This window comes from Polaribacter sp. 20A6, from assembly GCF_011378915.1.
GTDB classification, from domain to species: domain Bacteria; phylum Bacteroidota; class Bacteroidia; order Flavobacteriales; family Flavobacteriaceae; genus Polaribacter; species Polaribacter sejongensis.
Genome location: NZ_WTPZ01000002.1, coordinates 461,372 through 576,714, shown reverse-complemented (window position 1 = coordinate 576,714; position 115,343 = coordinate 461,372). Strand labels below are relative to the sequence as shown.

At 31.1% G+C, this 115,343-nt stretch carries 99 protein-coding genes (2 of these 99 running past the window's edge); 35 read left to right on the top strand and 64 right to left on the bottom strand.

Going from position 1 to position 115,343, the window contains the following annotated elements; genetic code table 11:
* The 3 genes from GQS57_RS06310 to GQS57_RS06300 all read left to right on the top strand — a co-directional run.
* Window positions 1-1,428: the end of a hypothetical protein gene (locus GQS57_RS06310; RefSeq protein ID WP_165731725.1), read on the top strand. 2,022 nt of this gene lie to the left of the window's left edge; only the last 1,428 of its 3,450 coding nucleotides appear in the window; its start codon lies off the left edge, out of view; its stop codon occupies window positions 1,426-1,428.
* A gap of 466 nt (window positions 1,429-1,894) precedes the next feature.
* The gene (locus GQS57_RS06305) at window positions 1,895-4,636 is read left to right on the top strand and encodes an outer membrane beta-barrel protein (RefSeq protein WP_165731724.1); all 2,742 of its coding nucleotides are present in this window, start codon (window positions 1,895-1,897) and stop codon (window positions 4,634-4,636) included.
* Between the two features lie 108 nt (window positions 4,637-4,744).
* A complete protein-coding gene (locus GQS57_RS06300) occupies window positions 4,745-5,647 on the top strand; it encodes a YihY/virulence factor BrkB family protein (RefSeq protein ID WP_165731723.1) in 903 nt (300 codons plus the stop codon).
* Between the two features lie 22 nt (window positions 5,648-5,669).
* Here the strand turns inward: GQS57_RS06300 and GQS57_RS06295 are convergent, their stop codons facing one another.
* The 5 genes from GQS57_RS06295 to GQS57_RS06275 form a co-directional block, all read right to left on the bottom strand.
* Window positions 5,670-5,855, bottom strand: coding sequence for a DUF2892 domain-containing protein (locus GQS57_RS06295; protein WP_165731722.1), 186 nt, complete (start codon window positions 5,853-5,855; stop codon window positions 5,670-5,672).
* A 19-nt stretch (window positions 5,856-5,874) separates the two neighbouring features.
* Window positions 5,875-6,180 (bottom strand): hypothetical protein, encoded by a 306-nt coding sequence (locus tag GQS57_RS06290; RefSeq protein WP_165731721.1) that lies wholly within the window; start codon window positions 6,178-6,180, stop codon window positions 5,875-5,877.
* 99 nt (window positions 6,181-6,279) lie between these two features.
* On the bottom strand, window positions 6,280-9,474 hold the full coding sequence (locus GQS57_RS06285; protein WP_165731720.1) for an efflux RND transporter permease subunit: 3,195 nt from the start codon (window positions 9,472-9,474) through the stop codon (window positions 6,280-6,282).
* Window positions 9,475-9,680: 206 nt separating this feature from the next.
* Window positions 9,681-10,760: an efflux RND transporter periplasmic adaptor subunit gene (locus tag GQS57_RS06280; protein ID WP_165731719.1), complete on the bottom strand. Its 1,080-nt coding sequence runs from the start codon at window positions 10,758-10,760 to the stop codon at window positions 9,681-9,683.
* Between the two features lie 55 nt (window positions 10,761-10,815).
* Complete coding sequence (locus GQS57_RS06275; RefSeq protein ID WP_165731718.1) at window positions 10,816-12,126, bottom strand: TolC family protein; 1,311 nt, start codon at window positions 12,124-12,126, stop codon at window positions 10,816-10,818.
* Window positions 12,127-12,432: 306 nt separating this feature from the next.
* Here GQS57_RS06275 and GQS57_RS06270 point away from each other — a divergent pair, with 306 nt between their 5' ends.
* Entirely contained in the window at window positions 12,433-13,830 is a 1,398-nt protein-coding gene (locus tag GQS57_RS06270) for a nicotinate phosphoribosyltransferase (protein WP_165731717.1), read from the top strand.
* A gap of 65 nt (window positions 13,831-13,895) precedes the next feature.
* Window positions 13,896-14,501: a bifunctional nicotinamidase/pyrazinamidase gene (gene pncA, locus GQS57_RS06265; RefSeq protein ID WP_165731716.1), complete on the top strand. Its 606-nt coding sequence runs from the start codon at window positions 13,896-13,898 to the stop codon at window positions 14,499-14,501.
* A gap of 85 nt (window positions 14,502-14,586) precedes the next feature.
* Here the strand turns inward: pncA and GQS57_RS06260 are convergent, their stop codons facing one another.
* From GQS57_RS06260 to GQS57_RS06245, 4 genes are all read right to left on the bottom strand, one after another.
* Window positions 14,587-15,723, bottom strand: a complete 1,137-nt coding sequence (locus GQS57_RS06260) for a PepSY domain-containing protein (RefSeq protein ID WP_205860221.1) — start codon at window positions 15,721-15,723, stop codon at window positions 14,587-14,589.
* 87 nt (window positions 15,724-15,810) lie between these two features.
* A complete protein-coding gene (locus GQS57_RS06255) occupies window positions 15,811-16,407 on the bottom strand; it encodes a hypothetical protein (protein WP_165731714.1) in 597 nt (198 codons plus the stop codon).
* A 51-nt stretch (window positions 16,408-16,458) separates the two neighbouring features.
* Window positions 16,459-17,505, bottom strand: a complete 1,047-nt coding sequence (locus GQS57_RS06250; protein WP_165731713.1) for an alpha/beta hydrolase — start codon at window positions 17,503-17,505, stop codon at window positions 16,459-16,461.
* A 71-nt stretch (window positions 17,506-17,576) separates the two neighbouring features.
* Window positions 17,577-19,943 (bottom strand): TonB-dependent receptor, encoded by a 2,367-nt coding sequence (locus GQS57_RS06245; protein ID WP_165731712.1) that lies wholly within the window; start codon window positions 19,941-19,943, stop codon window positions 17,577-17,579.
* 193 nt (window positions 19,944-20,136) lie between these two features.
* Between GQS57_RS06245 and GQS57_RS06240 the strand changes: the two genes are divergently transcribed.
* A complete protein-coding gene (locus GQS57_RS06240; protein ID WP_165731711.1) occupies window positions 20,137-21,135 on the top strand; it encodes a helix-turn-helix transcriptional regulator in 999 nt (332 codons plus the stop codon).
* 58 nt (window positions 21,136-21,193) lie between these two features.
* On the opposite strand, the gene GQS57_RS06235 is transcribed toward GQS57_RS06240, so the two are convergent.
* The 11 genes from GQS57_RS06235 to GQS57_RS06185 form a co-directional block, all read right to left on the bottom strand.
* A complete protein-coding gene (locus GQS57_RS06235) occupies window positions 21,194-23,377 on the bottom strand; it encodes an amino acid permease (RefSeq protein ID WP_165731710.1) in 2,184 nt (727 codons plus the stop codon).
* 142 nt (window positions 23,378-23,519) lie between these two features.
* Window positions 23,520-24,641 (bottom strand): ABC transporter permease, encoded by a 1,122-nt coding sequence (locus GQS57_RS06230; RefSeq protein WP_165731709.1) that lies wholly within the window; start codon window positions 24,639-24,641, stop codon window positions 23,520-23,522.
* Between the two features lie 160 nt (window positions 24,642-24,801).
* A complete protein-coding gene (locus GQS57_RS06225) occupies window positions 24,802-25,908 on the bottom strand; it encodes an ABC transporter permease (protein WP_165731708.1) in 1,107 nt (368 codons plus the stop codon).
* Window positions 25,909-26,004: 96 nt separating this feature from the next.
* On the bottom strand, window positions 26,005-26,733 hold the full coding sequence (locus GQS57_RS06220; RefSeq protein WP_165731707.1) for an ABC transporter ATP-binding protein: 729 nt from the start codon (window positions 26,731-26,733) through the stop codon (window positions 26,005-26,007).
* 56 nt (window positions 26,734-26,789) lie between these two features.
* Window positions 26,790-27,692: an ABC transporter ATP-binding protein gene (locus tag GQS57_RS06215; RefSeq protein ID WP_165731706.1), complete on the bottom strand. Its 903-nt coding sequence runs from the start codon at window positions 27,690-27,692 to the stop codon at window positions 26,790-26,792.
* A 144-nt stretch (window positions 27,693-27,836) separates the two neighbouring features.
* On the bottom strand, window positions 27,837-28,742 hold the full coding sequence (locus GQS57_RS06210; protein ID WP_165731705.1) for an HlyD family secretion protein: 906 nt from the start codon (window positions 28,740-28,742) through the stop codon (window positions 27,837-27,839).
* 100 nt (window positions 28,743-28,842) lie between these two features.
* Entirely contained in the window at window positions 28,843-30,093 is a 1,251-nt protein-coding gene (locus tag GQS57_RS06205) for a TolC family protein (RefSeq protein WP_165731704.1), read from the bottom strand.
* 1 nt (window position 30,094) lies between these two features.
* A complete protein-coding gene (locus tag GQS57_RS06200) occupies window positions 30,095-30,706 on the bottom strand; it encodes a TetR/AcrR family transcriptional regulator (protein ID WP_165731703.1) in 612 nt (203 codons plus the stop codon).
* Between the two features lie 89 nt (window positions 30,707-30,795).
* Window positions 30,796-31,092 (bottom strand): hypothetical protein, encoded by a 297-nt coding sequence (locus tag GQS57_RS06195; protein ID WP_165731702.1) that lies wholly within the window; start codon window positions 31,090-31,092, stop codon window positions 30,796-30,798.
* 15 nt (window positions 31,093-31,107) lie between these two features.
* Window positions 31,108-32,181, bottom strand: a complete 1,074-nt coding sequence (cydB, locus tag GQS57_RS06190) for a cytochrome d ubiquinol oxidase subunit II (RefSeq protein ID WP_165731701.1) — start codon at window positions 32,179-32,181, stop codon at window positions 31,108-31,110.
* Window positions 32,182-32,184: 3 nt separating this feature from the next.
* On the bottom strand, window positions 32,185-33,516 hold the full coding sequence (locus GQS57_RS06185) for a cytochrome ubiquinol oxidase subunit I (protein ID WP_165731700.1): 1,332 nt from the start codon (window positions 33,514-33,516) through the stop codon (window positions 32,185-32,187).
* Window positions 33,517-33,891: 375 nt separating this feature from the next.
* On the opposite strand from GQS57_RS06185, the gene GQS57_RS06180 reads away from it, so the two are divergent.
* Window positions 33,892-34,497: a TlpA disulfide reductase family protein gene (locus GQS57_RS06180; RefSeq protein WP_165731699.1), complete on the top strand. Its 606-nt coding sequence runs from the start codon at window positions 33,892-33,894 to the stop codon at window positions 34,495-34,497.
* Window positions 34,498-34,580: 83 nt separating this feature from the next.
* Here GQS57_RS06180 and GQS57_RS06175 read toward each other — a convergent pair whose 3' ends face one another.
* A complete protein-coding gene (locus GQS57_RS06175) occupies window positions 34,581-35,162 on the bottom strand; it encodes a methyltransferase domain-containing protein (protein ID WP_165731698.1) in 582 nt (193 codons plus the stop codon).
* Window positions 35,163-35,266: 104 nt separating this feature from the next.
* Here GQS57_RS06175 and nadA point away from each other — a divergent pair, with 104 nt between their 5' ends.
* Together nadA and nadB are read left to right on the top strand one after the other, a co-directional pair.
* A complete protein-coding gene (gene nadA / locus GQS57_RS06170; protein ID WP_165731697.1) occupies window positions 35,267-36,262 on the top strand; it encodes a quinolinate synthase NadA in 996 nt (331 codons plus the stop codon).
* 9 nt (window positions 36,263-36,271) lie between these two features.
* Window positions 36,272-37,861 (top strand): L-aspartate oxidase, encoded by a 1,590-nt coding sequence (gene nadB / locus GQS57_RS06165; protein WP_205860220.1) that lies wholly within the window; start codon window positions 36,272-36,274, stop codon window positions 37,859-37,861.
* Between the two features lie 148 nt (window positions 37,862-38,009).
* Here nadB and trxA read toward each other — a convergent pair whose 3' ends face one another.
* From trxA to GQS57_RS06135, 7 genes are all read right to left on the bottom strand, one after another.
* Entirely contained in the window at window positions 38,010-38,309 is a 300-nt protein-coding gene (gene trxA / locus GQS57_RS06160) for a thioredoxin (RefSeq protein ID WP_165731696.1), read from the bottom strand.
* A 19-nt stretch (window positions 38,310-38,328) separates the two neighbouring features.
* Window positions 38,329-39,336 (bottom strand): DUF3365 domain-containing protein, encoded by a 1,008-nt coding sequence (locus GQS57_RS06155; protein WP_165731695.1) that lies wholly within the window; start codon window positions 39,334-39,336, stop codon window positions 38,329-38,331.
* A 51-nt stretch (window positions 39,337-39,387) separates the two neighbouring features.
* Complete coding sequence (locus GQS57_RS06150; RefSeq protein ID WP_165731694.1) at window positions 39,388-40,020, bottom strand: Crp/Fnr family transcriptional regulator; 633 nt, start codon at window positions 40,018-40,020, stop codon at window positions 39,388-39,390.
* Between the two features lie 127 nt (window positions 40,021-40,147).
* Window positions 40,148-40,279, bottom strand: coding sequence for a hypothetical protein (locus tag GQS57_RS19120; RefSeq protein ID WP_261972279.1), 132 nt, complete (start codon window positions 40,277-40,279; stop codon window positions 40,148-40,150).
* Between the two features lie 66 nt (window positions 40,280-40,345).
* Complete coding sequence (locus GQS57_RS06145; protein WP_165731693.1) at window positions 40,346-41,674, bottom strand: TolC family protein; 1,329 nt, start codon at window positions 41,672-41,674, stop codon at window positions 40,346-40,348.
* Entirely contained in the window at window positions 41,661-44,861 is a 3,201-nt protein-coding gene (locus GQS57_RS06140; RefSeq protein ID WP_165731692.1) for an efflux RND transporter permease subunit, read from the bottom strand. The genes GQS57_RS06145 and GQS57_RS06140 overlap by 14 nt, the downstream gene beginning before the upstream one ends.
* 4 nt (window positions 44,862-44,865) lie before the next feature.
* Window positions 44,866-45,978, bottom strand: coding sequence for an efflux RND transporter periplasmic adaptor subunit (locus GQS57_RS06135; RefSeq protein WP_165731691.1), 1,113 nt, complete (start codon window positions 45,976-45,978; stop codon window positions 44,866-44,868).
* A 421-nt stretch (window positions 45,979-46,399) separates the two neighbouring features.
* On the opposite strand from GQS57_RS06135, the gene GQS57_RS06130 reads away from it, so the two are divergent.
* The 3 genes from GQS57_RS06130 to GQS57_RS06120 are packed head-to-tail and all read left to right on the top strand — an operon-like array spanning window position 46,400 to window position 48,825.
* A complete protein-coding gene (locus GQS57_RS06130; RefSeq protein ID WP_205860219.1) occupies window positions 46,400-47,590 on the top strand; it encodes a peptidogalycan biosysnthesis protein in 1,191 nt (396 codons plus the stop codon).
* Entirely contained in the window at window positions 47,577-48,443 is an 867-nt protein-coding gene (locus GQS57_RS06125; protein ID WP_165731690.1) for an acyl-CoA thioesterase II, read from the top strand. Before GQS57_RS06130 ends, GQS57_RS06125 begins: the two co-directional genes overlap by 14 nt.
* A 28-nt stretch (window positions 48,444-48,471) precedes the next feature.
* Window positions 48,472-48,825, top strand: coding sequence for an SdpI family protein (locus GQS57_RS06120; protein ID WP_165731689.1), 354 nt, complete (start codon window positions 48,472-48,474; stop codon window positions 48,823-48,825).
* 100 nt (window positions 48,826-48,925) lie between these two features.
* Here the strand turns inward: GQS57_RS06120 and recO are convergent, their stop codons facing one another.
* Both recO and GQS57_RS06110 read right to left on the bottom strand, forming a co-directional pair.
* Complete coding sequence (gene recO / locus GQS57_RS06115) at window positions 48,926-49,648, bottom strand: DNA repair protein RecO (RefSeq protein WP_165731688.1); 723 nt, start codon at window positions 49,646-49,648, stop codon at window positions 48,926-48,928.
* 1 nt (window position 49,649) lies between these two features.
* Complete coding sequence (locus GQS57_RS06110; protein WP_165731687.1) at window positions 49,650-52,010, bottom strand: hypothetical protein; 2,361 nt, start codon at window positions 52,008-52,010, stop codon at window positions 49,650-49,652.
* Between the two features lie 191 nt (window positions 52,011-52,201).
* Here GQS57_RS06110 and GQS57_RS06105 point away from each other — a divergent pair, with 191 nt between their 5' ends.
* Both GQS57_RS06105 and GQS57_RS06100 read left to right on the top strand, forming a co-directional pair.
* Entirely contained in the window at window positions 52,202-53,179 is a 978-nt protein-coding gene (locus tag GQS57_RS06105) for a class I SAM-dependent methyltransferase (protein WP_165731686.1), read from the top strand.
* A 46-nt stretch (window positions 53,180-53,225) separates the two neighbouring features.
* On the top strand, window positions 53,226-53,699 hold the full coding sequence (locus GQS57_RS06100; protein WP_165731685.1) for a CYTH domain-containing protein: 474 nt from the start codon (window positions 53,226-53,228) through the stop codon (window positions 53,697-53,699).
* Between the two features lie 3 nt (window positions 53,700-53,702).
* On the opposite strand, the gene GQS57_RS06095 is transcribed toward GQS57_RS06100, so the two are convergent.
* Window positions 53,703-54,341, bottom strand: a complete 639-nt coding sequence (locus GQS57_RS06095) for a hemolysin III family protein (RefSeq protein WP_165731684.1) — start codon at window positions 54,339-54,341, stop codon at window positions 53,703-53,705.
* Window positions 54,338-55,102: a 1-acyl-sn-glycerol-3-phosphate acyltransferase gene (locus GQS57_RS06090; RefSeq protein ID WP_165731683.1), complete on the bottom strand. Its 765-nt coding sequence runs from the start codon at window positions 55,100-55,102 to the stop codon at window positions 54,338-54,340. The genes GQS57_RS06095 and GQS57_RS06090 overlap by 4 nt, the downstream gene beginning before the upstream one ends.
* A gap of 194 nt (window positions 55,103-55,296) precedes the next feature.
* On the opposite strand from GQS57_RS06090, the gene trpS reads away from it, so the two are divergent.
* A complete protein-coding gene (trpS, locus tag GQS57_RS06085; RefSeq protein WP_165731682.1) occupies window positions 55,297-56,265 on the top strand; it encodes a tryptophan--tRNA ligase in 969 nt (322 codons plus the stop codon).
* Window positions 56,266-56,386: 121 nt separating this feature from the next.
* On the opposite strand, the gene GQS57_RS06080 is transcribed toward trpS, so the two are convergent.
* The 12 genes from GQS57_RS06080 to GQS57_RS06025 all read right to left on the bottom strand — a co-directional run bounded on the left by GQS57_RS06080 (window position 56,387) and on the right by GQS57_RS06025 (window position 68,699).
* A complete protein-coding gene (locus GQS57_RS06080; RefSeq protein ID WP_165731681.1) occupies window positions 56,387-57,373 on the bottom strand; it encodes a DUF4837 family protein in 987 nt (328 codons plus the stop codon).
* A 185-nt stretch (window positions 57,374-57,558) separates the two neighbouring features.
* Window positions 57,559-58,827 (bottom strand): lytic transglycosylase domain-containing protein, encoded by a 1,269-nt coding sequence (locus tag GQS57_RS06075; protein ID WP_165731680.1) that lies wholly within the window; start codon window positions 58,825-58,827, stop codon window positions 57,559-57,561.
* Window positions 58,828-58,835: 8 nt separating this feature from the next.
* Window positions 58,836-59,597 carry an exodeoxyribonuclease III gene (locus GQS57_RS06070; RefSeq protein WP_165731679.1) on the bottom strand — a complete coding sequence of 254 codons (762 nt, stop codon included), beginning with the start codon at window positions 59,595-59,597 and terminating at the stop codon, window positions 58,836-58,838.
* Window positions 59,598-59,644: 47 nt separating this feature from the next.
* Window positions 59,645-59,875, bottom strand: coding sequence for a hypothetical protein (locus GQS57_RS06065; RefSeq protein ID WP_165731678.1), 231 nt, complete (start codon window positions 59,873-59,875; stop codon window positions 59,645-59,647).
* A 1-nt stretch (window position 59,876) separates the two neighbouring features.
* Window positions 59,877-60,530, bottom strand: coding sequence for a 3-oxoacid CoA-transferase subunit B (locus tag GQS57_RS06060; protein WP_165731677.1), 654 nt, complete (start codon window positions 60,528-60,530; stop codon window positions 59,877-59,879).
* Window positions 60,531-60,676: 146 nt separating this feature from the next.
* Window positions 60,677-61,378, bottom strand: coding sequence for a CoA transferase subunit A (locus GQS57_RS06055; RefSeq protein ID WP_165731676.1), 702 nt, complete (start codon window positions 61,376-61,378; stop codon window positions 60,677-60,679).
* A 135-nt stretch (window positions 61,379-61,513) separates the two neighbouring features.
* Window positions 61,514-63,778 (bottom strand): penicillin-binding protein 1A, encoded by a 2,265-nt coding sequence (locus tag GQS57_RS06050; RefSeq protein WP_165731675.1) that lies wholly within the window; start codon window positions 63,776-63,778, stop codon window positions 61,514-61,516.
* A gap of 8 nt (window positions 63,779-63,786) precedes the next feature.
* The gene (locus tag GQS57_RS06045; RefSeq protein ID WP_165731674.1) at window positions 63,787-64,281 is read right to left on the bottom strand and encodes a gliding motility lipoprotein GldH; all 495 of its coding nucleotides are present in this window, start codon (window positions 64,279-64,281) and stop codon (window positions 63,787-63,789) included.
* Complete coding sequence (gene ricT / locus GQS57_RS06040; protein ID WP_165731673.1) at window positions 64,259-65,812, bottom strand: regulatory iron-sulfur-containing complex subunit RicT; 1,554 nt, start codon at window positions 65,810-65,812, stop codon at window positions 64,259-64,261. The genes GQS57_RS06045 and ricT overlap by 23 nt, the downstream gene beginning before the upstream one ends.
* Window positions 65,813-66,185: 373 nt before the next feature.
* Window positions 66,186-66,416 (bottom strand): ferredoxin, encoded by a 231-nt coding sequence (locus tag GQS57_RS06035; RefSeq protein ID WP_165731672.1) that lies wholly within the window; start codon window positions 66,414-66,416, stop codon window positions 66,186-66,188.
* Complete coding sequence (locus GQS57_RS06030; RefSeq protein ID WP_165731671.1) at window positions 66,416-67,663, bottom strand: peptidase U32 family protein; 1,248 nt, start codon at window positions 67,661-67,663, stop codon at window positions 66,416-66,418. Before GQS57_RS06030 ends, GQS57_RS06035 begins: the two co-directional genes overlap by 1 nt.
* Before the next feature lie 4 nt (window positions 67,664-67,667).
* Complete coding sequence (locus tag GQS57_RS06025; RefSeq protein ID WP_165731670.1) at window positions 67,668-68,699, bottom strand: rhodanese-related sulfurtransferase; 1,032 nt, start codon at window positions 68,697-68,699, stop codon at window positions 67,668-67,670.
* Between the two features lie 394 nt (window positions 68,700-69,093).
* Here GQS57_RS06025 and GQS57_RS06020 point away from each other — a divergent pair, with 394 nt between their 5' ends.
* From GQS57_RS06020 to GQS57_RS06010, 3 genes are all read left to right on the top strand, one after another.
* Window positions 69,094-70,083, top strand: coding sequence for an aspartate-semialdehyde dehydrogenase (locus GQS57_RS06020; RefSeq protein ID WP_165731669.1), 990 nt, complete (start codon window positions 69,094-69,096; stop codon window positions 70,081-70,083).
* A 14-nt stretch (window positions 70,084-70,097) separates the two neighbouring features.
* A complete protein-coding gene (locus GQS57_RS06015; RefSeq protein ID WP_165731668.1) occupies window positions 70,098-71,144 on the top strand; it encodes a ferredoxin--NADP reductase in 1,047 nt (348 codons plus the stop codon).
* 462 nt (window positions 71,145-71,606) lie between these two features.
* Entirely contained in the window at window positions 71,607-72,272 is a 666-nt protein-coding gene (locus tag GQS57_RS06010; protein ID WP_165731667.1) for a LysE family translocator, read from the top strand.
* Window positions 72,273-72,754: 482 nt separating this feature from the next.
* On the opposite strand, the gene GQS57_RS06005 is transcribed toward GQS57_RS06010, so the two are convergent.
* The 8 genes from GQS57_RS06005 to GQS57_RS05970 form a co-directional block, all read right to left on the bottom strand.
* Window positions 72,755-74,536: a cbb3-type cytochrome c oxidase subunit I gene (locus GQS57_RS06005; protein ID WP_165731666.1), complete on the bottom strand. Its 1,782-nt coding sequence runs from the start codon at window positions 74,534-74,536 to the stop codon at window positions 72,755-72,757.
* Between the two features lie 24 nt (window positions 74,537-74,560).
* Entirely contained in the window at window positions 74,561-75,577 is a 1,017-nt protein-coding gene (locus tag GQS57_RS06000) for a cytochrome c oxidase subunit II (protein ID WP_165731665.1), read from the bottom strand.
* Window positions 75,578-75,615: 38 nt separating this feature from the next.
* On the bottom strand, window positions 75,616-77,022 hold the full coding sequence (locus GQS57_RS05995) for a quinol:cytochrome C oxidoreductase (protein WP_165731664.1): 1,407 nt from the start codon (window positions 77,020-77,022) through the stop codon (window positions 75,616-75,618).
* 28 nt (window positions 77,023-77,050) lie between these two features.
* On the bottom strand, window positions 77,051-77,593 hold the full coding sequence (locus GQS57_RS05990) for a cytochrome c (RefSeq protein ID WP_205860218.1): 543 nt from the start codon (window positions 77,591-77,593) through the stop codon (window positions 77,051-77,053).
* Window positions 77,594-77,603: 10 nt separating this feature from the next.
* Complete coding sequence (locus tag GQS57_RS05985; RefSeq protein ID WP_165731663.1) at window positions 77,604-78,131, bottom strand: DUF3341 domain-containing protein; 528 nt, start codon at window positions 78,129-78,131, stop codon at window positions 77,604-77,606.
* Between the two features lie 2 nt (window positions 78,132-78,133).
* Window positions 78,134-79,588, bottom strand: a complete 1,455-nt coding sequence (gene nrfD / locus GQS57_RS05980) for an NrfD/PsrC family molybdoenzyme membrane anchor subunit (protein ID WP_165731662.1) — start codon at window positions 79,586-79,588, stop codon at window positions 78,134-78,136.
* 77 nt (window positions 79,589-79,665) lie between these two features.
* A complete protein-coding gene (locus GQS57_RS05975; protein WP_165731661.1) occupies window positions 79,666-82,728 on the bottom strand; it encodes a TAT-variant-translocated molybdopterin oxidoreductase in 3,063 nt (1,020 codons plus the stop codon).
* Between the two features lie 82 nt (window positions 82,729-82,810).
* A complete protein-coding gene (locus GQS57_RS05970) occupies window positions 82,811-84,118 on the bottom strand; it encodes a cytochrome c3 family protein (RefSeq protein WP_165731660.1) in 1,308 nt (435 codons plus the stop codon).
* Between the two features lie 194 nt (window positions 84,119-84,312).
* Here GQS57_RS05970 and GQS57_RS05965 point away from each other — a divergent pair, with 194 nt between their 5' ends.
* On the top strand, window positions 84,313-84,681 hold the full coding sequence (locus GQS57_RS05965) for an SPOR domain-containing protein (RefSeq protein ID WP_165731659.1): 369 nt from the start codon (window positions 84,313-84,315) through the stop codon (window positions 84,679-84,681).
* Between the two features lie 185 nt (window positions 84,682-84,866).
* On the opposite strand, the gene GQS57_RS05960 is transcribed toward GQS57_RS05965, so the two are convergent.
* The 5 genes from GQS57_RS05960 to GQS57_RS05940 form a co-directional block, all read right to left on the bottom strand.
* Window positions 84,867-85,436, bottom strand: a complete 570-nt coding sequence (locus GQS57_RS05960; RefSeq protein ID WP_165731658.1) for a DUF2911 domain-containing protein — start codon at window positions 85,434-85,436, stop codon at window positions 84,867-84,869.
* Between the two features lie 189 nt (window positions 85,437-85,625).
* The gene (locus GQS57_RS05955; protein WP_165731657.1) at window positions 85,626-85,739 is read right to left on the bottom strand and encodes a FeoB-associated Cys-rich membrane protein; all 114 of its coding nucleotides are present in this window, start codon (window positions 85,737-85,739) and stop codon (window positions 85,626-85,628) included.
* Window positions 85,739-87,850 (bottom strand): ferrous iron transport protein B, encoded by a 2,112-nt coding sequence (gene feoB / locus GQS57_RS05950; protein ID WP_165731656.1) that lies wholly within the window; start codon window positions 87,848-87,850, stop codon window positions 85,739-85,741. The genes GQS57_RS05955 and feoB overlap by 1 nt, the downstream gene beginning before the upstream one ends.
* On the bottom strand, window positions 87,850-88,080 hold the full coding sequence (locus tag GQS57_RS05945; protein ID WP_165731655.1) for a FeoA family protein: 231 nt from the start codon (window positions 88,078-88,080) through the stop codon (window positions 87,850-87,852). Before GQS57_RS05945 ends, feoB begins: the two co-directional genes overlap by 1 nt.
* Window positions 88,081-88,131: 51 nt before the next feature.
* Window positions 88,132-88,812, bottom strand: coding sequence for an SCO family protein (locus GQS57_RS05940; protein ID WP_165731654.1), 681 nt, complete (start codon window positions 88,810-88,812; stop codon window positions 88,132-88,134).
* A gap of 171 nt (window positions 88,813-88,983) precedes the next feature.
* Between GQS57_RS05940 and rseP the strand changes: the two genes are divergently transcribed.
* Complete coding sequence (rseP, locus tag GQS57_RS05935; protein ID WP_165731653.1) at window positions 88,984-90,330, top strand: RIP metalloprotease RseP; 1,347 nt, start codon at window positions 88,984-88,986, stop codon at window positions 90,328-90,330.
* A 441-nt stretch (window positions 90,331-90,771) separates the two neighbouring features.
* Here rseP and GQS57_RS05930 read toward each other — a convergent pair whose 3' ends face one another.
* The 5 genes from GQS57_RS05930 to GQS57_RS05910 form a co-directional block, all read right to left on the bottom strand.
* Window positions 90,772-90,927, bottom strand: a complete 156-nt coding sequence (locus GQS57_RS05930; protein ID WP_165731652.1) for a hypothetical protein — start codon at window positions 90,925-90,927, stop codon at window positions 90,772-90,774.
* 177 nt (window positions 90,928-91,104) lie between these two features.
* Window positions 91,105-92,508: a flotillin family protein gene (locus tag GQS57_RS05925; RefSeq protein WP_165731651.1), complete on the bottom strand. Its 1,404-nt coding sequence runs from the start codon at window positions 92,506-92,508 to the stop codon at window positions 91,105-91,107.
* 21 nt (window positions 92,509-92,529) lie between these two features.
* Window positions 92,530-93,102: a hypothetical protein gene (locus GQS57_RS05920; RefSeq protein WP_165731650.1), complete on the bottom strand. Its 573-nt coding sequence runs from the start codon at window positions 93,100-93,102 to the stop codon at window positions 92,530-92,532.
* Between the two features lie 392 nt (window positions 93,103-93,494).
* Complete coding sequence (gene bioB / locus GQS57_RS05915) at window positions 93,495-94,592, bottom strand: biotin synthase BioB (protein WP_165731649.1); 1,098 nt, start codon at window positions 94,590-94,592, stop codon at window positions 93,495-93,497.
* A 15-nt stretch (window positions 94,593-94,607) separates the two neighbouring features.
* Window positions 94,608-96,437 (bottom strand): TonB-dependent siderophore receptor, encoded by a 1,830-nt coding sequence (locus GQS57_RS05910; protein WP_165731648.1) that lies wholly within the window; start codon window positions 96,435-96,437, stop codon window positions 94,608-94,610.
* Window positions 96,438-96,504: 67 nt separating this feature from the next.
* Here GQS57_RS05910 and GQS57_RS05905 point away from each other — a divergent pair, with 67 nt between their 5' ends.
* Entirely contained in the window at window positions 96,505-98,007 is a 1,503-nt protein-coding gene (locus tag GQS57_RS05905) for a PLP-dependent aminotransferase family protein (RefSeq protein ID WP_165731647.1), read from the top strand.
* Between the two features lie 56 nt (window positions 98,008-98,063).
* Here the strand turns inward: GQS57_RS05905 and GQS57_RS05900 are convergent, their stop codons facing one another.
* Complete coding sequence (locus GQS57_RS05900) at window positions 98,064-98,381, bottom strand: type II toxin-antitoxin system RelE/ParE family toxin (protein ID WP_165731646.1); 318 nt, start codon at window positions 98,379-98,381, stop codon at window positions 98,064-98,066.
* A complete protein-coding gene (locus GQS57_RS05895; RefSeq protein ID WP_165731645.1) occupies window positions 98,372-98,614 on the bottom strand; it encodes a hypothetical protein in 243 nt (80 codons plus the stop codon). The genes GQS57_RS05900 and GQS57_RS05895 overlap by 10 nt, the downstream gene beginning before the upstream one ends.
* 118 nt (window positions 98,615-98,732) lie before the next feature.
* Between GQS57_RS05895 and GQS57_RS05890 the strand changes: the two genes are divergently transcribed.
* From GQS57_RS05890 to GQS57_RS05825, 14 genes are all read left to right on the top strand, one after another.
* On the top strand, window positions 98,733-99,989 hold the full coding sequence (locus GQS57_RS05890) for a Y-family DNA polymerase (RefSeq protein ID WP_165731644.1): 1,257 nt from the start codon (window positions 98,733-98,735) through the stop codon (window positions 99,987-99,989).
* Between the two features lie 141 nt (window positions 99,990-100,130).
* Complete coding sequence (locus tag GQS57_RS05885) at window positions 100,131-100,508, top strand: DUF2007 domain-containing protein (RefSeq protein ID WP_165731643.1); 378 nt, start codon at window positions 100,131-100,133, stop codon at window positions 100,506-100,508.
* A gap of 52 nt (window positions 100,509-100,560) precedes the next feature.
* Entirely contained in the window at window positions 100,561-100,995 is a 435-nt protein-coding gene (locus GQS57_RS05880; RefSeq protein ID WP_068447326.1) for a LexA family transcriptional regulator, read from the top strand.
* Between the two features lie 75 nt (window positions 100,996-101,070).
* Window positions 101,071-101,655 carry a DUF2975 domain-containing protein gene (locus GQS57_RS05875; RefSeq protein WP_165731642.1) on the top strand — a complete coding sequence of 195 codons (585 nt, stop codon included), beginning with the start codon at window positions 101,071-101,073 and terminating at the stop codon, window positions 101,653-101,655.
* 3 nt (window positions 101,656-101,658) lie between these two features.
* Entirely contained in the window at window positions 101,659-102,162 is a 504-nt protein-coding gene (locus GQS57_RS05870; RefSeq protein WP_165731641.1) for a DUF2975 domain-containing protein, read from the top strand.
* A 3-nt stretch (window positions 102,163-102,165) separates the two neighbouring features.
* Entirely contained in the window at window positions 102,166-102,714 is a 549-nt protein-coding gene (locus GQS57_RS05865; protein WP_165731640.1) for a DUF2975 domain-containing protein, read from the top strand.
* Between the two features lies 1 nt (window position 102,715).
* Window positions 102,716-102,922, top strand: coding sequence for a helix-turn-helix transcriptional regulator (locus GQS57_RS05860; protein WP_165731639.1), 207 nt, complete (start codon window positions 102,716-102,718; stop codon window positions 102,920-102,922).
* Window positions 102,923-102,976: 54 nt separating this feature from the next.
* Window positions 102,977-105,772 carry a LuxR C-terminal-related transcriptional regulator gene (locus GQS57_RS05855; RefSeq protein WP_165731638.1) on the top strand — a complete coding sequence of 932 codons (2,796 nt, stop codon included), beginning with the start codon at window positions 102,977-102,979 and terminating at the stop codon, window positions 105,770-105,772.
* A gap of 250 nt (window positions 105,773-106,022) precedes the next feature.
* On the top strand, window positions 106,023-109,121 hold the full coding sequence (locus GQS57_RS05850; protein ID WP_165731637.1) for a TonB-dependent receptor: 3,099 nt from the start codon (window positions 106,023-106,025) through the stop codon (window positions 109,119-109,121).
* Window positions 109,122-109,141: 20 nt separating this feature from the next.
* Window positions 109,142-110,554 (top strand): RagB/SusD family nutrient uptake outer membrane protein, encoded by a 1,413-nt coding sequence (locus GQS57_RS05845; protein WP_165731636.1) that lies wholly within the window; start codon window positions 109,142-109,144, stop codon window positions 110,552-110,554.
* Window positions 110,555-110,626: 72 nt separating this feature from the next.
* Window positions 110,627-111,970, top strand: coding sequence for a glucoamylase family protein (locus GQS57_RS05840; RefSeq protein WP_165731635.1), 1,344 nt, complete (start codon window positions 110,627-110,629; stop codon window positions 111,968-111,970).
* A 12-nt stretch (window positions 111,971-111,982) separates the two neighbouring features.
* A complete protein-coding gene (locus GQS57_RS05835; RefSeq protein WP_165731634.1) occupies window positions 111,983-112,783 on the top strand; it encodes a prolyl oligopeptidase family serine peptidase in 801 nt (266 codons plus the stop codon).
* A 5-nt stretch (window positions 112,784-112,788) separates the two neighbouring features.
* Entirely contained in the window at window positions 112,789-115,131 is a 2,343-nt protein-coding gene (bglX, locus tag GQS57_RS05830; protein WP_205860217.1) for a beta-glucosidase BglX, read from the top strand.
* Between the two features lie 178 nt (window positions 115,132-115,309).
* On the top strand, window positions 115,310-115,343 hold the beginning of the coding sequence (locus tag GQS57_RS05825; protein ID WP_165731633.1) for a family 43 glycosylhydrolase. It continues 1,814 nt past the right edge of the window; only the first 34 of its 1,848 coding nucleotides appear in the window; its start codon is at window positions 115,310-115,312; its stop codon lies beyond the right edge, outside the window.

The window sequence follows — 115,343 nt, the reverse complement described above, 5'->3', positions numbered from 1 at the left end:
ACCAATAAAAGTTTAAAATTATTAACTAATTGCGAGGCACATCTTTTTCAAAGACCAGATGAAGCGGTAGTAAGAGGTTATGATAAAGCTGCCGAATTAGATTTGGTAACAAACGGCCGTTTTTTAACCAACTACGAGTTACTTAAAAAAGAAGATGCCATTGCTTTATACGAAGACACTATCAACTTTGATAAATATACAAAACCAGTTAAAGATTTTATTGAAAGTATTGTTAAAAGTGATAAAAAAGAACAGTTTTTTGCTCTGCCTTCTCATACGAGAATTGTAAATGGTGAACCTACCAAAAACCCTCGTTATTTAGAGCCTTGTAAAAATGTTGTAGAAACTGAAGATACTTATTTAGCGGATATTGGTGTTCGTTTAGTTAGAAAAATTAACTTAAACGAACCTGTATATCATGTTGTAAATGCTGTTTTACCTGGTAGAAGAAATAATCCTGTTGATAAAGCTGCAGGAATAAGACCTTTGGCAGTTTATAACCCAATTCACTACCAAGAAGCGCCAGAATTATTTATGGACTTTATCTGTAGTTTAACAGGGAAATCTCCATCTACTACTGGAGCTGGTACAGAAGGAGCTTTAACAAAAGCACCATTTAACATGCTTACTCCAACAACAGACTTAAATAACGCATTGTTGTCTCATATCTTAACAGAATCTAATGGATTTAGCACTGCTGCAGGTTATGTAGGTGCAGAAAATAAAATAGACCACGATGTTAGTTTATTAATCCCTGAAATTTGGGCAAGACTAGAACCTAAAGACAGGGATCCTAAAGAGTTAATTAAAAATGGTTCTTTAGAAAAAATTAATGATTTTGAATACGAAGGAGAAACTATTTTAGCAAGTAGATTAGGATACAGAATTACAAAAACATTTTCTTACAGATGTCTAAATAGAATTTTTGATGAACCTACAGCTGTTTTTAGCGAAAGAATGTTAAAACCAGAATTACAAGGTTTAGAAGATTTTGTAGATGGAATTAAAAATATTACTGAAGCACAACAAAAGGTGGCTTTAAACTATTTTGAAGATGGAAGCATAACTGCTGCTATTCCGCCATTAAAAGTGCTGTTACATATTATGGCATATGGTAATTATGAAGGAAAAGACATTAGTGATCCAGAATTACGTAAATTATTTGAAAGAGAGTATGTAATTAACAGCGATTGGTACAAAGAGAGATTACAATTAAAACAGCAAAAAGACATTGCTTTTTATGATAATCAAATAAAATATTCTGAAGATTTTATTGCAAATCCTTATAACAATTCTATTGCTTCAGAAATGGATATCAATACACGATTAGAAAACTTAAAACTACAATACAAACATGTAATTTCTAATGAATATTTAGAGAGTTTAATGGGGACAATTGGTACAGATCCTTTATATAGAAAGGGATAATAACTAAATTAAGCTAAGAAGCTTTTAGCAAAATATGAGGGCATCGCTTACAGTTGATGCCCTTTTTTTTATACTTATTACAACAGCTACTCTTTGGTTTTATGCAATTAGACGAACAAACACTATCACAAACGGATGTATTTAACATAGAAACTACGGGCTTACTTTCAGTATAAAAAACAATCATCTTAAATAATTATGCGACAAATATAGTCTTTATTTAGAATAAATAAATATAACAAAACGATAAAATTACTAATTTATCATACTTACCAACTTTTTATCACATCACCTTCAACGTTTTACCCTAATAAAATAGGCTTACCATTTTTAAAAAAGAGAAAAAGAAGACACCATCTAAAACCTAAAGTTTTGTTAAAAACCCTTATTTATCAATTCTTTAATTAAACCTTTGTTTCTTTATTTAGTTACACTTGTTCACACCTCATTTAATCAACCAATAATAATGAAGAAAGTTCTTTTACTCATCTGCTTAATTTTTACTTGTATCACCTATTCTCAAACTAAGGAATTTAAAATTACTGGTACAATAACATCTCTAGAAGATAATGAATTGCTAGAATCTGCAACCGTACATGCAGAACGTTTAAAAGACAGCAGTATTATTTCTTATACAATAACCGACGCTAAAGGTTATTTTAATGTTGAAGGTAAAACAGCAGATAGCCAAATAAAATTAGTAGTTTCATATATTGGTTATAAACCGTACACAAAAATAATTAATACAAAAAACCAGCATGTTGGTAATTTAAACTTAGAACTCGCTAATGCATTAGATGCTGTTGTTATTAGATCTAGTGCTCCTATCACCATAAAAAAAGATACCGTAGAATTTAATGTAAAATCTTTTAAAACAAAGAAGGATGCCAATGTAGAAGATTTATTAAAAAAACTACCAGGAGTAGAAGTAGATGATGAAGGAGCAATTACGGTAAACGGAAAATCTGTAAATAAAATACTTGTTAACGGAAAGCCTTTCTTTGGAAACGACCCAACTATTACAACAAGAAACCTTACCAAAGATATTATTGAAAAAATACAAATTTCAGATACAAAAACCAATGCTCAAGCCTTTGCTGGCGAAGATTCTGATGGAGAAAACAAAACCATAAACCTTACCATAAAAAAAGAAAACAATAAAGGCTATTTTGGTAAAACTGCTGCAGGAATCGGTACAGACGACAGATATGAATATGCAGGTATGGCAACCCGTTTTAAAGGAAGCGAACGAATAGGACTTTTAGCCGGTGGTAATAATATAAACTCTCCTGGTTTTAGTTTTGGAAATCAAAGAATGCAATTTGGTGGAAATAATAGAAGCTTTGGAGGCGGACAAGGTATTGTTACTTCTAACAATTATGGTTTAAATTACATAAATGCTTTTGGCAAAATGTTTGAACTTTCTAGTGATTACTTCTATAAAAATAGTGAATCGGACAATAAAACAACGAGCAACAGAGAAACATTCTTAGCCGACGGAACAAGCTTTTCTACAAATTCTTACAACACTTCTTTTAATGAAAGCGACAGTCATGATGCAAGTGTCGATTTTGAAATTGAAATTGACAGTACTTTTAGAATTGACATAGAATCTGATTTTAATGCTGATATTAACAAAAACACTTATACAAGTAATTCAGAAAGTTTTAATAACAGTAATACACTTACAAACGATTCTAACTCTAACTCAATTGCAGATTCTAATAGCAAAAAGTTTAATAATGAAGTAAATTTAACCAAGATGTTTGGCAGTAGAGGTGCTTTTTTAAGAGTAGAACTGACAGCAAATATTGATAAATCTGAAACAGAAGATTTGGTAAAATCTGAAACCAATATTTATGGTGATACCCCAAATCAAATACTTAGAGACCAGTATTCAGATGGAAATACAGACAAAACGGAAATTGGTAGTGAGGTTACCTATCGTTTTCCAATAATATCAAGACTATTATATTTTGATGTTGGTTATGAATATTCAAACACAAAAACAACAAAAATAAGAAGTACGTTTAACTTGGATCAAAACACCAACGATTACACAGATTTCAGCAACCTATTAAGTACCGATTTCGAATACCAAGACAACGTTAAAAAACCACGTGCAAAATTATCTTTCCGAAATGAAAAATGGTCTACATCTGCAGATATTGCTTACGTAAACAGAACTTTAAAAAATACAGATTTTTTAAGACCGGAAACCAATTTAGAAAGAGAATTTAACAACTTAGAGTACGGATTAGGGTTTCGTTTTAGAAAAAACAGAACCAGCAGCTATCGACTTAAATATAACTTTAGAAACGGAACACCTTCTTTATATCAATTACAACCATTTAGAGATGAATCTAATCCTTTAAATATTGTAACCGGTAACCCAGAATTAGATCCTACTAAAACACATAGTATTCGTTTTGGAGTCTCTAATTTTAATTGGCAAGACAGAACTGGTTTTTGGGCTTTTGGTAATGCTTCTTTTACAAACGATAGAGTAATTGCAAATACTATAATAGATCAAAATACACTTATTAGAGAAACTTCTTATGCCAACGTAGATGGTTTTTATAGCATACAAGGTGGTGGAAGTTATAGTGTAACAAAAAAATGGGAAGATTTTGGTAGTTTAAAATCAGAATTTACGGTTTTTGGAAATCTTAATAAAAACATTAACTTTAATAATGGAGTACAATATTCTAGTAAAGCAACGTCAATTTCTCCAAGAATTGGTTTTGATTTTATGTGGGATGATGTATTTGAAATTAGACCTTCTTATGCTGTTTCTTTCAACAGAAACACCTACGACATTGATAGTTTTAGTGATAAAAACTTTACAAGTCATGATGTTTTAATAAGCACCTCTACATTTCTACCTAAAAAGTTAGAATGGAGAAATGATGTAAAGTTTAATTACAATCCAAATATTGCTGATGGATTTCAAAAAAGTGCTTGGTTTTGGAATGCGACCTTGCGTTATTCAATCTTAAAAGACCAAGGAGCAGTTGGTATAAAAGTATATGATATTTTAAATCAAAATACAAATGCAAGAAGAGTAGCTACAGAAGATTATATTCAAGATTCTTCTAGTACCGTTTTACAACAATACGCAATGTTAACCTTTACTTGGAAGTTTAATAGCCTAGGAGGTGAAGGAAAAAAGTTTGAACCATCAAGAAAAAGAAGATATAGAGGATAAAATATAAATTTTAATACTTTTATTTTACTAAGAATTTTAAAAGTAACAAAACACACATCTTAAAAAAAGAAATTATAGATCTATAATTTTGCTGTAATTTTGCTATGTATGACAGATAAAAAAGAAAATACAGAAAGAAAAAAATTTAAACTAACACATTTACCTGAATTATTGTTAACAAGTGCAAAAGCTTGGTTTAAAGATGACCCTTTTAATAAAGCTGCAATTATTGCTTATTATGCAATACTGTCTTTACCTGCACTACTAATAATTATATTTAACCTTGTTGGTTCTATTTGGGGAAAAGAAATAGTAGAAGGACAAATTTTAAACGAAATATCTAACGCTATTGGTGCCGAAACGGCAGAAACAATAAAAGGAATGATGGTTAATGATGGAAGTAAAAAAACGTCATTATTTACAACCATCATTGGTATTGCAACTTTACTATATGGTTCTACAGGTGTGTTTTTTCAAATACAAAATATTTTAGACACCATTTGGGATGCAAAACCTAGATTTAAAAATGGTGTTTTAGAAACTGTTTTTGTAAGATTAAAAAGTTTTGGTTTTATCTTAATTATTGTTTTCTTACTACTAATAAGTCTCGTTTTAACCTCACTACTTAGTACTTTTGGAGAAAATTTAAAAAATATTATTTCTAGTGAATTGGTAAATTCTATTTTTACGTTGGATATTTTTATTTCCTTAGCTTCTATTTATTTTGTTTTTGCAGCAATGTTTAAAATTTTACCGAATGCAAATGTACCATGGAGAGCAGTTAGAATTGGTGCTTTGTTAACCTCAATTCTTTTTGTTGTTGGTAAATATTTACTTGCAATTTACTTTAGCGAAGTAGAACCAGGTTCTACCTATGGTGCCGCTGGCTCTATAATATTAGTAATGCTATGGGTTTCTTACACTAGTTTAATTCTCTTCTATGGCGCACATTTTACAAGAGCTTATTCAATAAAATATCTTTTAAAACAACCAGAAAAAATTATCGAATAAGTCTCAGTTTTAAGATCGGCTCTTATTTTTTAACGCCTAATTTCACTAAAATGGTTTCTAATAAACACCATTTTGTAAATGCAGATTGTATTAAATTTAGTCCAATAAAAACTCCGAACCACAACCAATTTACGCTCACATAATAGGTTAGTACAACCATTAACAAAACCATTACTCCTACTATAACTCTAAAATATTTATTTAACATTTCTTACTCTAATTTTTAATTATATATATCTTTCTATTGGCAGAACAATTGCTTTTAAAGGATTATTTGTTTTAATTTTTTTATTAAAATCTTCTATTAATACAAACAAACCATCTATTTTTTCTGCTTCCGTAAAAGAGAAAAACATGATAGATTCATTGCCATTCTTCTCTGCAGAAAACCAATTAGAAGCCTTTAATAATTGAGGTACATTTTTATGTCCATCAATATCAGAACTACTAAAGTTTTCAATATTTGCTTTCTTGAAGATTTTTAAAACCTCCTTTTGAAATTCTTCGACTGCTGTAACTATTACTAATTTCATGAGTTTTTCCTTTTTTGCTTCCCGCAGATCTCACGGATAATCGCAGATTTTTATTTAACTCTTCTGCATAAATCCGCGTAATCTGCGGGAAAAAGTTCTTTATTTATAATTTTTCTTCTCTATCATATAATATACTAACGGCACAACTAACAACGTTAATACCGTAGAAACAATGGTTCCTCCCATTAATGATATTGCTAGTCCTTGAAAAATAGGATCAAACAAAATAACAAATGCTCCAATTACAACAGTTCCTGCAGTTAATAAAATAGGAGTAGTTCTTACAGCTCCTGCTTCAATACAAGCTTGTTTTAAAGGAATTCCTTCATCCGTTCTTAAGTTGATGAAATCAATCAGTAAAACCGAGTTCCGAACCATAATTCCCGCCAGGGCAATCATTCCAATAAATGATGTTGCTGTAAAAAAGGCACCCATAATCCAGTGTCCTAAAATAATTCCTATTAATGATAACGGTATAGCAACCATCATTACAATGGGTGCTTTAAAGTTTTGAAACCATCCAACAATTAAAATATAAATTAAGATAATAGCGCCTAAAAAGGCGATACCTAAATCTCTAAAAACTTCTAAGGTAATTTGCCATTCTCCATCCCATTTCACGGTATAATTGTCTTCAAAATCTGGCTGACCTAAATACATTTCGTCTAATTTAAAGCCTTCAGGAAGTTTTATTTCTTTCAATTTTTCTTCCATTCCTAAAATTGCATACGCCGGACTTTCTAATTCTCCTGCCATATCAGCTGTTACATAAACTACACGTTTTTGGTTTTTTCTATAAATACTTTTTGCAGCAATCGTTTCTTTAATTTCAACCAAATCAGCAATTGGCACCATATTTCCTTGTTTAGATTTTACTTTTAATTGAGAAATATCAGAAATAGTAGACTTTTCTTTTTCATCTAAACTCAACACCAACCCAACTTGATTTACAGCATTTTCATCATACAAATTAGTAACAGGTCTGTTAGACAACGCCATATTCATGGTATACGCAATTTGTTGTGGCGCAACACCATATAACATTGCTTTTTCTTTGTTAATTTCAAATTGATATTCTGTTTGGTCTGCTTCCACCATCCAATCTACATCTACAACATCGGCAGTGTTTTTTAGGATATTCTGAACATCATTTGCAATTCTCATTTGCTCATTATAATCTGGTCCATACACCTCAGCAACAATGGTAGATAAAACTGGAGGTCCTGGTGGAACTTCTACCAACTTTACATTTGCATTATATTTAGCAGCAATACGTTGTATTTCTGGTCTTAATAATTTTGCAATTCCATGACTCTGAATACTTCGTTCTCCCTTATCAACCAAATTGACTTGAATATCTGCCATATTAGATCCACCACGTAAATCGTAATGACGTACCAAACCGTTAAAAGTAATCGGAGCAGAAGTACCAATATAATTCTGATAATTCACCACTTCTGGTCTTGTCGCTAAATATTGCGAAATTTCTTGTGCTACAACGCCTGTTCTTTCTAAAGTAGTTCCTTCTGGCATATCTATTACTACCTGAAACTCATTTTTGTTATCAAAAGGTAACATTTTTACAGCTACAGAATTGGTGAAAAACAATACCATTGTTGCCATTAAAACCACAAATGTTCCACCTAAAAACAACCAACGTAACTTTCCGTTTTCTAACAAAGGTCTTTCAAACTTGTTATAAATTCGATAAATAAAAGTTTCTTCTAAAGGTTTTTCAACTTTCTCTACACCTCCTTTTTTGTCTTTTTCTCTTAAGAAAATATATCCTAAATAAGGTGTAATTGTCAACGCAACAAATAATGATAAAATCATTGCAATTGATGCTCCAATTGGCATTGGCGCCATATAAGGCCCCATTAAACCAGACACAAAAGCCATTGGTAAAACAGAAGCAATCACTGTAAATGTTGCTAATATTGTTGGATTACCAACCTCATTAATTGCATACAAAGCCGCTTGTTTAAAAGGCAGTCGTTTCATCTTAAAATGTCGATGCATATTTTCTGCAATAATTATGGAATCATCCACCACAATACCCGTTACAAACACCAATGCAAATAAAGTAATTCTGTTTAGCGTGTAATCCATCATGTAATAGCTCAACAACGTTAAAGCAAACGTAATTGGTACAGATAAAAATACAACCAAACCACCACGCCAACCCATTGCCAACATAACAACCAATGTTACCGCAAAGATAGAACCGATCAAATGCCATAACAATTCAGATACTTTATGAGAAGCAGTTTCTCCGTAATTTCTTGTAATTTCTACATGAACATCATCCGGAATTAAAGTAGTTCGTAAATGGTCTACTTTTGTTAAAATAACTTCCGCAATTTTCATTGCATCTGCACCTTTTCTTTTCGCTACCGAAATGGTAACCGCAGGATATTCAGATTTGTAATCAGCAGATTTATCACTCGCTTTTCCAAAACCTAAAGACACATAATTTTGAGGGATTTCAGGCCCATCAACAATGTTGGCAATTTGTTTTAAATAAATAGGTCTGTTCTGCTGTACCCCAACCACTAAATTCTCTACATCTGTTACAGACGCTAAAAAGGTACCAGTATTTACTAAAAATTCAGTATCATTTTTATCAAAACTACCAGAAATTAATTGGGTATTATTGGCTTTTATCATTTCAGAAACCGATAAGAAATCCAATCCACTTGCAGCCAATTTATCTTTATCTAAAACCACACGTAACTGACGATTTCTTCCACCAATTTTATGCGTAATAGAAACATCATTTACCTTCTTAATTTCCGATTCTAACTCTTGCGCCATTTGGCTTAATTGATAATCGCTGTAGTTTTCACTCCACAACGTTAACCCCAACATTGGCACATCATCAATAGCACGAGTTTTAACCAACGGAAACGTAACACCCGCAGGCATTTGATCCATGTGTTTGTTAATTTCGTTGTATAACTTCACAAAAGAACGCTCAATATCTTCGCCCACATAAAATTGCACAATTACCATTGCTTTTTCGTTCATAGAAGTAGAATGCACATACTCCACACCCTTAATATTAGAAATTAATTTCTCTAAAGGTTTTACAACTCTACTTTCTACTTCTGTAGGACTCGCACCCGGATAACCCACAAAAATATCTGCCATTGGCACATCAATTTGCGGCTCTTCTTCCCTCGGAATCAAAAACGAAGCATACACACCAACCACCATAAAAACGATCATTAGCAACACGGTCAATTTCGATCCAATAAAGACTTTTGCAATTTTTCCAGCTAAACCTTCTTTCATATTTTCTTATATTTTGGGCGTTTTAACAGGCTATCCGTTACAATCTTTTTTTGCCATATATGGCAGAAAAAGGATTTCCACTGCTATCCTTAACGCGACAATTCTTATTCTTAACTAAATTTGTTATTTTATTTATACCTACAAGGTTTTTGAAACCTTGCAGGAGTATTCCTTACTGTATATGCCTACTGATGAATAAATACTGCCTACTGAACACTAACTTTAGCCCCATTAAATAACTTCCCTTCCGCAGAAACAATGTAAGATTCATCAGCATTTAAACCCGATAAAACCTCAACATTATTTCCATACGTTCTACCTAAACGCAACCAACGCAACATTGCTGTATTACTTTCACTTACTGTATACACACCAGATAATTGACCGTTAGTTACAATTGCTTCATTAGGAATTAAAACCAATTCCGATTTCACTTTTCTTTCTACCGGAAACTGAACTGTAGCAAACATCCCAGATAAAACTGGTACATCTGTTTTATCTAAATTGATTTTTACTAAATATTGTCCACCTGTATTTTTAGCAGAAGTACTTACTTCCGTAACTTTTCCTGTTAATGTTTTATCCATAGATTTCACAAGTACACTTACAGTTGTTCCTTTTTTAATTTGCGAAATTTCTGTCTCAGGAACCATGGCAATTACTTCAAACTCTTTAGGAGTTTCTATACTAATTAAAGGCATTCCTGGGTTTGCCATATCTCCACTTTCAATATTTTTACTTGTAACTACACCACTAAAAGGCGCTGTTATGTTAGAATACGCAAACTGTGCATTAATTTCATTTTTCATTTGATTTGCAGATTCTAAACCTGCTTTTGCCATTTCGTAATTTGCAGTCATGTCATCCATTTCTTTTTGAGTAACACTTTTACTCTCAAATAAATTTTTAAAACGATTGTAATTCTTTTCGGCGTTGTTAAAAGCAGTTTTTGCTTGTGTAATTCCTGCGTTTACTTGTCCTTTTTTAGCTTGTAAATCAGCATTATTAATAGAAATTAACAACTGACCTTTTCTAACTTTATCACCAACATTTACATGTACCTTTTTTACGAAACCCATGATTCTTGTGCTTAAATCGGCACTATTCGTTGCCTCAATTTTTCCACTTACAGACAAAAACGGACTGTTACTATTTACAGCAACTTTGCTAACTGAAATTTTAATTGCAGGTGTATTATCTACTGTAGCTTTTTTTTCTTCACTTCCACAACTCGTCATTATTAATGAAGCTGTAAATAATGCTATTATGTGTATGTATTTTTTCATTGAATTTGGTTTTATTTTTTTACTAAAAACTGCGACTGCTTGCTGTCAACTTTCTTTATTTCTTGGTTAGGAAGTTTAAATAGGTTTGTGTAAAATTGAATTGATAAATTGTTTGATAATATTCTAATTGTTTTTGTGCAAATTGCGTTTCTGCCATTAATAAATCAGACGTTTTTTCTAAACCTTCTTTAAACCTGTTTTTTCTAATTCTTAAAGACTCTTCAGATTGTTGCACCGCTAAATCTGTTAATTCTAAACTGTTTTTTGCATCTACCAATTGACGTTTTACTTTGTTCAACTCTAAATTACTTTTAGACATATATTGATTGTATTCTAACTTCGATTTTTCTAATTCGGCTTTACTTTTTTGTGCTTTTCCAAAACGTTTAGAACCCTGAAAAATATCCCAACTTAGTTGAGCACCAATTAAATACCCATTTGCATCACCCTGAAAAATTTTATTGTCATACATTTCATAACTTCCAAAGGCATTTAAACGCGGTAGAAAAGCCATTTTATCTGCTTTATTCATTGCTTCGTATGCTTTAGAAGCCAAATGCATCGCTTTTATATCTGCTCTATTTTCAGAAATTATTTTGTTATCAACATTAAAACTAGCAACAACTAAACTTTCTGTTGGTTTGTAAACTATGTAACTTTCATCATTCATTAAAAATGATAGATAATTAGAGGCATTTTGCACATTACTTTTAGTTGTTTGCAATTGGTTTTTAACTTCTGTAACTCTTATTTCAACATTTAAAACATCAGCTTGCTGTAAAAAACCTTGTTTAAAACTATTGTCTGCCATTTGTTTATTTGCATTTGCAGCTTCTAACGCTTTTTCTAAAACAGCTACTGCTTTGTATGCTAATTGTAATTGCATGTATGCTTTTTCAACTTCAAAGGCTAAATAATCTTGCGTTCTTTCCGTTTTTAAAGACATCGCTTCCATTTTAGTTTTGGCAGCTTTTCTTTGATAAAAGCCATCTAAATTAATTAATGGTTGCTGTATTTCTATCTTCGTTGCAAAGTTCCTAGTAGTTGTTGGATCATTTAATAAATCTGGATTAAAATCTGCAGCTGTTAAAATTTCTTGGTTCAATTTAGAACCAAAAGACATTAAAGGGTTTGTTGTAGAAATACCTGTATGACTTGCTGTAATGTTTGGTAAAAACACCGCATTTGTTTGTCTATAATCTGCTTTAGAAGCATTAAACTCTTCCTCTGAAATCTGAATCGTTGTATTTTTCTCCGCAACTTTAGCTAAGACTTCTGCTTTTGATATTGGTTTTATTTCTTGCGCTTCTACCAGAAAAGTAACTGTAAATAAGCAGAGTATGGTTATGTATATTGTGTTTTTCATGTATTCTTTAATTATCTGTGGCAAATGTACATTAGACTATTTCTCTAGTCAGTAACATAAGTTACCGAGCAAAGAATGATAGTTCGCTATAGTTGCATACTTATTTTTACGAAACACACGGATTCACTACCACAAATAGAATTAAAAGTAGTTCTAGGATAAACTATTATAAAAATTTTCACAAATAAAAGAACGATTATGGGAGTTATAGAAATGTTTAAAATAAAGGAATGCACTTTTTTTCTGAAGGCTTAGGAATAATATCTCTTTTTTTAAATACCTTCACAATTTTAAAACCAAATTGGCATGAATATTACAGCATCTTACACAGACCTTTATCAACTTACTATGGCCGAAGTTTATTTTAAGACGAAACCAGATGGACTCGCTGTCTTTGATTATTATTACCGTCACAACCCTTTTAATGGTGGTTATTCTATTTTTGCAGGGTTAGAAGATGTATTAGATATTTTAGAAACTTTTAAATTTTCAGCTTCCGATATTGTATATTTAGAACAACATGGTTTTCAGAATGATTTTTTAGAATACTTGAAGAATTTTAGTTTTAAAGGAACTATTTTTTCAAGTAAGGAAGGTGATGTCGTTTTTCCAAATCGCCCTATTTTACAAGTAGAAGCTAATATTATTGAAGCACAGATTATAGAAACCTTTTTACTAAATATTCTTAATTTTCAGACCTTAATAGCAACCAAAGCAAGCAGAATTAAATATAGCACAGAAAAAGAGATTTTGCTAGATATGGGCTTACGTCGTGCTCATGCTACTGGAGGATATTATGCCTCGAGAGCCGCTATAATTGGTGGTTTTGATAGTACAAGTAATGTCATTGCTGCCAAAGATTATAACATTCCGTCTACGGGTACAATGGCACACTCATTCATTCAGAGCTATAAAGAAGAAATACAAGCATTTAGAGATTTTGCAAGCATACGACCAAAAGGCTGTGTACTTTTAATAGATACCTACAATAGTTTAAAAAGTGGATTACCAAAAGCGATTACGGTAGCCAAAGAAATGGAAGCTAGAGGAGAAAAATTACTTGGAGTCCGTTTAGATAGTGGTGATTTGGCATATTTATCTAAAAAAACGAGAGCAATTTTAGACGAAGCCGGTTTAGATTATGTAAAAATTGTAGCCTCTAATCAATTGGATGAATATGTTATAAAAAGTCTTAAAGAGCAAGAAGCTCCTATTGATATTTTTGGTGTTGGAACTAATTTAGTTACAGGAAATCCTGATGCTGCCATGGATGGTGTTTATAAATTATCAGAATACAATGGAGAGCCAAGAATTAAACTTTCCGAAAACATTATAAAAGTATCATTACCTTACAAAAAACAGGTTTATAGAATGTTAGATGATAAAGGCATGTTTTATGGTGCGGATGCTGTAGTACTATATAAAGAAGGCGAAGTAGCGAAAATAGAACACCCTTTTGATGCTACAAAGAGTTTAAATTTAGAAGCTTTTAAACAAGAACCATTGCTAGAGAAAGTTATGGAAAATGGAAAAAAAATAGTCTCTTCTAGATCTGTTTCTGAAATTGCTGCATATTCTAAATCGCGTTTAGCACAACTTCCTAATGAATACAAACGTTTTCAAAATCCGCATATTTACAAAATAGGATTGAGTTTAAAACTAAAACAAGACCGTGATCAATTGATACAAGAACATAAATTTTAAATTGAATATTCAGGAGACTATTGTGTCTTGCATGATTATATATTAATTTTAAATAAAAACGATTTATGAAAACACTCCTTATAATCGATGTACAAAACGACTTTATGCCAATTGGATCGCTTCCTGTTCCTAATGGAGATAAAATAGTTTCAATTATCAATGAGATACAACCTAAATTTGATTTAGTGATTGCTACCCAAGATTGGCATCCTGAGGATCATATTAGTTTTGCTTCCAATCATAATGGAGCATCTCCTTTTGATGAAATTGAAATAAAAGGACAACCACAAACCTTATGGCCAAATCATTGTGTACAAGGATCTAAAGGAGCAAAATTACATCCTAAACTAAACACATTAAAATGTGAAAGCATTTTTAGAAAAGGAACTGATAAGGAGATTGATAGCTATAGTGCCTTTTATGATAATGGACACCTAAAATCTACAGGATTAGCTGGATATTTAAAAGAAAAAGGGACTAGCCAACTTTTTATATGCGGATTAGCCGCAGATATTTGTGTTTATTATTCCATTCGTGATGCAGTTAAAGAAGGTTTTGATTGTTTTTTTATTGAAGACGCTTCCGAAGCACTAGACAATGAAGATTTTAAGAAAATTAAAGAAGATATGATTGATATGGGAGTTAAAATAATTTCTTCGGAATTTATATAACGCCTTTTCTTAAGAAAATCACACTCTTTAAATTTATAACATTAACACCTGTTTTACAAGTGATTAAAATCCATAAAAAAGGATATTACACATTCTTTTTTCTTATTTTTTTAAACCAAATAATAAAACCTGTTACTGGTAACGAGCATCCAACTAAACTAATTAGAAAATAAATAATGATAGTTGGTAGCCCCATAATTTCTCCTGTATGCAATGGTTTTGCAATTAACTTAAACTGTTCATGTAATGCTAAATTTTTAAATAGTTCTTGTTTTCTAACTTTACCATCAATTGAAAATTCTATTTTATCTGGCACATAAAAATTCAACAAATTGTCAGTATTCATTTTAGTGATATTGATGCTTTTAGTGTTTTCTTTTGCTAACAGAATTACTTTTGTTCCCTCATTTTTTAAAATACTATCTGTTTTTAAAAGAATTGATTGCAAACTACTTTCCTTTTTTAAAACAGTATTTTCTTTTGCTGATAAATCATCAAACAAGACATCAAAAGAACTTGATAAGGATTCTTTTAATGCAATATTAGTGTCAGATATTACAATAGAATCTCCTCCTAAGCCAATAATAACAGCATTTTTTACCCAATGAAAAGAAACATACAAACCGGTCACTGAAATAAAAAACAGCAACAAAATGGAATAAAACCCTAAAACTCTATGCAAATCATAATTTACACGATGAAACTTGGCGTCTAGCTTTATTTTTAAACTTTTTTTAAGTTGATTTATCTTTTTAGGCAACCAAATTATAAATCCAGAAAACAGCAGAAAAATAAAAATTAAAACAGCCACTCCGTTTATAAACTTACCAACATCACCTGCCAACAAAAATCGGTGGACTTCTAAAATAAAATCAAAAAAGGCAATTGAAGTCGTATTTTTAACACCCAATAATTCCCCAGAAATAGGATTGTAATATGCAGAAACTCCAGTATTATCCTTACTGAATGATGAAACTAAAACACTTTTATTATTTTCTTTGAAAACAGTAATATTAGTTGCACCACCAAACTGATTTTCAAAATTATTTAAAATAGTATCAATCGCTATTTTAGAACTGTTATTATCTAATTTTACATAAACAACATCACGATCTATAAGATTTTCTATTTGTGTTTTAAACGCATAAATACTCCCAGAAAGACAAACAATAAAAATTATTATAGATGATAAAAGTCCGAGCAACAGGTGCAGTACGGACATGATATACTTAAATAAGGATTCCTTCTTTCTTCTTTTACGAAGCAACTGTTTTTTCATTTATTACCTTCAAAAAAATTGTAAAAACGCTTATTCTTCGATTTTACCAACCTTATATTTATCAATCAATTTTAGATACGTATCAAACTGTTCTTCTGTCATCATTTTTTTAAAAGCTACTCTTCTACTTACATCAATTTCTTTATGATATTGCACATAAACATCTAGTTTCCCATGATAATTATCGTGATTTTCTCTTAAAACAGTAAAGAAGGTTTCGTTTGCTAAATCGTATTTTACAGATTGTAAACTATCTAAATCTAACTCGTTTTTAATTAATGCCATATTGTGTTTTTCTCTTCCAGATCTTTCAATATTTACTTCTTTAAAGTACGTTACATATTGCTTTTCATCTAAAATTTCCTTTATTTTTGCATCTTGTTCTGCAAAAATTATTTTCTGAGCAGCTAAAGCAGCATCTCTATCTCCTTTTGCATCAATCCAAGCTTGTTTTGCTTGTGCTGTATATGCGGTTGCAATTTTATCAAACTTTGTAGTTTGTTCTTTTGTCAATGCAATTTTAGATTTTATCATTGGGAAATTAAACCTGCCTTTACTTTCTTTTTCACTACAACCAACAACAATTGTTAAGATTGCTATTATTAAAATTTTACTTATTAATTTCATGTTTATATTTTTTAATTGAACTTAACTTTTTTTCTTTATTCATCTAGAACGTTAATCTAATTTCTCTTTTAAATAAACATTATCTGGATCTTGTTTTTGATGGATCGTATTTAAAATTATCGCATTCTCTTTTTCTTTTAATTTTATTGCTAAATCTACGACTCTGTCTATATAAGCTCCTTGAGGTTTTAGATTAAAACCAATATTTTTTGACAACAAATTATATTGTGTTTCTAATATTGAAGGATTTTTTACTAGCTCTTTTACATTAATTCTAAAACCATTAAATATCGTTCTTAATCCATCAATTAATGATGGTAACACAACACTTCCGTGATCTTCGTCATTATAAAACTTAACATGATAATTTAAATTTTTAGGTGCTGTAACTTCCATTAATTGAAGTGCTTTCCTTTTAGCTTCAAAATGAGCAAAATGCTGTTTGCTAGGATCCTTTTGATTTCCTTTAGAGTTTGCATTTGCAAAAAACAAAGTGCTTCCTTTAAAATCTATTGTTTCTAAATTACTTTCTAACTTTTTTACAAGTACATTATCATCCCACCATAAACTTGGGTCTATAATTAAATAAGCATTAAATTCTGAAGGATTTTTTAACAAGGTATTAAACGCAAACAAGCCTCCAAATGAATGTCCTATAAGAATTTTATAATCTAATGTTCTATAAGTCTGATTAACTTTAGTAATTAATTCTTCTGTAATAAAAGACTCAAATTTTTTAGAACCTCCATTTTCATAAGATAAACTCGTAACTTTTGTAGGCGTTAAATCTCTAGATCTATTGGTGTTTTTTATTGCCACAATAATACATTCTGGCATTAATGGATAATATCCGTCGGATAATTTTTGAACAATACCTGTGGTAACATTAAAAAATTTTTCTCCGTCTAAAAGATAAATAACAGGGTATTTTTGATTGGCAAAATTCTTATTTGAATAATTTTCTGGTAATGACACCAAGTATTCTCTTTCTTCATCTAATATTTTTGATTGTATGGTTTTTACCTCTCCGATCTCAATTTTTTGAGCTTGAGATAAAAAAGACATCAAACAAAAAGCAAAAACAATTATATTTCTCATATCTATGATATTTTAAAACAGAAAAGAGAACGCACAAACAACAACGCTCTCTTTTCAACATTTAATAATAATTAAAACAAACTATACGTAAGACCTAGTCTAAAGTTAAAAGGTTTTTGAGGTATTCCGTAACCATTGTAATATTCTTTATCAAAAATATTATCTGCCTTAAAACTTACTTTGTAATTATCTTTTTTGTAAAATACAGTAGCATCTACCGTTGTATACGCTTCTGAACCAAAGTTATTTGTTGTACTGTTATAAATTTCGCTCATATGATTAGCTCCTACTCCAAAGCCCAAACCTTTTGCACTTCCTTTTAAAGCTTGGTAACTTAACCAAAAGTCCCAAACTGTTTCTGGTGTGTAACTTAAGCTGTTTCCTAAAACAGCTTCACTACCAAAACTCACTTTTTCTAAAGTAGCATTGTTTTTAGTATATCCTGCAACAATATTTAAACCTGGTAATGGATTTGCAATTAAATCAATTTCGAAACCTTTACTTAAGGTTTCTCCTGTTTGAGAGCTAATTCCGTTTTCATCTACAATAATATCATTATCGATATTAATGTTGTAGTAACTAATTGTACTTAATAATTTACCGTTAAAGAAATCTAGTTTTGTACCAATTTCAAATTGTTTTGCTCTTTCTGGATCCCAAGAAATAATTTCTCCATTTCCGTTATCTGAAGGCGCATTATTGTTTAATCCATCCATATAATTTACAAATAAAGAGGCTTTATCTTCAAACGGATTATAAGCGACACCCAATTTTGTACTTAATGCATTTTGATTATAACCGTTATCTCTATCTACACCATTTGCTATGGTATTACTTGCCATAAAACGATCGAAACGTAAACCTCCTGTAAGCGTTAATTGTTTGTTTATAGTTATGGCATCAAAAGCATAAAAACCTAAAGTTTGAAATTTAGTAATTGTTTTATTTTTTGTTCCATCAGCTAAATTTGCTTCAAATTGATCGTTTGTTAAACCTGTAATAACAGGGTTTGTAGTATCTACGGCATCAATAGCATTCCAAACTCCGGTACGTTGTGTATCATCTAAATTATTTAAATAACTAATACCTGCAACAAATTTATTATCAACTTTATTACCTTCTACAACATTTAAAAAGTCTTGTTGAATATGTGTATTTTGAGTTTCTCTTGGATCTAATTGTAAGTAAAATCTATTAACGGTTGTTACATCTCCCATTACAACTCTTAAATAATTGGCATCTGTATACGAACTTGCTTTTGTGAAGTTCGTTTTTGATGTCCAAGTATCAGACAATTTATAATTCATGTTTATTTGAGATACTAAAGAAGAAAAATAACCAGCCATTTCATTTGTACCATAATTGGTATTAAAGTCCCAGTTTAAATCATCCCAAGAATTTACACTATCAGAAATTAAGGCTCCAGATACACCTCTTGCAAAGTTTAAATTACGTTTACTTTGGTTGTACTCTAGATTTGCTTTAATTGTTAACTTGTCTGACAACTCAAAAGTTAAAGAAGGCGCCAACATAAACTCTTTTATAATTCCTTGGTCTTGAAAACTAGCTTCATTATTATAAGCCCCATTAAACCTAAAGAAAACATTTTCTTCTTTGTTTAAAACAGTATTATAATCTATGGTTGCTCTATTTAAATCGTAACTTCCTGCGATGTAACCTAAATCTAATTTCTCACCATTATAAGCTTGTTTTGTTACTTTATTTACAACACCACCAAAGTTGGCAATGTTATTAACATTAGCTCCATAAAATAAAGAAGCAGGACCTTTTATCAATTCTATTCTTTCTATATTTTGAGGATCAATTGGAGCTTTTACCCAAGCAATTCCGCCATTTCTTAAATGAACATCAGATCTAAAACCTCTTAAAAATACACTCACATTACCATCATTAGATTGTACATAACCTCCACCAGTAATACTTTTAAAAGCAGAAGCTAAATCTGTATTTACTTGTTCTTTTAACAACGCATTTGTTACTACTGAATAAGATTGTGGATTGTTACTATTCTTTAACGGAACCTTTGCAACATATTCAGATTCCTTATGTGCAAATTGATTTAAACGTTCTGCAATAATTACAACTTCATTTAATTGCTCTTGATTTTCATCTAACTGAACATCATTTATTTTAGTTTGTAGAGAATTTACTTGAATTTGAATGCTTTTACTGTGCATTCCTATTAATGAAAACTCTAAAGTATAATCTCCGTAAGGAATATTTTTTAAAGAATATTTTCCATCAAAATTTGTAGTAGTACCAAATTTAGTCGACTTAATAATTACATTTATAAAAGATGCTGGGTTACCATCTGATGTTATTACTTTACCTGAAACACTACCTGTACTTTGTTGAGCATAGGTTGAGCTTATTAAAAACAACGCAATAATTGTTTTTAGAATTCTTGATATTTGCATAATATTAATTGATTTTTATTTTTTAAGATTTAAAAATGAAAGTGTAATTTTTAATATAAAATTAGATACCTTAATCTTTTACTGTTCTTATTTAGACTAATTATTAATAATGTTTTATTTTTGTGCAAATCTAGATAAGTAAAAATCTATTATTATAACGCAAAAGGTTTTTTAATCAACGAGAAAAGAAGAAATGAAAACAACACTAAAAAGTGCTATTTTTGATAAAAACATATTAGTAAAATCATTTCAAAAAAATTTTAAAACGTCTAATTACACAGAGGAAACAACTGAAATAAATAACAATAGTATAAAAGGAACACAAACAGAAATCTGTATTAATGGTTTAAGAATTATAATAAGAGATCTTAAAACAAAAGATTATAATATAGACGTACAGCATGATTTTCCGTTATATAAATTACAATTTGAAATAGAAGGTTATAGCCACTATGTACCTTCAGATGCATCACAAACAGAAATTTTTATTCCAAATGCGCATTATAACTTATTTTACTTACCAGAGGTTAATGGAAATCTAAATTATAAAACAAAAAGTAGAAAGACGTTAGAAATACTTTTTACAGAACAATATCTGAAGGATATTATTGGCACAAATTTTAAACAAATACTACATAAATTAGGTACAGCCATCTCTAATAAAACTCCTTTTTTAATGTGGAAAAAAAGTAAGCCAATATCCATAGAATTAAAAAACCACATTAATCAAATTATTAACTGCAAGTATCCTGATGATTTAAAAAAAGCATATCTAGAAGCAAAAATCAACGAATTGCTGATACAGTTATTAGCTAAAACTAATGAAGATAATTATGAAAAAGAAAATAGTCTTTTGCCTATAGAAGATTATAAGAATATTCTAAAAATAAGTGAATACATACATATAAATCTAGAAAAATCTTTAACAATTACTGAATTAGCTGCAACAATAGGAGTAAATACATCTAAACTTAAACATGATTTTAAAGTAATATATGCTACCACAATTTTTAAGTATATAACTAAAATTAGAATGGAAAAGGCAAAAGAATTAATATTAGAAAAAAATTACAATGTAACAGAAGCAGCATATAAAGTAGGCTACAAACATTCACAACATTTTACGGTTGCATTTAAAAAGATTTATGGTTACTTGCCTAGCAAACTAACAGATTTTAATACTTTTAAATAAGGTAAATATCTAAACTTAAATTACTAAAAAAAACAAGTAAAACATACACCTAAACCAACTATTCACCCTTTACAAAATCTAAATCTAGCACATTAAAATTATTGGCTGCTTTAACTAATAAAGTAGAGCCAATCGTCTCGAATAAGTCGTTTGTTTTAAGAATAAATTGAGCTTGTTTTTCAATTTTATAATTAGGAATTCCAACAATTGTTAAATCTGTAGATTTAGAATATTTTTTTATCAAACTGTAAAAAGGAATTTGATCAACAACGTTTTCTACAATTACAATTTCTACTAGCACTCTAAGATCTTCTACTAATTCAGATATTTTTGCATGAATAACATCCGGACTCACATTATTATTATCAACAAATAAAACACGAATAGAAGTTTGATTCCATTTTGGGGCAGCAATGATAAAACGGGCAATATTTAGCATCATTTCAGCATTCTTACTATCGGTTTCTCGCCACCATAAATCGATTGTTTTATACCTACCAAATTTCGACTTTCTATCAAAATCTAAATACAATAAGTTATAATCCAAATAAAGCAAGGTTTCCGTCATTTCTGCATATTCCGAAGAACCTTCTAACCCTTTTGGCCAACCCATCATAATCGTATTCGGTTCCACTCCGGAAAAACCAAAAGTAGTAGCAATATTGGTAATTCCTTTATATAAATTATCAACCTTAACTTGTCTAGCAAAAATACCTAATTCATTATAGATGTCTTCTCTAACAACCTGATCTCTCTTCTTTAAAGGAATTTTATTCTCTTTATCAATAATCAACTTAAAGTTAGTAACCACACCCGTTTTACCAGAAACGGCTTTACTTAATTCTAATAAATACCCCTGATGCTCACTACTTCCGCTAAAAAGAATAATATTTGGGTTCCAATTAGTGTCAATATCATGTTTTGTATCAATCTTCATCAAGCCTTTATTCACCACATTTTCCCAAACGCTTTTCCAGATATCTGTAGAATTTATTTTCACTTCCTTTCGTTGCAACATAAAATACAATCCTCCAATTACAGCCAAAGCCCCAATCATTGCAATCATGTCTAATTTAAACATCACTCCAAAACAAGCTACAAAACCCACCAAACCAATCCATCTTTTAATTTTAAAAGTAGGTTGAAAGTCTGGATTTGCCCAACTTTCTAAAAAATAAGACAGATTTATAAAGCCGTAAGCGGTTAAATAAAACATAGAAACCACTCGCGCAATAACATCCAATTCACCAATTAAAATTCCGGCTTCTGCAATTAAAAATACCAATAATAATGCATTTACGGGCTCATTATTTTCACCTCTTCCTTTGGCAAAAAAACGAGGCGTAACTTTATCTACAGACATGGCTTGTAAAATTCTTGGACCACCTAAAATTCCGCCTAAAGCGGATGATAATGTTGCACCCCAAACTCCAGCAATTACGGCAGGAGCAAAAAAGGCTATTTTCATTAGAATATTATAATCCGATTTTAAAACTTCAGAATCTATGGTGTAGGCTATAAAAACAGCCAAAACTAAATACACAATTAAACCAACCCCAATGGCAAGTAAAGTACCTTTAGGAATAGAGTTTTTAGGGTCTTTTAAATCTCCGCTCATTGCTATTCCGGCAGTAAAACCAGTAACTGCGGGGAAAAATATGGCAAAAACAACCTCTAAAGGAACCGAATCTTCCGTAGAAAACATAGATACCGTTTGTGGTGTAAAATCATGCGACCCAAAGAAGATAGAAACTATTGATAAAACAATGGCTCCTAAAATAAAATATTGAGATTTTAAGGCAACGGATGTGCTTATTAAAGCCAAAGCAGTAAGTAAAACTAAGGCAATAGTTCCCGTAATTCTAAAGTCATTTATTTCCATTCCGAAGCCCAAATAACTATTAAAACTTTCTGCAAAACCGATTAAATATAATGCAATAGAAAAAGCAGTACCTACATACAAAGCAATACCAATAGAACCACCAATTGGAACACCCATACTTCTAGAAAGGACATAATAAATTCCGCCTGCACCAATTTTTTTATCGGTGGCAACAGAAGACACACTAAGACCTGTTGAGATAGAAATAACATGTGCAATTATAATAATTAGAATAGCACCTAATAAGCCTGCGTTTCCAACTACCCAACCAAGACGCATATACATAATTACACCTAAAATGGTAAGTATTGATGGTGTAAAAACACCTGCAAATGTGCCGAATTTTTTAGTTTTAGACATTTCTTAAATCCTCTTTATTTAAACAAAGTGCTCTGAATACGATTTTTTGAATTCATCAATATTCTCTAACTGCAAGATATTAATAATTACTCAGCCTAAAAACTTAGTTAATGTTGCATTTTCTAATAATATACGATAGTAATTATGATGTTTTCTTATAACTCCAAACTGCCAAACCATTCATAACAATGGCAAAAAGTAATGTTTTTATTAATTGCGGAAGAATATCTGTAAAACCAGAACCTTTAAGCATTACCATACGCATAACCTCAACAAAATATTTTATTGGATTGAATTCTGTAACTATTTGTGCCCACTCTGGCATGCTTTCAATGGGTGTAAACAAGCCGCTCATCAAAATAAAAATAACAGTAAAAAACCAAGCAATAAACATGGCTTGCTGCTGTATGTCTGTAAAGTTAGAAATGAATAACCCGATGCCTAAAATCACCAAAATATAAATAGATGTGTATAAATATAGAAGTGCCAAACTACCAATCATAGGAACGTTAAATATCAGTTTTGCTAAAGTTAATCCTACTGTTAATAGCCCCATTCCTATCACCCAAAACGGAAAAAGTTTACCAATTATAAACTGACTCTTTTTAATAGGTGTCACGTTTATTTGCTCTAAAGTTCCTATTTCTTTTTCTCGAACAATATTCATCCCCGAAAGGAATAAAGTAATCATGGTAACGAGTAAAACAAGAATTCCTGGAACCATAAATGTTTTGTAGTTCAATGTTTTATTATACCAAAATAAAGGAATGGTAGCAATACTAACTGGTTGTATTTGCTTGTCGGAAATTTGTATTAAATCTGTTTTTATTTGCTGATTAAAACTTTGTATAATCTGTGTTACATATACGTTTTCTACACCTGCTGCTGCACCATCAATAGAGTTAATAGTTACTCCTAATTTATTGTATTTTTCTTTTTGTAAATCGCGCTCAAAATAATGCGGAATTTCTAAAACCACATCTACTTTTCCGTTTAGCATTTCTGAACTTGCTAATTCTTCCGATGGAAAATCGGTTAATACATCAAAATAGGTAGAAGCATTAAATTTTTCTATTAACGCTCTAGAGGTTGATGTATGATCATGATCTATATAGCCAAATTTGATGTTTTTCACTTCAAAAGTAGCCGCATTAGATAAAATAACGAGTTGTAATAACGGTAAAACAAAAATGATTGGAAGCATTCCTTTATTTCTAAAGATTTGCTTAAATTCTTTCTGTATGATGTATAATATAGTTTTCATATTTATAAAAGAATAAAGAGAATAGAATAAAGAAAAAAGACATTTTAGTTTAGCCTATCTTTTCTCTTAACTTTATTTACTCTTATCTAAATTTCACTTTTTTGTTTAACTGAATACTGCTACTGTCCCCTGCTACTGATTACTGAGACTGCAAACTGTTTCACTCTAATCTAATTTTATATTTTTTAATACTTAAGGCAATAAAAAACACGGTCATTCCTAATAAAATTAAGGTTTCTTTCCACACATATTGCAATCCAACACCTTTTAACATAATGCCCTTTATAATGATGATAAACCATTTAGCAGGTATAATATTACTGATTACTTGCAATGGCAGAGGCATACTTGTTATTGGAAATATAAAACCCGATAATAAAATTACTGGTAGCATTAACCCCATTAAAGAAATCATCATTGCAGTTTGTTGTGTAGCAGAAATAGTGGAAATTAAAATACCTAAAGCCAAGGCTGAAATGATAAATAAAACACTTTCTAATCCTAACAACAATAAGCTTCCCTGAACCGGCATTTTAAAGATAAAAATACTCAGCAACACAATAACAACCGCATTAATTATAGACAGAAAAATATAAGGAAATACTTTTCCTATAATTACTTGAAATGGTTTTATTGGTGACACTAAAAGTATTTCCATAGTACCTAATTCCTTTTCTTTGGTAATGGAAATAGAAGTCATCATTGCAGAAACCAGCATTAAAATAATTGTCATAACACCAGGAACAAACATATACACACTTTTTAGTTCAGGGTTGTACATCATGCGTGTTTCTGGTATTATTTGATATGCAATTGTAATTTCTTTATTTAATTCTTGTTGGTATTTTTGTAGAATCGCATTTACAAAATTACTAATGGTATTGGCTGTATTTGGGTCTGTAGCGTCCGTAATAATCTGAACTGTTGCTTTGTTTTCTTTAATCAAGTTTTTACTAAAATCTTTTTCAAAATTTAAAACGGCTTTTATTTGTCCCTTTTTAAAAATAGTTTCAATATCAGCTTCTTTTTCAATAATTTGCTTGATACTAAAATACTTTGAAGCTGCAATTTTATTAATAATTTCTTCTGTAGTGGCATCTTTAGAATGATCTAAAATAGCAATATCTACATTATTGATTTCGTTTGTAATAGCAAAACCAAATAGCATAATTTGAGCAATTGGCATTCCAAAGAGGATAAACAACGAGCGTCTATCTCTAAATATATGGTAGAATTCTTTCTTTATAAAACCTATGAACCTTTTCATTTTCTTTAAATTATTACACTGAGATTCACAGAGAACTCACAGAGATTCGCTGAGTTTTTTTTACTGAATACTGTGACTGTGACTGAAAACTATTTTTCAACCCCTCGCAAGTTTTAAAAACACATCATTCATATTATCTACTTTAAACTGTTCTTTTAATTTTTTTGGCGTGTCTAAAGCTTCAATTTTTCCATTTACCATAATCGAAACTCTGTCACAATATTCTGCTTCATCCATATAATGTGTGGTCACAAAAACGGTGGTTCCTTGGTGAGCAGCTTTGTAAATCAATTCCCAAAACTGACGCCTGGTAATTGGATCTACGCCTCCAGTGGGTTCGTCTAAAAAAACAATTTTTGGATCGTGAAGCAGAGACACCGAAAATGATAATTTTTGTTTCCAACCCAATGGTAATGAACCTACCAATTTCTTAGCAACACTTTCTAAGCCTAATTCTGCTATTAAAATTGCCGATTTTTCTTTGATTCGTTTTCTTGACAAACCATAAATTCCACCAAAAAAGGTGATATTTTCTTTCACTGTTAAATCGTCATACAAAGCGAACTTCTGACTCATATAACCAATGTTTTTTTTGATATCCTCTGCATGTGTAAACACATCAAAACCCGCCACTTTTACTTTACCAGAAGTGGGAGTAGAAATACCAATCAGCATTTTCATAGCCGTTGTTTTTCCAGCACCATTTGCGCCTAAAAAACCAAATATTTCGCCTTTTTCAACCTCAAAAGTAATTTTATTTACGGCTGAAAAATCTCCAAACATTTTGGTTAATTCTTCTACTTGTATGACTTTGTTATTGTTCATTTTATTTTATTAGAGACCTCACAGGTTTTAAAAACCTGTGAGGTCTAATACGCTGTTTATTTTGCTAATTCCATAAAAGTATCCTCAATAGTTGCTGATGTTTTTTCTATTGAAACATTAGATAAATTTTTCGATTCTAAATATGTTTTTAAATCATTTGGATTAAAAGCTGCTCTTGTATCTGTATAATGCACAAACTCTCCAAAAGGATATACACTATGGTTAAATTCATACTCCTTTAAATTATTAATAAGCTGATACATGTTATTTGCACCTACATTATAAATTTGATACGGATAATGTTTTACAATGGCTTCTGGTGTGTCAATTTCTAAAATTTTTCCATCCTGAATTAAGGCGATTCTATCACACAAAGCAGCTTCATCCATATACGGTGTAGAAACCAAAATGGTGATGTCTTTTTTCTGCAAACGTTTTAACATTTCCCAAAATTCTTTTCTAGAAACGGGATCAACTCCTGTTGTTGGTTCATCTAAAAACAACACTTTTGGTCTGTGAATTAAAGCACAACATAAGGCTAGTTTTTGTTTCATTCCGCCAGATAATTTTCCTGCCCTACGATTCTTAAACGGTTCTATTTGAACATAAATATCTTTAATTAAATCGTAATTTTCATCTATCGTTGTCCCAAAAATAGTGGCAAAAAAATCTAAATTTTCTTCTACTGTTAAATCTTGATACAATGAAAATTTCCCAGGCATATAGCCAACATTTTTCCGAATACTTTTATAGTCTGTAATTACATCAAAACCAGCAACGGTGGCAACACCTTCATTAGCAATTAAAAGCGTGGTTAACACTCTAAACAAAGTGGTTTTACCTGCTCCATCCGGACCAATCAAGCCAAAAAGTTCTCCAGGCTTTACTTCCAAAGAAATGTCTTCTAAAGCTTTTACCTTTTTATAAGATTTGCTAATATTTTTTATAATTATAGACATTTTCTTTTTTTTCTATGTGTTACTCTGTCATAACGATTTATGAGTTATTACACAGAGATTCGCCGCGTAAAATGAATTTCACAGAGGTATTTTGGTAACAACTAAACTATTATCTCAAATTCGTAAATTTTTAACTGCCAACTGCTACTGAGAACTGCTTACTGAATTGATCCACATTTCTGCTGGCATTCCTATTTTTAAGCTACCATCATTAACCACATTAACTTTTACTGCATATACCAAAGCAACACGTTCTTCTTTAGTTTGAATAATTTTAGGCGTAAATTCTGCTTCAGAAGCAATCCAGTTCACAGTACCTTCAAAAGACTTCATATCTTCCGTAGCATCAATTTTAACCGTAACTTTTTGTCCGATTTTAATGTTTGCCAATTGTGTTTCACTAATATAAACACGTAGTTCCATAGTACTTAAATCTGCAATTTTATACAAAGGTTTTCCAAAAGCAGTAATTTCATTTGGTTCTGCAAACTTGGTTAAAACGGTTCCGTTTACAGGGTTTATTATTTTACTTTTTTTAATTTGATCGTCAATTTGTTTTAATTGAACATCAATACTTTTTAGTTCATTTACAACAGGCGCATTCTGTATTTCTACACTTCTAATCTGACTATTAATAACATCTATTTCACCAGAAACATCATCTAATTGTTTTTGCGTACCGGCATTGTCTTTAATTAAATTCTCTACTCTATTTTTATTAATTCTGGCAGTTTTTAATTTTGAATTTAACACAGAAATCTGTGATAATACTCCTTTAGACTTGGAGCTAATTACAGACTTTGAAACGATTAATTGTTCTCGTTTTAAAGCGAGTTGTACCGTATCTATAAAACCTACAAATTGGTCTTTTTCTAATTGATCGCCTTCTTCTATAGAAAACTGAATTAATTTCCCGTTATTTTCTGCTGAAATCGTTATTTCTGTTGCTTCAAAATTCCCATAACCATCTGCTTTTCCATTGTCTTTTCCGCAAGAAAACAGACTCAAAACCATAATGCTTACTCCTAATATATATTGATGTTTTTTCATTATTAATTATTTTTACTTCTCTCCCGCAGATCTCGCAGATTACCACAGATTTTTATTTTGTTTTTTCTCTGCGCACATCTGCGTTATCTGCAGAAAATATTTACTTTCCTTTTATCGTATTATAATTCGCTTTTGCTAATTGTATTTGTATTTTATGTCTTAACAAGGTGTTTTCTGCTTCAAATAAATTGGTGAATTCTGTAATATAAACCGAAGATGTGATGACACCATTTTTAAGTTGAGCATCTAATGTTTTCAAGACTTTCTTACGAAGATTGATGATCTCTTCATCCCAATTTATAAAAGCAGAAATCTTTTCAATTTCTTGTTGCTGTTTGTTGAGTTCTATATTGGTATTTAGTTTAAAAATTTCAGTTTCATTTTCAATAATATCTTTGTTAATTGCCACTGTTGCTTGCTGCTTTTTATTGGTGTTCCAATCAAACACATTCCAATGTAATTTAACGCCCACTATATAATATGTCTGAAAAGAATTATCTAACATATTCAACCCAGGATTTCCATAACCGCCAGTTGCAAAGCCATTTAATTTTACCGAATTTTGTTTAGAAATAAGTGCTTCCTGACTGTTTATTTCTTCCTTTTTCAATTGAAATAATGCGAGTTCTGGTCTTGATATTTCCGTTTGTAATTGTGTTTCAACCATCGGTTTTTCAAACTTTATAGCCTTATGTATAGTTTTTCCAATTAAACTCGATAAAGTATTAATTAAAGTTGTTTTCTGACTTTCAATTGCTATAAATTGTTGCTTAATTTTTAATAATTCTGCTTCTAAAACACTATCCGAAGAAGGCAATAAAACGCCGTTTTTTATACCCGATTGTACTTCCTTTAATTTCGATTCTAATTGCTTTTTTTTAGCTTCTAATAAGTTGAACGTTTCTTCGGTTAATAAAACAGAAAAATACAGTTGATTAATTTGTGCTTTTAATTGATAGATATTGGAATCAACTTGTTTTTGTTTTGTTTTTAATTGCGCTTTTTTAACCTTTAAATTCGCCGCTGTTAAACCACCATTATAAATCAATTGATTTACAGATAAACTTGCTTTATATTGATCTTTATTTAAGGGATCTATATTCGCATTCGGAATCGGAATTTCAATAACATCAGATTGATACGTTGCTTGTGCATCTAAGTTAATTTGTGGCAATTTCGAATTCGAAATAATTTCTGTATCTAATTGATGTTGCTTCTTTAACAACTCATGTTGCTTAATTAAAGGATAGTTTGTTTCTACTAAATTATAACAATCATTAAGCGTTAAACGCTCTTGCGCAAATGCTGAGAAACTTAGTACTGTTATTAAAATGAATACTACTTTTTTCATCTTATTTTTTTATTGAATTAATGATAAAATCGGCAACTTCAGTTTTACGATCTTCTATGAGTTGCTGAAATCCGTCTTCTTCAACTGCTATTAAACCTTGGATTAATGGTTTCGCAATAAAAGGAAATACATTTAAGGCTAGAATATTGATAAATAATTGCTCTGCACTAACATTTTTGATAGTGCCATTTTCGACTTCAACAGCTACTTGGTTTTTGAATTTTTCTAGATTTGGAAATCCATTATTTCCCTTCATTTTTAACATAAAATCAGGATTTCTATTCAATTCTTGAATAATGAAATTAGGTAAATAAGGATGCTTCTCAATAAAGGAAATATAGTTTGATGAAAAATTTCGTACCTTTTCTTCTATGGATGAATCGTCATTTAAAACTGCATTTAATTGAGGCGCCAATAATGAAAATGCATTTTTAAATACAGCTTCAAAAAGTAATTGTTTACTTCTATAATAATAGTGAAGCATCGCTTTGTTTATGCCAGCTTCATTGGCAATTTCTTGCATGCGAGCACCATCCATTCCTTTAGATTGAAATACATTTTTTGCTGCATTTAAAATTTGTTCTTCTGTATTTTCGTTTTTAGTCCCGCTCATTAACTATTTAGTTCAACCAATTGGTTAACAAATGTATAATGAATTGAAACTAGATAAGATGACTTATATCATGTAAGCTATATAAACAGTTATTTATTAAGCTTATTATAGATTTTTTTAATGATAATCAACCCTAAAACACCTCCTAAAACGGAGACGATGCAGTTAATTATAAATAATGAAGTATTAAATGTACCATGTTGCATTATCGATTGCGGATTAAAGCCTAATCGCCCAAATGATTTAATGAAAAAGACACTTCCAAAAACACCCGCTATTGTATTGCCTACAATACCAAATGAATATTTTTTAAACAGCATACCAAAACCAATCGCTCCAATTATTCCTAACAAAATACTCAGTAAAGAAATTAATGTTTCTGTCATAATATTAGATTTAGACTAATGACCGTAATCCATTTTATCAACTTTACCACCCTTTAATCTTTTTTGGATAATTGCGTAAATCACAACTAAGATAATACCAATAATCCCCCAAATAAATGCAATAGACAAACCGTATTCTGGTGCCGCAGTATTGTATATAGTAAGTGGCTCGTGAACATCGTTAACAGAAGGTAAAATAACTGGAAATAAAGAAGCCAAAGAAGAAGTAATTCCTCCTAATATTAATAACGTTGATAACCAAAAAGCATGCACATCTTTTTTAATTTTTTTGATAAAAAACAAACCAACTAATCCTGTAAAATACAGCATTGGGAATACTAATAAATAAGGTTTATCAACAAAATTATTTAAAGAGTCTGGATTTACAATTTGCCAAACTGCTACCGAAAAAATAGTAAGAATTGTTAAAACAATATTCAACTTAAAAATAACACCTTTTAATTTTAAATTGATAGACGAATTAGTTTTTAAAATTATCCAATTAGCACCGTGTATTGCTAAAGTTACTACAGAAATTAAACCTATAATAATCGTAAACCAATCGATAACTCCTGGATGTTCTGTTAAAGGGCTAAAACTACTATCCCAAAGTGGTAAGAAAAAATAATGTCCTTCGTAAACAGAGGTTCCGTTTTCTACGCCACCTAAATTTACACCTCTCACAATATTCCCTAGCGCAATTCCAAAAAATAAGGCTAATAATAAACTAGAAACTCCAAAAGAAACATCCCAAATATCTTTCCACATTTGAAACTTAAATTGACTTCTAAATTCAAGTCCAATTGCTCTAAAAATAATCAACCATAAAACGATGATTAAGGGCAAGTAGAATCCGCTAAATACAGATGCATAAAATGTAGGAAAAGCCATAAAAAGCATTCCTCCTGCGGCTACTAACCAAACCTCATTAGAATCCCAAAATAAGCCTGCAGATTTTGTAATTACTTCTTTATCCTTTTCTTTTTTAGCAAAAAATAAATGAATAATTCCTGTTCCGAAATCATATCCGTCTAAAACAAAAAAGATCCCTAAAACAGTTGCTATTATAATGTACCAAAATATTTCCATCGTTTAATGTTTTTGAAGTTTAGGACCTTCGTTTATCGTTTTGCCAACTAAAACTAAAAATAATAGTCCTAACAGCATGTATAAAGCAACAAAACCCAATAAGGTAAATAAAGTATTTCCCGAAGACACAGTTGGTGAAACACCATTGCTTGTTTTTAGCAATCCGTACACTAAATAAGGTTGTCTCCCCAATTCTGCCGTGTACCAACCTGTAAGGTTAGCAATGTATGGAAACGGAACTAAAAATAGAATAAACCAAAGCAATGGTTTAAAAGTATATAGTTTTTTTCGCCATAAAAAGAAAAGTGCTAACGCCATAATACCAATAAAAATAGTACCTAAACCAACCATTATATGATATGAATAATAAAGTGCCGGAATATTATCTGGCAATTCTTCTTCTTTAAATTGATCCATTCCAGGAATTTGCTTATTCCAATCTTGATGCGTTAAAAAACTTAAAATATTAGGAACTGCAATTTTATTATCTAACTTTTTTTCAACCATATTTGGCTGACCAATCAAAACAATCTCTGCTCCTGCTTCTTCTGTTTCAAAAATACCTTCCATCGCTGCGAAAGCTGCTGGTTGATATTTGGCAACATTTTTAGCGTTCCAATCTCCTGTAGGAAAAGCCACTAACAAACTAGAAACTAATCCGAAAATTACACCTGTTTTTAAAAATAGCTTTCCGTATTCTACTTGTTTATTTCTTAAAACATAAAAAGCACCAATACTTGCTACCACAAAAGAGGAAGTAACAACAGAGGCCATTTGATTATGTAAAAAAGCAGGTAACAACCAAGGATTTGTAAATAATGCTGAAAAGTTTTCTAATACAAATTTTCCGTTTTCTAAAATTTCATAACCTACCGGATGTTGCATCCAAGCGTTGGTTGCTAAAATAAACCAACCACTTGCCCAAGAACCTAAAAAGACCAAGAAACCAGTTAAAAAATGTAGTTTTTGTCCCATTAATTTTTCACCAAAAATAAAGAGTGCTAAAAAAGACGATTCTAAAAAGAAAGAAAACATGCCTTCCATGGCTAAGGTTTGCCCAATAATACTGCCCGTTAATTCAGAAAATTTTGCCCAATTGGTACCAAATTGAAATTCCATCGGAATTCCTGTAATAACACCCAGTGTAAAGTTAATTGCAAAAATTTTCATCAAAAATTTTGCAGCATTATTATATTTTTCATCATTATTTCTTAAATATTTCCATTTTAAAAAAACAATCAATAAAGAAAGTCCCATTGTCAATTGCGGAAATATGTAGTGAAAGGTGATAGTAAATGCAAACTGCAGTCTATCATAAAAAATCATGTCTTCCATATTAAAAATACTTGTTATACTTATTAATATCTACAAAAATATACATTGTCTTACACTCCCTATGTAACATAAGTAGCTAAACCATATTTTGCATTGGTAAATTTAATAAAACAAGAACACATAGAGGTGCTATTATTTAATATTACTTTAACAAGTTTGGTAACTAGTGTTACCTACGTAAAGTCTTATTTTATTTATGTTTGTACCTTATAAAAATGTAAAATAAATTAGAAATTATATTGCTTTCTAATTTTCTTAAAAATTAAGGATATTGATGGGACAACTTTATAATTACCAATTATAAAACATCCTACATAAATTGATATTATAAATAGAAAAGTTAAAAAAAGATACAATTTCATTAAAAATAATAAAATGAAGAAAGATAAAAACACCAAGAAAACGTGGATTAAGAACGGAGTTTTTGTCTTCATAATAATTACACTTTATGCTACAGGTTTGCATACAGAAGTTATTGGTTTCGTACAACGAGGAGTATTGGCTACTGGGTTAATGAACCCTGATGTAAAGGAAATTACAAATAAGAACGCTTCAGAAACCATTTCTGAATACACAAAAGCTGATTTAAATGTAAAGTTGATAGATGGCGATGGAAAAATTACATCTTTATCAGATTTAAAAGACAAAGTAATATTTCTAAATTATTGGGCAACGTGGTGTCCTCCTTGTATTGCAGAAATGCCAAGTATTAGTAAATTACATAAAGAAATGGGTAATGATGTCGCTTTTATACTGCTGTCTTTTGATAAAGATTTTGAAACAGCAAAGGCTTTTAATAAGAAAAAAGGATATAATTTACCAATATATACACTTGCCAGTAACTTACCCGCAATGTTACAATCGTCCGCATTACCAACAACCTACATCATTGATGCTGATAAAAATATTGTATTAACACATGAGGGAATGGCTAATTATAATACCGATGAATTTAAAGTATTTCTTGAAAACTTAAAATAGATTATTTTTAAACATCAAGAGTAGGCAGATGTTATACACTTTAAATATCTATTTAATTTTTTTTGATTTGTAAAAGGCACTTATTACTTCTTCAAAAACTTCACAAACAACTCCATCTCTTGTCTTTTAGGGTAAGAATTATAACATGCTGTAAAAACATCCATTGTAAAATGGGAGTCAAAATACTTTATGTATTCTGTTTTACTTCCACCAAAAGGTGGATGATCCTCATTTAGTTTTGCATCAAAAAGCAAGCCTACTAATTTCCCGTTTTCGCCTAACAGACGATTCATTTTCAATGCATACTTTTCTCTTAAATCAGGATGAATTGCACAGAAAAAAGTTTGTTCAATAATCAAATCAAAAGTTTGATCTACATCAAAAAAATCTCCTAAAATTAATTGTGATTCTGGAAAACCTGAAACTCTATTTTTAATATTTTCTAAGGCACTTTTAGCTAAATCTACCACATAAACATTGGTAAATCCATTATTAAAAAGATATTCTGCTTCGTAAGAATTTCCTCCTCCAGGTATTAAGATCTTTAATTCTTTGTTTGTTAATTGATCGAAATATGTTTTTAATGGAGGTGAAACCACTCCTAAATCCCAACCAACTTTGTTTGTTTGGTACTTGTTTTCCCAAAATTTTTCAGATAAGTTCATTTTTTAGCTTATTATAATCATAATTTAACAGAATGATGACAATCATTTTCCTACCAACAAAATAGAGTTTATATTTGCAACGTAGTTAATAATAAACACTTTTTATGAAAACTTTAGTTAGTGCAAAAAAAAACCTCAACAAAAAAGGATTTTTAGATATTGAAACTCCTAATATTGATTATGTTGAGGAGATTTTGAAACTAAAAAAAGAGAAGAATGCAGTTATCTTAGCGCATTATTATCAAATAGATGAGATTCAAGAAATTGCAGATTTTGTAGGTGATAGTTTAGCCTTAGCACAACAAGCAGCAAAAACAGATGCAGACATTATTGTTTTTGCAGGAGTTCATTTTATGGCAGAAACCGCAAAAATATTAAACCCTACTAAAAAAGTTTTATTACCAGACTTACTAGCAGGTTGCTCTTTGGCAGATTCTTGTCCGCCAGAACAATTCTCAGAATTTAAAAAGAAACATCCAGATCATTTAGTTGTTACTTATATAAACTGTTCAGCAGAAATAAAAGCATTAAGCGATTACGTTTGTACCTCTTCTAACGCTAGAAAAATTATTGATTCTATACCACAAGATCAACCCATTATTTTTGCTCCAGATAGAAATTTAGGAGCTTACTTAAATAAAGAAACAGGAAGAGATATGTTACTTTGGGATGGCGCTTGTATGGTTCATGAAGCTTTTTCTATGGAAAAGTTAATTGACTTATATCAAGAACACCCTGATGCAGAATTAATTGCGCATCCAGAATCTGAAGCGCATATGCTTAAAGTAGCCAAATATATTGGCTCTACTTCTGGTCTTCTAAATCATGTAAAAAACAGCGATAAAAAGAAATTTATTGTTGCTACAGAAGCTGGTATTTTGTTTCAAATGTTACAAGAAAATCCTGATAAAGAAATAATTCCGGCTCCAGCAAAAGAAGATAATACTTGTGCTTGTAGCGAATGTGCTTATATGAAAATGAATACAATGCAAAAATTGTATTTATGTTTAAAACACGAATTACCAAATATAGAAGTGGAAGCAGAATTATGTGAAAAAGCAATAATTCCTATCAACAGAATGCTAGAACTTTCTAAATAACGCCTTAAAATGTTACCTGATAAAAACATAATCTCTACCGATTTTTTAATAATCGGTTCTGGAGTTTCTGGATTAACTTTTGCTTTAAAAGTTGCTCTTGAACACAAAGACGCCAAAGTTGTTATTGTTACTAAAGACAAACAAAGCGAATCTAACACAAAATATGCCCAAGGTGGTATTGCTACCGTTTATAATAAAACTGTTGACACCTTTAAGCAACATATAGAAGACACTTTAATTGCAGGTGATGGTTTGTGCGACGAAGAGGTTGTTAAAATGGTGGTTAGAGATGCTCCAGAAAGATTACAAGAATTAATAGATTGGGGAACAAAGTTTGATAAAAACGAAAAAGGAAATTACGATTTAGGTAGAGAAGGCGGACATTCGCAAAACAGAATTTTACATCATACAGATATTACAGGTGCAGAAATAGAACGTGCTTTATTAGCACAAGTAAATGCACAACCAAATATAGAATTTCTTACCTATCATTACGCGATAGATTTAATTACAGAACATCAAACTAAAAAGACTAAAACAAAGCGAAATGGCAAAATTTCTTGTTATGGTGCTTATGTTTTAGATATTAATGAAGATAAAGTAAAAACCTTTGTAAGTAAGTTTACACTTTTAGCTTCTGGAGGAAATGGGCAAGTTTACGAAACTACGACAAACCCGACTGTGGCAACTGGAGACGGAATAGGAATTGCATACCGTGCAAAGGCAGAAATTTCTGAAATGGAATTTATACAGTTTCACCCAACCGCGTTGTACAACCCAGGCGAATATCCTGCCTTTTTAATATCCGAAGCTGTGCGAGGATTTGGTGCAAAACTAAGAAATTACAATGGTGATTTTTTTATGCATAAATATGATGAAAGAGAAGAATTAGCCTCTAGAGATATTGTTGCAAGAGCCATTGATAATGAATTAAAAAAGAGTGGAAAACCTCATGTATATTTAGACTGTACTAATTTAGACATGGTTAAATTTAAAGAGCATTTTCCTAATATTACAGAAAAATGTGCGTCTTTAAATATTGATGTAACCAAAGACTATATTCCTGTTGTACCAGCGTCTCATTACATTTGTGGTGGTGTAAATGTGAATAAAAAAGCAAAAACATCTATCAAAAAATTATACGCTTGTGGCGAAGTTACTAGAACTGGTTTACATGGCGGAAATAGATTGGCTTCTAATTCTTTATTAGAAGGTTTGGTATATGCGCATAACGCCTTTTTAAGTATTTCTAAAAAATACAATAAAGCCAAAACACCAAAAGATATTCCTGTTTGGAATGATAATGGTGTTATTAAAAACATGGAAAAAGTATTAATTACGCATGATAGAAATGAAGTAAAAACTATTATGACCAATTATGTAGGCATCGTACGCTCTAATGAGCGTTTGCTACGTGCAGAAAAGCGTTTAAAAGTACTTTATGAAGACAACAAACGCCTTTATGACCATTCTGAACTTTCTATAGATTTATGCGAGCTAAGAAACTTAATTACTACGGCATATTTAATTACTCAATTTTCTAAAAAGAGAACCGAAAATTGTGGTGGTTTTTATAGTTTAGATTGTATTTCTAAATAAAAGAAGCTGTCTAAAAAAGGTTTAAAAGACTAATCTTATTATAGAACATCAACTTAATCAAGTTCTACCTTCATAAGAATCTGAAATAAATTTAGATTGACAAAAATGTCCTTTTTAGAAAACTATTTCTAATCAACCTAGTATTAAATTACTTACCACTGTTATTTATAATAGTGATTAACTGGTTTTTAGGTACTGCACCAGATTGTCTCCAAACTTGTTTGCCAGACTTGTATAAAATTAAGGTTGGTACACCTCTAACTTCATATTTTGATGCTAACGATTGGTTTTTATCAACATCTATTTTAACAATAGAAACTGCATCACCTAATGCGTCTTTTACTTCTTTTAAAATTGGACTCATGGTTTTACAAGGTCCACACCATTCTGCGAAAAAATCTACTAAAACAGGTTTATCTTGATTTATAATTTCTGAAAAATTGCTCATGCCTAAGAACTTTATATGATTATTTATTAAAGGTAATACTCCAAATTCCTCTTACTTGATTTTCACTATATCCAAATGCCAAATCTTTTGGATATAACTTGTCTATTTGTGCTAATGTAGTGCTTTTAATATCTGAAGTTGGTTTTCCATGGCATTGTAAACACATACTATTTGTTTTGATAGGATAATATACTTTTACATCCTCGGCAGATACTACTACAATTGGTTCTGACTCTTTATTTTTTTTAGCCTCTTCTTTAAAAATATTAATATAACCTTTTTCTAAAGTGTTTGCAACATTTTTAATATTTCTTGGTTTATCAGAGACTCTTTTTATGGTTGCTTTGTGTACAACAGACATACTATCTGTTAAAGGAAAAGCTTGCACATTACAAAAATTTAATGCTGCTAGAGTTCCTTCTTTTTGAATTTTACTCATTAAGTTTTTGCCTAAAACAGCCTTGGTGGATAGCGCATATTTTAAACCTCTTTCGCTATAAGGTAAATTTTTAAAATTATTTCCTTGCTGCTGTCTTTGTTTTCCATTTCCATTGCTATTTCCCATTCCTTTACCTCCACCATTTCCATTACCATGTTGTTGATTATAATGTTCATCAAACCACTCTGGTTTTTCTAGATCAAACTCAAACATATAATCTGAAATTTCTTTGATAGTTTCTTCAGGAAAAGCTTGTTTTGGCATTACTCCAAAACGTTTTACAGCCCCATACATTTTAGCATTTTCTTCCGTTGGGTTTTTAATAAAATCTTGTATCGACTTTATAAATGCTTCTTTAGAATTATTCCCCATTAAATAACGCTTTTTGATAGCAATCATTGGTGGTGCAATTCTATTATCTTCTATAGTTGTTGGGTTGTGGCAAATGTAACAGTTTGTTTCTAGTAACTTTTTACCGTCATGTTCTTGAGTTTCTAAGACATCGTTTCCTTTAGAATATGTGGGTTTTTTAGAATCTTTACAACCAAAAACTAAGACAATTACGACGATTAATGTAAGAGATTTCATCTTTTTTATTACAAAAATAAGACACCACTTTAAATTACACAGTAACTAATGTTACAGTTCTAAAACCTTAATACTATTTCTAAATAATTGAATTTTACTTTCGTTTTCTAACTTTTTAAGCAATCTAGAAATTACAACTCTAGAAGTATGTAAATCTTCTGAAATTTGTTTATGGGTAACATTTAAAACATCATTATGGGTAACCATTGCCTTGTCTTTAAGGTATTTAAAAAGGCGTTCGTCCATTTTTAAAAAAGCAATAGTATCTAAAGCTTCTAAAAGCTCATCCATTCTATTATGATATGTTTGTAAAATATAAGATTGCCACGTTTTATATTTCCCTAACCATTCTGCCATTTTTTCTTTTGGCAACATAATTAATTCAACATTTGTTTCTGCAACCGCTCTAATCTTACTTTTTGTTTGTCCCATACAGCAAGAAAGTGTCATGGCACAAGTATCTCCTTTTTCTAAATAGTATAAAACAATTTCATCTCCTTTTTCATCTTCTCTAAGAATTTTAATAGCTCCAGAAATTAATAAAGGCATCGATTTAATATAATCTCCAACTTCTATAATGGTTGTATCTTCTTTAAAAGTTTTAGAAACACCCAATTTTTCTATTTCTAAAATTAAATCTTCCTCAAAAAGGTAACCAAAATTAATTTCTAACTTACTTGTCATTATACTTTATTTTTTACCTATAAAAATAGTGAAACCTAGTGTAAAAATAAAGTATATTCTAGTTTATTGCAATAACAAAAGCCCAAGATAAACTCAGGCTTTTATTAATATTAGGGGGAAAATAAAATTATTTTGCTTTTTTATCTGTGCTCATTAATAAGTAAACGGCTACAACTAGGCCAACAACAACCAATGCAAAAATGCCTATCATAATGGTACCGTTTACCCAAGAGACTTGTGGTATATTTAAAAAGCTCATATTCATATAATTTTGAATTCAAAAATAAAACATAAGATTATTTTAAAATATGACCAAAATCAGTTTTTAAAAATTGACATTTAAAATATCTCCACTTAATTGTAAAAGTTGTAATTCTATCAGTTTTGCATCAAATTTAGCATTGTTAAAAGATGTTTTAGAGTTTAGTAAATTAATTTGTGCTTGCCTAAATTCTATAGATGTTATTTGTCCCAATTTATAACGCTCTGTACTTCTATCGAAATTATTCTGTGTTGTTGACACATTTTTTTCTTGTGCTTTTATAATAAATAATTGGTTCTGATAATTCTCCCAAGTATTTTTTAAATTATTATTGATGGTCACTTTTTGTTGCTCTAATAGTATTTGCTGATTTTCTAAATCAATTTTTGCATTGGCAACCTTCGTTTTTGTGCTTCCACCATCAAACAAATTCCAAGACAAACTTAAACCAGCATTTAACCCGTTAGATGATGTAGATTTTGGCTGAAAGGCATTGGCAAGGTTTTCATTATCATTCTGGTTCCAACCATAAGATGTATTTAAAGCTAAAGAAGGTAAATAATTAGCCTTATTTACTTTAATATTAAACTCACTAATTGCAATGTTTTTTTCATTTTGTTTAAGGGTAGAATTATTAGCAATTGTTTTTTGCTGAAGTTCCTCTAAATTCATCATTTTATTAAAAACAACCTCCGTTTCAACATTATAAGTTACTACTTTTTCAATTCCTAAAATAATGTTTAAACCACGTTTTGCATTGCTTAACTGCTGTTTAGCACTTATTAATGTTATGCTATCATTATTTACATCTACCTCTGCATTTAACAACTCTAACTTGGTAGATTGCCCGTATTCGTATTGATATTTTGCACGCAGTAAACGTTGTTTAGAAATAGACAATGCTTCGTCTAAATTTGTTTTATTTTCTGATAACCTTGCAATTTGAAAATACGCCGTAAACAATTGTAAATACGTATTTTCTATCGTTTCTCTAGCTTGTAATTCGGTTAAATTATAGGTTTCTTTTAATTGCTGATAATTGTATTTTCTTCCCAATCCATCAAAAAGAGTATAATTTAAACCAATACTTGCGTTATAAGACTTAGTTACAGCACCTGTAGTAGATGTTGCCGCTCCCGTTTGTGGTGTGTTGGTTTGATTATTATTACTATAATTTGCACCCGAAGTAACGGTTGCGGTTGGCAAAAAACCAGTATTGTAAATACTTTTATTGTTGTTTGCAACTTCTAAGTTATTGTTTGCTATTTTAATTCCGAAATTATTTTCTAAGGTAATTTCTAGTGCCTCTTTCTTCGTTAAAATTTCTTGTGAAATTCCTTGTAAAGTCGATAAAAACCCGACTAATAATATGGTGTTTCTAATGATCTTCATGTTCGTCGAATTTAGATTCTATAATTGCTCTTTCTACTTCCTCTTTACTTACTTTATCTCCTGTTTTCAACCATTTAAGTCCAACTTTTATAGAATTAGAAACAGACAATAATAATGGTAACATCACCAAGGTTAAAATAGTAGCAATTGCAATTCCGTAAGAAATAGAAATTGCCATCGGAATTAAAAATTGTGCTTGTCTACTTTTTTCTAACATTAAAGGGGCTAAACCAGCTACTGTAGTTAAAGAAGTTAAGAAAATTGCTCTAAAACGAGATTGACCAGCCAAGACTAAAGCGTCATCAAATAACATTCCTTCTTTTAAATAAGCGTTAAATTTACCTATTAAAACCAACCCATCATTTACCATAATACCTACCAGTGCAATAATACCTAGCCAAGATAAAATGTTGATTGGAAAATCGTGAATATAATGCCCTAAAACGACCCCAATCATACTAAAAGGAATCATTATAAGTAACAACAGTGGCTGACTGTAAGAACGAAATGTAAACGCTATTACAATATAAATTAAGCCTAAAATAATCCACTTTAACCATTCTAAAGAATCTATGGTTTTTTGGGCCTCTCTATTCTGACCTTCGTAAAGTGGAGATACAGAATGATATTTAGAAATTATTAACGGCATTACACGTGTTTTAATATCATCTAAAATTTCAGTTGCACTTTCTTTTGGATCTTTTAAATCTGCAGAAACTTGAATTTCTCTTTTTCCGTTTAAGTGATTTATAGCAATATCTCCTCTTTTAATTTGATACGTTCCAATTTCTGAAAACGAAATTCTTGATCCGTTTGGAGCTACAATTTGCATATCATCTAAGTTTTTAATAGAAGATCTATCTTCTCTATTATAACGTACCCAGACTTTAATTTCGTCTTGTCCTCTTTGAAAACGTTGTGCTTGAAATCCGAAGAAACCATTACGAATTTGCGCCATTACAGATTGTAAATTCAAGCCCAATAAATAGGCATTGTCTTTTAAAGTAATGCTTACCTCTTTAATTCCTGCCGGATCATTATCAGAAATATCTTTTAATAAAGGATTATTTTCTAACTCTAGCTTTAATTCTGCTTTTGCAGCTTTTAACTCTTCAATATTATTTCCCAATAAAGAAACTGCAACTGGACTTCCTCCAAAATTACCTCCAGAACCAAAAATTAAACTTTCTACACCGTACACTTTTCCTACTTTTTCTCTAATAGAATTTGTTATTTCTGGTGATGAAAACTCTCTACTTTCTCCTGCCAATAAATTGATATTTAAAGTAGCATTCGCACTTCCTGGACCAACTCTTTTTATGATATTTTGTACAACCTGCTCGTTTCCGGATTGTTTTGCTGTGTATTCTTTATTTATCAACCAAACTTTTTCTTCAATTTTAGAAATTATAGAATCCGTAATTTGCTCGTTTGTCCCTTGTGGCATTTTTAAGGTTACTTGTATTTTATCACTTGCAATAGAAGGAAAAAACGATGTTCTTACAATTCCTCCACCAATAGATGTTATACTAAAGATTAACAACGCAATAGGCATTGAAAAAGCAAATATTTTATTTTTTAAAGAAAACTTTAAAAAAGGTACGTATAGTTTTTCATTTACTTTTGTTAACCATCCGTCTGCAAATCTGTTTATTTTATTAAAAAAAGCATCAATTACATTCTTCTTTTTCACTTCACCATTTTCTTTCCTTTTTCTATCTAAAGCTTTAGAGTGTGCAATATGTGCTGGTAAAATAATTAAGGCTTCAATTAAAGAAACTGTTAATGTTAAAAGTACAACTGTAGAAACTTCACTAAAGAAATTACCAATTCTACCATCTACAAAAAATAAGGTCGAAAAAGCAATAATAGTCGTTAGTATTGCCGAAACAATTGGCGGAATTACTTCCATTGTACCATCTATGGCTGCTTGAACTTTAGATTTACCCAAATCATAATAATGATGGTAAATATTTTCTCCAATTACAATTCCATCATCCACCAAAATACCAATAACGATAATCATACCAAATAGCGATAAGATATTTATAGTAACATCAAATTGTGCTGCTAAAATAAACATTCCAAAAAATGAAATAGGCAAACCAAAGGCCACCCAAATTGCCAAACGCAGATTTAAAAACAATGCTAAAAAGAAAAGTACAAGTAAAATACCTACAACTCCATTTTCTATTAAAAGTTTGGTTCTACCTTGTAAAGTAACACTTCTATCATCTGTAATATCTAAATGAATATTTTGGTTTTGCTGATTAAATTTGTGGATGTATTCTTTAATTTTATCAGCAGAAGAGAGTAAATCTTCATTATTTGTATTACTTATAGAAATATCAATGGCCAAATTACCATTGTAGTATAACCTATCTGGAGTTTCAGACCAAGTATCTTTAACCTCCGCAATATCCTTTAGGCGAATTATATGTCCGTTTGTTTCCGTTCTAACTATAAGATTCTGTAATTCTACACCATAATAAGAACGGTTACTTGCTCTAATTAAATAATCTTCTTGAGCAGTTTTAATATTACCACCAGTTATTAAAAGATTAGAGTTTTGAATAGCCGTTGCTACATCTGTAAAAGACAAATTATACGCACGTAAATCGTTTTCTTTTACAGCAATTTCTATTTCTTCGTCTGGAAATCCAGAAAGAGACACTTGAGAAATTCCTTCAATCCCTCTAATATCATTTTCTATATTTCTAGCATACTGTTTTAAAGAACCTAATGAAATATCGTCTCCACTAATCGTAAAACTAATGGTTGGTCTAATATTTTCTACTTTTGCAATTACAGCAGGCTCCATACCAGAAGGAAAAGACGGAACTCTATCTACCGCATTTTTAACATCTGTTAAAACAACATCTATATCTTTCCCTTTTTCTACCTCTATATTTACCGTTGCAGAGTTCTCACTAGAAACAGAGGTTACACGGTCTACACCAACAATTCCTTTTAAATTATCTTCAATTTTAAGAACAACACCTTCTTCCATTTCTGCAGGAGAAGCACCCGGATATGCTAAAGATATGTTTATCAATTCAGAATCTGTCAACGGAAAGAAAGACGATTTCATTGTAAGAGCGCCCACTAAACCAAAAGCTACAAATGCAATAATAAAGACATTTACCGCAACAGGATATTTAATAAAATATGTAATTATTTTTTTCATCTAATTACTGTTTATTAATTTTTACAATCATACCGTCAAAAGCACCTGGCAATACTTGTGTTAATATTTTTTGATTATTCTCTAAACCTTTAATCACCACTTTTTCGCTACCAAAATAAACTGGTTGAATATTTGTTAACGTTAAAATACTGTCGTTTTTAATTGTATAAACAGATTGGTTATCTACTAATAATTTTCTAGAAATTTCGATAGCATCAGTTTCCGATTTTGCAACTAAGTCTGCTTCTAAAAACATACCTTCTTTTAAATCGGCATGTATTACATCTACATATGCTTTTATAGTTTGTGTAACTTGGTCTACTTTTCCGTTAACACGAACCACTTTTCCTGTGTATTTTTTTGTTTTTTCTAAATTAGATAAGTCAACAGAATTACCAACTTTTAATAAGTCTGCATATTCTGAATTTACAGAAACCTCCATTTCATATATTTTAGGATCTATAAACTCACCTAATTTCTGACCAACTCTAACCAAAGTACCAGGGCTAACCAAAGCCTCTGTTAAAACACCAGAAAAAGGAGCTCTAATTTGATGTTTAGACAAACGTACTTCTAGGTTTTTAACATTATAATATGCTGTTAAAATTCCTCGTCCAGAAATAAAATACTTTTCTTTATCTGATGAGAATTCGGGTAATTTTGGTGTTGATTTATTCATATCAAAACCTTGTAAATAATTTTCCCAATTCTTAAATTCAACCGGATAATCTAAACGTAAATCTGGTAAAATAGCTGTAATTAAATTATACAAGTTACTTTTCTGAGACTGTAAGCTCGCGTAAAATTCATCGCTATTTATACCTAATAAAGTTTCACCACGGTTATATTTTGTACCTGCCTTAAATAATTTATTAGAAACTTTTAAAACTCCAGAAACTTCAGAGTAGATTTCTATTTTATTTTTTGCAATTAAGCTTCCGCTTGCAGTTAAAATAATAGGAATATTTTTATTAATTACATTTTCTACAAAAACAGTTTTTATTTGTCTTTCAAATGTTGGTTTTGGTTTTTGGTTTTTATCAATAAGGTAATTGCCTAATAAGATAGCACCTACAATTGTTAAAACACCTAGGATCGCTAGAATAATCTTTCTCATAATTGGTTAGTTGTACTTTTAATTTATACTTATAAAGTATTGGATTTTTGCAAATATACTTTTAAGACGTTCAGCACGTTAAATAGTTTACAAGTAAGAATGTTAAAGAAACGTTATAATTTTTAATTGTTGAGTTAAAAGTTAAAGATTATAAACCAATTAGTAAGCAGTTACCCTTGTATTACGACTTATTACTTACCAGTAAAAAAACATAAATTAGAATGTCATTTTTAGGTACCATCGTTTTAGGAATTAAAAATCTTAAAATAGGCTGTTTTTTAATGCTGAAAACAATCAGATAACAGTTGTTTAAATTGTTAATACCTAAATTTACCTTAGAAAAAGTAATATTATTACTAAAGAAAACGGAACTTTGCACCTAAAGAAAGTCCTTTTAGAAAACTAAAACTATATAATTAATTTGATTTGTTGCACCCATACAAATACTGCCAAATTTTTCTCTTCTATTGATGAAATTCCTTCCCAAATATGGGATGCTTTAAATTGTAGAAAAAACAGTTATTTTCATCCAGATTTCTTAAAGTATTTAGAACAAAATCACCCAGAAATAACGTTTTCATATATTGTTTTGGTTGATCAAAAAAATAAGCCAACAGCTTTTGCTTGTTTAACAATAATTAATTTTGAACTAAATTCTATAAAAAACGACTTCGAAGTTTTAAAAGATATTGGAAAGAAACTGCATGTATTTCCTGATAAAAAACCGTTACAACTGCTTATCTGCGGAAATCCTTTTGTGAGTGGAGAACATGGTATTTTTATAGCGGAAAATCAAGATAAAAAAGCCATTCTAAAAGAATTAGCAGAAAGCATTAATCACTTTGTAAATTCTGATAAAAAACTAAAAAAACAAATTGATGCACTCCTTGTAAAAGATTTTACAAAGGAATCGTTAGACATAACAGATACCTTAAAAAAATTTAGTTATCATCCGTTTTCTGTAGAGCCAAATATGAAGCTTCAATTACATGAAAATTGGCAAAATTTTGATGATTATTTAGCTGCTATGAAAACCAAATTTAGGGTAAAAGCTAAAAAAGCTTTTAAACAGAGCGCTGCAATTATAATAAAAGATGTCACTTTAGAAAACATTGATAAGATATTGCCAGAAATGACTACACTGTATGAAAAAGTAGCCTCTAATGCAGATTTTAATTTAGGTGTTTTTAATCTAGAAACTTACAGAGATTTTAAAAAACTGTTCGGAGAAAATTATATTTTAAAATCTTATTGTTTGGATGATAAAATTGTAGGATTTGTATCTGGAATTATCAACCAAGAATCTTTAGACGCACATTTTGTAGGCATCGATTATCAATTAAATAGAGAGCATGCTATTTACCAAAGAATGTTGTACGATTATATAGAAATTGCCATCGATAAAAATTTAAAAACCATTAATTTTGGAAGAACTGCCAGCGAAATAAAAAGTTCTGTTGGCGCAGTTCCTCAAGATTTAACCATGTATCTTCGTCATCAGAAAACTATTAAAAACAAAATTTTAAAGTTATTTTTGCAAAGAGTTCAACCAACTCCATTTCAACAAAAATTTCCATTTAAAACTTTAGAAACTAAGTATGAAAAACACTAAAGAATTAATTTCACTTTTAAATTTAGAAGATTTAGGCAATCATAATTTTAGCGGAAATAGCGTAACCATTGGTAGTCCAAATGTTTTTGGCGGACAAGTTATAGCACAAGCAGTTAATGCCGCTTATAAAACCATACCAGAAAATCGTTTTTTACATTCTTTACATTCTTATTTTTTAGAGGCTGGAGATTTAACAATTCCTATTAATTATCATGTACAAGAAGTAAGAAATGGAGGTAGTTTTTCTACAAGAAGAGTTACTGCAAGCCAAAATGAAAAAACTATTTTTATTCTAGCGGCTTCATTTCATAAAGAAGAAGATGGTTTTGAACATCAAGCTACATTTGATGCTAGCATAAAACAACCAGAAAAATTATTGAGTTGGGATGATATGTTGGAAAAATTTGGTGATTTTTTACCAAAATCTATGAAATACTTTTTAAGTATAGAAAGACCTATAGAGTTTAAACCGGTAAGAATACCAAACCCGTTACAACCAGAAAACTTACCTCCCAATGAGCAAGTTTGGTTTCGCTTAAAAGGTGAAAAGCAAGAAATGGATTTTAGAACAAAACAAGAAATTCTTGCCTATATTTCTGATTATAACATACTAAACGCCGCTTTTAATCCGAATGCAAGTAATTACAATTTTGGAAATACTCAAACTGCAAGTTTAGATCATTCTATGTGGTTTTTTAGAGATTTCGATTTTGATGATTGGATGTTGTATTCTGTAGAATCACCAAATGCTTTTGGAGCTAGAGGTTTATCTAAAGGAAATATTTTTACAAGAGACGGTAAATTAATTGCCTCTGTAGCGCAAGAAGGATTGTTAAGACCTCTGAAAAAGTAGGTAGTAGCAAAATTAAAAAATTAGAATTATGAGTGAAACTTTAATATATATACTTACCACAAACGGTTTATTATTTTTAATCAGTATTCTTTTTTGGAAATTCCCTCCAAAAAAAGTGAATGGAATTTATGGTTACAAAACACCAAAAGCAATGCTAAACCAAGAAATATGGGATTTTGCAAATGCTAATTTCAATAAAAGTTTTTTAATCTACTCTGGTATTTCGTTTTTAGGTGCTTTAGCTCTTGTAAACTTTGCTACTATAGAATTAACTTGGCAACCAATGGTTTTAGCGCTATTGTCTATTTTAGTTAGTGTTATAAAAACAGAAAGAGCAATAAACGATAATTTTACTGAAGAAGGTAAAAAGAAGAAAAATTAAAAGTTTTTTCAAACTAAAAAATAGTTGATTGAAAAAATCTTATTTCTTGTATCTTTTAGCGAAGTGGTCTTGAGTCTTTTTAGCTGAACACTTTGGTGTATCAACTAAAAACAGTTTCTAAAATTTGAAGTGATTTTGGCTTTCGAAATCCATCTAAGTGTAGTTCGAAATACTGAATTATAATTTTTAAAACGATCTGTCTTTCTTGTTTACCAAAAGATACATTTTCTATTTCATCAAAAGTAATTCCTAACAGTTTTTTGAATTGGTAATAATAATTACCAGAAATGAGGTTTTTTTGAGAGGTTAAATCAGAGAAAACCCCTTCGCTTAAATCAAACCCCAATTTATCAGCATCAGACAAATCTGGATAAAAACCAAGAAAACGGGTTAAATTCAGTAAAAATAACAAATGAAAATTTGCAATTTTATTATGTAAATCCAACCAAATAAGTCCCGATTCTAAATACTCATAAAGCCCTTCATTCTTTTCCTCTTCTTTTATTGCATAAGACAATACTTCAGATAAAAATAACACCACAGATTGCTTCACAATATCTCTATAGATAGTTTGATAAGGGTATGAAACCTGAACCTCTTTAATAGAATTTAAAGTCCCTTTATTATTGTGGCTTGCAACAATTGTTAACTGCGTTAATGGCTGAAAATAAGCTGCTTTCAACCCTCCTTTTTTAGCTTTTAAAATACCTCTAATTAAATAAGACTTTACCCCTTCTTCTTCCGTAAAACATTTTACAATTAAGCTTGAGTCTCCAAATTTTAAAGCACTTAAAACAATCGCTTTTGTAGTTACAACAGCCATTTTAATTTACAATTGCAATTTTAGTAACCCCTGTTTCCGTTGCATCCTCATTAGATAACAACACAATATAAATTCCGGAAGCGACATTAGTACCTGCAAGGTTTTTTTTATCCCAAACTACTTTTCCTCCTTGCAACTCCTGTCCTTCTACCACATTGGTTTCATATACTAAGTTACCGGCAACATCAATTATTTTTACGTTGGTTCCTTTTGGTAAATGTGTACCGTTTCTACCATCAATAGTAACCGTTTCATGATTTTTTAAAGCAGGATTTGGGTAGGCGTAAATATCTGGAATAACATCGCCAAAAGGCGCCACCTTACTATTATAAACTACAATACCTTTGTTGGTTGCAAAATAAACTTTACCGGTACTTTCATCTACCGCTATTTTTACAATTTTATTAGATGGTAATGGCGAATTGTCCATACTAAAATTGGCTAAGGTTGTTTGTCCGTTTGGATTGGTATAAATTACACCACCATTATCTGTACCAAACCATTTATTATCTGCACCATCTACCACAATGCTATTAACCCGTTGATCTCCTAAAAGTCTTTCTCCAAAACCTTCCGCGTTTCCGTTAATAACTACTGCATTTGCATTTGGTGTAGCATCATCAAAAACACCTGATGCATTACTATACATTACCAAACCAGACCTAGTACCAATCCAAACTCTATTACTACCATCCACAGCCACTGCTTCCACATTTGCATCCGGAAGGTTTCCTAAATTTGGTGTAGCAATTAATGCTTTTTTTCTATTTCCGTTCTCATTAAAAACATAGACTCCGTTTGCTCTTGAGCCATACCAAAGACTGTTATTTTTATCTATAGCAATTTCACTTAAACCTGCCCTACTAGCATCTGTTTCTACAGATCGCATATCAAAACTAGTCCAATTTCCACTTGCAGAAAGCTTGTGTAACTCATTATCTACTAAAACATTTGTAACCCATAAATTTCCTTGAGAATCGAGAACAGAAGCACTAACTCTTATAGTTACTCTAACTGGATCACCTGGTTCAATATCTTTTAAAGTACTATTAGATTCATTATAAAATGTTTTTATTTCGTCGTTTTCTAACACTAATAAACCTCCTGTTGCATTCTTATTATTAATAGATGTTACATCAGTATCACCAAAAGAACTTACATATACTTTGTTTTCTGCATTTGGATCTATAGTTATATGATTTAAATCTGTAAAAGGAGCAACTGAATTTAAATTTATATTTTTCCATTTTAATCCATCAGTTTCTTTACTGTTAAAATGACTAATAACACCTATTCTATTTCCAATAGGTCCATAAACATCTGTATAACCACCATAAACAACCCAAACATTATCATTATTCGCAGCAATAGAAAAAACATCATTTTCTACAGGACCTTCTGGATGGATTTCTAAATAATCATCGTTAATAGTATTACTTTGCAAAATGCCAAACTCTGTGGTTGCTAAAAAAATGGTATCATCTTCAAAAAAAGAATTGTTAAGCGTAAAGTTGAAATCTGGTGTGGTGTTAAATTGAAAAGCGGTATTTAAAGCAGTATCAAAAATTACAGAATTTTGACCTAAAGTAACCGTTAAAAAAGAGGCTGAATTTTTAATAGAAATAATGGGTTGAGAAAAATCTCTTATTTCATTTAAACCACTTACATTTATTTCATATAATTTGGATCCGGAAATTGTAAATACCTTATTATTAAACGTTACTAATTCCTTAAAATTATTGCCGTTAAATTGTTGATTCCAATTATTAAAATCTATTAAAGAAGGATCATTTACATTTGCAATATAAATTCCGTCTTCGGTAGCTGCATAAATAACATCGTTTAAAACAGTCGTTGCATTAATCCTTATAGCACTAGAACCCGAACCAATAAAATAGGTGTCTCCAAACTCTAATCTATCAATATCATATACTACAATAGCAAATGGCGTAGACAAATACAGTTTGCCATTATACTCTGTAATATCGTTGATACTTTTCTCTCCAGATTGATTAAAACTAACAATATCCGAAGAAATTGTTATAATACCATCCTCATCTACAACCTCTACCAATCCGTTTTCATAACCAATTACAAGCCTTTTAAAAGCGCTATTATAATGAATAGAACTTGTAGTTTCACCAGACAATCCTTGTACGGAAGACAGTTTTTCAATCTCTTTTGTAACCACATCATACGTAAAAACAGCATTGTCTGATAAGGCATAAATTACATCATCTACCTTCACAAAATCTTTTACATTGTTGTAAGAATAAAAGTCTTCCCAAGAAGCACTATAATCTGTCTGAGCAGAAAATGATACTGAGAAAAATAAGATAGAAAGTATAAAGAGTTTTTTCATCGATTAAGTTTAATATCCCAAAGATATTTCTTTTTTATCATTAAACGTAAACATGCTAGTATTAGTACACTTTTTACCCCTATTTCTAAGATATATTCTAATTTGTTATAAAAAATCTATCTAAAAGAATACTTATAGAGGATGACAGTTTATTTTAAAAAAGTATTTTTGTACTAATTGTAAAATAGAATATGAAACTAATTACTTTAGATGACTTTATAGACACGTATTTTAAAGCAATACAACGAGGTAGCAAGTTTTTCTTTTCTAAATTTACGTTTAACAAAGAAGGTCGAACAAAAAGTGCTTTTGATAATACAGCCTCTATTTCTTCTAACTTTTGGTCTATACCTAAGGTTGTAGAACGGTGGAATCTTTTAATTTCTGGTGATAAAAATGTAGGTTATATTCAATTTATTACGGATGATTTTTTGAAAGACAAAACCAACCTAAGGCTTCTTTCTTTAGGTTCTGGTATTTGCAATCCAGAAATTGAATTGGCTAAAAAAAATACTATTTTTAAAGAAGTTGTTTGTTTAGATATTGCTGACAACTTACTACAAAAAGCAGCGAAAAAAGCAGCAAAAAATGGTCTAACAAACATTAAATTTATTGCTAAAAACATTGATGATTTTGAGTTTAAAGAAAATGATTTTGATGTTATATTCTTTAAAGCTTCTTTACATCATTTTGATAAAATAGACTCTTTATTATCCGGTAGCATACAAAAAGTATTAAAGCCAGATGGATTGCTTATAATTAATGAATTTGTAGGCGCAACAAGGCATCAGTTTTCTAAAACACAAATTACAGCCATCAATGAAGCGTTAAAATCTATTCCTAAGAAATTTAGAACACGGTTTAAAAGTAAGCAACATAAAAATAAATACCGAGGCGTTGGTGTACTTCGAATGATTATAGCAGACCCTTCTGAATGCGTAGATTCTGAGAGTATTATTCCGGCAATTCACAAACATTATAACACCCTTATAGAAAGACCTTATGGAAATAATTTATTGATGAGCACACTTAGAGATATTTCTCATCACTTTTACGAATTAGACACCGAAAAAGAACAAGTTTTAAACAACCTTTTTGCCCTAGAAGACAAGTATCTAAAAGAAAACCAATCTGATTTTGTGTTTGGCATTTATCAGAATAAAAAATAACACTATTTATTACAATACTTAAATTACAGCAAAAAACATCCATTTTATGAGTTTAGAAATAGAAAGAAAATTTTTAGTGAAAAATGACGATTTTAAAAGTGAAAGTTATGCTCAAAAAAGTATTAAACAAGGGTATTTAAATTCTGATAAAAACAGAACTGTAAGAGTTAGAATATCCGATGAAAAAGCTTTTATGACTATTAAAGGAAAATCTAACGCTACAGGAACAACCCGTTTTGAGTGGGAAAAGGAAATTGAAAAATCGGAAGCCGAAAGTTTACTTTTATTGTGCGAACCAAGTATTATTGATAAAACAAGATATTTGGTTAAAGTTGGTGATCACACTTATGAGGTGGATGAATTTTATGGCGACAACCAAGGTTTAACGGTTGCAGAAGTAGAATTAAACTCAGAAACTGAAACTTTTATAAAACCAAATTGGTTAGACCAAGAAGTTACTGGGGATGTAAAATACTATAATTCTAGCATTAGTAAACATCCTTTTAAAGACTGGATTTAAAAACTACAAGTAGTAAATTGCTATAAAATGACTGATACTGCCCAATAAAACAAATACGTGAAAAATGGCGTGGTTATATGGTATCTTTTTAATGGAATATAAAATAGCTCCGATGGTGTAAAAAACTCCTCCACCAATTAATAAATTTAAATTAAAAGTGGGTAAAGCAACCATTAAAGGTTTTATGAAAAACACTACTTGCCACCCCATTAAAAGATACATTGCTGTAGAAATTTTATCGAACCTTCCTGTAAAAAATAGCTTTAAAATAATACCTGTTAAGGCAAAAACCCAAACAGCTATAAACATATACCAACCTAAATCAGAATTTAAAGCGACCAAGCAAAAAGGGGTATAACTCCCAGCAATTAAAGCATAAATAGCCGCATGGTCAAAAATATTTAACCGTCTTCTTTTCTTCGGATTTTTTGCTGCATGATAAAATGTAGAAGCTGCATATAAAACAATTAAACTCAACCCATAAATCACAAAACTTGTAACCTCCCAAAAGTTAGTATAGTTGGATGCTTTTACAATTAAAAAAGGAAAAGCAATAACACTTGCAAGCAATCCTAAACCATGAGACCAAACATTTAAGCGTTCTTCTGTTTCTGAATATCCGGGATTTAATTTTACATTCATTTTGTGCTATTTGTATCTTTCATAAACTTTTTATCATTTGCCAAATCGTTGTAAATGATATTGAATGTTTTGTCTTTTAACTGATCTCTTTCTTTTATAGACAATCCTTTTGTAGCAATAAAATTGTGCTGGCGCACTCTAAAAACTCCCATACCACCTTTAAAAACGTTCCAAGAAAACAACCGTTTACAATCGTAATAAACTTGTGGTACAATTGGTATCTCAAACTCTATAGCTAAACTAAAAGCTCCTTTTTTAAATGGTGCTAAAATTACATCTTCCTCAGGCACTAATCCTTCAGGAAAAATAGCCATACTTACGCCGTTTTGCAATCTCTTTTTAGCCATGCTAAAAACTCTTCTTCTACTTTCCGGATTATTTCTATCTACCATAATAACCACTCGTTTATAAAAAAAACCAAAAACAGGAATTTTAACCAACTCTTGCTTACCAACAAATACAATAGGGTTTTTACTGATGGCAATCAAAACAAAAGGATCCATTAAAGAAGTATGATTGGGGCAAAACATATAACTTTTATTAGGTTCTAATTCTTCATCAAATTGCACATCTAAACGAAACCCCATTCCGTAAATTAGCACTTTAGATAAAACTCTAGCGATTCTCCAAAAAATATGGTAATGCTCTTCTTTAAAAGTAAATAACAATAAAAGTGGTGACATCACTAAAATTGTTACAATCATTAAAAGGTAAAACCACAAGCGCCAAATTAAAAGAAAAGGAATTTTAAGGTACTTCATAGAATCAATAAAAGTTGCTTGATTATTTAAATAGTAATCACTTAAGAGAATAAAGTTACTATCCTAAATGCTACTTAAGAAACAAAAATACTAATATTCTTTTGTTTGATAGGTTTTCTTAAACAAAACCTTATTTTTGTAATTGCAGAGAGTAATGAGAAGCTCTCCATCAAAAAAAAGATAAAAACAATATAATGTCTAGAATTTTAACAGGTGTACAAAGTACAGGAACTCCACATTTAGGAAATTTATTAGGAGCTATTTTACCAGCAATAAAGATGGCAAATAGTCCAGGAAATGAATCTTTTATATTTATTGCAGATATGCATTCTTTAACCCAGATTAAAGATGGAAAAGAATTAAGAGAAAACACGTATAGTGTTGCTGCTACTTGGCTTGCTTGTGGATTAGACATTAATAAAACTATATTTTACAGACAAAGTGATATACCACAAACAACAGAATTAACGTGGTATTTAAGCTGTTTTTTTCCGTATCAAAGACTAACTTTAGCACACGGATTTAAAGATAAAGCTGATAGATTAGGAGATGTTAATGCAGGTTTATTTACCTACCCAATGTTAATGGCTGCAGATATTTTATTATATGATGCAGAGATTGTACCAGTTGGTAAAGATCAATTACAGCATTTAGAAATGACCCGTGATGTTGCTAATAGGTTTAACAATATCGTGGGAGAAACATTGGTTCCGCCACAACCAGGAATACAAGAAAACACAAAATTAGTTCCCGGAATTGATGGTGAAAAAATGAGTAAATCTAGAAATAATCTTATCAATATTTTCTTACCAGACAAAAAGTTAAGAAAACAAGTAATGTCTATTAAAACAGATAGTTTAGGTTTAGAAGATCCTAAAAACCCTGATACCGATAATGTTTTTGCTTTGTATAAATTACTTGCAACCGAAGAACAAACAGCAACCATGAGAGCTAATTACGAAGGTGGTAATTACGGTTATGGTCATGCAAAACAAGCTTTATATGAATTGATTCTTGAGCAATTCTCTCCAATAAGAGACCGCTACAATCATTATATGGAAAATAAGCATGAACTTGATGAGGCTTTAAAAATTGGAGCAGAAAAGGCAACTGTTGTTGCTAACGGTGTTCTAAAAAGAGTGAGAGCAAAAATTGGTTACTAACGGAATAAAATCCGTAAAAAATATATGAGAATTCATTTTTAATTAAATTTGGGTTGAATTACATAAAAAAATCCGAAAGCAGTTGCTTTCGGATTTTTTTATATTTATAAAGTACTTTTATTTATTTAATCTTCATAGATTTTGCAGTTGCTTCCAACTCAAACAAAAATGCTCTTTTATTAACAGAAGGAGCGTAAGTGAACCCTTCAAAAATAATTAATCGGTTGTTCTTTTTATCCACCACTGTATAGTTTAAAAATGGTCCTGCCATAAAATCGTTTTTAACTTCCCACTTCCCTCTAGTTTCATACGCTTTTTTACCATCTATAGTTGCATCAAAGGTAAAAGGAGTATATGCTTTTTCTGTAATCATGTGCATGGTTTCTGGATCTGAACCTGGTATGTATTTCTTTCCAATTCTATTTCTAACAGCTACAATACTATCAGAAACTTGTGTTTCATCATCTAAAGGAACAGAATACACTAAAATATTATTACTTCCTGTTTTTGCAATTCCGCTTGATAAATGCTGACGTAACCATAAAAAATCTCCCGTATCATCTACGATGTTAAATTTATTATTGATGGTTAATGAAATTCCTAAATTTTGAAGTGTTTTAAATTGAGAATCATCTAATTTATTTTTGCGAAACAAATTTTGAAGCATTTTAACATCCGACTCGATAAAGGTTTTAATAATTTCTTCATGATGTTTTTTAAACAAGTTTACAACGCCTTCTTTGTCTTTAGCATACACATAAACAATAGTCTGTGGTTGTGCATAAACATTGTTTCTAACAAAATATTTCTCTTCATCGGCAACACCAATAACCATAATATTTCTACCAGCTTGCATCATCTTTCCAAAACCATTAGGAGCCACTTGAGAAACAGATAAAAGAGGCTCTGGTTGTGGCAAACCGACCATCAATTCTCCAAAAGAATTTCTTATTTCTTTACCAATATCACCAGCCCAATCACTAGCTTTAGTAACTACCATTACTTTGTTTACTTTACCAACAGATGATCGTAAAGTAATTTTATCATTACCTCCACCACATGAGGTAAATAAAACTGTAAATGCAAGTAGCGTAAATATTTTTTTCATGAGTTTAGTTATTTTTATGTTATAAAGTTGGTTCTAACTTCTAAAAGTTTAACACTCCAAATACTGTTCCACTTTTAAAGTATTTCTAAGAAAAACAAAAATGTTTATCAGAAATACTTTACAGCAGGTTTACAATGTATTTTTTCTGTTCTGTTTTAATACTTTACTGTCTCTTTATACAGAGACTATTTCCCTAACTTTTTAGGATAAACAGACAATCTTTGCCCTATTTTTAATCGGCTTGTTTTTAAACTATTCCAACGTTTTAGATCACTTACTCGAACGCCAAATTTATTTGCTATTTTACCTAAAAAATCTCCATTAACTACTCTGTAACGGATACGTTGATCCATTTCGAAATACTTAGGTAAAGGTTTTTCTCTTTGCGCATCATCTGTATCTGCCAAAGCATAAATTTCTTTTTCCTTATCTAAAAACTCAATAATCTTGTTACTTGGTAATATTAAAGCATATTTTTTATCTTCTACAAAAGGAATAATATCCAATTTATAAGACGGATTTAACTCAGACAACACCTCTTCATCAATAGCGATCTTCTCTGAAATTTGATCGAAACTAATGGTTCTTTTAACATGAATTGTATCTGTCTGAAAATTAAAAAACTGCGGAAGTTCAGAATAAATATTATGTTCATTTGCATATTCAAAAATATACATCGTTGCATAAAAAGCAGGCACATAACTTGCAGTTTCTCTCGGCAAATAAGGCCTTATATTCCAATAATTTGTATATCCTCCAGAACGCTTTATTGCTTTTCTTACATTTCCAGGTCCAGAATTGTAAGCTGCTAAAGCTAAATCCCAATCTCCAAAAACAGTAAATAACTGACTTAAATATTTACAAGCAGCAATGGTTGCTTTTACCGGGTCTTGGCGCTCATCTACATAAGAACTCACTTTTAAATCGAACTCTACTCCTGTGCCATACATAAATTGCCACAAACCTGTTGCACCAGCTCCAGACTTAATTTTTGGTCTTAAAGCAGACTCTACAATAGCCAAATACTTCATTTCTAAAGGAATATCATATTGATCTAGATATTGCTCGAACATTGGAAAATAGTATTTTGCTTTTGCCATTAAAGCTGGATAGTATCTTTTACGATGCAATAAATAACTATTAATTACTTGTTCTAAAGAAGGATTAAACGCTAAATTAAAAGGCGTTTTATTATTTAAAGCAGTAAGACGTAATTTTAATAAATCTGTTGTTAAAACAGTGCTTGTGTTTCCTATAATATCTATATCATTTATTACATAACTTAACGAATCTACTAAAGCCGAATTAAATTTTTCATCAACTAATAAGCTATCAATTGCATCTAAATCAGCATCAGAAAAAAAACTTTTTCTAACAGGCTCTTTTAAGGTGTCTTTTTTTATTTGAGAAAAAATAGTACTAGTAAAAAGGAGGAATATAATTAATTTATTCATGTTTTGTTTTAAATGTCAAGTTCTACTGCAATTGGGCAATGGTCAGAATGTTTTGCTTCTGGTAAAATATAGGCTCTAGAAATTTTTTCTTTTAAAGGTTCTGAAACCATCGCATAATCTAAACGCCAACCTTTATTATTTGCTCTAGAATTTGCCCTGTAACTCCACCAAGAATATTCTTGTTTTTCTTGATTTAAAAAACGAAAACTATCTATAAATCCGTTCTTAATAAATTCACCAATCCATGTTCTTTCTACTGGTAAAAAGCCAGAAACATTTTTCATTTTTGGATTGTGAATATCAATTTCTTCATGACAAATATTATAATCTCCACAGATTACTAAATTCGGAATTTCGAGTTTTAAATTATTGATGTATTCTTGAAATTCATCCATGTATTTAAACTTAAAGTCTAATCTTTCAGAATTAGTACCAGAAGGTAAATACAAGCTCATTACAGAAACACCATCGAAGTCTACACGTAAATTTCTACCTTCAAAATCCATAGATTCAATTCCAGTTCCATACTCAATATGATTTGGTTTTTCTTTACAAAAAATAGCTACAGAAGAGTATCCTTTTTTCTGTGCAGAAAACCAATAATGATATGGGTAACCTGCATTTTCAAAATCGGTAAGATCTAATTGTTCTTTATGTGCTTTGGTTTCTTGTATGCAAATTACATCTGGATTTGCGGCTTCTAACCAATCTAAAAATCCTTTTTTTAATGCGGCTCTAATTCCGTTTACGTTGTATGATATTATCTTCATGTATGCTTTTTAATTTCCTGATAAAGGAAAACACTCTTATTTTTAATTTATTGTTCTAGCACTATTGGATCCTTTAAAAATATCCAAGTAATCTGCTTTTTTTTTCCTGTTTGAGTTAGAATTATTTTTTTTCTTGGCGATATTATAAATGCTAAAACGGCACAAATACCTCCTTTTAAAAGGAAGTTATCCATTGTATATAATTGATCAAAAATGAACATAAATACTACAATAAGAATTGGATAAATTAACCAATATGTTTTCTTAAATAAATTCATTTTAAAACTTCATTTCTGGTATTTCTCCATTAACTACCAATGTTCCTTCTGTTGCATTCTTAATATCTTCTACAGAAACACCAGGAGCTCTTTCTAACAAGTGAAACACATTATCTCTTACTTCTAAAAATGCTAAGTTTGTTACTATTTTTGTTACACAACCAACTCCCGTTAAAGGCAAAGAACATTTCTTTAAAATTTTAGACTCACCACGTTTATTGGTGTGCATCATGGCAACAATAATATTTTCTGCAGATGCAACTAAATCCATTGCGCCTCCCATTCCTTTTACCATTTTACCCGGAATTTTCCAGTTGGCAATATCACCATTTTCTGCAACTTCCATTGCTCCTAATATTGTTAAATCTACATGTTTCCCACGAATCATAGCAAAACTCATAGAAGAATCGAAAAAACTTGCTCCAGGCATCGTTGTAATCGTTTGTTTCCCTGCATTTATAATATCTGCATCCTCTTCACCATCAAAAGGAAAAGGTCCCATTCCTAGAACACCATTTTCACTTTGAAACTCAACCTCAATACCTTCACGGACGTAATTTGCAACCAAGGTTGGAATACCAATACCTAAGTTCACATAAAATCCGTTTTGAACTTCTTGTGCGATTCGCTTTGCGATTCCTATTTTGTCTAACATATTATTAATTTGATGATTAATAGATTTGATAATTAGAAAATGTATTAATTCGATCTCATGTTATTCCTGTAAAAACAGAACTTTATCATTAATTTAAAATTAATACAGTATCGATTCCTGTCTACGCAGGAATAACAAACGAATAATTATTCGCGATTACGCACCGTTCTTTGTTCAATCCTTTTCTCGTAATCTTTACCTTGAAAAATACGTTGTACAAATATTCCAGGAATATGAATATTGTTTGGATCTAGTTCTCCAACCTCAACCATCTCTTCTACTTCAGCCACTGTAATTGTTGCGGCGCCACACATATTCGGATTAAAATTTCTAGAAGTTCCTTTAAAGATTAAATTACCTGCTGCATCACCTTTCCAAGCTTTTACAAAGGCAAAATCGGCTTTAAAAGCAGGCTCTAAAACATACATTTTGCCATCAAACTCTCTGGTTTCTTTTCCTTCTGCAACTTCTGTTCCGTAACCTGCAGGTGTATAAAATGCAGGAAAACCAGCTTGTGCAGCTCTACATTTTTCTGCTAACGTTCCTTGTGGAGTTAACTCTACTTCTAACTCTCCAGATAACATTTGCCGTTCAAACTCATCATTTTCTCCTACATAAGAAGAAATCATTTTTTTGATTTGTTTATTTTGAAGCAATAAGCCTAAACCAAAATCATCTACACCTGCATTATTAGAAATACAAGTAACATTTCTAATATCTAGTTTTACAAGTTCTGAAATTGCATTTTCTGGGATTCCACATAAACCAAAACCACCCAACATAAAAGTCATTCCATTTTTAACGCCTTTTAAAGCATCTTCTACGTTTTTTACCTTTTTATTGATCATAATGTTCGTGTTTTAGAGCTTCCCGACTATGCGCGAAGTGACATTCTTGTAATTTACTAAAAAATAAATTTAGCACAAAATAAAGAATTTATTGAAATAAAGAATCTCCTAAAAACTTAGGAAACTCTTTCTATACTAAAAATCGGTATCTACATCTATAGGAGTATCCTCATCATCAGATGTATCATTACAGTCGATATTGATTGATAAATTAGCTGGTTTTTCAAAATCTTCCTTACTCACATTTAACGTTTCATCTGCATATACTTTTTGCATATATAATGCCCAAGAAGGTAAAGCCATTGTAGCCCCTTGTCCTTTTGCAATACCTGCAAAATGAGTTGCTCTATCTTCTCCACCAGTCCAAACACCTGTTGCTAAATTAGGTACAATCCCCATAAACCAACCATCTGATTGATTTTGAGTAGTCCCTGTTTTACCAGCAATTGGATTTTTAAATCCATAAGGATTACCTGTAATATAATCTGCTCTTTTCCAAGTCAAACGTAAACGAACACCAGAACCAGATTGGGTAACTCCCTTTAATAAATCTAACACAACGTAAGCAGATTCTTCGCTTAAAACTTCTTTCGTTTCTGGTGTAAATTCTTCTAAAACAGTTCCATTTTTATCTTCGATTCTTGTTAAAATCATTGGTGCAACTCGTAAACCTTGATTTGCAAATGTAGAATAGGCACTTACCATTTCTAATAATGATAAATCTACGGCTCCTAATGCAATAGAAGGGTTTGCAGGGATATCACTTTCTATACCAGCAGATTTTGCTAAACGCACTACATTTTCTGGACCAACCATATCTATTAATCTTGCAGACATTGTATTTACAGAACCCGCTAAACCATCTTTTAAACTTAGCATTCCACCATACTTTCTACTTGCATTTTCTGGAGTCCAGGCTTTAGGTATTCCATATTTTCCTTTTGGAATTGTATAAGGTATGTTTGGAAACTCATCGCAAGGAGATAGTTTTAATTGATTAATTGCAGCAGCATATACAAATGGCTTAAAGGTAGAACCTACTTGCCTTTTCTGTTGCGCAACAGCATCATATTTAAAATGTTTGTTATTAACACCTCCTACCCAAGCTTTAATATGACCAGATTGTGGCTCAATAGATAACAATCCAGCACGTAAAAAGTATTTATAATATCTTACAGAATCTATTGGAGACATAATAGTATCAATATCACCTTTCCAAGAAAAAACACTCATTTCTGTTTTTGTTTTGAAAACTTCATCAATATACTTATTAGATTTTCCTGCAATTTTTAATCGCTTATATCTATCTGAGTTTTTCTTAGCTCTTTCTAAAATTCTGTTAATTTCAGATTCTTTTATATCATAAAAAGGTGCTGTTTTGTTTCTTTTTTGTTCTGTAAAAAAGTAAGACTGTAAATTAGACATATGTTCTTCAATAGCTTCTTCCGCATATTTTTGCATTCTAGAATCTATAGTTACATAAATCTTTAAACCGTCTCTAAAAATATTGTATTCTTCTCCATTTGGTTTCGGATTTTCCTCTACCCATTTTCTTAAATATTTTTGTAAATACGTTCTAAAATAAGTTGCAGAACCATCACTATGTCCTTCTTTATGAATATCTAAACCTAAATCTAATGCCTGTAAAGAATCTTTTTCTTGTTCTGAAATAAATTCGCTACGGTTCATTTGTTTTAACACAACATCCCTACGATTTTTTACACGTTCAGCTCTTCTTAAAGGATTAAATAGTGATGCATTTTTTAACATCCCTACCAACATTGCAGATTCTTGCACCTCTAATTCTTTTGGTTCTTTACCAAAATAAATACGAGCTGCAGAACGAATACCAACTGCTTGGTTTATAAAATCGTACTTATTTAAGTACATTGTAAGAATTTCGTTTTTAGTATACTGTCTTTCTAATTTTGTAGCAACCACCCATTCTTTTACTTTTTGACCAACTCTTAGAAAGATATTTCTAGAAGCTCTACCAGTAAATAACATTTTTGCTAATTGCTGTGTAATTGTACTAGCACCTCCACTTCCGGGTTTTAAGATAGCTCTTGCAGTTCCTTTAAAATCGATACCAGAATGCTCAAAAAAACGTTCATCTTCCGTTGCTACTAATGCTTTTATTAAATTATCTGGTAAATCAGTAAATTTAATAGGTGTTCTATTTTCTGTAGCATATTTACCCAATGTTTTACCATCTGAAGAAATAATTTCTGTAGCTAAGTTATTTTCTGGATTCTCTAACTCTTCAAACGTTGGTAATTTTCCTAAACCACCCCAAGAAGCAATTAAAAACAATAATAATATTGATGCAAATCCACCTAGGACTAGCAACCAAAACCATTTAATATATTTTTTAAAATCTGTCGTTTTCTTCTGTGTCATTTTCTAATTTAATTTTCTATGCTAAAACCAACATCCTGAATTCCTTTTAAAAATTCAATTGGTTTTACTTCTCCATTTTTACGCATTGCATGGCGCACATTAAATGTATAATTTCCAGAAACTGGAAATGCCTTTTTTTCTTTATAAAATAATTTATTTTCTTTAATCTCTGTAAAACCAACACCTAAAAAACGTCCTGTTTTATCTGCCATTTCGTATTGTAAAGTATCTACAACCTTTGTTTCATTAGGAAAAACAAGCTCTGTAATAAGGTACAAATTACTATAGGCATACTCATTATTATTTCTAATATTGATAAATAGATTTTTTGGAGAAATAGTGTCTTTTACATCAAACTCAAAAAATATTTTCTCATTCGCTTTCCAACCATCATTATCTATTGATTTATATAGATTAAAATCTGATTTATCATCACAAGAAAACAGCAATAAAAGAGATCCTAAAACAATTAAAAAAGGATTACTTTTCAGAATTGTTGTCATTTTTAGGGTTATTATTTTTACGGTTTCTATTATTTCTTCTTGGCTTATTTACCTTTTTAACTTCACCTTCTGGCTTTTTTATATCCTTAGATTCTCCTTCAGGTTTCTTTACATCTCCTTGAGGTTTCGGTCTGGGTTTTCTTTGTGGCCTTGGTTTAGGCTGAGTGTTTGCATTAGCCTTCTGATTTGGGTTTGCATTTGCATTCGGATTCAGTTTGGCTTTAGGCTTCTGATTTGGATTTGTATTTGGTTGTTTCTTAGCCTGTGGCTTTCTTTTCTGATTTGGGTTCGGCTTTTGACTGGTTGTTGCCTTTTGGTTAGGGTTTGGTTTTTGATTTGGGTTAGACCTTGTCCTTGGCTTATTGGTATTATTATTAGCAACTGCCACCGGTTTTTTCTTATTTCTTCTCTTACGATTGCTTGTTTTAGGAGCATCAAAACGCGTTAAACTATCTTGCCCAACAGCATCTTCGAAATCTACTTTTACAGGGATTTCTACATCCGCTTCATATTCTTCTAACGAAATAGATTTTTCATTATTTTTATTAAGCGCTATGATTTCTAAAACTTGTTCTAACGTAAGTCTAAACCATTTAAAACGTTCTTCTTTGTAAGTATACCAAAGATGGTTCTTAAAAATATCCATCTTTACAAAAACAGCATCTCCTTTTTCGGTTTTTAATACCAAATCTTGTTTCGGAAATGATTTTAAAGCATCTAAATACGTGTCTAATTCAAAATTTAAACAACACTTTAGTTTACCACATTGTCCTGCTAACTTTAGCGGATTTAAAGATAATTGCTGATAACGTGCCGCAGAGGTTGTTACTTTTCTAAAATCTGTTAACCAGGTAGAACAACATAATTCTCTACCACAAGAACCAACACCACCTAAACGAGCAGCTTCTTGTCTTGCACCTACTTGTTTCATTTCTACACGAATAGAAAATGCACTTGCTAAGTCTCTAATTAACTGTCTAAAATCTACTCTTGTATCTGCCGTATAATAGAACGTAGCTTTGTTTCCATCACCCTGATATTCTACATCAGACAATTTCATTTGTAAACCTAAACGACCTAGAATTTCTCTTCCTTTTCTTTGCGTTTCTTCTTCTTTCCCTCTTGCCTCTTGCCAAATATCGATATCTCTCTGACTCGCTTTTCTGTAAATTTTCTTTACATCTTCATGATCTGCGGTAATTTTGCGTTTTTTCATTTGCACTTTTACCAACTCTCCTGCCAGAGAAACCGTACCAATATCATGTCCTGGAGATCCTTCTACCGCCACAATATCTCCCATAGTGATGGGTAAATTATCTGGGTTTGTATAAAAATGTTTCCTTCCGTTTTTAAAACGGACTTCAAAAATATTAAATCTTTCTTGTCCGCTTGGTAACGTCATGTTAGACAACCAATCAAAAACGGCTAGTTTATTACTACCACTTCCGCAGGTTCCTGACCCACAATTACCATTACTCTTGCAACCTTTTGGTACTCCATTTTCTGTTGTACCACAACTTCCACATGCCATGTAAGTATATATATTTTTATAGTTGATAGTCTTTAAAGTTTATTATTAGCAGCAAATCCACTAAAAAAATCGCTATAAAACCTAAAAACCTCTTGGTTCATAAATTGATTATCAAGCAGATACTAACACACCGCCTCATCTTCACTAATTCGTAAATATACGCATTCTCAAAGAATGAAAAAATAGCTTTATGAAAGTTAACAAAACTAGTTTTTAATTTATTGATACTTCAAATGTAGTCTGAAAAATTGTTTACTTCTTAATCCGTTTAGTATTTGCATGGGTTTAATTAGTATTCGTATAAAAACCTCTTTTTTTAACAAAAAAAAAGCCCTCAATAGATGAGGACTTTATTTTAAAACTTATGTAATTCTTAAACTTGCTTTACTTCAATAATTTTTACAGGACACGCTTTTTTTGCTTCTAAAGAAGGATAAAAAATAGATTCGTCAAAAGATTTTATAGTGAAAAAACCTTTCTTTTCTATGGAATGTAACAACACAGATTTTCCGTCTTTTTTTGACATCTGAAACTGACTTGGAGCAACTTCTACACAGTAATTACAACCAATACATTTGTTTCTTTGTAATGTAATTACCACCATTAGTTCTGTGCGAATTCTGTTTTTACAATCTTATATAACTTATCAGATCTTCTAATTTTAAAGTCTAATTTCATGGTAAGCTCATCTCCTTTAGTTGCTTTTTCAGCCGCAACATCATTTACAAACATTTGTTTCACTTCCATTTCTTGTGCTCCTGTTGTTGGACCAGTAATTAAAATGGTATCTCCCAAAGCAACATCATAGGCATCAATTTTAAACTGACCGATTTTTGCTTTGTCAAAATAATGTTCTCCTTTCCCTAAGTAGACTTTCTTTTGCGTTGCATGAGAACCAGATTCTTTACTCCATTCTCCTAATTTCTGACCTAAATAATAACCATTCCAAAAACCACGATTGTAGACTTTCTCTAGCTCTTGCATCCAAGAAATTACTTTTGCTTTATCGTAGGTTCCGTTTGCCAAACTATCAATAGCATCTCTGTAACATTTAATTACTTTGGCAACATATTCTGGTGCTCTTCCTCTACCTTCAATTTTTAAAACTTTGATTCCTGCATCTGCAACTTGGTCTAAAAAATCGATGGTACACAAATCTTTTGGAGACATTATGTATTCATTATCTAACTCCATTTCGAAACCAGTTTCTTGGTCTATAACCGTGTATTTTTTTCTGCAATTTTGTTTACAAGCACCTCTGTTTGCTGATGAATTATGCGAATGCAAGCTCATATAACATTTACCAGAAACCGCCATACACAAAGCACCATGACCAAAAATTTCAACTTCAACCAACCTACCCGAAGGTCCTTTTATTTGATCTTTCTCAATTGCTTCTGTAATCTTTTTTACTTGTCGTAAACTCAACTCTCTACTTAAAACAATAGTATCTGCAAAAAGTGCATAAAACTTAACCGTTTCTATATTTGTAATGTTTATTTGCGTAGAAATATGGACTTCCATTTGCTGTTCTCTAGCCATAGAAATCACCGCTTGATCCATGGCAATTACCGCCGTAATATTTGCTTCTTTTGCGCGTTTTATCAAGGTTTTTACTATTGATAGATCATGATCATAAACTATGGTATTTAATGTAAGATATGTTCTCACATTTTTTTCTGAACATCTTTTAGAAATCTCTTCTAAATCATCTAAAGTAAAATTAACAGAAGCTCTTGCTCGCATATTTAGTTGCTCTACCCCAAAATAAATAGAATCGCAACCATTGTCTAAAGCAGCTTGCATAGATTCAAAATTACCGGCTGGCGCCATTAATTCGATTTTTTGCATGACTTTATTTTTTAAATTTTAAAGATTCAGAGCGACCTTTCTTAAAGATTTTGTTGCTGTTTCCTTTTCCTTTTCTTAATTCCTTTTGCTCCTCAAAAGATAATTGAATTATTTCTTGACAATCTGCAGAACAAGTGTTTTCTGTTCTTTCTGCACATTCATCACATTGAATAAATAATAAATGACATGCTTCGTTTGCACAATTTGTATGCTCATCACAAGCTTTACCACATTGATGACAGTTAGAAACTACATCGTCTGTAATACGTTCAGCTCTTCTATGATCGAATACAAAGTTTTTACCGATAAATTTATTTTCGATACCTTCTTCTTTTACCTGACGTGTGTATTCTATAATTCCGCCTTCTAATTGAAAAACGTTTTTAAAACCTTTGTGTTTGTAATAGGCTGATGCTTTTTCACAACGAATTCCTCCAGTACAATACATCAACAAATTTTTATCTTCTTTGTTGTCTTTTAAATCTTCTTCAATAATATCTAAAGAATCTCTAAATGTATCTACATCCGGAGTTACAGCTCCATCAAAATGACCAATTTCACTTTCGTAGTGGTTACGCATGTCTACACAAACCGTATCTGGGTTTGCTAACATTGCATTAAATTCTGCTGCATTTAAATGCACACCTTTGGCAGTAACATCAAAAGTTTCGTCATTTAAACCATCGGCAACAATTTTGTTTCTAACTTTTACTTTTAACTTTAAAAACGATTTATTGTCTTGCTCTACAGCAACATTTAAACGAATGTCTTTTAAAAAAGAAATACTATCTAATTGGTCTTTTAAAGCGTAAAAGTTTTCTGATGGAACAGATAATTGAGCATTGATCCCTTCGTATGAAACATAAATTCGACCTAAAACATCGAGTTCGTTCCATTCTAAGAATAACTTATCTCTAAATAATTGTGGGTTTTCTATCTTAAAATATTGATAAAAAGAAATTGTTAAGCGGTCTTTGCCAGCTTCGTCTATTAATGCAGCGCGTTCTATTGCGCTTAACTTATTGTACAGTTGCATGCTATACTAATTAGGTTAACGTTTTAAACTGAACTCGTTTCAGTTTTTTTTATAAGCCGCAAAGTTACTGATTTTAGAAAGAGATTTTATGATTTATATCATGGATTTGAGAGACTTTGCCAGGTATTAAAAAAGTTAGCAAACAAGGTTAGCCCTGATTGAAGTGACATCCTTTTTTATTTTTCATAAAAAAGATATAACGGAAAGCAGGAAATAGCTTCAAAAGAATAAAGAACCTATTATTTAAAAATTACCACAAACTGTTTAAATTTAAACATTAGAAAAATTTGTGATTCAATTTTAAACTTTGGTTGATTTATAAGGGATTAAGTGATTTATATAATTATTATTTTTAGGATATTTGCAACTCAATATAATATTAAATTTTTAGGCGATGAAAATAGCTGTAGTAGGTGCAACTGGAATGGTGGGCACAGTAATGTTAAAAGTTTTAGAAGAGCGTAACTTACCAATAACGGAATTAATTCCTGTAGCTTCTGCAAGATCTGCTGGAAAGAAATTATCATATAAAGGAAAAGAATATACCGTAGTAACCTTAGAAGACGCCGTAAAAATGAAGCCAGATATCGCTTTATTTTCTGCAGGTGGAGATACTTCTGTAGAGTGGGCGCCTAAATTTGCTGAAGTTGGTACAACAGTTATCGACAATTCTTCTGCTTGGAGAATGGACCCAACAAAAAAATTAGTGGTTCCAGAAATTAATGGAGACGTTTTAACAAAAGACGATAAAATTATTGCAAACCCTAACTGTTCTACAATTCAGTTAGTAGCAGTTTTATCTCCGTTACATTTAAAGTATAAAATGAAACGTGTAGTTATTTCTACATATCAATCTGTTTCTGGTTCTGGCGTTAAAGCTGTGCAACAATTAGATAATGAAGAGGCTGGTATTGATGGCGAAATGGCATATCCTCATAAAATTGGTAGAAATGCAATTCCGCATTGTGATGTTTTCTTAGAGAACGGATATACTAAAGAGGAAATGAAATTGGTAAAAGAACCTAAGAAAATTTTACGTGATGATTCTTTTTCTGTTACTGCAACTGCGGTTAGAATTCCTACTGCAGGTGGACATTCTGAAGCTGTAAACGTTCAGTTTGAAAATGCCTTTGATTTAGCGGAAGTTAGAAAAATATTAAGTGAAACTCCTGGAGTAATTGTAGAGGATGATTTGGCTAACAACGTGTATCCGATGGCAATAAATGCACATGATAAGGATGAAGTTTTTGTTGGTAGAATTAGAAGGGATGAATCTCAAGAAAATACCTTAAATTTGTGGATCGTTGCAGACAACTTACGTAAAGGTGCAGCTACAAACACAATACAAATTGCCGAATATTTAATTGCAAATAATTTGGTATAAAATAAACATTTTTAATGGCAACATTTCATAAAGTAAATATACACGAAGTGATAAGAGAAACCGCAGATGCGGTTTCTCTTGTATTTAAAATACCCGGAAATTTAAAGTCTAAGTTTGCTTTTCATGCAGGGCAATACTTAACACTTAAAAAAACAATTAACGGCAAAGAGGTTAGAAGAGCGTATTCTATTTGTTCATCTCCTAGCGATTCTTATTTAAAAGTAGCAATTAAAGCAGTAGAGAATGGTACTTTTTCTACGTATGCAACTACAGAATTAAAAGAAGGAAATTTTATTGAAATTTCTGAACCTGAAGGTTTGTTTACATTAGAAACAAAACCTAATAAAAACTACATTGCTTTTGCTGCAGGATCTGGTATTACACCAATTCTATCTATGGTTAAAGATGTATTAGAAAACGAAGTTACGTCTACTTTTACATTAATTTATGGTAACAAAACAGTTGCAGATACTATTTTTAAAGAAGAATTAGATGCTTTAAAAGAAGCAAACCCAGACCGTTTTAATATACATTACATTTGTAGTAGAGAACAGCTAGAAGGTTCTTTATTTGGTAGAATAGACAAAGCACACACCAATTTCTACATTAACAATAGTTACAAAAATACTTCTTTTGATGCTGCTTTTTTATGTGGACCAGAAAGTATGATTGAAGAAGTTTCTGCAACACTTACAGAACGTGGTTTTGCTAAAGAGGATATTCATTTTGAATTATTTACAACCTCTATAGATGAAGAGGCTGTAGCGGAGATAAAAGAAGGTACTACAGAAGTTATTGTAATGCTAGATGATGAAGAAACAACCTTTACGATGAACCAAACTGACGATCTTTTATCGGCCAGTTTACGTAACAATTTAGATGCTCCTTATTCTTGCCAAGGAGGAGTTTGTAGCACCTGTATGTGTAAAGTTACAGAAGGAAATGCTATTATGGTTAAGAATTCCATTTTAACAGATAGCGAAATTGAAGAAGGATTAGTTTTAGCTTGTCAGGCATACCCTACAACTTCAAAAATCTCTATAGATTTTGATGATGTTTAAAAATATTTAGTTGATACCTGCAAGGTTTCAAAAGCCTTGTAGGTATCAACTTTTATAATTACCACTATTTTTTGGGCGTTCGAGCGGGCTTTCCGCTATATCTTTTTGCTAAAAAACAAAAAGGATGTCGCTACTATCCCTAACGCGGATTCAGTTATGTGTATTACATATCGCAAGAATATCACTTCAAAGTATTAAAAAATCTATTAACAGTCAGCACACCAAGTTTAACAACTTTATATGATTTCTTCACAAAAGGATCGAAAAGACAAACTGTGGAATGACAAAAACATCTGGTAAAATAAGTTTTAAACGCCCCAAAATTCACAACAGTGTAACTTGGAACATAGAGAAAAGTCTCATAAAACTAACAACATTATTCTACTTAAACTTGATACATTACTAAGACAATTTAAAAAACTGATAATTGGTAAATCGTAATTAAACAATTACCTTTATCCAATGGATATTTACGACTTTAAGAATGCTTTTTTGATAGGTTTTTTCATGGCTTTTATGATAGGGCCTGTTTTTTTTATGCTTATTCAAACCAGTATATTAAAAGGAGCAAGAGCCGCAATTGCATTTGATCTTGGTGTACTTTTGGGTGATGTTACTTTTATATGTATGGCATATTTTGGTAGTAGATCTTTTTTAGAAAAAATTAAAGATGACCCTAGACTATTCTTTATTGGTGGTCTTGTTCTTATTGTATACGGTCTAATAACTTATTTTGACAAACAAAACAAAAAGGAAGCTTTAGCATCTGCAGAAACAATAGTGGTGCCTGTTAAAAACAACTATATAAAACTGTTTTTTAAAGGTTACTTTTTAAACTTTATAAATATTGGTGTGTTAGCATTTTGGTTAGGTACTGTGTTGGTAATTGGACCTACTTTAAACATGAATTCTAACAGTATCTTTTGGTATTTTGCTACCATAATTTTAGGTTATGCAATTACAGATCTTGGAAAAATATTCTTGGCAAAACAGCTAAAAAGCAAAATGACTCCTTTAGTAATCTATCGACTAAAGAGAATAATGGGAATTATATTAATTATCTGTGGTGTATTCTTAATTCTAAAAGGGTTTATACCTAATGATAAAATAGATAATTTTATCAGTTAAAATTGTCATTTATTCAAATACAACTATACATCAAAAGCATAATACTTTACATTTATATCAATTGAATCTCTTTAGTTTTTTAATGATAACGAATACCATTTCTGTACAATAACAGCCATTGAATTGAGTACTAATGTTAAATTACATGTGAAAAATTCTACTATTTAAGTTTTGAAAAGTTTTAAAACAGCTCTTTTAAAGACCTATTATTCTGATCCATAAAGGAAATTATTAAAAAGTAAAAACGCCGCATTAGTAATGCTATCATAAACTCTAAAACAGCTAACAATAACTTGTTCTACTTCAGTTGTTATGCTTTTATACATATAAATACTTTATTAATTCATTAGAGACAAAATCACTCAACAACCACACTTTCTAACGAATGCTATAAACATTTATAAAAACAAAAAAACCAGTGAATAAATTCACTGGTTTTATATCTTAAATATCATTTAAAACTAAATGATGTGTTTTATATCCTAAGAAGGTTGCTCACCATCTAGTAAAGGCACAGTTTGTAACACAAAGTCTTCACCATGCAAATAGTCACTCTCATCATCATTTGGATCTACACGCTTACTATAGTCATATGCCCATCTATGTACTTCTGGTAATTTCCCTGGCCAGTTTCCGTGTACATGCTCTACAGGAGTTGTCCATTCTAAAGTAGTTGCATTCCAAGGATTCATTGTTGCTTTTTGTCCTCTATAAATAGATATAAAAAAGTTTGCAATAAAAAATATTTGAGCAAAACCACCAACTAAGGCAAACAATGTAATTACTATATTAATATCAGATAAATCATCGAACATAGGAAATGCTGTGTTAGAATAATATCTTCTTGGTAAACCTGCTAAACCTATAAAGTGCATTGGCCAGAAAACTCCGTAAGCACAAATGATGCTTAACCAGAAATGCCAATATCCTAATGTTTTATTCATCATTCTACCATACATTTTAGGAAACCAATGATACACACCAGCAAACATTCCAAAAATAGCAGAAACACCCATTACTAAGTGGAAATGCGCTACAACAAAGTACGTATCATGAACATTAATATCTAAAGCTGAATCTCCTAAAACAATACCTGTTAAACCTCCTGTAACGAATGTAGAAACCAAACCGATAGAGAATAACATGGCGGGATTTAATTGAAGATTACCTTTCCACAATGTAGTTAACCAGTTAAATGATTTTACTGCAGACGGAATTGCAATTAATAACGTTGTAAATGTAAATACAGACCCTAAGAAAGGATTCATCCCTGATACAAACATATGGTGTCCCCAAACAATTGTAGATAAAAAAGCAATTCCTATAATAGAACCAATCATTGCACGGTAACCAAAAATAGGCTTACGTGAATTGATTGCTAAAATTTCTGATACAATACCCATGGCAGGTAAGATTACAATATATACCTCAGGGTGACCTAAGAACCAAAATAAGTGCTCGAATAATACAGGAGAACCACCTTGATAATGTAAAACTTCACCAGCAATAAAAATATCTGATAAATAGAAAGAAGTACCAAAACTTCTATCAAAAATTAATAATAAAGAAGCAGACAATAATACAGGGAAAGAAACTACACCAATAATGGCAGTTACAAAGAATGCCCAAATTGTTAAAGGCAATCTTGTCATTTTCATTCCTTTTGTTCTTAAGTTAAAAACAGTAGCTATATAGTTTAAAGATCCTATTAAAGAAGAAGCAATAAAAATAGCCATAGAAACTAACCATAATGTCATACCCATTCCAGAACCTGGAATTGCTTGTGGTAAGGCACTTAATGGAGGATAGATTGTCCATCCTGCTGCTGCTGGACCAGCTTCAACAAACAAAGAGCACACCATGATGATGCATGAAACAAAGAACATCCAGTATGAAACCATGTTTAAAAAACCAGAAGCCATATCTCTAGCTCCAATTTGCAATGGTATTAATAAGTTAGAAAATGTACCACTTAAACCTGCCGTTAATACAAAGAATACCATTATAGTACCATGTATTGTTACCAAAGCTAAGTACATATCTGGATTCATTACACCGTCTGTTTGGTGATCTCCTAAAAATGCTTCAATTATAGAAAATGATTTTTCTGGCCATGCAATTTGCATACGAAATAACATAGACATAAATACCCCAATAATTCCCATAAAAATACCAGTTACTAAGAACTGCTTAGAAATCATTTTATGATCTTGGCTAAAAATATATTTTGTTACAAATGTTTCTTTATGATGATGTTCTGACATAATCTTATTTATTTGTAGTGTCTTTTAATTATTATTATTTAAAACTGATGATAATGTTGGTTGCTCTGCAATCCATTTGTCATATTCTTCTTGCTCTACAACTGTAATTTTCATTTGCATGTTATAGTGAGAAGCTCCACAAATTTTATTACATAACAATAAATAATCAAACTCATAAGGATCTTCTCCTTTAGCTTTTCTTATCTTATTGATTCCTGCAGTTTTCTCTACTACCTCAGATTGTTGTCTCATCTCTGCAGTAGTATATTTTGGAGTAAAACCAAATTCAGTAACCATACCTGGTACACAGTTCATTTGCGCTCTAAAGTGAGGCATATAAGCTGAGTGTAAAACGTCTTGAGAACGAAACTTGAAATGAACTTTTCTACCTTTAGGTAAATACAATTCAGTTACTTGTTTATCATCTAAAGCATTTTTATCATCCATATCAACACCAATAGTGTTCATACCTTTAATATAATTTACGTTTCCTAAACCTAACGTATTATCTTCACCTGCATAACGAGCATCCCATCTAAACTGCTGAGCATAAACTTCTATCACTACAGGATCTTCTAAGTCAGATAAATCCATGATGTTATTCCATTGCCATAATCCATAACCAATTAAAACAACTAAAACAACAGCTGGAGTAATAGTCCAAATAGCCTCTAATTTGTGACTATCTGAATAGAATTTTGCTTTCTTTCCTTTCTCTCCTTTATACTTAAAGGTAAAATAGAAGATTAAGAATTGCATTAAAAATTGAACAATACCAATTAACCAAAATGTAATATCAAAAAGGTTATCATCATGTTCTCCTTCATAAGAAGCAGATTCTGGTAACATTACAACATTCATGAAGATTAAACAATAAATCATCATTGCATATAAAAAAACCATAAAGTAAATGGCATTTCTACCTTGGGTTGCGTTGTCTTTATCAGTAGCGATTACGCTTCTTAAGTTTAATATTCTGGTTATTTGCCAAAAACTTACACCGATTGCAACAGCTATAAAAATATAAAATAGAGCTAGCATATTTATCTCGTCTTAATTATTTTAATTCAAATTATTTATTAATGATGATCTCCTGAACCTTCTCCTCTGTGTTCAATATTATAATAGTGGTAATGTTTACTTTCTTCTATGAAAGGATTACCAGTTGGTATAGCACTTGCTTTTGCAAAAGAACTAAAAGTAGCATATATAAAGACTCCTAAGAAGAACAATATTGCACCAATTTCAGGGATACCGAAAGACCATTGGGCTCCAACAGTACCAGGCATAACCATTACAAAAATATCTATATAATGTCCGCAAAGAATTGCAACACCTCCAATAACGATAAACCAAGGAATACTTTTAAAGTCACTGTTTAATAATAACAATACTGGAAAAGCAAAGTTCATTACGACCATTGCTAAGAAAGGAAAGTTATATTCATTAAATCTCATCGCAAAATAAGTGGTCTCTTCTGGAATATCTGCATACCAGATTAACATAAATTGAGAAAACCATAAGTACGTCCAGAAGATAGAAAAACCAAACATATATTTTGCTAAATCATGAATATGACTATCGTTTACACCTGGTAAAGCTCCTTTAGAACGTAAGTATATTGTTACTAACGCAATTACTGTTAATGCACTTACTAATAAACTAGATAAAACATACCAACCGAATAATGTAGAGAACCAGTGAGGGTCTAATCCCATAATCCAATCCCAAGACATCATTGTTTCAGTAATCATAAATACGAAGATAAAACCTACAGAAACATTATAACTCAATTTATAAGTTTTTCCTCCATCATTTGCAGTATCTTCTTTTATAGAGTTTCTACGGATGAACCATCTGTATGCATTCCATAAAGCTAAATAGATAATACTTCTAATAGCCCAACCTGGTACGTTTATCCACCAAGATTTACCATCTACAATAGGATCATAATTAGGACTTGTAGGATCAAATACTCCTTCTGCCATCCATGGAAACATATGATTCCAATTCATTACAGCCGAAATTACTATAAGAACCATTACAATTGAAGTTGGTACTAAGTTAGCAGTAATTGCTTCCATTAACCTAAACAAAAGTATAGACCAACCCGCTTGCGCAACTCTTTGAATTGCATAAAAAGCTAATACCAATAAAGTAATTCCTAAAAAGAAAAACAATGCTACATATACTGCAGACCATGGTTTATTTTTTAACTGATGTAAAACATGTTCAGCATGTGCGTCATCATGAGATCCATCTACTGAAGCATGGCTTTCACCATGTGCTTCACTTTTATGCCCATCAGCACTAACTTCTTCATGAGAAGTAGCATGACTATCACCATGTGAAGCCTGTTGTGCAATAATTTCTTTAGCTTCTTCAACTGTTTTAGGAGCTGAATAAAAACCATAACCAATTCCCACTAAACCAATAAGTATTAGTGCTAATGAGAATGTTTTTAATTTACCTGAGAATTGATACATATCTTTTTCGTATTCTTTCTAATTGAAATTATAATTCTGAACGTAATTTTTCTACGTACTGTACTATTTGCCAACGCTCTGTATACGTTGTTTGAGATGCATGTGAACCCATTAAGTTTTTACCGTGCATAATTACATGATAAATACTCCCTGTGTTAATATCTCTATCTTTATAATTAGGGATACCAGAAAATTTATCTCTTTGAGATAAAACTCCATTACCATCTCCTGCTTTTCCATGACACGTTGCACAATAGATCTCGTACATTGCTTTTCCATTTGCTAAACTTTCTTCTGTAGTTTCTAACGGATTAGTAACCGTAAGTTTAGACAATTCATATCCTTCATTTGTATTAGGGATATCATAAGTAGCATGTCCGCCTCTTGCAATTGTCCCTGCAACAGGTTTAATGTTTACAGGTTCTCCGTTAAGACCATTGGCTCCATTTACATCATAAGGCACAGATACGTACATATCTGGCATAAATTGTAATTGCGGCTTAGTTTTATCATTACAAGAAATGATACTTGTAAGCGTAAATAAAGCGATAATTAATTTAAAATTCTTCATTTTCTATATATTAGTGCTTGTCTACTACATTAATTTCCACAGCTCCTGTACTAGCTAATAAATCAATAATTTTAGCTTCGTTGTTGTTTACAGGGATTTCCATTAAAAAATGATCATCTGTAGTTCTTGGATCTGGGTTCTCAGCTTCTTTAAATGGCCATAATCTACTTCTCATATAAAAAGTAATTACCATTAAGTGGGCTGCAAAAAACACTGTTAATTCAAACATAATTGGCACAAACGCAGGCATGTTTGCCCACCAAGAAAAGTTTGGCTTACCACCAATATCTTGTGGCCAATCTTGAATCATCATGTAATTAGTCATCCAAATAGCAAATGCTAATCCTGTAATTCCGTATAAGAACGCAGTAATTGCTAATCTTGTTGGTGCTAATCCCATTGCTTTGTCTAAACCGTGAACTGGAAAAGGACAAAATACTTCTTCTATATGAAGATGTTCTGCTTTAACAGCTTTCACTGCGTCCATTAGAACTTCGTCATCATTATAAAATGCGTGAATAACTTTTGATGATTCCATAATTATTCTTTATTAGATTTATCAGTTGTACCTGCTACGTTTGCTACATTAATAGCTGGTTTAGTTGGTATACCTTGTTCTCTTCTCTTCTTGTAAAACTCTCCAGAAGATTTTAAAATTGTTTTTACTTCCGCTTGTGCAATTACTGGGAATGTTCTTGCGTATAATAAGAATAATACACCAAAGAAACCTATAGTTCCCACAAAAATACCAACATCTACAAACGTAGGTTCAAAACGCCACCATGTAGATGGTAAATGACCTTTACTTAATACAATTGCTATAATATCGAAACGCTCAAACCACATACCAATGTTAATTGCAATAGAAATAATAAAAGTAATTACAAAACTTCTTCTAAATTTCTTAATCCATAATAACTGTGGTGTAATAATATTGAATAATATTAGTGACCAGAATGCCCAAGCATAAGGCCCCGTTGCAGCACCTACAGATAAATAGGTATAGTTCTCATAAGGTGAACCTGTATACCAAGCAATAAAGAACTCAGTTGCATACGCTACAGCTACAATACCACCTGTTAAGATAATTACAATGTTCATATACTCAATGTGCATACGTGTAATGTAATCTTCTAAGTTAGTAACTTTTCTCATAATTCCTAATAACGTTTGTACCATTGCAAATCCAGAAAAGATTGCTCCTGCTACGAAATAAGGAGGGAAAATAGTTGAGTGCCAACCTGGGTTAATAGAAGTAGCAAAATCCATAGATACAATTGTATGTACAGAAAGTACTAATGGTGTTGCTAAACCTGCAAGTACCAAAGATACTTCTTCAAAACGTTGCCAGTCTTTTGCTCTACCAGACCAACCGAATGATAATAAAGCATATATTTTCTTTTGGAAAGGCTTCACAGCTCTATCTCTAATCATTGCAAAATCTGGTAATAAACCTGTCCACCAGAAAACTAATGATACAGATAAATACGTTGATATTGCAAAAACATCCCATAATAATGGTGAGTTAAAGTTTACCCATAACGAACCAAATTGATTTGGCATTGGCAGTACCCAGTATCCATTCCATGGTCTACCCATGTGAATCAATGGAAACAATCCTGCTTGAAAAACGGCGAAAATTGTCATTGCTTCTGCAGAACGGTTAATTGCCATTCTCCATTTTTGACGGAATAATAATAGTACTGCAGAAATTAGTGTTCCTGCGTGACCAATACCTACCCACCATACAAAGTTTGTAATATCCCAAGCCCAACCAATGTTCTTGTTCAATCCCCAAACTCCAATACCAGTACCTATGGTGTAAAAAATACATCCAAATCCCCAAAGCGTTGCAGCCAAAGAGATATAAAATGCTATGTACCAATTTTTATTTGCAACTCCTTCAATAGGTTTTGCAATGTCTTCTGTAATATCGTGATAACTTTTATCACCTAGTACTAAAGGTTCCCTTATGGGTGCTTCGTAATGAGACATATTTTTATTACTTAGTTTAATTATAGTTTTTAAACTTTCAAAGTCCTTTAACTTTGAGTTTTCAATTTAAAATTTTCTTACGCTTCGTTTGTATTTCTAACTTTCACTTGATATACTACATTCGGTTTCGTTTGTAAGTAATCTAATACGTGATAAGCTCTCTTGTCTTCTGCTAATGCTGCTACTTCGTCTTTTTCGTTATTTATGTCTCCAAAAACCATAGCACCTGTTGTACAAGCTGATGAACAAGCTGTTTCAAACTCATCTGTATTAACAGCTCTTCCTTCTTTTTTAGCTTTTAGAATTGTTGCTTGTGTCATTTGAATACACATAGAACATTTTTCCATAACCCCTCTAGAACGAACTACAACATCTGGGTTTAAAACCATTTTACCGTAGTCATTATTCATATTGAAGTCAAACTCTTTGTTATTAGAATACTGGAACCAGTTAAAACGACGAACTCTATAAGGACAGTTGTTTGCACAATATCTTGTACCAACACATCTATTATATGCCATTTGGTTTTGACCTTGACGACCATGAGATGTTGCTGCAACTGGACAAACAGTCTCACAAGGAGCATGATTACAGTGCTGACACATCATTGGTTGAAAAGTAACCTCTGGATTTTCTGCTTCCGTTTCTATCGCTTTATACAAGTCTCCACCGCTTAAGCCCATTGCTTTCGCTTCTTCTCTTGTTGCAACCTCAGAAGAGTAATATCTATCAATACGCAACCAGTGCATATCTCTACCAACTCTAACCTCATTTTTACCTACAACTGGTACATTGTTTTCTGCATGACATGCTATAACACACGCACCACAACCTGTACAAGATGATAAATCTATTGATAAGTTAAAGTGATGACCAACTTCTCTGTTGTGCTCTTCCCATAAATCTATAGATTTTGCTTCAACTTCCTGATGATCATAAGATACAAAAGCAGGCTTGTTCCAAGAATGTTTTGGATCTACACTACTTACTACCTCTTTTAAAGAAGCTACTTTTAAAATATCATGACGACCTGCAATTGTTTTTTGTACTTGTGTACAAGCAAATTTATGGGTGCCAGATACTTTTTCTATTGTAACTCCGTACTGAATATTGTTTCCGTTAATGTATAATGGATATCCATTAACACCAACTTTCATTTCGTCTTTTAAACCAAAAGTTTTACCGTAACCTAATGCTAAACCTACAGAACCAATAGCCTGACCTGGTTGTACCATTACTGGAACAACAACATCAACACCATTAACAGATACTTTGGCGTAATCACCATTAATAGCACCGTTATCTTTAACAGGATTAGAAAAACCTAATTCTCTGGCATCTGCCATAGACATCATTAAGTAATTATCCCAAGAAGCTCTTGTAATAGGGTCAGGGAACTCTTGTAACCAAGGATTGTTTGCTTGTTTACCGTCTCCTAAACCTGTTTTAGTATATAAGTTTAATTCAAAACCAGAAGCTTTCTTCGCTGAACTTGCTAATTTTGATGCAATATCAGAAATTACAACAGTAGATTCAAAAGCTTCTCCCTCTTCTTCTAAAGAAAGGTCTTTTTTGAAAAAACCATTATGTAAAGCTTTGTTCCATGAAGCACCACCTAAAACATTGGTAGCTGCGTATGTTTTTAAATAATCGTAATATTTTGTAGTATCTCCAGACCATTTTAATAACGTGTCTTGAACCTGACGTGTATTAAATAATGGTTGAATTGTTGGTTGCATTAAACCATACGTTACAGAATCGAACTGTGCATCTCCCCAAGACTCTAAAAAGTGTGGAGTTGGTAATGCATAATCCATTAAAGCAGTAGTGCTATTATGTTCTGTAGACAATGCTACTGAAATTTCTAGTTTACCTAATCCTTCAGAAAAATCTGATGCATTTGATAATGAATACACAGGATCTACATTGTATGCAATTAATCCTGATACTTTACCAGCTTTCATATCTGAAACTAATTGAGCAACTTCAGCATCATTTCCTTTACGGATGTTTAGCGTATTTTTTGTATCAATAATTTCACTATTTAATGCCTTATTAATCGCTAATGAGATTAATTGTGCATTTTTATCATTCAATCCTGTTAAGACAACACCTTTAGAACCAGCTTTCTTTAAATCTGAAGCTAATTTTTTAATAGTTGCATCTACAGAAGTTGCTTTAGAAGGAACATTTGCTCCTGTAATAGCGTTGTATAAGTTTAACAATGCAAATACCTGATCAGATGGTTTTACAACCACTCTTTTATCAGAATTAGCACCTGTTAAAGACATATTACTCTCTACCTGTACATGGTAAGACATATATCCTTTTTCTGGTTTTCTACCAGCAATATATTTCTTCTCTAAACCTCCGTGGAAATCTCCAAGAAAATCAGCACCAAAAGAAACAATTGTTTTTGCATTTTCTAAATGATAATTTGGTAACACACGTTTACCGTACATTGCCATAAAAGCATCTGCCGCTCCAGATTCTGAAACTGCATCATAAACAACATGTTTTACATTTGGATTTGCAGCAATAAAGCCTTCAATAACTTTATCCGTAGACGGACTTGCCATTGTACCTGTTAATAATACAACAGGTTTATTTGCTTCTTTTAACTCGCTTAATTTTGCACCAATTTTAGAATCAGCATCTGCCCAAGTTAAAAAAGCTTCTTTATCTTGAGGTTCTTTTAAACGTAATTGTTCATCATATAAAGATAAAACAGAAGCTTGTACTCTCGCACTTGTTGTTCCGTCCGCTTCTTTATTAGGCATAATTTGAATAGGGCGCCCTTCGCGTGTTTTTACCAACACATTTGCAAAATCATAACCATCTGCCATTGAAGTTGCGTACCAATCTGCAATACCAGCAATGATATCGTCTGGTTTTACAACATAAGGAATAGCCTTTCTAACGGGTCCCTGACAAGCTGCTAATGAAGCTGCAGCTGTAGTAAAACCAACATATTTTAAAAAGTCTCTACGTGAAGTAGAAGAATTCTCTAAAGTTTCTTTATCACCTAAAAACTCATCTGATGGAAGTTCTTCCACAAATTCGTTTTTACTTAACGTTTCAACAATAGAACTACCTTTAAGTTCCTCAACACTTTGCCAGTATTTTTTGTCTGAAGCCATTTATACTTTTTATTTAATGATTGAAAGATTCAAACTAGAAAACACCCAGTTTTGTAATCTTTTAATTTTTAATTCTTTTTAATTAGTAGTGACATTTACCACACTCTTTACCACCTAACTGTGAAATGGTAACTTGATCTACATTGTATTTCTTTGCCAAATCTTCATGAATTTTCTTGTAATAATCATTACCTTTTAAATCCACTTTAGTGTCTTTATGACAATCTATACACCAACCCATTGTTAATGGAGCATGCTGATACAATTCATCCATTTCCTCTACAGGTCCATGACATTTTTGACAATCGATACCTGCAACTGTTACGTGCTGTGAGTGATTGTAATAAACGAAATCTGGTAAATTATGAACTCTCACCCATTTAATTGGAGCCGTTTCACCTGTATACTCTAAGTTATCTGCATCCCAACCAGCGGCTGTATAAATCTTTGCAATTTCAAGATCTAATTCTTCTTTTCCAAGAACAACTCCATCTCCTAATTCTACAACAGTATCATCTGCAACTTCAGAAATATTTAAGTGACAATTCATACAAACATTTACTGATGGTATACCAGATGTTTTACTATGTTTTGCTGATGAGTGACAATATTGACAATCTATCTTATTATCTCCTGCATGTATTTTATGTGAAAATGCAATTGGCTGAATAGGCTGATACCCTTCATCTACCCCTACTTGAAATAAGAATCCGAATAAGACATAAATACCAATTAACACTAAAAATATAGTAGTTAAAACTTTTAAGAAAGTATTTTTCATTATACCCGCCCAAAGCTCATGTAAATCTCTTTTAAGATTTGAATCTTCCCCTGGAGCAGTATCACCTTTTAATTCACTAACTTGTTTTAACAAACTAGCAATCATTAAAAAAGCAACAATAATAGCCGCAGATAGCACATATATTAACCAACCTGGAGCACCTGCAGAAGAAACATTTGCAGAAGCATCACCTGCCGCCACTTCACCTACTTTTTTAAGCTCACCTACAGTGGTGTAATATAAAATATCATCTACATTCTGATCAGTTAACTGAGGGAAAGCAGACATTGCAGCTCCATTGTACTCGTCAAAAATTGCATTAGCATCTGAATCTCCAGTAGCTCTTAATTCTGCATTATTTTTAATCCAAGAATGTAACCAATCATTTTCTCTTCTTTCCTCGACACCAGCCAAAGCTGGTCCAATTAATTTCTTATCTAACTTGTGACAAGAAGCACATAACGATTTAAATAATTTTTTCCCTTCTTTTTGGCGCGCCTCATCTATATCTTGTGAATAAGCAGATACACTGAATGCAAAAATTAGGAGAAAAGTAATACTTTTAAGAAGTAATGTGGTTAGTCTATTGTGCAGTTCTACACTTTTCATATTTAAACTTTGATTAAAAATATCTAATATAAAATGACAAAAGTCATTTTTTTCCGTTTGACAAAAGTAATACTTCTTCCTAAGGTTTGAAAAGCTAAAAGAATGTAAAACATAATTTATAATTATTCTAAATAAGCGTTTAATCTAATTTATTCCTAAACTAGTCGTTATTTTTGTACAAAATAAAATTAAGCATGAAAAGTAAATTAACAACACTCTCGTTTTTGATTGTTTTATTAGCAACAAGTTACAATTCTTTCTCACAAAATAGCACAAATGAATCTGCAGAAATAAAGGATATTGTTTCTAAAAAAAGAAGTTTCAATAGCACTTTTGGGTTTGGATATAGAATTCAACTTTACAACGGAAACGAATCAAAAGCAAGACAGTTTATGGCTCGTTTTAGAGCAGAATTTCCCGGAAATTTCTCGAAACTAGTTTATTACGCTCCAGAATGGAAAGTACAAGTGGGTAATTACAAAACAAAATTAGAGGCTGATAAAGATCTAATAAAATTTCAAGAAAAATTCTCTGGAATTATTGTAATTCCAATGGGGAAGTAAATAATACAAAAAACACATTAAAAGTAATTAAAAAAGCTTCATTATTTTGCTCTCTAATAAGAAAACAAAATAATGAAGCTTTTTAATATTACATACTTAAGTAGGTTTTACATGGAAGTAAACGACCAACTATCTAAAGTAAGCAGTAAAGCTTTAATACTCTACCAAGACTGTAATAAGAAAACCTATTCTTCTAAATCCACTTCCTCTTGTAAGGAAACCGAAACTACCGTATTGTCCCAACCTAAATGCATGATAACCGTATCATTTTCTCCTTCATTAAAAACAATTGAAAAAGCTTCAATACTTTTTTCAGATTCAGAAACTTTACCAGGAACTCTAATAACATCATCCTTTTCATCATAAGTGTAATGTCCCCATACGTTTCTAACATTACTAAGAATCAGCGTCCATTCTTTATCACCAGGAACCGAAAACAACGTATATGTACCCGATTTTACGCTTTTTCCTCCAAATAAAACATCCTTAAAAAAAGTAATTTCAGAAGCTTCATTAGCACCAGTTCTCCAAACGCCTTTATCTGAAACCTCAGCCAAAGAAGACAATGCTCTTCCTTTTAATTGTGGTCTTCCGTAAATAACTCTTACTAACTTATCAGAATTCCTCCAATCACTTGGGTAGGCAGCAACATCTAAAGGACTCACATCTAATCTTGGAAATTTTTGAGCATAAGTATCTGTTGATGAAAGAATTGAAAGTACAAGAACAGCAAATAATAGAATTGTTTTTTTCATTTTTATAATTTATGAGGTGATATAAAGATCAGTCATCAAAAATAAAAAATCTTACAATCTTATTTTACTAATTTCATGTTAAACATAATGAAGCGGTAATAAAAGGAATTAAGCAGACACAAACTGACATCCCTCATTTCATGAAGATTTGTAGTAGAAAAACATCTTAAATAGCTATAAAAAAGCGAATTAACAACCACAACCAGCGCTACATCCTTTCTTTTTTTTAGAAGGAAAAACATATTTTCTTAATAAAAAAGCTACGGCTAAAACAACTAATATATATGCTATAATTTCTTGCATTAACTTAAAATTTGATAGGTTATAAATGAAGCAACATATGCCATTAAGCCCATTCCGAACAATTGGATCAATGGCCATTTCCAAGTTTTCGTTTCACGCTTTACAATAGCTAAGGTTGCCATACACTGCATTGCAAAGGCATAAAAAACCATTAAAGACATTCCGACAGGGAAATTAAATCTTTTACCACCGGTATCTGGATTTATTTCTGACCTCATCTTTTCTTTAATAGTAGATGTATTTTCATCATCTGCTTCTACACTATAAATGGTTGCAAGCGTACCTACAAACACTTCTCGTGCGGCAAAAGATGTAATTAAAGCAATCCCAATTTTCCAATCATACCCTAAAGGTCTAATAGATGGCTCTATTGTTTTACCAAGAATACCAATATAAGAATTCTCTAACTTTACAGAGGCTATTTTTTGCTGTAACTCTTGATCTGTTAAACCCTGGTTAGCAACATTTTCAATCGTATTTTTTTCTGCATTCTCAAAAGAAGCTGGTCCGTTTGAAGCTAAAAACCATAAAACGATAGACAACGCTAAAATGATTTTTCCCGCTTCTAAAACAAACGATTTTGTTTTTTCAACCACCTCATAAAAGACATTTTTAACAGATGGTAATTTATAATTTGGCATTTCTACCACAAAAAACGACTTCGATTTTATCTTTAACGTTTTATGCAATATATAAGCCGCTATCACTGCTGTTGCAAACCCTAATCCGTATAACAATAACAAAACTACACCTTGTAAATTTAAGAATCCGAAGATTTTTGTATCAGGAATAATTAAAGAAATTAAAATAGCATATACAGGTAAACGCGCAGAACATGTAGTGAACGGCACTACTAAAATAGTAATCAATCGCTCTTTCCAACTAGCAATTGTTCTTGTTGCCATAATTGCAGGAATTGCACAAGCAGTTCCAGAAATTAACGGAATTACACTCTTACCATTCATTCCAAATCGGCGCATAATTTTATCCATTAAAAACACCACACGACTCATATACCCCGTTTCTTCTAAAACTGAGATAAATAAAAATAGAATGGCAATTTGTGGAATAAATATAATGACACCTCCAATTCCGGGTATTATCCCTTCAGTTAACAGGTCTGTAAGCACTCCATTTGGCAGATTACTTTTTGCAAAATCTGCAATTTGAGCAAAACTAGTATCTATAAAATCCATAGGTACTGAAGCCCAATCGAAAACAGATTGAAAGATAATCAACAATAAAAATACAAAGAAAAAATAACCAAAAACCTTATGCGTAAAAACCCTATCTAGCCTACCACGAAGGTCTTTGGCTTTGGTTTTATCGACTATATAGGTCTTTTTAAGTATTTTATTAATTTCTTGATAACGATAAATAGTTTCTTTATGTTGATATTTTTTCAACTTAGAAACGTCTTTTTTAAAGTTAAGTAATTTTTGTTTTTCTTCTGATGAAATTGTGTCTGGATAATTATTCTGCGTTACCATCAACCATAATTCATACAAAGAATAATTAGGACTAATTTCTTTTAACTTATCAAAATAATCTGGATCAATCTGATGATTGATTCCACATAAAGGAGAAGCTTTTGCAGCAACATGACAACGAATAATTGCCGCTTTTACATCATCTATTCCTTCATTCTTTCTTGCACTAATTAAAACTACCTCTGTATTTAATTCTTTCTTTAATAAAGATAAATCGATAGTAATTCCCTTTCTGTTCATTTGGTCAACCATATTGATTGCCAAAACTGTTGGAATTTCTAAATCTTTAATTTGAGAAAAAAGTAGTAAATTTCTTTTTAAATTCTCTACATCTGCCACTACTAAAATAACATCTGGAGATTCTTTAATATCCTTTTTTAACAAGGTCTTTAAAACAATACTCTCGTCTAAAGAAGTAGGATTTATACTATAGGTACCTGGTAAATCTGTAATAATTGCATTCTGAGTAGCAGATAGTTTACTAACTCCATTTTTTTTATCAACAGTAATTCCCGGGTAATTTCCAACTTTCTGATTTAAACCTGTAAGTTGATTGAATAGTGATGTTTTTCCGGTATTTGGGTTCCCTATTAAAGCAACCTTTATATCATTTTTAGACATTATAAATGCGCTTTAAGGATTCGAATTTTAGAAGCTGTTTCTATTCTTATTGCCAAATGACTACCGTTTACGCAAATATATAAAGGATCTTTTAATGGCGCTATTTGAACTAACTGAACCTCAGCTCCTGGTAGACAGCCCATTTCTAACAATTTTAAAGGAATAAAATCTAAAGACTCTTCAGAAATATATCCTATCTCTCCCTTACGTAATGTAGCTATTGTGCTCAATGAATTTTATTTGGAAGGCAAATATAATCATTTAGAATGATTCTAAACAAGTTATTCAGAAGCATATTCTTCTTTTAACAAAACAATATCATTTTTAAGTTTCTCCATATCCTCTTTCTCCGTCCCATCATAATACCCACGAATTCGTCTGTCTTTATCAACTAAAACAAATTGTTCTGTGTGTATAAAATCACTTTCATCACCATTTCCTTCATCTAAAACTGCAAAATAACTTTTTCGCGCCAACTCATAAATGTGCTTTTTAGAACCTGTAGTTACATTCCATTTCCCATCAATAACCCCTTTTCTATCTGCATATTCTTTTAGAACAGAAACGCTATCCATAACTGGAGTAACAGAATGCGACAAAAACATAATATCATTATCATCTTTATAAAACTCTTGCAACTCTCCCATATTATACGCCATGGCAATACAAATTGTTTGGCAACGGGTAAAAAAGAAATCTGCTATGTAAATTTTATCTTTATAATTATTATTAGTAATCGTTTCTCCATTTTGATTGGTCAGTTTAAAGTCTGCAATGGTATGGTTGTTTTGAATATGCACCATACTATCGTCTACCAATCTCGGGTTTACATCAATAGGGTTAAAAATTTTAAGACGAGTATCTACCTTTAATAAATGATAATAAACTGTAAGTGAAATTGCAGAAAACACCGCAAAAAAGATAAGTAGAGGAATAGACTTTTTAAAGATTTTAAACTCCATAAGATAATTTTGTGACAACAAATTTACGACTTAATAAAACCTTAGAGAAAAAAACAAAAGGGAATAGTTTCCAAAATCTTTGTTAAATTAAAAAGGTACCTCAATTTGTTCTTTTGCAACTACCTTTAAAAACGTACATTTGCGACTATTTTAACTATGATTTAACGCTGAATGGAAATATTAATAAAAGCATCACAATTTATTTTAAGTTTATCTTTATTGATTGTATTGCACGAGTTAGGGCACTTTATCCCTGCAAAATTGTTTAAAACCAAAGTAGAAAAATTCTACTTATTCTTTGATTATAAATTCTCTATTTTTAAGAAAAAAATTGGTGATACCGTTTATGGTATTGGTTGGATTCCTCTTGGTGGATATGTAAAAATATCTGGTATGATAGACGAAAGTATGGATACCGAGCAAATGGCTTTACCACCGCAACCTTGGGAATTTCGTTCTAAACCGGCATGGCAACGTCTAATTATAATGTTGGGTGGAGTTTTTGTAAACTTTGTTTTAGGTATTTTTATCTACATTATGTTAATGTATGCTTATGGTGAAAACTTTTTACCAAACGAGAATGTAAAAGACGGTGTTTGGGTACAAGATTCTTTAGCGATGAACTTAGGTTTACAAACCGGAGATAAAGTTTTAACTATTGATGGAGAAAAAATTAAAAAATTTAACGAACTAACTCTAGGTTTTGTAAACGGTAATAATTTTCAGATTGAAAGAGAAGGACAAGTTATTGATAAAGTAATTCCAGAAGATTTTATCTCTCAATTAGTAGACAGAGGTAAAGATGCTGGTGTAATTTTACTACCTAGATATCCTTTTGCTATTACAAGTGTTTCTGAAGATTCACCAAATAAAAATGCTGATTTAAAAGCGAAAGATATTGTTGTTGCCATTAACGGAAACCCAATAAAGTATTTTGATGAAGCTCAGGTTGAATTAAATAAGTTTAAAAATCAAGATATTTCTGTTACCATAAAAAGAGAAAACGAAACAAAAGATGTCGCTGTAAAAGTTACCAATGACGGTAAATTAGGTGTTGGTTTTGGCTTATTACCTTCTAAAGACTTAGAAAGACTTGGCTACTACGATTTAGCGAATATCGAATACACTTTTGCAGAAGCAATTCCTGCAGGATGGAACAAATCTGTAAAAACACTTACAGACTATATAAAACAATTAAAGAAGATCTTTAACCCAAGCACAGGAGCTTATAAAGGATTAGGTGGATTTATTTCTATAGGAAGTATTTTCCCTTCGGAATGGAGCGCAGAATCTTTCTGGAACATCACAGCATTCTTATCTATTATGTTAGGTTTTATGAACCTTTTACCAATACCTGCTTTAGATGGTGGTCATGTTGTTTTTACCCTTTGGGAAATGATAACTGGTAAAAAACCAGGAGATAAATTTTTAGAATATGCACAAGTAACAGGCTTTATTCTTTTAATAGCTTTATTACTTTTCGCAAACGGAAATGATATCTTTAGGTTGTTTAACTAAACAAAATAAAAGCAATTAAAAAGCCTCACTTTAATAAAAGTGAGGCTTTTTTTATACCTTAAAAGAACGGTTGATAAAAGAAAACCAAGTGTACTGCGTGTTACACTTATCGCAAGCATAAGCCTTAGTACCTGGTATCATTTTAACAAATGCCCCCCTTCTCATTCTGTGGTTAGATGTAGATTTACACTTTGGGCAAGCTTTCATAATTAGTCTGTTTGGTTTACCCCTGAAATTTAGCAAGTTACAACAAGATAATTCTATTCTAAATTATCTGATTTATATACTAAACTAGGATACAAAAAAGAAAGCTTATATAATAAGAAATTTTGGGAAATCTGAATTGATATCAAGTTCTTATAAATACTGATTTTGAGCAAACAGAGTCACAGAAACAAGTTCTGTATAAAAAGATTATACTCTTTTAGAATGGCTTTTTTACTACACTCTAAACGTACGATTGATAAAAGAAAACCATGCATACTGTGTATTACAATTATCACAAGCATAACCTCTTGTTCCTGGAATAATCTTTACAATTCCTTTTCTCATCATTCTATGTCTAGATTCAGATTTACATTTCGGACAAGATTTCATAAGCTAGGGGATATTTATTTTAAACCGCAATTTACTAAATACAAGCAATGTATTTACCCCGTATTAATACCTGTTTAAAAATCAACACTTTAAATCTTCTGCAATAAATTATATATCAAAAAAACCATCATTTAAAAAATAAATGATGGCTTCCGTTAAAACTTGTATGTTTATAAACTAGTTATCTTTGGTATCAATAACCTCAGCAGGTAATTCCGCAGGGATATCTTTTCCTTTTAAATAACTTGGCAACTCCATACCTGCCATATTAAACATTTCTTGTAAAGGCGGTACCGCTTTATACATTCCAGAAATAAAGTTAGAGGTTGATGTTTTTCCATCTGCTCCTCCTCCGTTTTCCCAAACAGTAACTTTATCAATCTTAATATTTTTAATAGCTTCTGCTTGTATTTTTACCAATTCTGGTAATTTATCTGCAATTAATAATAAGGCTGCATTTTGAGAATCGTTTCCAGCAGCTTTCACTATTTGATCTAAACCTTGTGCTTGTTTTGTTAAAACCTCAAACAAACCTTGTGCTTCCGCTTGTGCTTTAAATAAAATTGCATCGGCTTCACCTTTTGCAATTCTTCTAATGTTTTCTGCTCTTGCTTCTGCGTCTATTTCTACTTTACGTTTGTCTATTTCGGCAGGTACAATAATATCTGCTAATTGAGAAGAACGCTCTCTTTCCGCTCTTGCAACCTCTGCTTCTTGCTCTGCAGCATAAGATTCTTTTAATGCATTTGCTGTTTGTACTTTTTCTGATGCAATTGCTGTACGTTCTGCTTCTGCCTCTCTTTGTCTTCTTAAAGAGTCTGAATTTGCTACATTAATTTTTGCTGTATTTTCCCCAGCTACTGCTTGTGCATTTGCTGCTGCAACTTGTGTTCTTTCATCTTGTACCGCATTTGCTTCACCAATAGAACCATCTCTATTTTTTTCTGCAACCGATTTACGTGCCGCGTTAATTGCGTGCGCAGCTGCTTCTTTTCCTAAAGCTTCTATATAACCAGATTCATCAACAATATCTGTAATATTTACGTTGATTAATTTTAACCCTACTTTCTTTAACTCTGTTTCTACAGATTGAGAAATATTGGTTAAAAACTTATCACGGTCGTTGTTAATTTCTTCAATATCCATCGATGCAACTACCAAACGTAACTGACCAAATATAATTTCTTGTGCTAAATCTTGAATGCTATCTTGGTCTAAACCTAACAATCTTTCTGCAGCATTTTGCATGATTCCTGGTTCTGTAGAAACCCCAATAGTAAATCTTGAAGGAACATTTACACGAATATTTTGCTTAGAAAGTGCATTTACCAAATTTACTTCAATAGAAATAGGTGTTAAATCTAAAAATTGATAATCTTGAATTACCGGAAATATAAATGCAGCTCCACCATGAATACATTTAGCAGATTCTCCTCCACCTACTTTTCCATAAACCACCAAAATTCGGTCTGATGGACATCTCTTATATCTTTTTACCATTGCAATTAGCAATATAAAAACGAAGAGAATTGCAATTCCGATTCCGATTAATCCAGCAAATTGACTAGTTTGTAATATCATAAAGTTTAGCATAGTTATTTTTTAGTTTTGAGGTTCTATAATTAATGTTCCGTTGTTCGTTACTTCTATTACTTTTATAATTTTTCCTTGTTTTAAATCTTCATTATGATCTGTTAAAGCTTCTAATTCTCTTAAAGCTCCTTGAATTTTAATTTGAATTTTACCTGTTTTAGATCTATTTGCACCTACAGTTAAATAGACTTCGCCAATAGAATTTAAGGCATTTTTCATTTTTAAGGTTCCGCTAGAACTTAATTTACTGATGTAATAAAATAATGCTGCCATTACAAACATCATTACCAAGCCACAAAACACAGAAATAATTACAGTAACTATTTTAGAGTTTCCTGCATCTATACTAGCAATACCGCTCCAACCAAAAATGGCAAAAAAAGCGACTAAATTTTTCAACGTAAAAAATTGAAATCCTGCACCTGTATCTGCATCAATTTCTGCATCTACGTCACCAATATCATCTGTTTCTGCACCAATTATTGTTGATATTAAAACCAACAAAAACATAAAAGTAGAAATCCCGGTAATTATCCAATAGGTCTTTTGAAAAGAAGTTAATTCTTGAAACCATTCCATCATAGCAGTTTGTTTTAAAAGAGATTAAAGATAAATGTTTTTGACTGAATAAAGAGATTTATTCCATCAATATAAAGCACGATACCATTTGATTCAAATCAACTTTTAAGAGCGCTCTTATTAAGTTGATTTTAAACTTTTGTAACCTCTTTTTTATTCTAGAAATAATAAGATTAAAGTGAGTTGGTATAATTAAGCTTCTCTTATAAGTAGTTAAAGAATCTATTTTGTTACAGTTTTTTTTGAAAAATTCATCAAAAAAGAAAAAGCCTTGATAAAATAGATCAAGGCCTTTTAAAATTAAATAATTTATTTATGTAAAAAATAGTTGCTATAACATCTAAATTAAATACATAATTCATTTCTTAAATCAATTAAAAGAAGGAAAATTACTTTTAACCTTTTAGCAGCTTACCTTTTTGTTTGGCCGCTTCATTTCTTTCAATTTTATGGTTTGGTCTCGTCCATTTTGGTTTTTCTTCTAAAGATTGATATTTAGAATCTTCTGCAGCAATGGTTTCTGATTGAACTTTTTTAGTAAATGGTTTTTGAGGGTTCAAACCTAATAATTGAAACATCTTCATATCTTCATTTACATCTGGGTTTGGAGTTGTTAATAATTTATCTCCAGCAAAAATAGAATTTGCCCCAGCAAAGAAACACATTGCCTGCCCTTCTCTACTCATTTGAGTTCTACCTGCAGACAAACGAACTTGTGTTTCTGGTAAAACAATTCTTGTGGTAGCAACCATTCTAATCATATCCCAAATTTCCACAGGTTTTTCAGCTTCTAAAGGAGTTCCTTCAACCGCAACTAACGCATTAATTGGTGTAGATTCTGGTTGCGGATTTAAAGTAGACAACGCAACTAGCATTCCTGCTCTATCTACAGCAGATTCTCCCATGCCAATAATTCCGCCAGAACAAACTGTAACATTCGTTTTACGTACATTACTTATAGTATCTAATCGATCTTGATAACCTCTTGTAGAAATTACTTCTTTGTAATATTCTTCTGATGAATCTAAATTATGATTATACGCATACAAACCAGCTTCCGCCAACCTTTTAGCCTGATTTTCGGTTACCATACCCAAGGTGCAACAAACCTCCATATCTAACTTATTTACGGTTCTTACCATATCTAAGACGCTATCAAATTCTGGCCCATCTTTTACATTCCTCCATGCAGCTCCCATACAAACACGAGAACTTCCACTTTCCTTTGCTCTTAATGCTTGTGCCTTTACCTGGTTTACAGTCATTAAATCATTACCCTCTACATTGGTATGATATCTTGCTGCTTGCGGACAATACCCACAATCTTCTGAACAACCTCCTGTTTTTATTGATAATAAGGTTGACACCTGCACCACATTAGGATCATGTTGTTTTCTGTGAACTGTTGCAGCTTCATACAGCAACTCCATTAATGGCTTATTATAAATTTTTAAAACTTCTTCTTTTGTCCAATTATGCCTTACTTCACTCATAGCTATTTTTTCTTTTTAGTAACTATAACGCAAACCAAACAACACATTACTTGGTGGCATTGGTACAAAACCAGATTCTATATATTCTGCATCAAAAATATTATTTGCAGTAACTGTAAAACTAAATTTGTTAAAATCTACAATTACAGAAGCATCCCAAACATTATAACTTGTACCAATAGTACGTTCTGCGTGTTTGTAAATAATATTCTGACTTACATTTTTAAATAATTTTGAAGAAAAACGAGTTATAAATTGATGTCTTAACGTATTTAAAGAATAACGAGACAACTCTTTATTCTGATCTAAAATGTCATCATCTAAAAAATTATATCCAAAAGATAAAGTCTGATTAAACTCATTTAATTTAAAACGATAATCTGCATTCAATTCAAAACCTCTGGTATTTACTTTTGCAATATTAGTTGCCTCATATTGTGAAGTAGGATCTGTGTCTGGTCTAATAAAATCAATTAGATTATCTGCATCTCTATTAAAAATGGCAACAGAAGTTGTAAATCTTTCTGAATTATATTTTAATCCAATTTCTTGTGCAAAAGCTTCTTCTGGCTTTAAATTTGGATTTCCTTTTGTACTACTATTATTATAATACAAATCTGTATAAGTTGGTATCCTATACGTTAAGCCCAAGTTTCCATAAGCTTTTAATTTATCTGATAATTGATAACCAACATCTAAACCTGGAAAGGCATGAAATTTAAAATCTGAAAAATAAGTAACTGCAATTCCTGGAGTAAGATCTAACTTATCATTAGCTAATTTAAAACGATGTTCTAAAAATAAATTCGCCATAGTTCTCTTTCTATCTCCTAAATTATTACTATTTATAGAAACCTTAGAAATATCTACACCAAAACCTGTAATTCCTAAATTAGAAGTATAAGAAGCATTTGTTTCTACACCTACTTTATTAGTAATGTGTAAATTTCTAGAAAAACTAGGATCTTCTCTTTTTAAAAGAAAAATATCTTGCCCTCTCCTCCAATAAACTCTTGGTGTAATTTTTAATTTATCAGTTTTAAAAGTAGTTGTAACTCCAATTACACTATTCTGAGTTTCTTCATATTCACTAAAACCATAAGAGGTTGGTGTGTAAAAATTTTGTGCGCCAAATTTCTTATCAAAAAAAGTAGCTAAAACTTCAATAGCCTGCCTCTTCTTATTAAAAACACCCTTTAAGACGTAATTTTTATTTTCATAATCAGAATTAGTTCTATAACCATCAGATGTTAATGCACCAACATGAGCAATAAAAGAAGCATTCTCATATTCTTCTCCAAAAGTTACAGAACTATTAAATTGACCAAAAGAACCAGCTTCTATATTTATACTTGCTTTACTCGCTAACTTCTTTTTAGTAACAATATTTATAGCTCCTGTAAATGCATTCTGACCGAAAACTCGTGCAGCAGGACCTTTTATAACTTCTATCCTCTCGATAACTTCAATTGGTAAAGCAGCATTTAAAGTGTGGTGTCCGGTTTGAGAATCATCCATTTTAATTCCATCAACCAATAATAAGGTTTGGTCGAAACCACCACCTCTAATAAATAAATCTGCCTGACTTCCAGCAGTTCCTCTTTTTCTAATGTCTACACCCGCCACTTGTTGTAATAAATCGGCAACATTTGTAGCGGCACTATTTTTTATTACTTCGGATGAAATAACATTTATGGTTCTCGAATTTTCTTTAAAAGGCAAATCTATTCTCGTAGAAGTAATAACAACCTCTTTTAAAGTATCTCTTTTTATGGGATCTACTTGCGCTTGCATTTGAAAGGCCGCAAAAAACAATACAATTATAAGAGTAATTTTAATTTTCATAATTAGTGATTTTAATCTGCTGCAAAACTCGTAACTTTCCGGACGATTAAAATAGTCCAGTTTTAAAATGAGAGATAGTCCGGTTAATACTTTATTTGAACAATTAATCAATTTTGATAAATCGACACCTCAACCTGTTTACATACAAGTTGCGCAACAAATTATAAATGCCATACAACGTGGCTATATCTCAAAAGGAACTCTTTTACCTGGAACCCGTGTTTTAAGTCAGACTTTAAAAATTCACAGAAATACCGCAGTTGCAATTTACGAAGAATTAGCCTCACAAGATTGGGTAGAAATCATTCCTAATAAAGGTACATTTGTTATAGAACCATCATTAAAAATAGTAAAAATAAAAGCGCCTTCTCAAAAAATAAATGAAGCATATAAAACAGCTAAATCCACTGGGTTTCCATTTCAAAAATCATTTCACTTAGCATCTACTATTCAATTATCAAAAGCACAATACACTATAAATGACGGAAAACCAGATTTACGTTTGCATCCTGTTCATGAGTTTTCTAGATGGTATGGTGCAGCCATGAAACGTAAAACATTAATTAAAAAATGGAATAAATCAAATGAATCTCTCCATTCTTTATTTGAAACACAACTTTGTAATTACTTAAATGCAACAAGAGGTTTTCACATAAACCCAAACAATTTAATAAGTACGCGTAGTACAGAAATGAGTTTATACATTGTTTCTCAATTATTAATCAAACAAAACGATGTTGTTTTAGTAGGTAATTTGAGTAATTATGCTGCTAATATGATTTTTCAGCAAGCAGGTGCAACCATAAAAACAATTCCAGTAGATGCTGATGGGTTGGATGTAGATTATATTAGAAAACATTTTATCAAAAAAAGCATTCGATGTATGTATATCTGTGCGCATAGAGATTACCCAACAACAGTAACTTTAAGTGCAGAACGCCGTTTGGCCTTGTTGCAATTGGCTAAAGAATTTGGTTTTGCAATTATTGAAGATGATTACGATTACGATTTTCAGTTTACAGGTTCTGCTATGTTGCCAATGGCAAGTGCCGATGGAGACGGAATGGTTATTTATCTAGGTAAATTAGGACAATCTTTATTCCCTAGTTTTCAGACAGGATTTGTAATTGCTCCAGAAAATTTAATTTCAGAAGCAAAAAATTACTTACAATTGCTCGACGAACAAGGCGATTTAATTCAGCAACAAATGTTATCTGAATTGATTTATGAGGGTGAAATTTCTCGTTTAATGAAAAAAAATACCGTCATATATAAACAAAGACGCGATTGTTTGTGCCAACTTTTAAACCAACATTTTTCTGAAATAGCAAAATGGGAAATTCCTTCTGGGGGATTAGCTATTTGGATCCAATTTCAAGAAAAAATCTCATTGGTAAAATTAGCAAAAGAAGCAGAAAAAAATGATTTATTTCTACCAAAAACCATTTTGTATCAAGATAAAAATACCTGTGCCATTCGTTTTGGTTTTGGACATTTAGATATAGAAGAAATAGAGATTGTAATAAAAAAAATGAAAAGTGCTTATAGTAAAATTATTAAAAGAAATTAAAAAACATTCATTTTTATCATGCCTTCACTGATTATTAAACCTTAAATAAACTAATTTTATTTATTTCGTTTAATTTTAGAAGGGGATTGTCGAGTATCAAAAACATCACTTACCTCAATCCTGCTTTCCTTAGAATTTATCCAATAAATTATTTTGTAGTTTTTGTAAATTAAATATCTAAATTCTTCTTTTCGATTTTCTAATAACCCTTCAATTTGTCCTATTTCTGGTTGATTTTTTAAATTAAGCGTTTCATTATAAATTCCTTTTACAAGTTTTTTAGAAATTACAATTCCTGCTTTTTCTCGATAATATTTATAAATACCCTCAAGTTCATTTTCAGCAAATTCAGTCCAAAATAGATTTAATTCCATTCCTCAATTTTGGCCTTCAATTCACCTGAACTTATTAATCTTCCATTTTTAGAGTCATTTATAGACTGGTCGATTCGTGAATTAAACTCCTCAATAGACATAGGATTAAACTCTTCTTGTTTAGAGTTTCCATTTTCTTTTCTTAAAATTTTTTCAAAACGAGAAATAACTTCTTCACTTTGTAGTTTAAGAAATTCTTGAACAAATTCTATTTTTCTAGTTTGTAAATCCATTTTAATTGACTTTTTTCAAAGATACAAAATTAAAAAAAAAGTAAAATCAATTTATTTTTTAACAGATTAAGATATTAACAACGCAATTTTGCCTGCTATTTTTAGGTACTTTTATAGCATGTTTGCACTAGTAGATTGTAATAATTTTTATGCTTCTTGCGAGCGGGTTTTTAACCCGAACTTGCAAGGAAAACCCGTTGCTATTTTAAGTAATAATGATGGCTGTGTTATTTCTATGAGCGATGAAGCTAAGAAATTACAACTGCCTTTTGGTGCGCCTATTTTTAAATGGGATGCTTTTTGTAAAACAAATAACATTACGGTTTTGTCTTCTAATTATCCGTTATACGGAGATATGAGTGCAAGAGTAATGAATATTTTGGCTGATTTTTCTCCGGATGTAGAAGTCTATTCTATTGATGAATCTTTTTTACAATTAAAAGGATTTGAAAATTATGACCTGCAGGAATACGCTACAAAAATGAGAAGTCGTATTTTAAAATGGACAGGTATACCAACTTGCGTTGGAATTGCGCCAACCAAAGCATTGACAAAAGTCGCCAATAAAATTGCGAGATCTAACATTAAACAATCGAAAGGAGTTTGTATTATAGATTCTGATGAAAAAAGAATCAAAGCTTTAAAATGGACAAAAATTGGCAATGTTTGGGGAATCGGGAGTCGTTTAAAAAAAAGATTGGAAGCAAAAGGTTGTATTACCGCATACGATTTTACACAACTTTCTAGCGATTGGGTTTTAAAAGAATTTTCTATTGTAGCATGGCGCTTGCAAAAAGACCTACAAGGTATTTCTAAAATTCCGTTAGAAGAAGTTTCATCAAAAAAAATGATTGCTACCACACGTAGCTTTGAATACACTTATTCTGATATTGACAATATAAAAGAACGCATTTCTACCTTTGCAGCTAGTTGTGCAGAAAAATTACGCAATCAAGAATCTAGTTGTCACATGCTTATTGTGCAACTTTCTAGCGATCGACATAAAAAAGAATTTCAACAACATAGAGAAAGTACAACAGTTGTTTTTTCCTCCCCTACAGACTCTACTTTAACCATTGCTAACGCAGCTGTAGAAGCTGTAAAAACCATTTTTAAAGCAGGTGTTAAATATAAAAGAGCAGGTGTAATTGTTACTGGTTTAGTGCCTAATGATAATTTTCAGTTGAATTTATTTTCAAACGAAAACCCTAAACACAAACCTTTAATGTCTGCAATAGACAAATTAAATCGTAAATTTAAGGCAGACAAAATTAAATTAGGAAATCAAGATTTAAACCGCACTTGGAAAATGCGTCAAGAACGATTATCCGCTAGATTTACCACAAATATTAACGATATTTTGATCGTTAAATAAACCTCGTTGGATTAGAACTCCATAATTTTTAATAAAAGAAAAAAATTCTTTTAATTCAGTTTGTCATCCCAAACGAGGAACGAGGAGGAATCTCATAATTATAAGGTTTTAACCTTTAAGTTGATAATAAATAATATTTTCATGAATGATAATTACAAAATTTTAGCCGTTTTTGAATATTCTACAGAAGCACATATAACAAAAACCAAATTAGATTCCGAAGGTTTCAAAACCTTATTAATGGATGAGAAAACCATAGATACCGATCCTTTAGTGAGTAATGCAATTGGGGGTGTAAAATTGTTGGTTCATAAAGATGATTTTGAAAAAGCGGCAACTATTTACAATGAGATTAGAGTTTATCAAAAGGATGAAAATGGAAATGATATTTTTTGTCCGAATTGTAACGCTACACAAATATTAATTGCACCTCTTAAAAGGAAAAACATATTCTATATGTTATTCCCATTTTTAGAAAAAACAAGATGCATTTGTAATAATTGTAAGACTGTATTTTAATTACAAAAAAATATCTCTAACATTTAAAGAAAAGTTATAATTTGCAAACATTATGAACGGAACTAAAAACCTTACTTTTTTTACACCTAAAGCTTCTTCTGGTAACGGAGCTGTTTTGGTGGATGTTGGTATTTCTGCTGGTTTTCCTTCGCCTGCAGATGATTTTAGAGAAACTAGAATTTCTTTAGATGATGAATTAATCCACAACAAAGACGCTACTTTTTTTGCTAAAGTAAAAGGTCAGTCTATGATTGATGCAGGTTTAGATGACAACGACTTATTGGTTATTGACAGAAGTTTAGAACCTGCCAACAATAAAATTGCTGTTTGTTTTTTAGATGGCGATTTCACTGTAAAACGTTTACGTGTAGAAAAAAATGAAGTTTGGTTACAACCAGAAAACCCTAATTATCCTATTATAAAAATCACAGAAGAGAATGATTTTATGATTTGGGGAATTGTAACAAGCGTTATCAAAAAAGTTTAAAATTACCTTTTTTTAATATTTTATTATTGTTTTTCGATAATTTTTATATATTTGCAATGTCAAATATGTAAAGTCATGAGAAAAAATAAACTATTAAATATTGCAGTTGTTGTTTGTAAAACAATACAGGTTTTCTATGTAATTCTATTTATAGCATTAACAACACTTTTTATACATGTTCAATTTTCACCAGATTCCTACAAAGAAGTCAATTATAAGTATAAAAATTCAGATTTTCTTAAAATTACCAAATCTAGTAGATTTAAAATGAGACTTCCCGGTAAACCCCAACTTGAAGATAAGGATGTATATACTTTAAGTAAAATAAAAACATCATCCTTATTTATTAATTATCTTAAATTTAGTGCTGTCTTATTTTTTATGTTTTTATCGATTACAGAATTTCAAAAAATAATGCAATCTGTTAAAAACCTGAATACATTTCAAAAAAACAACGTTCGTTCCTTTAGAAAAATAGGGAAATATCTTTTTATTATTTTTCTACTCTCCAGTTATTTTAAGCTTCGTTTTCAGCAAGGAGTCATGACTAATTTTTCTCTAAATTTTACACCTTTAATATTTATGCTTATTGCATTTATATTAGCGGAAATTTTTAAAGAAGGAAATTTATTACAGCAAGAAAACGATTTAACTATATAATCTATGCGAAAAATTAATATTTTAAAAGCAATTGTAGATTTACTTTGGATATTATCCATGCCAATAGTTTTGGTTATTATCGGATTTTCTATTGCTATTTTCTTTGTAGACCTAGGTGATTTAAACATAAAAATAAACTCAATAGGTCTTAATACCGATACACTATTCTCAAAAACACTTCTTGTTATTTCTGCACTAAATTATTTATTAATTGTTGCTGCTTTGTATTTTTTCAAGAAAGTACTAAACCACTTTGTAAGAGTAAAAATATTTGAAGAAACCGTTATTTCATCCTTCAAAAAGGCAGGGAATCTATTATTGGTTTCCGGAATTATTTCATTCACAATTTCTATAATCAATAAAGTATATTTTGAACAAAAAGTATCTTTAGAATTCGGTTTGAATCAGCATTTAGTTATTATCTGTTTAGGTTTATTTTTTTTAGTTTTAAGTGAAATCTTTAAAATCGCAAAACATCAGAAACAAGAAAACGACTTAACAATATAAATTATGAAAACACTTTCTAAATTTTTAAAATGGTTTACAGTCTTATTCCTTCTTAGAATACTATACTTGGTAATACTTCAAATACAGAATTTTTATTTTCTATTTATAGATAAACTTGAAAAGCTAAATATGATTCTTAGTGTTTCATATCCTGAAAATATAAATAAAAATGTACTTCTTTTTATCTCAATTATAATGCTAGGCTTACTACTCTATTTAATTTATAATTTATTTATTTTTATAAAAGTATCTAATTCTCTAAATAGAAATAGTGTATTTAAAGAGAGGAATGCAGCTCAATTATTTATTATAGGTAAAAGTCTAATAATCTTTAACTCCATTCTTATTTTAATTAAAATACCTTTAAAATTTATGTTTTTATTAAATGACAACTCAATGAATCAAGGCAATTCATATTACTTTGGATATTCATTAGGATACATCATTCCTAAAAATTTATATTTGTTTATTACAGGTATATTTATTTTAATTATAGCTCATTTAATTAGAAGTGGAAGTTTTATAAAACAAGAAAACGACTTAACAATATAATATGGCAATCATAGTAAACTTAGATGTAATGCTTGCCAAACGCAAAATGCGGAGTAAAGAATTGGCAGAAATCATTGGCATTACAACCGCAAACTTATCCGTTTTAAAGTCTGGCAAAGCAAAGGCCGTTCGTTTTTCTACCTTAGAAGCAATTTGCAAAGCACTAGATTGTCAACCTGCGGATATTTTAGAGTATCAAAAAGATTAAAAACAGTATTTTTAGTGCGTCTTAAAAACACATCAAATTAGTTAACGAATCGTAATGACAAAACATTTAAAAATTTTAAGCATACTTTTCTTTTACATATCTATAACAGCTGTAAATGCTCAATTTTCTCCTAGTCTAAAAAACTATACGCTGGCAGAATACAAAGCTGGTAACCAAAATTGGGACATTACAAGATCTAAAAATGGTAAAGTATATGTTGCTAATAATAGTGGCTTATTAGAATATAATGCGTTGGTTTGGAAACTGTATCAATTACCTAATAAAACAACCGTTCGGTCAGTTTTAGCTGTAGATGATATCATTTACACAGGTTCGTTCGAAGAATTTGGCTTTTGGGAAAGAGATCATTTCGGAATCCTTAAATACCAATCATTAAGTGATACGATTCTCAACAAGATTTCTCCTAATGAAGAAATATGGAGCATTGTAAAGTATAAAGACAAAATAATTTTTCGTTCTTTCTTAAATATTTATATATATGATTATAAAAGTATTGTACAATTAAAGTCTGACTCAATACTTATTTCACTTAGTGTTATTGACGATGATTTATATGTTAGTACTTTAAATGGAGGTGTTTTTTTACTTAAAGATAATAAACTAGCACCTTTTTATTCTAATGACTTGCTTTTAGATACCAAGATTATAGCTATCAACAAATATGAAGATAAACTTCTGTTGATGACCTCTCTAAAAGGAAGCTTTTTTCTAAAGAAAGGAAAACTAGTTCCTACCGGTTTCGAGATAAATGAAGCCATTAAACTGCATCAACTTAATGATTTTTCTATTTTAAAAAATGGAGAAATGGTTTTTGGAACTATAAAAGACGGTGTTTTCTTAACGGATCATTTAGGCAACTTAAAATTTCATATCAGTAAAGAGAATGGTTTATTAAATAATACTGTTTTAGGTCAAGCACTAGATGATTCAGACAACCTTTGGTTGGGGTTAGATAATGGGATTGCTCATATAGAACTAAGCAGTAGTAATTATTTCTTTAATGATGTTTCTGGGAAGCTAGGTGCTGTTTATGATATTATTGAATACAAGGGTGTTATTTATATCGGAACTAATACTGGGCTTTTTAAACTTGATGCTAATGATCAATTAGTGTTTATAGAAGGTTCGCAAGGTCAGGTTTGGGATTTAACAATTATAGGTGACGAGCTTTTTTGTGGTCATAATGAAGGAACCTTTTTAGTAGACACGAATACTTTTAAAAAGATCTCTAATTTTACTGGAGGCTGGACAATAAAGAAAGTTCCAGAAAGAAATGATACCTATATTCAAGGTACCTATTCTGGATTGGTGAAATTTGAAAAGAAAAATGAAGAATGGACTGTAAAACAATTTGACAAAGCCTTAATACCTTCTCGCTTTTTAGTATTTGAAAATTCTTACACAGCTTGGGTTGCACATGAAACCAAAGGCGTTTATAAGATTCAGTTTGATGAAGATTATGAAACCATACGTAGTGTAGAGAATTATGAAAAAAAAGGTATTAGCTCTAATTATAATATAAGGGTTTATAATATTAAGAACAATATTAGTTTTAAAACAAGTGAAGGTTGGCAGAAATATGAACCTATTTTAGACTCTATTATTCCTTATAAACTACTTAATAATAAGTTAGGAAAGCATAGTTATATTATATCTGAAGATGACACGAATCTTTTTGCGCTGAAAAACAATCATGGATTTATTAATTTTAAATCCTTCTCTAATGATGACGAACTACTCATTTTAAGTGATGATCAATTAAAAAACAGGTACATTATAGGTTACGAAAATGTATCTAAAGTAAATGATTCTGCTTATGCTTTAAATTTAGACAATGGTTTTATGATGATTAATAATACCACAGCCTCTAATAATCGTTTACAAAAGCCAAAAATAGAAGTTATATCTGTAGACGGAATTCCTATTGATCTATCTAAGATTAAAAACAATGAAGTCCGTTTTAATTTTAATGAAAATATTACGGTAGCGCTGTCTTCTTCAAAGTCTGTAAACCATTATTTTGAATACAAAATATCTAACACAGGGAATTTATGGTACAAAGCAGAAAACGATAAAATAGAGTTCTCTAACCTTAAAGACGGAGAATATACAATTTCCTTTAGAGCTAAAGGGAATTCAGGAAATGTATCAACTGTTCAAAATTTACATATAGATGTATTACCACCCTGGTATAGAGATACTTTTGGGTTCTTGCTATACGCAATTATTGCACTTTTAATTATTGCACTATTATATGTTTTGCAAAATAAAAAAATAGCAAAAGAACAGCGTCTTATAAAAATAAAGTACCAAAAAGAACAAGAAAAATTACTACGCGAAAAGACGTTAGAAAACGAAAAACAAATTGTAGAGTTTAAGAATGAATCTTTGCAAAAAGAAATTAAGCTTAAAAGTAAACAGCTAGCCAATAATGCGATGGCTTTGGTGAAGAAAAATGAAATCCTTGAGGAAATTAAAAGAGATCTAATGGTTCATAAAGAAGGCTTTGACAATCACTACACCTTTAAAAAATTATTAAAAAAATTAGATAATTCTATTGTACTAAAAGATGAATGGGCCGTTTTTGAAAATAACTTTAGTCAAGTGCATGATGAGTTTTTCGAAATCTTAAAAGCAAAACATTCAAAGCTAACTCCAAAGGATTTAAAGATATGTGCCTACATAAAAATGAATCTTTCTTCAAAAGAAATTGCACCTTTAATGAATATCTCTCATAGGGGTGTAGAAACGCATAGATATAGGTTAAAAAAGAAGTTAAATTTAGAAAATGACATTTCTATTACTGATTATTTGTTAAATATCAAATAACGACCTTATTTTTTTACCTAATATACAATTAATAACTACGTCATCTATACGTCATTTCTTTAATTCCTCTTCAACTACAACGTTTTATTTAGAGCAACAAAGTACGTCAACCACGATTTTTCAATGATTTTTAACATTTGGTACATTTAGTGACGTATTTAAAATGTAAAGCCATTTTTACTTTATTTAACAATAGTTTATAATTTAGTCTACCGAATAAACTGAATATTTAATAATTAATAACACTAATATGAAAACAAAGATTAGTCTATTATTAATACTGTTTTTTTCATTAGGTGCTTTTGCACAAGAAATGGAAATAAATGGTATTGTAACAAGTAAAAATGGAGGTACTCCTTTACCAGGAGTAAGCGTTGCTGTAGCAGGAACAAGCAACGGAGTCTCAACCGATTTTGATGGAAAGTACGCTCTTACCGTTAATAAAGGTGAACAATTAACATTTAGCTACATTGGCTTTAAAAAAATTACAGTAACAGTAAATAATGAAAATGTTATCGATATTTCATTAGAAGATGACGTGGAATCTCTAAATGAGATTGTAGTTATTGGTTATGGTACCCAAAAAAGATCAGATCTTACAGGTGCTGTTTCTAGTATTAAATCAGATGATTTATTAAAACAACCAGCGGCAAACGCAACACAATCTATACAAGGAAAATTATCTGGTGTAAATATTATTAATACCAATGCACCTGGTAGTGACCCTGTAGTAATGATTAGAGGATTAGGTACTGCCGCATCTGGTACTACACCTCTTTATATTGTAGATGGTATACAAGTAAGTGGTATTAGTAACATAAACCCTTCTGATATTGAAACAATGGATGTTATGAAAGATGCTGCCTCAGCTGCCATTTATGGTATGGATGCTGCAAACGGTGTTATATTTATTACAACCAAAAAAGGGAAGAATGGAAAAGCTAAAGTTTCATTAAGTTCTTACTACGGAGCAACGAGTATGCTTAACCCAGTAAAAATGGCAAATGCTTCAGAGTACATTACTTATTTTAATGAGGTTCGTACATCTTTAGGTTCTACAGATTTATTATCTACAAACCAAGCAAATGATACAGATTGGTATGATGAGTTAACAGATGTTAGATTATCTAATAGTAATAATGTTTCTATTTCAGGAGCTAATGAACATACAAATTATTTCTTTAGTTTAAATAATTACAATGAGGATGGACTTTTAAAAGATCAAAACTTAACCAGAAATACGTTAAGATCTAACAATACCTTCAATCTTTTTGAAAACACTGTAAAATTGACGCAAAGCTTTAGTGCTGCAATTTCAAAAGAAACTCCAAAACCTTTTAATGCTTTTAATGAAGCATACAGACAATCTCCATTAGTACCTGCGTACTATGATAATGGTGCTTTTGGTCAATCTAACTGGAATACGAATACAGGAATTGTTGGTTACCAAGGTAACAGCCGTTTAAACTCTATAGGTAACCCTTTGGCAACCGTATATTATAACAATCAAAAAGACGAAACCACAGATTTACAAGGGTCTTTTGATTTAGAGGTTAAGATAACAGGTTCTTTAAAAGCCAACTCTCGTTTTGGAGCTACTAAATCGTACTACAAATCAAGATCTTTTAATGATATCAAGTCTCAATATTTAACTACAAATACAGGGCAAAATGAGGCTGATTTTAACGCATTAAAAGAAGCAAACCCAACAACTACAGCATATGCAGATAACAACTTATCTTTTAGCAGATCTGAAAGCTATAGATACAACTGGGATAATTATTTAACCTTCGACAAAATAATAGGCAATCACAGCATTAATGTGGTAGCAGGTCTTACAAAAGGAAGTAAAAACAATACGTTTAACACTTATCAACTTGCTTATGATGTACCAGAAAAAGAACAATACTGGAACATCAACTTTGCTTCTGAAGATTATGAACAAACGTCACAACAAAGTTCATCTACGCCTACAAATCAATTATCGTATTATGGAAGGTTGCAATATAACTACAATGAAAAATACTTTCTTCAAGCAAATATTCGTAGAGATGGTATAAGTACATTCAATAACGATAATAATACAGAATACTTTGGAAACTTCCCTTCTTTTAGTGCAGGTTGGGTGTTAACTAAAGAATCATTTTTAAGTGATATAGAAAACTTAAATTTCTTAAAAATGAGAGTAGGTTGGGGTAAATTAGGGAATTCAGATGTTCCTTTTAATGTCTCAACTTATTCAACCGCTACCGGAAGTAGTAATGTAAATTACGTATTTGGGGCGAATCAAGATTTAGTGTACGGTGCAGCTTTAGGCGCTTCTATCTACCCTATTTCTTGGGAAATTACTAAAGAAACAAACATTGGTTTAGATTTTCAGGCATATAGCTCAAGATTAACTGGTAGTTTTAACTACTACAACAGAAACACAGAAAATGCAATTCTAAATGTAACTCCTGTTTACACTTCTGGTGAAGGAACCAATTATTATGATCATGGAGCTGAGGTACTAAACAAAGGTTATGAAATAGAATTTAACTGGAGAGATAATATCACTGAAGATTTATCTTACAACTTAGGTTTTGTATTTTCTGATAATAAAAATAATGTTGAGAATGTAAAATCAGCTTATGATGGTCAAACCGGAGGTAGTTTATCTAACGGTCAAATCACAAAGAAATTACAAGAAGGACAACCTATTTATGCTTGGTGGATGTACGAAGCAGATGGTGTTTGGCAAAACCAAGATGAAATAAATAACAATGCACATTACGGTACTCCATCTCCAGGACATTTACGTTATAAAGATCAAAATAACGATGGTGTTATCGATGATAATGATAAAAAATTCTTCGGTTCTTACATTCCTACTTACAACTTCGGATTTAATGTAGGTTTAAACTATAAAAGTTTTGACTTAGCTGTTGATGCTTTCGGAGCTGGAGGAAATAAAATTTATAATGGATTAAAAGGAACGAGCATAGACGGTGGTGAAAACATAGCGTATGATACATTTGCAAATAGATGGACAGGCGAAGGATCTACAAATGTAAACCCAGGAGCAGGTAAAGACTCTTATGCATCAAGTTATTATTTAGAAGATGGAGATTATTTAAGAATCAACAATATTACCATTGGTTATACTTTACCGGTGCTAATGAATCAAGTTTCTAGAATTAGAGTTTATGCAACTGCTAAAAACCCATTTATGTTTACTAAATATTCTGGTTTTACTCCAGAAATAGTTGGTTCATCTGGTTCTGCAGGAGCAAGTGGAGCAGCAGGAATAGAACTTTCTGCATACCCAAACACTAAAACCTTCTTATTTGGTGTAAACATCGATTTATAAAATTTTAAAAAATAATTATCATGAAAAATAATATTAAAAATATACAGATTCTATTTGCTATAGGACTGCTTTTCACTACTGTTTCTTGTAGTGAAGATTATTTAAATGTTGATAGTAAAGATCGTTTAGAGCAAGACGATACTGAAACAGTAACGCCTAAAGAAATGGTAAATGGTACCTACGGTATGTTAACCGAATGGGATTATGCTTTTTCTTATCTTGGAATAACAGAAATTATATCTGACAATTCAGATAAAGGTAGTTCTTCTACCGATACTGGGGGTGATAAAGACGTATTAGATGCCTTAACCTATACAAGTAGTGCAGGTTCAATTCTTTCTATGTGGCAAAATTGGTATAAATCTATAAACAGAGCGACTATTGCTATAGATTATACAGAAAATTATGGTCTAACAGATGAAAACGTAAAAAACAGATTAGTGGGTGAAGCGAAGTTTTTAAGAGCTTTAAATTATTTTTGGCTAGTAAGATCTTTTGGTGCTGTACCATTACAAGATGTAGATTTAGTTGAAAGACAACCTGTAGCAGATGTATACGCTTATATAGAAGCAGATTTATTAGACGCTATAGAAAAATTACCTCTTAAAAGTAAGTATGCTTCAGAAGATTTAGGTCGTGCAACTAAAGGAGCTGCTCAAGCACTTTTATCTAAAGTTTACCTTTATGAAAAAGAGTGGCAAAAAGCATATGACATGGCAGAAAATGTTATTAATTCTGGAGAATATGGATTGCATCCAAATTATGAAGAATTATGGAGAGCTTCCACAGAAAATGGTATCGAATCTATTTTTGAGGTGCAAGCTAGAGGAGAATCTATAGCTCATGGTGTGCAACAATATTCTCAAACTCAAGGTGCCAGAGGTGCTGACGGTTGGGGATGGGGATATAACAATCCATCTGAAACACTTGTAAAAGCATTCGAAGCAGAAGGTGATCTAATTAGAATGAATGCTTCTATTATTTTTGAAGGTGAAACACTATGGGATGGTCGTAAAGTTTTTGAAGTTGAGAACCCTAGGTATAATGAAAAAGCATATTCTACTGCTTCTGCAGGATCTGACGATGGCGATAAAAACATACGAATACTTCGTTATGCAGAAATTTTATTAATAAAAGCGGAAGCGGCAACATATATTGGTCAAGATGCTGCAACACCTCTTAATTTAGTAAGAAGCAGAGTAGATTTACCTTCTATTAGCAATCCAACAGTAGCACAAATCTGGAAAGAAAGACACTTAGAATTAGCGATGGAACACGATCGTTGGTTTGATATTGTTAGAACGGGACAAGCTAAAGAAGCAATGGCTGCAGATGGTAAAACATTTGTTGTTGGTAAACACGAATTGTTTCCAATTCCTTACAATCAATTAATACAAACTCCAGGAATGACACAAAATCCAGGGTGGGAGTAATCTAAATTTTCAGCTATACTTACCATTTAAGTATAGCTGAAATTTAATGTATCATTTAAGAACATGTTATATATGCGTAATTTTCTATTAATAAGTATACTATCACTAGCTCTATTTGGTTGTAATAAGCAAAAAGAAGAAACTACTACAGATACCGTTGTAGAGGATAACTTTATTTCTGATGATGCTCTTTTAGATCGTATTCAAGAGCAAACTATCAATTATTTTTGGGAAGGAGCAGAACCTAATTCAGGTTTGGCACTCGAAAGAATACATATGGATAATGTGTATCTTGAATCGCCTAAAACTACCGTAACTACTGGAGGAAGTGGTTTTGGATTGATGGCTATTTTAGTAGGAATTGAAAGAGGATTTATATCGAGAGAAGCAGCGCTTATAAGATTTCAAAAAATAGTAAATTTTTTAGATAAAGCAGATCGTTTTCATGGTGCTTGGCCACATTGGATTAACGGAGAAACAGGAAAAGTACAGCCTTTTAGCGAAAAAGATAATGGAGGAGATTTGGTTGAAACAGCTTTTCTTATTCAAGGTTTATTAACGGTTTCTGAATATTTTGATGGCAATACTGTAGAGGAAAAAGAATTGGTTTCTAAAATCGATAATCTTTACAGAACTGTAGAATGGGACTGGTACACCAAAAACGGAGAAGATGTTTTGTATTGGCATTGGTCGCCAGAATATGGTTGGGACATGAACTTACCTGTTCAAGGTTATAACGAATGTTTAATTATGTATGTGCTTGCTGTAGCATCACCAACACACCCAATTACAAAATCTGTTTATGATCAGGGATGGGCTAAAAATGGTGCTATTGTTTCTAATAAAACCTATTATGATGAAAACATCGTTTTAAACTATTTTTATAATGACACCGATTTGGTTGGACCTTTATTTTGGGCGCATTACTCCTATTTAGGTTTAGATCCTAGAAATTTATCAGATCAATATGCAAATTATTGGACACTAACACAAAATCAAGCTAAAATTCATTACAAATACGCAGTCGATAATCCACTTAATTTTAAAGGATACGGAGAGGATCTTTGGGGCTTAACTTCTAGCTATTCCATAGATGGTTATCATGGACATAGACCGGGTGATGATCTTGGTGTAATTTCACCAACTGCAGCATTATCTTCTTTTCCATATACACCAAATGAAAGCATGAATGTTTTAAGAAACATTTATAAAAATCACGATAGTCTTGTTGGTAAATACGGCCCTTATGATGCTTTTAGTCTTGAAGATAATTGGTACATAGAAAAATATCTTGCAATAGATCAAGGTCCTATTCCTATAATGATAGAAAATCACAGAACAGGTTTGTTATGGCGATTATTCATGAAAAATAGTGATGTACAAAATGGTTTAGATGCACTTGGTTTCACCTATTAATAAGTAAGAAAAATGAAGCTAAAAACACTTATAACAACACTCTTTTTAGTTTTTGTGATGTCTTTTTTAATGAGCGCACAGCAATTAAAAAAGTCTGAAAGTTTGTTTCTAAACAAAACACATATTGTTCAGAAAGACACGCTTAAATACAGAGTATTATTGCCTAAAAACTTTTCTAAAAACAAAACATATCCGTTGGTATTGTTTCTTCACGGAGCAGGAGAACGAGGCGACGATAATAAAAAACAGTTAGCAAATGGTAGCGATTTATTTTTAAATGAAACGACAAGAGATTCATTTCCTGCAATCGTTATTTTTCCACAATGTCCAGAAAATGATTATTGGGCTAAGTTAAAAGCAGATCGATCTACAAAACCAATTACGTTTAAATATAAATACAAGAAATCACCAACCAAAGCAATGGGTTTGGTAATGAATTTGATGGATGAAATGGTAGAAAAACCATATGTAAAAACCAATCAAGTTTATGTAATGGGTTTATCTATGGGAGGTATGGGAACCTTCGAAATTATCTATAGAAAACCAGAAATGTTCGCAGCAGCCATTCCTATTTGCGGAGGCGGACATCCAAAAACGGTATCAGCATATGCCAAATCTATACCTTTATGGGTTTTTCATGGAGCAAAAGATGATGTTGTAGACCCGAATTTATCAGTAAATATGGTATCTGCAATTCTTAAAAATGGCGGATTTCCAAGATTTACACTCTATGATTTTGCAAATCACAACAGCTGGGATCCTGCTTTAGCAGAACCAGAATTATTAACATGGCTTTTCTCTAATTCAAAATAAAAAAAATGACAAAACAATCTATTCTAAAAATAACAGGTATTCTAATTATAGCAATGATCTTTTCGAGCTGTAATTCTAACAATAATACAGGTACAAGTTCTAAAGCAACAGCAGAAAATCCATTCGAGTCAAAAATAGATTCAATTCTAGAACTGATGACCTTAGATGAGAAAATTGGGCAACTTAATTTACCAACTTCTGGAGATATAACAACAGGAACAGCCAAAGGAACTGATGTTGGGGAACGTATAAAAGAAGGTAAAGTTGGTGGGTTATTCAATATTAAAACTGCTGAAAAAATTTATGAAGTTCAAAAAATTGCTGTAGAACAAAGTAGATTAGGAATTCCTCTAATTTTTGGAATGGACGTAATTCATGGTTACAAAACAACGTTTCCAATTCCTTTAGGTCTTTCTAGTTCTTGGGATATGGAAATGATTGAAAAAACGGCAAGAGTAGCAGCTACAGAAGCAAGTGCAGACGGAATTAACTGGACGTTCTCTCCGATGGTTGATATTTCTAGAGACCCACGTTGGGGACGCGTTTCTGAAGGAAATGGAGAAGATCCTTATCTAGGAAGTAAAATTGCTGTAGCTATGGTAAATGGGTATCAATCTGATGATTTATCAGCAAATAACACCTTAATGGCTTGTGTAAAACACTTTGCACTTTACGGTGCTTCTGAAGCAGGTAGAGATTACAACACTGTTGATATGAGCCGTAATAGAATGTATAATGAATACTTAGCTCCTTACAAAGCAGCAGTAGATGCTGGAGTGGGTTCTGTAATGGCTTCCTTTAACGAAATAGACGGAATTCCGGCAACTGGAAACAAGTGGTTACTTACAGATGTATTAAGAGACGATTGGGGTTTTAATGGTTTTGTAGTAACTGATTATACGGGTATTTATGAAATGATAGCACATGGTGTTGGAGATAAATATCAAGTTTCGGAACAAGCTTTAAAAGCAGGTGTAGATATGGATATGGCAGGAGATTCTCCTTCAATTCCAGCTGCTTTTATAAAAACTTTAAAAGAGTCTTATGAAAATGGTAAGGTAACCATGGATGAAATTGATACTGCGGTAAAACGTATGTTAACAGCAAAATACCAATTAGGTTTATTTGACAATCCTTATAAATATTGTGATCTTGATAGAGCTAAAACAGAAATTTTTACACCAGAAAACAAAGCGTTTGCACGTAAAGTTTCTGCAGAATCTATGGTATTGCTAAAAAATGAAGATCAATTACTTCCGCTTAAAAAATCTGGAACAATTGCTTTAATTGGTCCATTAGCAAAAGCAGCTAACAATATGGCTGGAACTTGGAGTGTAGCTACAGATCAAGAAAAATCAAATTCTGTTTTTGACGGATTAAAAGAGGTTATTGGCGATAAAGCAACCATGCTATACGCAAAAGGAAGTAACATCGATTATGACTTAGAATTAGAACAACGTGCTACTATGTTCGGAAAAGGGATTCCTAGAGATGGACGTACAGACAAACAATTGTTAGATGAAGCTCTTAAAATTGCTGCGAAGTCTGATATTATTGTAGCAACTATTGGAGAATCTGCCGAATTAAGTGGAGAAAGTAGTAGTAGAACTGATCTTGGTATTCCACAAGTTCAAAAAGACTTATTGAATGCTTTGTTAAAAACAGGAAAACCTGTTGTTTTAGTATTATTTACAGGAAGACCTTTAGTTTTAGTGGAAGAAAATGAAAATGTACCTGCTATACTTAACGCATGGTTTCCGGGTAGTGAAGCTGGTTTAGCAATTTCTGATGTATTATTCGGAGACGTAAATCCTTCAGGAAAATTAACAGCTACTTTTCCAAGAAATGTAGGTCAAGTACCATTATTTTACAATCATAAAAATACAGGAAGACCTCTTGGAAATACAGAAGGTAAATTTGAGAAATTTAAAAGTAACTATATCGATGTTCGTAACGAGCCTTTGTATCCTTTTGGTTATGGATTAAGCTACACTACGTTTGATTATGAAAACTTAAAATTAGATACCACTTCTATAAACATGGACGGCGAAATTAATGTTTCTGTAGAGGTTACTAATTCTGGTGATTACGATGGAAAAGAAGTTGTTCAATTATATATAAGAGATCTTGTTGGTTCTATAACACGACCTGTAAAAGAGCTAAAAGGTTTCCAAAAAGTAGAAATTAAGAAAGGAGAAACTCAGAATATAACGTTCAAAATTTCTGTTGAAGATTTAAAATTCTATAATTCAGAATTAGATTTTGTAGCAGAACCAGGACAATTTCAAGTTTTTGTAGGAACAAATTCTGACACCAAAATGATGAAAGAGTTTGAATTGACTAAATAAAAACATCACAATTAAATAATAACAATTTTATGCCACACATAATTTTTAAGTTTCTCCCTATTCTTATTATTTTGTGTGGTTTTTACTTGTCAGATTGTAACATAATCTTAGGTTAGTAACTTGGGAATGAAATTTTCAGAAGAGAAAATTAATTTGAACACGCACTAAATTATAAATCATGAAAAAACTACTTTTTTTACTCACTTTAGTAT

Excerpts from the sequence above, each read along its gene's own strand:
- GQS57_RS06305 (WP_165731724.1), top strand. The coding sequence starts at position 1,895 with ATGAAGAAAGTTCTTTTACTCATCTGCTTAATTTTTACTTGTATCACC.
- GQS57_RS06300 (WP_165731723.1), top strand. The coding sequence starts at position 4,745 with ATGACAGATAAAAAAGAAAATACAGAAAGAAAAAAATTTAAACTAACA.
- GQS57_RS06295 (WP_165731722.1), bottom strand. The coding sequence starts at position 5,855 with ATGTTAAATAAATATTTTAGAGTTATAGTAGGAGTAATGGTTTTGTTA.
- GQS57_RS06290 (WP_165731721.1), bottom strand. The coding sequence starts at position 6,180 with ATGAAATTAGTAATAGTTACAGCAGTCGAAGAATTTCAAAAGGAGGTT.
- GQS57_RS06285 (WP_165731720.1), bottom strand. The coding sequence starts at position 9,474 with ATGAAAGAAGGTTTAGCTGGAAAAATTGCAAAAGTCTTTATTGGATCG.
- GQS57_RS06280 (WP_165731719.1), bottom strand. The coding sequence starts at position 10,760 with ATGAAAAAATACATACACATAATAGCATTATTTACAGCTTCATTAATA.
- GQS57_RS06275 (WP_165731718.1), bottom strand. The coding sequence starts at position 12,126 with ATGAAAAACACAATATACATAACCATACTCTGCTTATTTACAGTTACT.
- GQS57_RS06270 (WP_165731717.1), top strand. The coding sequence starts at position 12,433 with ATGAATATTACAGCATCTTACACAGACCTTTATCAACTTACTATGGCC.
- pncA (WP_165731716.1), top strand. The coding sequence starts at position 13,896 with ATGAAAACACTCCTTATAATCGATGTACAAAACGACTTTATGCCAATT.
- GQS57_RS06260 (WP_205860221.1), bottom strand. The coding sequence starts at position 15,723 with ATGTCCGTACTGCACCTGTTGCTCGGACTTTTATCATCTATAATAATT.
- GQS57_RS06255 (WP_165731714.1), bottom strand. The coding sequence starts at position 16,407 with ATGAAATTAATAAGTAAAATTTTAATAATAGCAATCTTAACAATTGTT.
- GQS57_RS06250 (WP_165731713.1), bottom strand. The coding sequence starts at position 17,505 with ATGAGAAATATAATTGTTTTTGCTTTTTGTTTGATGTCTTTTTTATCT.
- GQS57_RS06245 (WP_165731712.1), bottom strand. The coding sequence starts at position 19,943 with ATGCAAATATCAAGAATTCTAAAAACAATTATTGCGTTGTTTTTAATA.
- GQS57_RS06240 (WP_165731711.1), top strand. The coding sequence starts at position 20,137 with ATGAAAACAACACTAAAAAGTGCTATTTTTGATAAAAACATATTAGTA.
- GQS57_RS06235 (WP_165731710.1), bottom strand. The coding sequence starts at position 23,377 with ATGTCTAAAACTAAAAAATTCGGCACATTTGCAGGTGTTTTTACACCA.
- GQS57_RS06230 (WP_165731709.1), bottom strand. The coding sequence starts at position 24,641 with ATGAAAACTATATTATACATCATACAGAAAGAATTTAAGCAAATCTTT.
- GQS57_RS06225 (WP_165731708.1), bottom strand. The coding sequence starts at position 25,908 with ATGAAAAGGTTCATAGGTTTTATAAAGAAAGAATTCTACCATATATTT.
- GQS57_RS06220 (WP_165731707.1), bottom strand. The coding sequence starts at position 26,733 with ATGAACAATAACAAAGTCATACAAGTAGAAGAATTAACCAAAATGTTT.
- GQS57_RS06215 (WP_165731706.1), bottom strand. The coding sequence starts at position 27,692 with ATGTCTATAATTATAAAAAATATTAGCAAATCTTATAAAAAGGTAAAA.
- GQS57_RS06210 (WP_165731705.1), bottom strand. The coding sequence starts at position 28,742 with ATGAAAAAACATCAATATATATTAGGAGTAAGCATTATGGTTTTGAGT.
- GQS57_RS06205 (WP_165731704.1), bottom strand. The coding sequence starts at position 30,093 with ATGAAAAAAGTAGTATTCATTTTAATAACAGTACTAAGTTTCTCAGCA.
- GQS57_RS06200 (WP_165731703.1), bottom strand. The coding sequence starts at position 30,706 with ATGAGCGGGACTAAAAACGAAAATACAGAAGAACAAATTTTAAATGCA.
- GQS57_RS06195 (WP_165731702.1), bottom strand. The coding sequence starts at position 31,092 with ATGACAGAAACATTAATTTCTTTACTGAGTATTTTGTTAGGAATAATT.
- cydB (WP_165731701.1), bottom strand. The coding sequence starts at position 32,181 with ATGGAAATATTTTGGTACATTATAATAGCAACTGTTTTAGGGATCTTT.
- GQS57_RS06185 (WP_165731700.1), bottom strand. The coding sequence starts at position 33,516 with ATGGAAGACATGATTTTTTATGATAGACTGCAGTTTGCATTTACTATC.
- GQS57_RS06180 (WP_165731699.1), top strand. The coding sequence starts at position 33,892 with ATGAAGAAAGATAAAAACACCAAGAAAACGTGGATTAAGAACGGAGTT.
- GQS57_RS06175 (WP_165731698.1), bottom strand. The coding sequence starts at position 35,162 with ATGAACTTATCTGAAAAATTTTGGGAAAACAAGTACCAAACAAACAAA.
- nadA (WP_165731697.1), top strand. The coding sequence starts at position 35,267 with ATGAAAACTTTAGTTAGTGCAAAAAAAAACCTCAACAAAAAAGGATTT.
- nadB (WP_205860220.1), top strand. The coding sequence starts at position 36,272 with ATGTTACCTGATAAAAACATAATCTCTACCGATTTTTTAATAATCGGT.
- trxA (WP_165731696.1), bottom strand. The coding sequence starts at position 38,309 with ATGAGCAATTTTTCAGAAATTATAAATCAAGATAAACCTGTTTTAGTA.
- GQS57_RS06155 (WP_165731695.1), bottom strand. The coding sequence starts at position 39,336 with ATGAAATCTCTTACATTAATCGTCGTAATTGTCTTAGTTTTTGGTTGT.
- GQS57_RS06150 (WP_165731694.1), bottom strand. The coding sequence starts at position 40,020 with ATGACAAGTAAGTTAGAAATTAATTTTGGTTACCTTTTTGAGGAAGAT.
- GQS57_RS19120 (WP_261972279.1), bottom strand. The coding sequence starts at position 40,279 with ATGAGCTTTTTAAATATACCACAAGTCTCTTGGGTAAACGGTACCATT.
- GQS57_RS06145 (WP_165731693.1), bottom strand. The coding sequence starts at position 41,674 with ATGAAGATCATTAGAAACACCATATTATTAGTCGGGTTTTTATCGACT.
- GQS57_RS06140 (WP_165731692.1), bottom strand. The coding sequence starts at position 44,861 with ATGAAAAAAATAATTACATATTTTATTAAATATCCTGTTGCGGTAAAT.
- GQS57_RS06135 (WP_165731691.1), bottom strand. The coding sequence starts at position 45,978 with ATGAGAAAGATTATTCTAGCGATCCTAGGTGTTTTAACAATTGTAGGT.
- GQS57_RS06125 (WP_165731690.1), top strand. The coding sequence starts at position 47,577 with ATGAAAAACACTAAAGAATTAATTTCACTTTTAAATTTAGAAGATTTA.
- GQS57_RS06120 (WP_165731689.1), top strand. The coding sequence starts at position 48,472 with ATGAGTGAAACTTTAATATATATACTTACCACAAACGGTTTATTATTT.
- recO (WP_165731688.1), bottom strand. The coding sequence starts at position 49,648 with ATGGCTGTTGTAACTACAAAAGCGATTGTTTTAAGTGCTTTAAAATTT.
- GQS57_RS06110 (WP_165731687.1), bottom strand. The coding sequence starts at position 52,010 with ATGAAAAAACTCTTTATACTTTCTATCTTATTTTTCTCAGTATCATTT.
- GQS57_RS06105 (WP_165731686.1), top strand. The coding sequence starts at position 52,202 with ATGAAACTAATTACTTTAGATGACTTTATAGACACGTATTTTAAAGCA.
- GQS57_RS06100 (WP_165731685.1), top strand. The coding sequence starts at position 53,226 with ATGAGTTTAGAAATAGAAAGAAAATTTTTAGTGAAAAATGACGATTTT.
- GQS57_RS06095 (WP_165731684.1), bottom strand. The coding sequence starts at position 54,341 with ATGAATGTAAAATTAAATCCCGGATATTCAGAAACAGAAGAACGCTTA.
- GQS57_RS06090 (WP_165731683.1), bottom strand. The coding sequence starts at position 55,102 with ATGAAGTACCTTAAAATTCCTTTTCTTTTAATTTGGCGCTTGTGGTTT.
- trpS (WP_165731682.1), top strand. The coding sequence starts at position 55,297 with ATGTCTAGAATTTTAACAGGTGTACAAAGTACAGGAACTCCACATTTA.
- GQS57_RS06080 (WP_165731681.1), bottom strand. The coding sequence starts at position 57,373 with ATGAAAAAAATATTTACGCTACTTGCATTTACAGTTTTATTTACCTCA.
- GQS57_RS06075 (WP_165731680.1), bottom strand. The coding sequence starts at position 58,827 with ATGAATAAATTAATTATATTCCTCCTTTTTACTAGTACTATTTTTTCT.
- GQS57_RS06070 (WP_165731679.1), bottom strand. The coding sequence starts at position 59,597 with ATGAAGATAATATCATACAACGTAAACGGAATTAGAGCCGCATTAAAA.
- GQS57_RS06065 (WP_165731678.1), bottom strand. The coding sequence starts at position 59,875 with ATGAATTTATTTAAGAAAACATATTGGTTAATTTATCCAATTCTTATT.
- GQS57_RS06060 (WP_165731677.1), bottom strand. The coding sequence starts at position 60,530 with ATGTTAGACAAAATAGGAATCGCAAAGCGAATCGCACAAGAAGTTCAA.
- GQS57_RS06055 (WP_165731676.1), bottom strand. The coding sequence starts at position 61,378 with ATGATCAATAAAAAGGTAAAAAACGTAGAAGATGCTTTAAAAGGCGTT.
- GQS57_RS06050 (WP_165731675.1), bottom strand. The coding sequence starts at position 63,778 with ATGACACAGAAGAAAACGACAGATTTTAAAAAATATATTAAATGGTTT.
- GQS57_RS06045 (WP_165731674.1), bottom strand. The coding sequence starts at position 64,281 with ATGACAACAATTCTGAAAAGTAATCCTTTTTTAATTGTTTTAGGATCT.
- ricT (WP_165731673.1), bottom strand. The coding sequence starts at position 65,812 with ATGGCATGTGGAAGTTGTGGTACAACAGAAAATGGAGTACCAAAAGGT.
- GQS57_RS06035 (WP_165731672.1), bottom strand. The coding sequence starts at position 66,416 with ATGGTGGTAATTACATTACAAAGAAACAAATGTATTGGTTGTAATTAC.
- GQS57_RS06030 (WP_165731671.1), bottom strand. The coding sequence starts at position 67,663 with ATGCAAAAAATCGAATTAATGGCGCCAGCCGGTAATTTTGAATCTATG.
- GQS57_RS06025 (WP_165731670.1), bottom strand. The coding sequence starts at position 68,699 with ATGCAACTGTACAATAAGTTAAGCGCAATAGAACGCGCTGCATTAATA.
- GQS57_RS06020 (WP_165731669.1), top strand. The coding sequence starts at position 69,094 with ATGAAAATAGCTGTAGTAGGTGCAACTGGAATGGTGGGCACAGTAATG.
- GQS57_RS06015 (WP_165731668.1), top strand. The coding sequence starts at position 70,098 with ATGGCAACATTTCATAAAGTAAATATACACGAAGTGATAAGAGAAACC.
- GQS57_RS06010 (WP_165731667.1), top strand. The coding sequence starts at position 71,607 with ATGGATATTTACGACTTTAAGAATGCTTTTTTGATAGGTTTTTTCATG.
- GQS57_RS06005 (WP_165731666.1), bottom strand. The coding sequence starts at position 74,536 with ATGTCAGAACATCATCATAAAGAAACATTTGTAACAAAATATATTTTT.
- GQS57_RS06000 (WP_165731665.1), bottom strand. The coding sequence starts at position 75,577 with ATGCTAGCTCTATTTTATATTTTTATAGCTGTTGCAATCGGTGTAAGT.
- GQS57_RS05995 (WP_165731664.1), bottom strand. The coding sequence starts at position 77,022 with ATGTATCAATTCTCAGGTAAATTAAAAACATTCTCATTAGCACTAATA.
- GQS57_RS05990 (WP_205860218.1), bottom strand. The coding sequence starts at position 77,593 with ATGAAGAATTTTAAATTAATTATCGCTTTATTTACGCTTACAAGTATC.
- GQS57_RS05985 (WP_165731663.1), bottom strand. The coding sequence starts at position 78,131 with ATGGAATCATCAAAAGTTATTCACGCATTTTATAATGATGACGAAGTT.
- nrfD (WP_165731662.1), bottom strand. The coding sequence starts at position 79,588 with ATGTCTCATTACGAAGCACCCATAAGGGAACCTTTAGTACTAGGTGAT.
- GQS57_RS05975 (WP_165731661.1), bottom strand. The coding sequence starts at position 82,728 with ATGGCTTCAGACAAAAAATACTGGCAAAGTGTTGAGGAACTTAAAGGT.
- GQS57_RS05970 (WP_165731660.1), bottom strand. The coding sequence starts at position 84,118 with ATGAAAAGTGTAGAACTGCACAATAGACTAACCACATTACTTCTTAAA.
- GQS57_RS05965 (WP_165731659.1), top strand. The coding sequence starts at position 84,313 with ATGAAAAGTAAATTAACAACACTCTCGTTTTTGATTGTTTTATTAGCA.
- GQS57_RS05960 (WP_165731658.1), bottom strand. The coding sequence starts at position 85,436 with ATGAAAAAAACAATTCTATTATTTGCTGTTCTTGTACTTTCAATTCTT.
- GQS57_RS05955 (WP_165731657.1), bottom strand. The coding sequence starts at position 85,739 with ATGCAAGAAATTATAGCATATATATTAGTTGTTTTAGCCGTAGCTTTT.
- feoB (WP_165731656.1), bottom strand. The coding sequence starts at position 87,850 with ATGTCTAAAAATGATATAAAGGTTGCTTTAATAGGGAACCCAAATACC.
- GQS57_RS05940 (WP_165731654.1), bottom strand. The coding sequence starts at position 88,812 with ATGGAGTTTAAAATCTTTAAAAAGTCTATTCCTCTACTTATCTTTTTT.
- rseP (WP_165731653.1), top strand. The coding sequence starts at position 88,984 with ATGGAAATATTAATAAAAGCATCACAATTTATTTTAAGTTTATCTTTA.
- GQS57_RS05930 (WP_165731652.1), bottom strand. The coding sequence starts at position 90,927 with ATGAAATCTTGTCCGAAATGTAAATCTGAATCTAGACATAGAATGATG.
- GQS57_RS05925 (WP_165731651.1), bottom strand. The coding sequence starts at position 92,508 with ATGATATTACAAACTAGTCAATTTGCTGGATTAATCGGAATCGGAATT.
- GQS57_RS05920 (WP_165731650.1), bottom strand. The coding sequence starts at position 93,102 with ATGATGGAATGGTTTCAAGAATTAACTTCTTTTCAAAAGACCTATTGG.
- bioB (WP_165731649.1), bottom strand. The coding sequence starts at position 94,592 with ATGAGTGAAGTAAGGCATAATTGGACAAAAGAAGAAGTTTTAAAAATT.
- GQS57_RS05910 (WP_165731648.1), bottom strand. The coding sequence starts at position 96,437 with ATGAAAATTAAAATTACTCTTATAATTGTATTGTTTTTTGCGGCCTTT.
- GQS57_RS05905 (WP_165731647.1), top strand. The coding sequence starts at position 96,505 with ATGAGAGATAGTCCGGTTAATACTTTATTTGAACAATTAATCAATTTT.
- GQS57_RS05900 (WP_165731646.1), bottom strand. The coding sequence starts at position 98,381 with ATGGAATTAAATCTATTTTGGACTGAATTTGCTGAAAATGAACTTGAG.
- GQS57_RS05895 (WP_165731645.1), bottom strand. The coding sequence starts at position 98,614 with ATGGATTTACAAACTAGAAAAATAGAATTTGTTCAAGAATTTCTTAAA.
- GQS57_RS05890 (WP_165731644.1), top strand. The coding sequence starts at position 98,733 with ATGTTTGCACTAGTAGATTGTAATAATTTTTATGCTTCTTGCGAGCGG.
- GQS57_RS05885 (WP_165731643.1), top strand. The coding sequence starts at position 100,131 with ATGAATGATAATTACAAAATTTTAGCCGTTTTTGAATATTCTACAGAA.
- GQS57_RS05880 (WP_068447326.1), top strand. The coding sequence starts at position 100,561 with ATGAACGGAACTAAAAACCTTACTTTTTTTACACCTAAAGCTTCTTCT.
- GQS57_RS05875 (WP_165731642.1), top strand. The coding sequence starts at position 101,071 with ATGAGAAAAAATAAACTATTAAATATTGCAGTTGTTGTTTGTAAAACA.
- GQS57_RS05870 (WP_165731641.1), top strand. The coding sequence starts at position 101,659 with ATGCGAAAAATTAATATTTTAAAAGCAATTGTAGATTTACTTTGGATA.
- GQS57_RS05865 (WP_165731640.1), top strand. The coding sequence starts at position 102,166 with ATGAAAACACTTTCTAAATTTTTAAAATGGTTTACAGTCTTATTCCTT.
- GQS57_RS05860 (WP_165731639.1), top strand. The coding sequence starts at position 102,716 with ATGGCAATCATAGTAAACTTAGATGTAATGCTTGCCAAACGCAAAATG.
- GQS57_RS05855 (WP_165731638.1), top strand. The coding sequence starts at position 102,977 with ATGACAAAACATTTAAAAATTTTAAGCATACTTTTCTTTTACATATCT.
- GQS57_RS05850 (WP_165731637.1), top strand. The coding sequence starts at position 106,023 with ATGAAAACAAAGATTAGTCTATTATTAATACTGTTTTTTTCATTAGGT.
- GQS57_RS05845 (WP_165731636.1), top strand. The coding sequence starts at position 109,142 with ATGAAAAATAATATTAAAAATATACAGATTCTATTTGCTATAGGACTG.
- GQS57_RS05840 (WP_165731635.1), top strand. The coding sequence starts at position 110,627 with ATGCGTAATTTTCTATTAATAAGTATACTATCACTAGCTCTATTTGGT.
- GQS57_RS05835 (WP_165731634.1), top strand. The coding sequence starts at position 111,983 with ATGAAGCTAAAAACACTTATAACAACACTCTTTTTAGTTTTTGTGATG.
- bglX (WP_205860217.1), top strand. The coding sequence starts at position 112,789 with ATGACAAAACAATCTATTCTAAAAATAACAGGTATTCTAATTATAGCA.